At 61.7% G+C, this 93,516-nt stretch carries 102 protein-coding genes, 1 tRNA gene and 2 pseudogenes; 79 read left to right on the top strand and 26 right to left on the bottom strand.

Annotation, left to right across the window (positions count from 1 at the left end; genetic code table 11):
- The 38 genes from NKJ84_RS17425 to NKJ84_RS17240 form a co-directional block, all read left to right on the top strand.
- Window positions 1-482, top strand: a 482-nt coding sequence (locus tag NKJ84_RS17425) for an EF-Tu C-terminal domain-related protein (protein WP_352507452.1), incomplete at its 5' end; no start/stop codon positions are given.
- 63 nt (window positions 483-545) lie between these two features.
- Window positions 546-854 carry a 30S ribosomal protein S10 gene (gene rpsJ / locus NKJ84_RS17420; protein WP_006205468.1) on the top strand — a complete coding sequence of 103 codons (309 nt, stop codon included), beginning with the start codon at window positions 546-548 and terminating at the stop codon, window positions 852-854.
- Between the two features lie 96 nt (window positions 855-950).
- Window positions 951-1,679 carry a 50S ribosomal protein L3 gene (gene rplC, locus NKJ84_RS17415; protein ID WP_023717519.1) on the top strand — a complete coding sequence of 243 codons (729 nt, stop codon included), beginning with the start codon at window positions 951-953 and terminating at the stop codon, window positions 1,677-1,679.
- Complete coding sequence (gene rplD, locus NKJ84_RS17410; RefSeq protein WP_023675140.1) at window positions 1,679-2,299, top strand: 50S ribosomal protein L4; 621 nt, start codon at window positions 1,679-1,681, stop codon at window positions 2,297-2,299. The genes rplC and rplD overlap by 1 nt, the downstream gene beginning before the upstream one ends.
- Complete coding sequence (locus NKJ84_RS17405; RefSeq protein ID WP_006205465.1) at window positions 2,296-2,589, top strand: 50S ribosomal protein L23; 294 nt, start codon at window positions 2,296-2,298, stop codon at window positions 2,587-2,589. The genes rplD and NKJ84_RS17405 overlap by 4 nt, the downstream gene beginning before the upstream one ends.
- Before the next feature lie 22 nt (window positions 2,590-2,611).
- The gene (gene rplB, locus NKJ84_RS17400; protein WP_023675138.1) at window positions 2,612-3,445 is read left to right on the top strand and encodes a 50S ribosomal protein L2; all 834 of its coding nucleotides are present in this window, start codon (window positions 2,612-2,614) and stop codon (window positions 3,443-3,445) included.
- Window positions 3,446-3,461: 16 nt separating this feature from the next.
- Window positions 3,462-3,740 (top strand): 30S ribosomal protein S19, encoded by a 279-nt coding sequence (rpsS, locus tag NKJ84_RS17395; protein ID WP_006205463.1) that lies wholly within the window; start codon window positions 3,462-3,464, stop codon window positions 3,738-3,740.
- Window positions 3,741-3,742: 2 nt separating this feature from the next.
- On the top strand, window positions 3,743-4,132 hold the full coding sequence (rplV, locus tag NKJ84_RS17390) for a 50S ribosomal protein L22 (RefSeq protein WP_006205462.1): 390 nt from the start codon (window positions 3,743-3,745) through the stop codon (window positions 4,130-4,132).
- Complete coding sequence (rpsC, locus tag NKJ84_RS17385) at window positions 4,132-4,854, top strand: 30S ribosomal protein S3 (RefSeq protein ID WP_352507451.1); 723 nt, start codon at window positions 4,132-4,134, stop codon at window positions 4,852-4,854. The genes rplV and rpsC overlap by 1 nt, the downstream gene beginning before the upstream one ends.
- 27 nt (window positions 4,855-4,881) lie before the next feature.
- The gene (gene rplP, locus NKJ84_RS17380; protein ID WP_006205460.1) at window positions 4,882-5,295 is read left to right on the top strand and encodes a 50S ribosomal protein L16; all 414 of its coding nucleotides are present in this window, start codon (window positions 4,882-4,884) and stop codon (window positions 5,293-5,295) included.
- A gap of 13 nt (window positions 5,296-5,308) precedes the next feature.
- On the top strand, window positions 5,309-5,509 hold the full coding sequence (rpmC, locus tag NKJ84_RS17375; RefSeq protein ID WP_006205459.1) for a 50S ribosomal protein L29: 201 nt from the start codon (window positions 5,309-5,311) through the stop codon (window positions 5,507-5,509).
- Between the two features lie 11 nt (window positions 5,510-5,520).
- Window positions 5,521-5,760: a 30S ribosomal protein S17 gene (gene rpsQ / locus NKJ84_RS17370; protein ID WP_023675136.1), complete on the top strand. Its 240-nt coding sequence runs from the start codon at window positions 5,521-5,523 to the stop codon at window positions 5,758-5,760.
- Between the two features lie 82 nt (window positions 5,761-5,842).
- Complete coding sequence (rplN, locus tag NKJ84_RS17365; protein ID WP_006205457.1) at window positions 5,843-6,211, top strand: 50S ribosomal protein L14; 369 nt, start codon at window positions 5,843-5,845, stop codon at window positions 6,209-6,211.
- Between the two features lie 12 nt (window positions 6,212-6,223).
- A complete protein-coding gene (gene rplX, locus NKJ84_RS17360; protein WP_254817150.1) occupies window positions 6,224-6,538 on the top strand; it encodes a 50S ribosomal protein L24 in 315 nt (104 codons plus the stop codon).
- Window positions 6,531-7,109 carry a 50S ribosomal protein L5 gene (rplE, locus tag NKJ84_RS17355; RefSeq protein ID WP_008875670.1) on the top strand — a complete coding sequence of 193 codons (579 nt, stop codon included), beginning with the start codon at window positions 6,531-6,533 and terminating at the stop codon, window positions 7,107-7,109. The genes rplX and rplE overlap by 8 nt, the downstream gene beginning before the upstream one ends.
- 27 nt (window positions 7,110-7,136) lie before the next feature.
- Complete coding sequence (gene rpsN, locus NKJ84_RS17350) at window positions 7,137-7,442, top strand: 30S ribosomal protein S14 (protein WP_023675134.1); 306 nt, start codon at window positions 7,137-7,139, stop codon at window positions 7,440-7,442.
- A 12-nt stretch (window positions 7,443-7,454) separates the two neighbouring features.
- Window positions 7,455-7,853, top strand: coding sequence for a 30S ribosomal protein S8 (rpsH, locus tag NKJ84_RS17345; protein WP_006205453.1), 399 nt, complete (start codon window positions 7,455-7,457; stop codon window positions 7,851-7,853).
- Between the two features lie 88 nt (window positions 7,854-7,941).
- A complete protein-coding gene (gene rplF, locus NKJ84_RS17340; RefSeq protein WP_023675133.1) occupies window positions 7,942-8,475 on the top strand; it encodes a 50S ribosomal protein L6 in 534 nt (177 codons plus the stop codon).
- An 85-nt stretch (window positions 8,476-8,560) separates the two neighbouring features.
- Window positions 8,561-8,920, top strand: a complete 360-nt coding sequence (rplR, locus tag NKJ84_RS17335) for a 50S ribosomal protein L18 (protein WP_023675132.1) — start codon at window positions 8,561-8,563, stop codon at window positions 8,918-8,920.
- Between the two features lie 83 nt (window positions 8,921-9,003).
- On the top strand, window positions 9,004-9,567 hold the full coding sequence (gene rpsE, locus NKJ84_RS17330) for a 30S ribosomal protein S5 (RefSeq protein WP_006333394.1): 564 nt from the start codon (window positions 9,004-9,006) through the stop codon (window positions 9,565-9,567).
- A 24-nt stretch (window positions 9,568-9,591) separates the two neighbouring features.
- Window positions 9,592-9,789, top strand: a complete 198-nt coding sequence (gene rpmD, locus NKJ84_RS17325) for a 50S ribosomal protein L30 (protein WP_006205449.1) — start codon at window positions 9,592-9,594, stop codon at window positions 9,787-9,789.
- Between the two features lie 22 nt (window positions 9,790-9,811).
- A complete protein-coding gene (gene rplO, locus NKJ84_RS17320) occupies window positions 9,812-10,285 on the top strand; it encodes a 50S ribosomal protein L15 (RefSeq protein WP_023675131.1) in 474 nt (157 codons plus the stop codon).
- Between the two features lie 191 nt (window positions 10,286-10,476).
- A complete protein-coding gene (secY, locus tag NKJ84_RS17315) occupies window positions 10,477-11,817 on the top strand; it encodes a preprotein translocase subunit SecY (RefSeq protein ID WP_023675130.1) in 1,341 nt (446 codons plus the stop codon).
- Window positions 11,814-12,425, top strand: coding sequence for an adenylate kinase (locus NKJ84_RS17310; protein ID WP_352507450.1), 612 nt, complete (start codon window positions 11,814-11,816; stop codon window positions 12,423-12,425). The genes secY and NKJ84_RS17310 overlap by 4 nt, the downstream gene beginning before the upstream one ends.
- A 198-nt stretch (window positions 12,426-12,623) precedes the next feature.
- Window positions 12,624-12,992, top strand: a complete 369-nt coding sequence (rpsM, locus tag NKJ84_RS17305; protein ID WP_006205445.1) for a 30S ribosomal protein S13 — start codon at window positions 12,624-12,626, stop codon at window positions 12,990-12,992.
- A gap of 138 nt (window positions 12,993-13,130) precedes the next feature.
- Window positions 13,131-13,520, top strand: coding sequence for a 30S ribosomal protein S11 (rpsK, locus tag NKJ84_RS17300; protein WP_023799279.1), 390 nt, complete (start codon window positions 13,131-13,133; stop codon window positions 13,518-13,520).
- A 104-nt stretch (window positions 13,521-13,624) separates the two neighbouring features.
- Window positions 13,625-14,635 carry a DNA-directed RNA polymerase subunit alpha gene (locus tag NKJ84_RS17295; RefSeq protein WP_023675128.1) on the top strand — a complete coding sequence of 337 codons (1,011 nt, stop codon included), beginning with the start codon at window positions 13,625-13,627 and terminating at the stop codon, window positions 14,633-14,635.
- Window positions 14,636-14,751: 116 nt separating this feature from the next.
- Window positions 14,752-15,183 (top strand): 50S ribosomal protein L17, encoded by a 432-nt coding sequence (rplQ, locus tag NKJ84_RS17290; protein WP_023799277.1) that lies wholly within the window; start codon window positions 14,752-14,754, stop codon window positions 15,181-15,183.
- 192 nt (window positions 15,184-15,375) lie between these two features.
- Window positions 15,376-16,863: a DegQ family serine endoprotease gene (locus tag NKJ84_RS17285; RefSeq protein ID WP_352507449.1), complete on the top strand. Its 1,488-nt coding sequence runs from the start codon at window positions 15,376-15,378 to the stop codon at window positions 16,861-16,863.
- Between the two features lie 44 nt (window positions 16,864-16,907).
- Window positions 16,908-18,218 (top strand): replication-associated recombination protein A, encoded by a 1,311-nt coding sequence (locus tag NKJ84_RS17280; protein WP_023675125.1) that lies wholly within the window; start codon window positions 16,908-16,910, stop codon window positions 18,216-18,218.
- A gap of 136 nt (window positions 18,219-18,354) precedes the next feature.
- Window positions 18,355-19,185 (top strand): aspartyl/asparaginyl beta-hydroxylase domain-containing protein, encoded by an 831-nt coding sequence (locus tag NKJ84_RS17275; protein WP_352507448.1) that lies wholly within the window; start codon window positions 18,355-18,357, stop codon window positions 19,183-19,185.
- 31 nt (window positions 19,186-19,216) lie between these two features.
- Window positions 19,217-19,603, top strand: a complete 387-nt coding sequence (gene crcB, locus NKJ84_RS17270) for a fluoride efflux transporter CrcB (RefSeq protein WP_352507447.1) — start codon at window positions 19,217-19,219, stop codon at window positions 19,601-19,603.
- The gene (gene crcB, locus NKJ84_RS17265; protein WP_502904024.1) at window positions 19,600-20,100 is read left to right on the top strand and encodes a fluoride efflux transporter CrcB; all 501 of its coding nucleotides are present in this window, start codon (window positions 19,600-19,602) and stop codon (window positions 20,098-20,100) included. The genes crcB (NKJ84_RS17270) and crcB (NKJ84_RS17265) overlap by 4 nt, the downstream gene beginning before the upstream one ends.
- Entirely contained in the window at window positions 20,097-20,435 is a 339-nt protein-coding gene (locus tag NKJ84_RS17260) for a DUF190 domain-containing protein (RefSeq protein ID WP_254817158.1), read from the top strand. Before crcB (NKJ84_RS17265) ends, NKJ84_RS17260 begins: the two co-directional genes overlap by 4 nt.
- Window positions 20,436-20,497: 62 nt before the next feature.
- Entirely contained in the window at window positions 20,498-21,478 is a 981-nt protein-coding gene (locus tag NKJ84_RS17255) for an RluA family pseudouridine synthase (protein WP_352507446.1), read from the top strand.
- A gap of 68 nt (window positions 21,479-21,546) precedes the next feature.
- Entirely contained in the window at window positions 21,547-22,404 is an 858-nt protein-coding gene (locus NKJ84_RS17250) for a DMT family transporter (protein ID WP_502896093.1), read from the top strand.
- 2 nt (window positions 22,405-22,406) lie between these two features.
- Entirely contained in the window at window positions 22,407-23,198 is a 792-nt protein-coding gene (locus NKJ84_RS17245; protein ID WP_352507444.1) for an ATP12 family chaperone protein, read from the top strand.
- A 185-nt stretch (window positions 23,199-23,383) separates the two neighbouring features.
- Window positions 23,384-25,270: an MFS transporter gene (locus NKJ84_RS17240; protein ID WP_352507443.1), complete on the top strand. Its 1,887-nt coding sequence runs from the start codon at window positions 23,384-23,386 to the stop codon at window positions 25,268-25,270.
- Window positions 25,271-25,346: 76 nt separating this feature from the next.
- Here NKJ84_RS17240 and NKJ84_RS17235 read toward each other — a convergent pair whose 3' ends face one another.
- Window positions 25,347-25,541 carry a DUF2735 domain-containing protein gene (locus NKJ84_RS17235; RefSeq protein ID WP_352507442.1) on the bottom strand — a complete coding sequence of 65 codons (195 nt, stop codon included), beginning with the start codon at window positions 25,539-25,541 and terminating at the stop codon, window positions 25,347-25,349.
- A gap of 319 nt (window positions 25,542-25,860) precedes the next feature.
- Between NKJ84_RS17235 and NKJ84_RS17230 the strand changes: the two genes are divergently transcribed.
- Window positions 25,861-26,901 (top strand): glutamine synthetase beta-grasp domain-containing protein, encoded by a 1,041-nt coding sequence (locus NKJ84_RS17230; RefSeq protein ID WP_352507441.1) that lies wholly within the window; start codon window positions 25,861-25,863, stop codon window positions 26,899-26,901.
- A gap of 121 nt (window positions 26,902-27,022) precedes the next feature.
- Here the strand turns inward: NKJ84_RS17230 and glnA are convergent, their stop codons facing one another.
- Together glnA and NKJ84_RS17220 are read right to left on the bottom strand one after the other, a co-directional pair.
- Window positions 27,023-28,432, bottom strand: coding sequence for a type I glutamate--ammonia ligase (gene glnA, locus NKJ84_RS17225; protein ID WP_254817166.1), 1,410 nt, complete (start codon window positions 28,430-28,432; stop codon window positions 27,023-27,025).
- A 53-nt stretch (window positions 28,433-28,485) separates the two neighbouring features.
- Window positions 28,486-28,824 carry a P-II family nitrogen regulator gene (locus tag NKJ84_RS17220; RefSeq protein ID WP_019857988.1) on the bottom strand — a complete coding sequence of 113 codons (339 nt, stop codon included), beginning with the start codon at window positions 28,822-28,824 and terminating at the stop codon, window positions 28,486-28,488.
- Window positions 28,825-29,182: 358 nt separating this feature from the next.
- Here NKJ84_RS17220 and NKJ84_RS17215 point away from each other — a divergent pair, with 358 nt between their 5' ends.
- A complete protein-coding gene (locus NKJ84_RS17215) occupies window positions 29,183-30,706 on the top strand; it encodes an NAD(P)H-hydrate dehydratase (RefSeq protein ID WP_352507440.1) in 1,524 nt (507 codons plus the stop codon).
- Window positions 30,703-32,706, top strand: a complete 2,004-nt coding sequence (locus tag NKJ84_RS17210; RefSeq protein WP_352507439.1) for a hypothetical protein — start codon at window positions 30,703-30,705, stop codon at window positions 32,704-32,706. The genes NKJ84_RS17215 and NKJ84_RS17210 overlap by 4 nt, the downstream gene beginning before the upstream one ends.
- A gap of 44 nt (window positions 32,707-32,750) precedes the next feature.
- On the opposite strand, the gene NKJ84_RS17205 is transcribed toward NKJ84_RS17210, so the two are convergent.
- Window positions 32,751-33,821 carry a M48 family metallopeptidase gene (locus tag NKJ84_RS17205; RefSeq protein ID WP_352507438.1) on the bottom strand — a complete coding sequence of 357 codons (1,071 nt, stop codon included), beginning with the start codon at window positions 33,819-33,821 and terminating at the stop codon, window positions 32,751-32,753.
- Between the two features lie 7 nt (window positions 33,822-33,828).
- Complete coding sequence (locus NKJ84_RS17200; protein WP_352507437.1) at window positions 33,829-35,361, bottom strand: acyl-CoA carboxylase subunit beta; 1,533 nt, start codon at window positions 35,359-35,361, stop codon at window positions 33,829-33,831.
- A 387-nt stretch (window positions 35,362-35,748) separates the two neighbouring features.
- On the opposite strand from NKJ84_RS17200, the gene NKJ84_RS17195 reads away from it, so the two are divergent.
- The gene (locus NKJ84_RS17195) at window positions 35,749-37,167 is read left to right on the top strand and encodes a DEAD/DEAH box helicase (RefSeq protein ID WP_352507435.1); all 1,419 of its coding nucleotides are present in this window, start codon (window positions 35,749-35,751) and stop codon (window positions 37,165-37,167) included.
- 102 nt (window positions 37,168-37,269) lie between these two features.
- On the opposite strand, the pseudogene NKJ84_RS17190 reads toward NKJ84_RS17195, so the two are convergent.
- Both NKJ84_RS17190 and NKJ84_RS17185 read right to left on the bottom strand, forming a co-directional pair.
- Window positions 37,270-37,421 (bottom strand): annotated as a pseudogene (locus tag NKJ84_RS17190) (alpha/beta hydrolase); the annotation flags it as partial.
- Between the two features lie 28 nt (window positions 37,422-37,449).
- Entirely contained in the window at window positions 37,450-38,271 is an 822-nt protein-coding gene (locus NKJ84_RS17185) for an SDR family oxidoreductase (protein WP_352507434.1), read from the bottom strand.
- Between the two features lie 215 nt (window positions 38,272-38,486).
- On the opposite strand from NKJ84_RS17185, the gene NKJ84_RS17180 reads away from it, so the two are divergent.
- From NKJ84_RS17180 to NKJ84_RS17155, 6 genes are all read left to right on the top strand, one after another.
- Entirely contained in the window at window positions 38,487-39,521 is a 1,035-nt protein-coding gene (locus NKJ84_RS17180) for a cysteine synthase A (protein ID WP_352507433.1), read from the top strand.
- Window positions 39,521-40,264 (top strand): alanyl-tRNA editing protein, encoded by a 744-nt coding sequence (locus NKJ84_RS17175; RefSeq protein WP_352507432.1) that lies wholly within the window; start codon window positions 39,521-39,523, stop codon window positions 40,262-40,264. The genes NKJ84_RS17180 and NKJ84_RS17175 overlap by 1 nt, the downstream gene beginning before the upstream one ends.
- Window positions 40,265-40,299: 35 nt before the next feature.
- The gene (gene sseA, locus NKJ84_RS17170; RefSeq protein WP_352507431.1) at window positions 40,300-41,151 is read left to right on the top strand and encodes a 3-mercaptopyruvate sulfurtransferase; all 852 of its coding nucleotides are present in this window, start codon (window positions 40,300-40,302) and stop codon (window positions 41,149-41,151) included.
- Window positions 41,152-41,156: 5 nt separating this feature from the next.
- Window positions 41,157-41,720, top strand: coding sequence for a GNAT family N-acetyltransferase (locus tag NKJ84_RS17165; protein ID WP_352448953.1), 564 nt, complete (start codon window positions 41,157-41,159; stop codon window positions 41,718-41,720).
- A gap of 148 nt (window positions 41,721-41,868) precedes the next feature.
- Entirely contained in the window at window positions 41,869-42,675 is an 807-nt protein-coding gene (gene dapB / locus NKJ84_RS17160) for a 4-hydroxy-tetrahydrodipicolinate reductase (RefSeq protein ID WP_352448952.1), read from the top strand.
- 77 nt (window positions 42,676-42,752) lie between these two features.
- Window positions 42,753-43,220, top strand: coding sequence for a DUF1203 domain-containing protein (locus NKJ84_RS17155; protein WP_352507430.1), 468 nt, complete (start codon window positions 42,753-42,755; stop codon window positions 43,218-43,220).
- Window positions 43,221-43,435: 215 nt separating this feature from the next.
- Here the strand turns inward: NKJ84_RS17155 and NKJ84_RS17150 are convergent, their stop codons facing one another.
- Window positions 43,436-44,737 carry an outer membrane protein gene (locus tag NKJ84_RS17150; protein WP_352478814.1) on the bottom strand — a complete coding sequence of 434 codons (1,302 nt, stop codon included), beginning with the start codon at window positions 44,735-44,737 and terminating at the stop codon, window positions 43,436-43,438.
- A 197-nt stretch (window positions 44,738-44,934) separates the two neighbouring features.
- Window positions 44,935-46,050, bottom strand: a complete 1,116-nt coding sequence (gene ald, locus NKJ84_RS17145) for an alanine dehydrogenase (protein ID WP_352507429.1) — start codon at window positions 46,048-46,050, stop codon at window positions 44,935-44,937.
- Between the two features lie 157 nt (window positions 46,051-46,207).
- Between ald and NKJ84_RS17140 the strand changes: the two genes are divergently transcribed.
- Window positions 46,208-46,681, top strand: coding sequence for an Lrp/AsnC family transcriptional regulator (locus tag NKJ84_RS17140; RefSeq protein ID WP_352507428.1), 474 nt, complete (start codon window positions 46,208-46,210; stop codon window positions 46,679-46,681).
- 12 nt (window positions 46,682-46,693) lie between these two features.
- Here NKJ84_RS17140 and NKJ84_RS17135 read toward each other — a convergent pair whose 3' ends face one another.
- Complete coding sequence (locus NKJ84_RS17135; RefSeq protein WP_352507427.1) at window positions 46,694-47,350, bottom strand: 5-formyltetrahydrofolate cyclo-ligase; 657 nt, start codon at window positions 47,348-47,350, stop codon at window positions 46,694-46,696.
- Between the two features lie 180 nt (window positions 47,351-47,530).
- Here NKJ84_RS17135 and NKJ84_RS17130 point away from each other — a divergent pair, with 180 nt between their 5' ends.
- Together NKJ84_RS17130 and NKJ84_RS17125 are read left to right on the top strand one after the other, a co-directional pair.
- Window positions 47,531-48,793 carry an NAD(P)/FAD-dependent oxidoreductase gene (locus tag NKJ84_RS17130; protein WP_352507426.1) on the top strand — a complete coding sequence of 421 codons (1,263 nt, stop codon included), beginning with the start codon at window positions 47,531-47,533 and terminating at the stop codon, window positions 48,791-48,793.
- Window positions 48,794-48,924: 131 nt separating this feature from the next.
- Window positions 48,925-50,903: pseudogene (locus tag NKJ84_RS17125) on the top strand (bifunctional 2',3'-cyclic-nucleotide 2'-phosphodiesterase/3'-nucleotidase).
- 85 nt (window positions 50,904-50,988) lie between these two features.
- On the opposite strand, the gene NKJ84_RS17120 reads toward NKJ84_RS17125, so the two are convergent.
- A complete protein-coding gene (locus NKJ84_RS17120; protein ID WP_352507425.1) occupies window positions 50,989-51,978 on the bottom strand; it encodes a glycerophosphodiester phosphodiesterase family protein in 990 nt (329 codons plus the stop codon).
- 159 nt (window positions 51,979-52,137) lie between these two features.
- Between NKJ84_RS17120 and NKJ84_RS17115 the strand changes: the two genes are divergently transcribed.
- The 5 genes from NKJ84_RS17115 (at window position 52,138) to NKJ84_RS17095 (ending at window position 54,980) form a co-directional block, all read left to right on the top strand.
- Window positions 52,138-52,272, top strand: a complete 135-nt coding sequence (locus NKJ84_RS17115) for a hypothetical protein (RefSeq protein ID WP_292655342.1) — start codon at window positions 52,138-52,140, stop codon at window positions 52,270-52,272.
- A 103-nt stretch (window positions 52,273-52,375) separates the two neighbouring features.
- Window positions 52,376-52,663, top strand: coding sequence for a Dabb family protein (locus NKJ84_RS17110; RefSeq protein WP_352507424.1), 288 nt, complete (start codon window positions 52,376-52,378; stop codon window positions 52,661-52,663).
- Between the two features lie 96 nt (window positions 52,664-52,759).
- Window positions 52,760-53,644, top strand: a complete 885-nt coding sequence (locus NKJ84_RS17105) for a VOC family protein (protein ID WP_352507423.1) — start codon at window positions 52,760-52,762, stop codon at window positions 53,642-53,644.
- Window positions 53,641-54,492: a 3-deoxy-8-phosphooctulonate synthase gene (gene kdsA / locus NKJ84_RS17100; protein ID WP_352507422.1), complete on the top strand. Its 852-nt coding sequence runs from the start codon at window positions 53,641-53,643 to the stop codon at window positions 54,490-54,492. Before NKJ84_RS17105 ends, kdsA begins: the two co-directional genes overlap by 4 nt.
- A 122-nt stretch (window positions 54,493-54,614) precedes the next feature.
- Window positions 54,615-54,980, top strand: coding sequence for a PRC-barrel domain-containing protein (locus NKJ84_RS17095; protein ID WP_023675091.1), 366 nt, complete (start codon window positions 54,615-54,617; stop codon window positions 54,978-54,980).
- Window positions 54,981-55,058: 78 nt separating this feature from the next.
- On the opposite strand, the gene NKJ84_RS17090 is transcribed toward NKJ84_RS17095, so the two are convergent.
- Window positions 55,059-55,181, bottom strand: a complete 123-nt coding sequence (locus NKJ84_RS17090) for a hypothetical protein (protein ID WP_084642452.1) — start codon at window positions 55,179-55,181, stop codon at window positions 55,059-55,061.
- 213 nt (window positions 55,182-55,394) lie between these two features.
- Here NKJ84_RS17090 and eno point away from each other — a divergent pair, with 213 nt between their 5' ends.
- The 10 genes from eno (at window position 55,395) to NKJ84_RS17040 (ending at window position 65,315) form a co-directional block, all read left to right on the top strand.
- On the top strand, window positions 55,395-56,669 hold the full coding sequence (eno, locus tag NKJ84_RS17085; protein ID WP_352507421.1) for a phosphopyruvate hydratase: 1,275 nt from the start codon (window positions 55,395-55,397) through the stop codon (window positions 56,667-56,669).
- Between the two features lie 134 nt (window positions 56,670-56,803).
- A complete protein-coding gene (locus tag NKJ84_RS17080) occupies window positions 56,804-57,124 on the top strand; it encodes an FtsB family cell division protein (protein ID WP_352507420.1) in 321 nt (106 codons plus the stop codon).
- A 171-nt stretch (window positions 57,125-57,295) separates the two neighbouring features.
- Window positions 57,296-58,336, top strand: a complete 1,041-nt coding sequence (gene pdhA, locus NKJ84_RS17075) for a pyruvate dehydrogenase (acetyl-transferring) E1 component subunit alpha (RefSeq protein ID WP_352507419.1) — start codon at window positions 57,296-57,298, stop codon at window positions 58,334-58,336.
- Window positions 58,337-58,351: 15 nt separating this feature from the next.
- Window positions 58,352-59,755 carry a pyruvate dehydrogenase complex E1 component subunit beta gene (locus NKJ84_RS17070; protein WP_352507418.1) on the top strand — a complete coding sequence of 468 codons (1,404 nt, stop codon included), beginning with the start codon at window positions 58,352-58,354 and terminating at the stop codon, window positions 59,753-59,755.
- A 17-nt stretch (window positions 59,756-59,772) separates the two neighbouring features.
- Entirely contained in the window at window positions 59,773-61,149 is a 1,377-nt protein-coding gene (locus NKJ84_RS17065; RefSeq protein WP_352507417.1) for a pyruvate dehydrogenase complex dihydrolipoamide acetyltransferase, read from the top strand.
- Between the two features lie 137 nt (window positions 61,150-61,286).
- The gene (locus NKJ84_RS17060; RefSeq protein WP_352507416.1) at window positions 61,287-61,925 is read left to right on the top strand and encodes an SGNH/GDSL hydrolase family protein; all 639 of its coding nucleotides are present in this window, start codon (window positions 61,287-61,289) and stop codon (window positions 61,923-61,925) included.
- An 11-nt stretch (window positions 61,926-61,936) separates the two neighbouring features.
- The gene (lpdA, locus tag NKJ84_RS17055) at window positions 61,937-63,382 is read left to right on the top strand and encodes a dihydrolipoyl dehydrogenase (protein ID WP_352507415.1); all 1,446 of its coding nucleotides are present in this window, start codon (window positions 61,937-61,939) and stop codon (window positions 63,380-63,382) included.
- Between the two features lie 98 nt (window positions 63,383-63,480).
- Window positions 63,481-63,738: a GlsB/YeaQ/YmgE family stress response membrane protein gene (locus NKJ84_RS17050; protein ID WP_023675081.1), complete on the top strand. Its 258-nt coding sequence runs from the start codon at window positions 63,481-63,483 to the stop codon at window positions 63,736-63,738.
- Between the two features lie 137 nt (window positions 63,739-63,875).
- Window positions 63,876-64,841 (top strand): lipoyl synthase, encoded by a 966-nt coding sequence (lipA, locus tag NKJ84_RS17045; protein WP_352507414.1) that lies wholly within the window; start codon window positions 63,876-63,878, stop codon window positions 64,839-64,841.
- 12 nt (window positions 64,842-64,853) lie between these two features.
- Entirely contained in the window at window positions 64,854-65,315 is a 462-nt protein-coding gene (locus tag NKJ84_RS17040) for a type II toxin-antitoxin system RatA family toxin (RefSeq protein WP_352507413.1), read from the top strand.
- Here NKJ84_RS17040 and NKJ84_RS17035 read toward each other — a convergent pair.
- Window positions 65,291-65,800 carry a CinA family protein gene (locus tag NKJ84_RS17035; RefSeq protein WP_352507412.1) on the bottom strand — a complete coding sequence of 170 codons (510 nt, stop codon included), beginning with the start codon at window positions 65,798-65,800 and terminating at the stop codon, window positions 65,291-65,293. The two genes, NKJ84_RS17040 and NKJ84_RS17035, sit on opposite strands and share 25 nt — an antisense overlap.
- A complete protein-coding gene (locus NKJ84_RS17030; protein WP_352507411.1) occupies window positions 65,797-67,017 on the bottom strand; it encodes a bifunctional 2-C-methyl-D-erythritol 4-phosphate cytidylyltransferase/2-C-methyl-D-erythritol 2,4-cyclodiphosphate synthase in 1,221 nt (406 codons plus the stop codon). Before NKJ84_RS17030 ends, NKJ84_RS17035 begins: the two co-directional genes overlap by 4 nt.
- 180 nt (window positions 67,018-67,197) lie before the next feature.
- On the opposite strand from NKJ84_RS17030, the gene dusB reads away from it, so the two are divergent.
- The 8 genes from dusB (at window position 67,198) to hflX (ending at window position 77,323) form a co-directional block, all read left to right on the top strand.
- The gene (gene dusB / locus NKJ84_RS17025) at window positions 67,198-68,226 is read left to right on the top strand and encodes a tRNA dihydrouridine synthase DusB (RefSeq protein ID WP_352507410.1); all 1,029 of its coding nucleotides are present in this window, start codon (window positions 67,198-67,200) and stop codon (window positions 68,224-68,226) included.
- Window positions 68,223-69,365, top strand: a complete 1,143-nt coding sequence (locus NKJ84_RS17020) for a two-component system sensor histidine kinase NtrB (protein WP_352507408.1) — start codon at window positions 68,223-68,225, stop codon at window positions 69,363-69,365. The genes dusB and NKJ84_RS17020 overlap by 4 nt, the downstream gene beginning before the upstream one ends.
- Window positions 69,362-70,822, top strand: a complete 1,461-nt coding sequence (gene ntrC, locus NKJ84_RS17015; RefSeq protein WP_254817199.1) for a nitrogen regulation protein NR(I) — start codon at window positions 69,362-69,364, stop codon at window positions 70,820-70,822. Before NKJ84_RS17020 ends, ntrC begins: the two co-directional genes overlap by 4 nt.
- Before the next feature lie 128 nt (window positions 70,823-70,950).
- Window positions 70,951-73,236, top strand: a complete 2,286-nt coding sequence (locus NKJ84_RS17010; RefSeq protein ID WP_352478832.1) for a sensor histidine kinase NtrY-like — start codon at window positions 70,951-70,953, stop codon at window positions 73,234-73,236.
- Window positions 73,226-74,587, top strand: a complete 1,362-nt coding sequence (gene ntrX / locus NKJ84_RS17005) for a nitrogen assimilation response regulator NtrX (RefSeq protein WP_254817201.1) — start codon at window positions 73,226-73,228, stop codon at window positions 74,585-74,587. The genes NKJ84_RS17010 and ntrX overlap by 11 nt, the downstream gene beginning before the upstream one ends.
- Before the next feature lie 89 nt (window positions 74,588-74,676).
- Window positions 74,677-75,540, top strand: a complete 864-nt coding sequence (locus NKJ84_RS17000; RefSeq protein WP_254817202.1) for a D-amino-acid transaminase — start codon at window positions 74,677-74,679, stop codon at window positions 75,538-75,540.
- 145 nt (window positions 75,541-75,685) lie between these two features.
- Entirely contained in the window at window positions 75,686-75,931 is a 246-nt protein-coding gene (gene hfq / locus NKJ84_RS16995) for an RNA chaperone Hfq (RefSeq protein ID WP_006202172.1), read from the top strand.
- Window positions 75,932-77,323, top strand: coding sequence for a GTPase HflX (hflX, locus tag NKJ84_RS16990; RefSeq protein WP_352507407.1), 1,392 nt, complete (start codon window positions 75,932-75,934; stop codon window positions 77,321-77,323).
- A gap of 5 nt (window positions 77,324-77,328) precedes the next feature.
- On the opposite strand, the gene mazG is transcribed toward hflX, so the two are convergent.
- Window positions 77,329-78,153, bottom strand: coding sequence for a nucleoside triphosphate pyrophosphohydrolase (gene mazG, locus NKJ84_RS16985; RefSeq protein WP_352507406.1), 825 nt, complete (start codon window positions 78,151-78,153; stop codon window positions 77,329-77,331).
- 136 nt (window positions 78,154-78,289) lie between these two features.
- A complete protein-coding gene (locus NKJ84_RS16980; protein WP_352507405.1) occupies window positions 78,290-79,474 on the bottom strand; it encodes an amino acid aminotransferase in 1,185 nt (394 codons plus the stop codon).
- Window positions 79,475-79,685: 211 nt separating this feature from the next.
- Here NKJ84_RS16980 and NKJ84_RS16975 point away from each other — a divergent pair, with 211 nt between their 5' ends.
- From NKJ84_RS16975 to NKJ84_RS16960, 4 genes are read left to right on the top strand one after another with little or no spacing between them, the layout of a single operon-like run.
- Complete coding sequence (locus NKJ84_RS16975) at window positions 79,686-80,216, top strand: sigma-70 family RNA polymerase sigma factor (protein ID WP_352876799.1); 531 nt, start codon at window positions 79,686-79,688, stop codon at window positions 80,214-80,216.
- Entirely contained in the window at window positions 80,216-80,989 is a 774-nt protein-coding gene (locus NKJ84_RS16970; protein ID WP_352478838.1) for an anti-sigma factor family protein, read from the top strand. The genes NKJ84_RS16975 and NKJ84_RS16970 overlap by 1 nt, the downstream gene beginning before the upstream one ends.
- Window positions 80,990-81,013: 24 nt before the next feature.
- The gene (locus NKJ84_RS16965; protein ID WP_254817208.1) at window positions 81,014-81,721 is read left to right on the top strand and encodes a Bax inhibitor-1/YccA family protein; all 708 of its coding nucleotides are present in this window, start codon (window positions 81,014-81,016) and stop codon (window positions 81,719-81,721) included.
- A gap of 32 nt (window positions 81,722-81,753) precedes the next feature.
- Window positions 81,754-82,308 carry a DUF2076 domain-containing protein gene (locus NKJ84_RS16960; RefSeq protein WP_352507404.1) on the top strand — a complete coding sequence of 185 codons (555 nt, stop codon included), beginning with the start codon at window positions 81,754-81,756 and terminating at the stop codon, window positions 82,306-82,308.
- Between the two features lie 102 nt (window positions 82,309-82,410).
- On the opposite strand, the gene NKJ84_RS16955 is transcribed toward NKJ84_RS16960, so the two are convergent.
- The 10 genes from NKJ84_RS16955 to NKJ84_RS16910 all read right to left on the bottom strand — a co-directional run bounded on the left by NKJ84_RS16955 (window position 82,411) and on the right by NKJ84_RS16910 (window position 92,871).
- On the bottom strand, window positions 82,411-83,001 hold the full coding sequence (locus NKJ84_RS16955) for a hypothetical protein (protein ID WP_352507403.1): 591 nt from the start codon (window positions 82,999-83,001) through the stop codon (window positions 82,411-82,413).
- Window positions 83,002-83,095: 94 nt separating this feature from the next.
- Window positions 83,096-83,998 carry an agmatinase gene (locus tag NKJ84_RS16950; RefSeq protein ID WP_352507402.1) on the bottom strand — a complete coding sequence of 301 codons (903 nt, stop codon included), beginning with the start codon at window positions 83,996-83,998 and terminating at the stop codon, window positions 83,096-83,098.
- A gap of 252 nt (window positions 83,999-84,250) precedes the next feature.
- On the bottom strand, window positions 84,251-85,069 hold the full coding sequence (locus NKJ84_RS16945) for an MBL fold metallo-hydrolase (protein ID WP_352507401.1): 819 nt from the start codon (window positions 85,067-85,069) through the stop codon (window positions 84,251-84,253).
- A gap of 3 nt (window positions 85,070-85,072) precedes the next feature.
- Entirely contained in the window at window positions 85,073-85,867 is a 795-nt protein-coding gene (locus NKJ84_RS16940) for a TatD family hydrolase (RefSeq protein ID WP_352507400.1), read from the bottom strand.
- Window positions 85,867-87,453 (bottom strand): methionine--tRNA ligase, encoded by a 1,587-nt coding sequence (gene metG, locus NKJ84_RS16935; protein WP_352507454.1) that lies wholly within the window; start codon window positions 87,451-87,453, stop codon window positions 85,867-85,869. Before metG ends, NKJ84_RS16940 begins: the two co-directional genes overlap by 1 nt.
- A 122-nt stretch (window positions 87,454-87,575) precedes the next feature.
- Window positions 87,576-88,631: a DNA polymerase III subunit delta' gene (locus NKJ84_RS16930; protein WP_352507399.1), complete on the bottom strand. Its 1,056-nt coding sequence runs from the start codon at window positions 88,629-88,631 to the stop codon at window positions 87,576-87,578.
- The gene (gene tmk / locus NKJ84_RS16925; RefSeq protein WP_352507398.1) at window positions 88,628-89,302 is read right to left on the bottom strand and encodes a dTMP kinase; all 675 of its coding nucleotides are present in this window, start codon (window positions 89,300-89,302) and stop codon (window positions 88,628-88,630) included. The genes NKJ84_RS16930 and tmk overlap by 4 nt, the downstream gene beginning before the upstream one ends.
- 64 nt (window positions 89,303-89,366) lie before the next feature.
- Window positions 89,367-90,527: a D-alanyl-D-alanine carboxypeptidase family protein gene (locus NKJ84_RS16920; RefSeq protein ID WP_352507397.1), complete on the bottom strand. Its 1,161-nt coding sequence runs from the start codon at window positions 90,525-90,527 to the stop codon at window positions 89,367-89,369.
- A gap of 101 nt (window positions 90,528-90,628) precedes the next feature.
- Entirely contained in the window at window positions 90,629-91,852 is a 1,224-nt protein-coding gene (locus tag NKJ84_RS16915) for a septal ring lytic transglycosylase RlpA family protein (RefSeq protein WP_352507396.1), read from the bottom strand.
- A gap of 272 nt (window positions 91,853-92,124) precedes the next feature.
- Entirely contained in the window at window positions 92,125-92,871 is a 747-nt protein-coding gene (locus tag NKJ84_RS16910; RefSeq protein ID WP_352507395.1) for a hypothetical protein, read from the bottom strand.
- A 444-nt stretch (window positions 92,872-93,315) separates the two neighbouring features.
- Between NKJ84_RS16910 and NKJ84_RS16905 the strand changes: the two genes are divergently transcribed.
- Window positions 93,316-93,405, top strand: a tRNA-Ser gene (locus NKJ84_RS16905).
- Window positions 93,406-93,516: the final 111 nt, after the last annotated feature.

Below are 93,516 nucleotides of genomic sequence, written 5' to 3'. Positions count from 1 at the left end.
GCGTCGTCAAGGTCGGCGAGGAGCTGGAGATCGTCGGCATCCGTCCGACCACCAAGACGACCTGCACGGGCGTCGAGATGTTCCGCAAGCTGCTCGACCAGGGTCAGGCCGGCGACAACATTGGCGCGCTGCTGCGCGGTGTCGACCGTGAAGGCGTCGAGCGCGGCCAGGTCCTGGCCAAGCCCGGCACCGTCAAGCCGCACAAGAAGTTCGTTGCCGAAGCCTACATCCTGACCAAGGACGAGGGCGGCCGCCATACGCCGTTCTTCACCAACTATCGTCCGCAGTTCTATTTCCGCACGACGGACGTGACCGGCATCGTGTCGCTGCCGGAAGGCACCGAGATGGTGATGCCGGGCGACAACATCACCGTCGATGTCGAGCTGATCGTGCCGATCGCCATGGAAGAGAAGCTGCGCTTCGCCATCCGTGAAGGCGGCCGCACCGTCGGTGCCGGCATCGTCGTCACCATCAAAGAGTAATTTGGACTTAAACCGATCTGTCGCGGGCGCTGCCCGCGCCGCGCCAGAACAAGGAAGTGACGCATGAACGGACAGAATATCCGCATCCGCCTGAAGGCGTTTGATCACCGGGTGCTCGACGCCTCGACACGGGAAATCGTGTCGACCGCCAAGCGCACCGGCGCCAACGTCCGCGGCCCAATTCCGCTGCCGACGCGGATCGAAAAGTTCACGGTCAACCGGTCGCCTCACGTCGACAAGAAGAGCCGCGAGCAGTTCGAGATGCGCACGCACAAGCGTCTGCTCGACATCGTCGACCCGACCCCGCAGACGGTCGATGCTTTGATGAAGCTCGACCTGGCCGCCGGTGTCGACGTCGAGATCAAGCTCTAAGAAACCAGAGGTCAGCGGGGCGACCCGGAACTCTGAAGGAACAAGAGGCGTGGAGGGGCGACAGCCCCGACAGGGAACTCTAAAGGAATTGAACCGATGCGTTCAGGTGTGATTGCAAAGAAGGTGGGAATGACCCGCATCTACAACGATGCCGGGGAACATGTTCCCGTCACTGTTCTCCAGATGGAGAACTGCCAGGTCGTGGCGCAGCGCACGCAGGAGAAGAACGGCTATACCGCCGTCCAGCTCGGCGTTGGCCTTGCCAAGGTGAAGAACACGTCGAAGGCGATGCGCGGCCATTTCGCGACCGCTTCCGTCGAGCCCAAGGCCAAGGTTGCCGAGTTCCGCGTCTCCGCCGACAACATGATCGATGTCGGCGCCGAGATCACCGTCGAGCATTTCGTCGTCGGCCAGAAGGTCGATGTGACGGGAACCACGATCGGCAAGGGTTTCCAGGGCGTCATCAAGCGGCACCACATGGGTGGCGGCCGCGCGACGCACGGCAACTCGGTGTCGCACCGTACACACGGCTCGACCGGCCAGCGCCAGGATCCGGGCAAGGTGTTCAAGGGCAAGCATATGGCCGGACACATGGGTGACACCCGCGTCACCACGCAGAATGTCGAGGTCGTCTCGACCGACGCCGATCGTGGCCTGATCCTGATCCGCGGTGCGGTCCCGGGTTCGAAGGGTGCATGGATCCTGGTCCGCGATGCGGCCAAGGTGGCGCTTCCGGCCAATGCGCCGAAGCCCGCCGCGATCCGCGCCGTTGCAACCGATGGTGCCGCCAAGAACGAGGCCCCGGCCACAGAGGGAGCGGAATAATGGACCTCAAGATTACAACGCTTGGCGGCAAGGACGCCGGTAAGCTGAAGCTCTCCGAAGAGATTTTCGGCCTTGATCCGCGCGAGGACATCCTGCAGCGCGTCGTGCGCTGGCAGCTCGCCAAGAAGCAGCAGGGCACGCACAAGGCCAAGGGCCGCGCGGAAATCGCCCGCACCGGCGCCAAGATGTACAAGCAGAAGGGTACCGGCCGCGCCCGTCACCATTCGGCTCGCGCTCCGCAGTTCCGCGGCGGCGGCAAGGCCCACGGCCCGGTCGTGCGCAGCCACGAGCACGATCTGCCGAAGAAGGTGCGTGCGCTCGGTCTCAAGCATGCGCTTTCGGCCAAGGCCAAAAGCGCGTCGATCATCATCATCGACGAGCTGAAGCTGACCGAGGCCAAGACCAAGGCACTGATCGCGAATTTCGCGACGCTGGGCCTGAGCAACGCCCTGGTGATCGGCGGCGCCGAGCTTGACAAGAATTTCAAGCTGGCCGCGACCAACATCCCGAACATCGACGTGCTGCCCATCCAGGGCATCAACGTCTACGACATTCTGCGCCGCGGCACGCTGGTCCTTTCCAAGGCCGCCGTCGAGGCTCTCGAGGAGCGCTTCAAATGACCGACCTTCGTCACTACGACGTGATCGTCTCGCCGGCGATCACCGAAAAGTCGACCATGGCTTCCGAGCAGAACCAGGTCGTCTTCAATGTCGCCAAGAAGGCGTCGAAGCCGGAAATCAAGGCCGCCGTCGAAGCGCTGTTCGGCGTCAAGGTGATGGCTGTGAACACGCTTGTCCGCAAGGGCAAGATCAAGCGCTTCCGCGGCACGATCGGCCGCCAGAGCGACGTCAAGAAGGCGGTTGTGACGCTGGCCGACGGCCAGTCGATCGACGTCGCGACGGGTCTCTGAGCAAGGTCGCGAGGACAGAACAATGGCACTGAAAAAATTCAACCCGGTAACGCCGAGCACCCGTCAGCTGGTCATCGTCGACCGCTCGGGCCTCTACAAGGGCAAGCCCGTCAAGGGCCTGACCGAAGGCCTGACCAAGTCGGGCGGCCGCAACAATTACGGCCGCATCACGGCCCGCTTCATCGGCGGCGGTCACAAGCGCACCTACCGCATCATCGACTTCAAGCGCCGCAAGTTCGACGTCGTCGGTACGGTTGAGCGTATCGAGTACGATCCGAACCGCACCGCCTTCATCGCGCTGATCAAGTACGACGATGGCGAGCTGTCCTACATCATCGCCCCGCAGCGTCTGGCTCCCGGCGACAAGATCGTGGCCGGTGAATCGGTCGACGTGAAGCCGGGCAATGCGATGCCGCTGGCCTCGATGCCGGTCGGCACGATCGTCCATAATATCGAGCTGAAGCCCGGCAAGGGCGCTCAGGTCGCCCGTTCGGCCGGTGGTTATGGCCAGCTCGTCGGCCGCGACCAGGGCATGGCGATCCTGCGCCTCAATTCGGGCGAGCAGCGTGTCGTCCACGGCTCCTGCATGGCCACTGTCGGCGCCGTGTCCAACCCAGACCACGGTAACATCAATGACGGCAAGGCTGGCCGCACCGTGTGGCGTGGCAAACGTCCGCACAATCGCGGCGTGACCATGAACCCGGTCGACCATCCGCATGGCGGCGGCGAAGGCCGCACCTCGGGTGGCCGCCATCCGGTTTCGCCCTGGGGCAAGCCGACCAAGGGCAAGAAGACGCGGTCCAACAAGGCGACCGACAAGTTCATCCTGCGCTCGCGCCATCAGCGCAAGAGCTAAGAAGAGGTAACGCCAAGTGACTCGTTCGATTTGGAAAGGCCCCTTCATCGACGGCTACCTTCTGAAGAAGGTGGACAAGGTTCGTGAAGGTGGTCGCAATGAGGTGATCAAGATGTGGAGCCGCCGCTCCACCATCCTGCCGCAGTTCGTCGGCTTCACCTTCGGTGTCTACAACGGCCAGAAACACGTTCCCGTCTCGGTGAACGAGGACATGGTCGGTCACAAGTTCGGTGAATTCGCTCCGACCCGGACCTATTACGGTCACGGCGCGGATAAGAAGGCGAAGAGGAAATAATCATGGGCAAGGCCAAAGCTCCGCGCAGGCTTGCTGACAACGAAGCGCGCGCCGTGTTGCGCACGATCCGTATCAGCCCGCAGAAGCTGAACCTGGTTGCCGCGCTGATCCGCGGCAAGAAGGTCGCGACAGCGCTTTCCGACCTCGAATTCTCGGCCAAGCGGATTTCCGGCACGGTCAAGAAGACGCTGGAATCGGCGATCGCCAACGCGGAAAACAACCACGACCTCGACGTCGATGCGCTGATCGTGGCGGAAGCCTATGTCGGCAAGTCGATTGTCATGAAGCGGTTCCATGCCCGTGGCCGTGGTCGCGCCAGCCGTATCGAGAAGCCGTTCTCGCACCTCACGATCGTCGTTCGTGAAGTCGAAGAAAAAGGGGAGGCCGCATAATGGGCCAGAAAGTCAATCCGATCGGTCTGCGTCTCGGCATCAACCGCACCTGGGATTCGCGGTGGTTCGCGAACACCGGCGAATACGGCAAGCTGCTGCACGAGGACATCAAGATCCGCAAATATCTTGAGAAGGAACTCAAGCAGGCTGCGATCTCGAAGGTCGTGATCGAGCGTCCGCACAAGAAGTGCCGCGTCACCATCCATGCGGCGCGTCCGGGCCTGATCATCGGCAAGAAGGGCGCCGACATCGAGAAGCTTCGCAAGAAGCTGATGGAGATGACCAAGTCCGAGACGCATTTGAACATCGTCGAAGTGCGCAAGCCGGAGATCGACGCGACCCTGGTCGCCCAGTCGATCGCCCAGCAGCTCGAGCGCCGCATCGCGTTCCGCCGCGCCATGAAGCGCGCCGTCCAGTCGGCGATGCGCCTGGGTGCCGAAGGCATCCGCATCAACTGCGCCGGCCGTCTCGGCGGCGCCGAGATCGCGCGCATGGAATGGTATCGCGAAGGCCGCGTGCCGCTGCATACGCTGCGCGCCGATGTCGACTACGGCACGGCCGAGGCGAATACGGCCTACGGTATCTGCGGCGTCAAGGTCTGGGTGTTCAAGGGCGAGATCCTCGAGCACGACCCGATGGCTTCGGAGCGCCGCGCCACCGAGGGCGATCATGCGCATGGTGGTGGTGAGCGCGAGCGCGGTCGCCGTCGCGAAAACGCGTAAGACAGTCAGGAATTTGGAGTTAGAACGATGCTGCAGCCAAAGCGCACAAAGTTCCGCAAGCAGTTCAAGGGCCGCATCCACGGTACCGCCAAGGGCGGCACCAACCTGGATTTCGGTGGTTTCGGGCTGAAGGCGCTTGAGCCGAATCGCGTCACCGCGCGTGAGATCGAGGCGGCTCGCCGCGCGATCACCCGCGAGATGAAGCGCGCCGGCCGGGTGTGGATCCGTATCTTCCCGGACGTGCCGGTTACGTCGAAGCCGACTGAAGTCCGTATGGGTAAGGGCAAGGGCGCCGTCGACTACTGGGCGGCACGCGTCAAGCCGGGTCGCATCATGTTCGAGATCGACGGCGTCAACGAAGAAACCGCCCGTGAGGCGCTGCGTCTCGGCGCGGCCAAGCTCTCGGTCAGGACGCGCTTCGTACAGCGCATCGCAGAATAAGGACGGGCTGATCATGAAAGCCGAAGACATCCGGACCAAGACGCAGGACCAGCTGACCGACGACCTGGCCAGCCTGAAGAAGGAGCAGTTCAACCTGCGCTTCCAGAAGGCCACCGGCCAGCTTGAGAAGACCGCGCGCGTGAGGCAGGTCCGCAAGGACATTGCGCGTATCAAGACCATCGCTGCGGAAAAGTCCGCGGCCAAGAAGGCTTAAGGACGAAAACCATGCCAAAGCGCATTCTGCAGGGCACCGTCGTCAGCGACAAGAACGAGAAGACGGTTGTCGTCAAGGTCGAACGGCGCTTCACGCATCCCGTGATGAAGAAGACCGTGCGCATGACCAAGAAGTACAAGGCGCACGACGAGAACAACGCCCACAAGGTCGGTGATCAGGTGTTCATCCAGGAATCGAAGCCGATTTCCAAGGACAAGCGCTGGGTCGTGGTGTCTTCGGACCAGGCCTGATCGGGGCTAACGAAACGAATTTTGGACAGACCGGGGAGGGGTGAGAAACCCGTCCCGTTAGAAAAGAAGAAGGCGGCCAGTCATGATTCAGATGCAAACAAACCTCGACGTCGCGGATAATTCCGGCGCCCGTCGTGTCATGTGCATCAAGGTGCTGGGCGGCTCGAAGCGGAAATACGCTTCCGTGGGCGACATCATCGTGGTGTCGATCAAGGAAGCCATCCCGCGCGGCCGCGTCAAGAAGGGCGATGTGATGAAGGCGGTCGTGGTTCGCACGGCCAAGGACATCCGCCGCCCGGACGGCAGCGTGATCCGTTTCGACAAGAACGCAGCCGTTCTCGTCGATAACAAGAAAGAGCCGATCGGCACGCGTATCTTCGGACCGGTTCCGCGCGAACTCCGCGCCAAGAACCACATGAAGATCATCTCGCTCGCGCCTGAAGTGCTGTAAGGAGCCGGACCAATGCAAAAGATTAGAAAAGGCGACAAGGTCGTCGTGCTGGCCGGCAAGGACAAGGGCCGTTCGGGCGAAGTCCTTTCGGTGCAGCCGAAGGACGACACCGCGCTGGTGCGCGGCGTCAACCTGATCCGTCGTCATCAGAAGCAGTCCCAGTCCCAAGAGGGCGGGATCATCACCAAGGAAGCGCCGATCCAGCTGTCGAACATCGCGCTGGCCGACCCCAAGGATGGCAAGCCGACCCGCGTCGGCTTCATCTTCCAGAAGGACGGCAAGAAGGTGCGCGTCGCCAAGCGCTCGGGAGAAGTCATCAATGGCTAAGGCTCAAACCAAGCAGGCAACTGCCCAGAACACGCCGCGCCTCAAGCAGGTCTACAACGAGACCATTCGCAAGGCGCTGCAGGAGCAGTTCGGCTACGAGAACGAGATGCAGGTTCCGCGCATCGACAAGATCGTGTTGAACATGGGCGTCGGCGAGGCGACCGGCGATTCGAAGAAGCCTTCGATCGCGGCGGAGGACCTTGCAATGATCGCCGGCCAGAAGGCCGTTGTCACCCGCGCCCGCAACTCGATCGCCGGCTTCAAGGTCCGCGAGAAGATGCCGATCGGCGCCAAGGTCACGCTGCGCAAGGAACGCATGTACGAGTTCCTCGACCGCCTCGTGAACATCGCACTGCCGCGCGTCCGCGACTTCCGCGGGCTCAACCCGAAGAGCTTCGATGGCCGTGGCAACTATGCCATGGGCATCAAGGAACACATCGTGTTCCCGGAGATCAACTACGACAAGGTTGATCAGATCTGGGGCATGGACGTCATCGTTTGTACGACTGCGAAGACGGACGACGAAGCCAGGGCATTGCTCAAGGCCTTCAACTTCCCCTTCCGCCAGTAACGGCAGCGAGAAAAGGAAAAATCTGAAATGGCAAAGACCAGCTCAGTCGAGAAGAACAACAGGCGCCGCAAGCTTGCGGACCAGTTCGCTGCCAAGCGCAAGGTGCTCAAGGCGATCATCATGGATCAGTCCAAGCCGATGGAAGAGCGCTTCCGCGCTCAGCTGAAGCTTTCGGCGCTGCCGCGCAACTCGGCCAAGACCCGCATCCGCAACCGCTGCGAAGTCACCGGACGTCCGCGTGCCTATTATCGCAAGCTCAAAGTATCGCGTATCGCGCTTCGTGATCTCGGCAATAACGGCCAGATCCCGGGCCTGGTCAAGTCGAGCTGGTAAGGAGGACATAAGATGTCATTGAGCGATCCTCTCGGCGATATGCTGACCCGCATCCGCAACGCGTATGGCCGTAAGAAGTCGAGCGTTTCGACGCCGGCTTCGCGCCTGCGCACCCGTGTCCTCGACGTGCTGAAGGCCGAAGGCTATATCCGCGACTACAGCCAGACCGACTTCGACAACGGCAAGTCCGAAATCGAGATCGAGCTGAAGTATTTCGACGGTGCGCCGGTGGTGCGCGAAATCGCCCGGGTCTCGAAGCCCGGCCGCCGCGTCTACGTTTCGGCCAAGTCGATACCACACGTCGCCAACGGCCTCGGCATCGCCATTCTTTCGACGCCGAAGGGTGTGATGGCCGACCACGAAGCGCGCGAACAGAATGTCGGCGGGGAAATCCTCTGCCAGATCTTCTGATCTGGTATGTGACCCGTTGGAATCCGGCTTTCGGGATCAAGTCCCGAAAACCGAGACCTGAAACAAGAGAAGTGACGAGGACAACAGAATGTCTCGTATTGGAAAGAAACCCGTTTCGCTGCCGCAGGGCGTGACCGCGACCGTCAACGGCCAGACCGTGACGGCGAAGGGTCCGAAGGGCGAGCTGAAGTTCGTGGTGAACGACGAAGTGCTGGTCAAGATGGAAGGCAGCGAGATCGCTGTCCAGCCGCGCGACCAGACCAAGACCGCCCGTTCCAAATGGGGCATGTCGCGCACGCAGATCGTCAACATCCTGCAGGGCGTCAAGGACGGCTTCGAAAAGAAGCTCGAGATCACCGGCGTCGGCTATCGCGCCGCGATGCAAGGCAAGAACCTGCAGCTGGCGCTCGGCTTCAGCCACGACGTTGTCTACGAGACGCCGCAGGGCGTGACGATTTCGGTGCCGAAGCCGACGGAAATCACCGTGACCGGCATCGACAAGCAGCAGGTCGGCCAGGTTGCCGCCGAGATCCGCGAGTACCGCAGCCCCGAGCCCTACAAGGGCAAGGGCGTTCGCTATGCTGGCGAGAAGATCGTCCGCAAGGAAGGCAAGAAGAAGTAATTTTAACGCCGCGGGGAGCGGTCGCGGGAGGCTCGTCCTACCGCATATGGTTGCCCCCGTTTTTTGAAGGCAAGGAACTGATATCATGGGCTCGAAAGAATCCACCCAACGCCGCGCTCAGCGCGTCCGCCGCCAGATCAAAAAGGTTGCCGGCGATCGTCCGCGTTTGTCGGTCCATCGCACGTCGAAGAACATCTATGTCCAGGTGATCGACGACGCCAAGGGCCACACCATCGCGGCTGCTTCGACGCTTGAGAAGGAGCTCAAGGGCTCGCTCAAGACCGGCGCCGACACCGCGGCCGCAGCTGCCATCGGCAAGCTGATCGCCGAGCGTGCCTCGAAGGCCGGCGTCAAGGAAGTCGTCTTCGACCGCGGCGCCTACATCTACCACGGCCGCGTCAAGGCGCTTGCCGAGGCTGCACGTGAAGGTGGTCTGAGCTTCTAAAAACGAAATTCGCCCCGGCGACCCACAGAGGCCGCCGGATATCATCATCAACCGTGCTTCCGGAAAAAAACAAGGAACAGGATATGGCACAGGAACGTAGGGATGGCGGCCGTGGCCGTGATCGCGAAGAGCGCGACGACGGCATGGTCGACAAGCTCGTCCACATCAACCGTGTCGCCAAGGTCGTCAAGGGCGGCCGGCGCTTCGGCTTTGCAGCACTCGTTGTCGTCGGCGACCAGAAGGGCCGCGTCGGCTTCGGCCACGGCAAGGCGCGCGAAGTGCCGGAGGCGATCCGCAAGGCGACCGAATCGGCCAAGCGCGACATGATCTTCGTGCCGTTGCGCTCGGGCCGCACGCTGCACCATGACGTCGAGGGACGCTGGGGCGCGGGACGGGTCCTGCTGCGCGCCGCCAAGCAAGGTACCGGCATCATCGCCGGCGGCCCGATGCGCGCCGTATTCGAGACGCTCGGCATGCATGACGTGGTCGCCAAGTCGATGGGTTCTTCCAACCCCTACAACATGGTTCGCGCCACTTTCGACGCGCTGAAGAGCCAGATGCATCCGAAGGATGTGGCTGCCGCGCGCGGCATCAAGTATTCGACCCTTCAGGCCCGCCGCGGCACCGCCGTTGCGGCTGAAGAATAGTCGACGCTGACCAGGGATCTGACCATGGCCAAGAAAGCAACCAAGACCATCACCGTCGAGCAGATCGGTTCGCCGATCCGCCGGCCGAAGGAGCAGCGCGCAACGCTGGTCGGCCTCGGCCTCAACAAGATGCACAAGCAGCGCACGCTGGAGGATACGCCCTCGGTGCGCGGCATGATCGCTGCCGTCCAGCATCTCGTCCGCGTCGTGGACGAGGGCTGAGCCAGAGCGCAGGAGAATCCAGATGAAACTCAATGATCTGCGTGACAAGGACGGCGCGACGCACTCCAAGAAGCGTCTCGGCCGTGGCATCGGTTCCGGTTCGGGCAAGACCGCCGGTCGCGGCGTTAAGGGCCAGAAGGCGCGCTCCGGTGTCGCCGTCAACGGCTTCGAGGGTGGCCAGATGCCGCTCTACCGGCGTCTGCCGAAGCGCGGCTTCAACAATATCTTCGCCAAGAGCTTCACTGTCGTGTCGCTGGCCCGCATCCAGGCGGCGCTCGATGCCAAGAAGCTTGACGCTAAGACAGTTGTGACGGCCGAGGCGCTGGTTGCGGCCGGCGTCATCCGTCGCGTCAAGGACGGCGTGCGCATCCTTTCGGACGGCGACATCAAGGCCAAGCTTGCCTTCGACGTGGCCGGAGCCTCCAAGGCCGCGATCGAGAAGATCGAAAAGGCCGGCGGCTCGGTGAAACTGCCTGAGCAGGCAGCCGCCGAGTAACGGCAATTTGAAGCACGTTCGGCAAAGGCGGAATTCGGTTTTGCCTGCGGTCGTGCTTTGATCCGACAGATGTGGCGGCCGCATCAACGCGGCCGCTTGCATGTTTGCAGTCCGGAGCTTATCTCGTGAGCTTCGGTGACACGCGCCGCCTGAGCTGCGGGCATCGAGCGTGACCAAGCGGAGAATCAGGCATGGCTTCGGCTGCTGAACAACTAGCCTCGAATCTGAATTTTTCGGCCTTCGCCAAAGCCGAGGATTTGAAGAAGCGCATCTGGTTCACCATCGGCGCGCTGCTCGTCTACCGTCTTGGCACCTACATCCCGCTGCCCGGCATCAATCCCGACGCTTTCGCCCAGGCCTTCTCGTCGCAGAGCAAGGGCGTGCTCGGCATGTTCAACATGTTCGCCGGCGGCGCCGTGCAGCGCATGGCGATCTTTGCCCTTGGCATTATGCCCTATATCTCCGCTTCCATCATTATGCAGCTGATGACCTCGGTCATTCCATCGCTGGAAGCGCTGAAGAAGGAAGGCGAGCAGGGCCGCAAGATCATCAACCAGTACACGCGCTACGGCACAGTGCTTCTGGCGCTTGTCCAGGCGTACGGGATTTCGGTCGGGCTTGAGGGCGGCAACGGCATCGTCAACGATCCCGGCATGTTCTTCCGCATCTCTACCGTCGTCACGCTGGTCGGCGGCACCATGTTCCTGATGTGGCTTGGCGAGCAGATCACCGCCCGCGGCATCGGCAACGGCATTTCGCTGATCATCTTCTCCGGCATCGTCGCCGGCCTGCCGCGCGCCATCTCCGGCACGCTGGAGCTTGGCCGCACCGGCGCCTTGTCGACCGGCCTGATCCTGGCGATCATCGTGCTCGCCATCATCGTCATCGCGCTGATCGTCTTCTTCGAGCGCGCCCAGCGCCGCCTGCTGATCCAGTATCCCAAGCGCCAGGTTGGCAATCGCATGTTCCAGGGCGATACCTCGCATCTGCCGCTGAAGCTCAACACGTCCGGCGTCATTCCGCCGATCTTCGCCTCGTCGCTGCTGCTACTGCCTGCGACCGTCGCCGGCTTCTCGCAGACCACCAATATGCCTGCATGGGCTAGCACCATCCTGGCGGCGCTCGGCCACGGCCAACCGCTCTATATGGCCTTCTACGCGGCGATGATCGTGTTCTTCGCCTTCTTCTATACGGCGATCGTCTTCAATCCGAAGGACACCGCCGACCAGCTCAAGAAGCATTCGGGCTTCATCCCGGGCTATCGTCCGGGCGAGCGCACTGCGGACTATATCGACTATGTGCTCACCCGCATCACCGTCGTCGGCGCCATTTATCTGGTGCTGGTGTGTCTGTTGCCCGAGTTCCTGATTTCAGCGACTGGCGTACCGTTCTACCTTGGTGGCACTTCGCTCCTGATCGTGGTCAGTGTAACGCTCGATACGGTGGCGCAGATTCAGGGTCACCTGATCGCGCACCAGTATGAGGGCCTGATCAAGAAGTCGAAGTTGCGCGGGGGGAAAAAGGCCAGATGAGGTTGATATTGCTTGGACCGCCGGGGGCGGGCAAGGGGACACAAGCACTGAGACTGGTAGAACGACACGGCATCCCACAGCTTTCCACGGGGGACATGCTGCGTGCTGCTGTTCAGGCCGGCACCGAAGTCGGCAAGCGCGCCAAGGCGGTGATGGACGCTGGCGAACTGGTGTCCGACGCTATCGTCAATGCCATCGTGGCCGAGCGCATCGATCAAGCTGATTGCGCAAACGGTTTCATCCTTGACGGGTATCCCCGAACTCTGGTGCAAGCGGACGCCGTTGAGGAAATGCTGTCGGATCGCGGACTGGAGCTAGACGCGGTCATCGAATTTGTCGTCGACGACAAGGCGCTGGTTGGCCGAATCGTCAAGCGCGCCGAAGAAGCCAAGGCCGCAGGCCTGCCGGTGCGCAAGGACGACAGTCCAGCGGTGTTCGAAGAACGCTTGAGGGAATATTACAAGAAAACCTCGCCGCTGATCGGCTACTACTATGCCAAGGGCAAACTCAAGGGCGTCGATGGCATGGCCGACATCGATGCGGTGACGCAGCAGATCGAGGCGGTGCTCAGGGCGACGACCCGGCAGGTTGGCCGAGCGGCCGGCTAGAGAATCGAACGATTGCGCTTGACTGGAGCGGCCCGCTGGGGTATGGCGGCCCGTCTTCCTATCAGGCATGAGGCTTGCTTGTCCGCAAGGGCAAGGCAGGCCGCTTTGAACTGGAAACTCCCGCAAGGGCCGGCCTCCACCGGACGCGGGGCAACTTGAAGCGCCGGCTCGCCCGGCCTACATGGAGAAGAGAAGAACATGGCTCGTATAGCCGGCGTCAACATTCCGACCAACAAGCGCGTCGTCATCGCGCTTCAATACATTCACGGCATTGGCAAGAAGTTCGCCCAGGAGATCGTCGACAAGGTCGGCATCCCGGCCGAGCGTCGCGTCAACCAGCTGACCGACGCGGAAGTGCTGCAGATCCGCGAGACCATCGACCGCGACTATCAGGTCGAGGGCGATCTGCGCCGCGAAGTGTCAATGAACATCAAGCGACTCATGGACCTCGGCTGCTACCGCGGTCTGCGTCACCGCCGCTCGCTGCCGGTTCGTGGTCAGCGCACACATACCAATGCGCGCACCCGCAAGGGGCCGGCCAAGTCGATTGCCGGAAAGAAGAAGTAATTTAGGGCAGTAAGGAGTAGGGCAGTAAGGCACTAGGAACGGCAGACATACTGCCCTACTGCCATATTCCCCTACTGCCTTCTCCCTGGTGGAGCCGCTGGCATTACGGCGGTGTAGAGATCAACTGAAAGGACCATCATGGCCAAGGAAGCCACTCGTGTTCGCCGTCGCGAACGCAAGAACATCTCGTCGGGCGTTGCCCACGTTAATTCGACCTTCAACAACACGATGATCACCATTACCGACGCGCAGGGTAACTCGATTGCCTGGTCGTCGGCTGGAGCCCAGGGCTTCAAGGGATCGCGCAAGTCGACCCCGTTCGCTGCCCAGATGGCCGCCGAAGATGTTGCCAAGAAGGCCCAGGAACACGGCATGCGTATGCTGGAGGTCGAGGTCTGTGGACCCGGCTCCGGTCGTGAATCGGCGCTGCGCGCGCTGCAGGCCGCCGGCTTCACCATCACCTCGATCCGTGATGTGACGCCGATCCCGCATAATGGTTGCCGCCCGCGCAAGAAGCGCCGCGTTTAAAGAATTTACCGAACGCCGCGCGAGCGCCTCAAGGGCGCTCCTCCACGGTATTCCAGGTCGCCCGCCACGATTGGATGGTGGCGGGACAACGGAAGGAAAGCACTATGATCCAGAAAAATTGGCAAGAACTGATAAAGCCGAACAAGATCGAGTTCTCGTCGAAGAAGAAGACGCTGACCACGCTCGTCGCCGAGCCGCTCGAGCGCGGCTTCGGCCTCACCCTCGGCAACGCGCTGCGCCGCGTGCTTCTATCTTCGCTGCGTGGCGCGGCTGTGACCGCCGTGCAGATCGACGGCGTTCTGCATGAATTCTCGTCCATCGCCGGCGTGCGCGAGGACGTGACCGATATCGTCTTGAACATCAAGGAAATCGCCATCCGTATGGAAGGCGACGGCCCCAAGCGCATGGTCGTACGCAAGCAGGGACCGGGTGCGGTTCTCGCCGGCGACATCCAGACCGTTGGCGACGTCGAGATACTCAATCCCGACCACGTCATCTGCACGCTGGACGAGGGCGCTGAAATCCGCATGGAATTCACCGTCGACACCGGCAAGGGCTATGTGCCGGCCGACCGCAACCGCGCCGAGGACGCGCCGATCGGGCTGATCCCCGTCGACAGCCTGTATTCGCCGGTCAAAAAGGTCTCCTACAAGGTCGAGAACACCCGCGAGGGCCAGGTTCTCGACTATGACAAGCTGACCATGACCATCGAGACCGATGGTTCGATCTCGGGCGAGGACGCAGTGGCCTTCGCCGCTCGCATCCTGCAGGACCAGCTCGGCCTGTTCGTCAATTTCGACGAGCCGCAGAAGGAAGTCGCCGCCGAACAGGTTACCGAGCTTGCCTTCAACCCGGCGCTGCTCAAGAAGGTCGACGAGCTCGAGCTTTCGGTGCGTTCGGCCAACTGCCTGAAGAACGACAACATCGTCTATATCGGCGACCTGATCCAGAAGACCGAAGCCGAGATGCTGCGCACCCCGAACTTCGGCCGCAAGTCGCTGAACGAGATCAAGGAGGTCTTGGCGGCGATGGGCCTGCATCTCGGCATGGAAGTGCCGGACTGGCCGCCGGAAAACATCGAAGACCTCGCCAAGCGTTACGAAGATCAATATTAAGCATGATCCCGAACCGAAGGTCAGCGCAGCAAAAAGTTGCAGACTTTTCGGACAAGATCATGCGGCTAACCAACTGGGGCTCAGGCCTCTTGAAACCGCAATGAAGGAGAAGAGCCATGCGCCACGGATTTAAAGGCCGCCGGTTCGCCCGCAGCATAAGCCATCGCAAGTCGATGTTTGCCAACCTTGCCGTGTCGCTTATCGAGCACGAGCAGATCCTCACCACGCTGCCGAAGGCGAAGGATTTGCGTCCGATCGTCGAGAAGCTGGTGACGCTCGGCAAGCGCGGCGACCTGCACGCCCGCCGCCAGGTTATTGCCCAGATCGGCAATGAAGGCGTCGTCAAGCGCCTGTTCGATACCATCGCGCCACGTTATGCCACCCGCAACGGCGGCTATCTGCGCATCATGAAGGCCGGCTTCCGCCACGGTGATAACGCGGCAATGGCGGTCATCGAGTTCGTCGACCGCGACACCTCGGCCAAGGGCGCCGGCGACCGTGCCCGCATCGAGGCCGAAGGCACCGACGAGGAAGCCGCAGCCGCATAAGGCTCGGCTTTCCTGAGAAGTTCAAAAGGGGCCTTCGGGCCCCTTTTTCTGTTTCCGAAGGTACCGGGCAGGGCTAGCAGGGGTTTTGTCACCGGTTTTTGCGGCGACTACCAAAATAATCGGATTTCAGCGGCTTAGCCTTTCATTTTGCACAATCGTCAGGACAATGGCGCCCGACTTGGAGGATTCGGAATGCGCGTTAAACGGCTGTCCATTGTTCTGATCTGCGCCTTGATGGCGTTGGCCGTCGTGCCTGCGGCCAGGCACGCGCTGGCGGAGGAGACCAAGCCAGATCCTGGTCTGTCCGACGTGCTGACCGATCTGTTGCATGGCGTCGAAGGCGAAAACGCCACCTCCGGCCCCGACAAGCGCGTGCCCTTCGGCCGCGAGGAGGTGCAGCTGTCCTTTGCGCCGCTGGTCAAGCAGACGGCGCCGGCTGTAGTCAATGTCTACGCCTCGCAGACCGCCAAGGTGGCGTCACCCTTCGACGGCGATCCGTTTTTCGAGGAGTTCTTCGGCCGCTCGCAGCCGCGCGCGCAGTCGTCGCTCGGTTCGGGGGTACTGGTCGATCCGACCGGCGTCGTGGTCACCAATTTCCATGTCGTCAAGGACGCCGACCAGGTCAAGGTCGCGACCGCCGACGGGCGCGAATTCGACAGTAAGGTGCTGCTCAAGGATGAGACGCTCGACCTCGCCGTGCTCAAGATTTCTTCTGACAAGCCGTTCCCGGTGATCGCCATCGGCGATTCCGACGCGCTCGAGGTCGGCGACCTGGTGTTGGCGATCGGCAATCCGTTCGGGGTCGGCCAGACCACCACCAGCGGCATCATTTCGGCGGTGGCGCGCAGCCATATCGGCATCTCCGATTCCAGCTTCTTCATCCAGACCGATGCCGCCATCAACCCCGGCAATTCCGGTGGCGCGCTGGTCAACATGGGAGGGCAGCTGATCGGCATCAACACCGCGATCTATAGCCGTAGCGGCGGCTCGATCGGCATCGGCTTTGCCATCCCTTCGAACATGGTCCGCGCCTTCGCCGATGCGGCCAAGGCCGGGCTCGACTTCTTCGAGCGGCCGTATGCCGGTGCCGAGTTCGAGGCGGTGACGCCGCAGATTGCGGAATCGCTCGGCATGGACAAACCGACCGGTGCGCTGGTTTCTTCGGTCGAAGAGGCGGGACCCGCGGCCAAGGCAGGGCTCAAGCCTGGCGACGTAGTGCTGTCGCTCAACGGCAAGCCGGTCGAGAGCGTCGGGGCGCTGGACTACCGGATGGCGACGCTGTCGATTGGTACGAATGCCAGCTTCGGCGTTCTGAGCAAGGGTCAGCAAGCGACGATGGACATCGCTCTGGAACGACCGCCCGAAGGCGCCAAAGCTGCGGAACTCACATTGCGCGGCCGCAGCCCCTTTTCCGGCGCCAAGGTTGCTGAACTGTCGCCACGGCTTGCCCAACGGCTCGGTCTGCGCACCGATGTCAAAGGCGTAACCGTGGTCGACATCAACCGCGATTCGCCCGCTGCCGATTTTGGATTCCAGCCGGGCGACATCGTGCGTGAGGTCAATGGCCTGACGATCGACAAGGCGGCGACCCTGGAACAGGTAGCCCAGCAGGATACGCGCTGGTGGCGCTTTACCGTCGAGCGCGGCGGGCAGATACTGCGCCAGGTGTTGCGTTACTGAGCCCGACCGTCAGCATGATCGGGCTCCAGGCAAGAAGAAGTTGCATGGCCGATCTGTTCAGTGTCGATGAACCGGAAAAGACGCCGCCCGGCAGGCCGCTGGCCGACCGTTTGCGCCCAAAGAACCTCGGCGAGGTCGTCGGCCAGGAGCATCTGACCGGACCCGACGGCGCGCTGACGCGGCTGATCGGCTCCGGCTCGCTCGGCTCGATGATCTTCTGGGGCCCGCCCGGCACCGGCAAGACCACGGTCGCACGGCTGCTTGCCGGCGAGACAAGCCTCGCCTTCGAACAGATCTCGGCCGTGTTTTCCGGCGTTGCCGACCTGAAGAAAGTGTTCGAGGCAGCGAAGCTGCGCCGCTCGAACGGCCGCCAGACGCTGCTGTTCGTCGACGAGATCCACCGTTTCAACCGCGCCCAGCAGGACAGTTTTCTGCCCGTGATGGAAGACGGCACCGTCGTGCTGGTCGGCGCCACCACCGAGAACCCGTCCTTCGAGCTTAACGCCGCGCTTTTGTCGCGCGCGCGCGTGCTGGTCTTTCACTCGCTCGGCGAAGACAGCATCGCCAAGTTGCTGGCGCGGGCCGAGGAGGCAGAGGGCAGGGCGCTGCCGCTCGATGAAGACGCGCGTGCGATGCTCATCCGCATGAGCGACGGCGACGGCCGCGCGGCGCTGACGCTCGCCGAAGAGGTCTGGCGCGCAGCGAAATCAAAGGAGGTGTTCGGCGCCGAAGCTCTGCAGCGCATCGTCCAGCGCCGCGCGCCGATCTACGACAAAGGCCAGGACGGCCATTACAATTTGATCTCCGCGTTGCACAAATCGGTGCGCGGCTCCGACCCCGACGCGGCACTCTACTATCTGGCCCGCATGTTCGACGCCGGCGAAGATCCGCTTTATCTCGGGCGCCGGTTGGTGCGCATGGCGATGGAGGATATCGGGCTGGCCGACCCGCAGGCGCTCGTCGTCGCTAACGCCGCCAAGGACGCCTACGACTATCTGGGCTCGCCCGAGGGCGAACTGGCCTTCGCCGAGGCGACCGTCTATCTCGCCACCGCGCCGAAATCCAATGCAGTCTATACCGCGTTCAAGGCCGCCACACAGGCGGCGAAGGAATTCGGTTCGCTGCTGCCGCCCAAGCACATTCTCAATGCGCCGACCAAGCTGATGAAACAGGAAGATTACGGCGCCGGCTATCGCTACGACCACGACGAACCCGACGCTTTTTCCGGCCAGGACTATTTTCCGGAGAAGATGGGAAGGCAGACATTCTACGACCCGCCCGAGCGCGGCTTCGAGCGCGATATCAGGAAGCGGCTGGACTATTGGGCGAAGCTGCGCAGCGAGCGGGAAAAATAGCTGCCAGTCGCACAGTGGCGTGATCGCCGTTGTCTGGCGTGACAAAAAACCCTATCAAGATGCGCCTTCGGCCGGCGGACAGGCCAGAAACGTACCGACGATATTCAGAACGGAATCGCGCCTGGCGCGTGGAAAAATGACGAAAAAATCTCGCAAGACCCTTCGGAAGTTCGCCATAGCGATCCCGCTGCTGGCGCTCGGCTTTTATTTCATTCCCATCCTGATGACAATTTTCATTGTCCTCGGTCTGATCGACGTGTTGCGCAACGACAACAAGAACTGGGCCCTGTTCAGTGGTTATTTCCTCGGCAACGGCATCTTCACCTGGCTGCTTTCGCCCTTCAATCTGCTGGTCGATCTGCTGTGCTACAGAAACCGGGGTGTCTGGAAACTGGACCAGTTTCCTCCGGACTATCAACGCGAGGTCAACGAGGTCCTGGACGTATTCAAGGAGCGCAAGGACGAGATCATCGCCGATATCGACGCCAATTTCGGCAGCGGCCGGCGCGGCATGTATGTCTATCAGTGGTATGGCAAGCACAAAATAGACAACGTTGCCGAATTCAACAAGGATTTCAAATATATCAAGACGATTGCCGTTTCTGTTTTCAGCGGCAGGGAATCGACTTCCTGGCACTTTGGCCCGCTCCGGCTCAGCCTGCGCATTCTCTACAACCTCATCCCGGTGAAATCGGAAGTGTTTGTCGAGTGCGGCAACGCCAAGAACTACTGGCACGAGAACCCGCTGTTCATCTTCGATGACACACTGCTGCATCGCTCGGTCAACCAGTATGACGGGCGCCGCTACTGTGTGTTCATGGACATCATTCGCCCGTCGCCGTTTCCCGGTCTGATCTCGACACTCCTGGCCATCGTTTCGGTCAGCGTCGAGCGCATCAATGCCATGTTCTACAAGAACTGGAAGATGATCGCCTCCAGCAAGCCGAAGAAGGCCGGAGCCGCCTGACACCGTGGTGTGACCGGCGTGAGGAAGCACGATGTATCATCTTTTGCTTGTCTGCCTTGGTGGCGCGATCGGCGCAATGGCCCGCTTCTTCTTGTCCGGCTTCGTCGCCCGCCGGGTTGGCGAGACCTTTCCCTGGGGCACGATGGTGGTCAACGTCTCGGGAGCGTTTGCAATCGGTGTCGTTGCGCATGCGGTGACGCGCGACGGCATGCCCGCCATCTGGGCCTTTGCCGTCACCGGCGGCCTCGGTTGCTACACTACGGTCTCTTCCTTCAGCCTGCAGACGCTGGCACTGGCGCGCGAGGGCGAATGGCTGCGCGCCGGCGGAAATGTGCTGCTTTCGGTTTTCCTGAGCCTCGGCGGCGTGACGCTGGGCTTTGCCGCGGGAAGTCTTCTGATTGGCAGCGGGGCGCCGTGAGCGGCCCGCGGAAGCTCCGCCACAACGGGACGGACACTGCCGCGGCCGGGCATGGCGGACGCCTCATTGGTTGGCGCAGAACCTCCGAAGCGGTTCGGCTCTATGCGACCGTGGCCGCAGGCAGCATGATCGGCGGTGTGCTGCGGGCGCTTGCCTCATCGACGAGCACTGCCCTGTGGGGCGCTGGATTTCCCTTCGGCACACTCCTCGTCAACATTGTCGGCTCATTCCTCATCGGCTTCTACACGACATTGACGGGACCGGATGGTCGTGTCTTCGCCGGTCCGCTGCAGCGCCAGTTCTTCATGGCCGGCTTCTGTGGCGGCCTGACGACCTTCTCGGCCTTCAGCCTTGAAACGCTCACCCTCGCGCAAGGCGGGAGGTTTCTGGCGGCTGGACTCAATATCGCGATCTCCGTGGTGGCCTGGCTTGCCGCCGTCTGGCTCGGCCACATCTTTGCAGTTCGCCTCAACCGGCTGAGAGGGTCCAGGCAATGAAGATACCAACACAGGCACAATTGCTGCGCATATTTATCGGCGAAAACGACAAGGCAGATGGCCGTCCGCTGTATGAGGTTATCGTGCTGAGGGCCCGCGAAATGCAGATCGCCGGCGCGACAGTCCTGCGCGGCGCGATGGGGTTCGGCCATTCCAGCCGGCTTCACACCACGAAGATCCTCCGCCTATCGGAGGATCTGCCCCTCGTCATCGAGATCGTCGATGACGAGGAAAAATTGGCCGCTTTCCTGCCCGTTCTTGAAACAATCATGACAAGTGGTTTGATTACGCTGGAGAAAGTTCAGGTTCTGCAATATGGAACCGACAACGAATAACCGAGTGAGATTGCGGGTGCCGGCGAATGCCGTTGCATGCCTGCAAAACGGCGATTGGAATCATGGCAGGCGTTGAACAGATCACAGTGGACGCCGGTGAGGCGGGCATGCGGCTCGACCGCTGGTTCAAGAGCCATTTCCCCGGTCTCGGTTTTGGTCATCTGCAGAAGCTGCTGCGTTCCGGCCAGATCCGCGTCGACGGCGGCAGGGTGAAGGCCGATACCCGCGTCGAAGCCGGCCAAACGGTGCGTGTGCCGCCGCTCGAAGTCGACAAGAAAGGCGAAAGCCCGCTGACCGGCCATTCGATACGCAACCAGGGCGACGCCGATGTCCTGGCCAAGATGCTGATCCATGAGGACCCGAAGGTCTTCGTCTTCAACAAGCCGGCCGGCCTGGCGGTGCAAGGCGGCTCCGGGGTCACCCGCAATGTCGACGACATGCTGGAAGCCTGGCGCAACCAGAAGGGCGAGAAGCCACGTCTGGTGCACCGGCTCGACCGCGACACGTCGGGTGTTCTGGTTGTCGCCCGTACAAGGCTCGCCGCCATGAAGCTCGCCGAAGCGTTCCGGGCGCGTGAGACGAAGAAAACCTACTGGGCGCTGGTCAAGGGTGTGCCGCCGAAGCGCGAGGACAAGATCTCGACCTGGTTGATCAAGGAACCGACGCCCGACGGCGATCGCGTGCGCATCGCCAAGCATGGCGAAAAGGGCGCCGACCACGCCGTGTCCTACTACCGTGTCATCGAGCAGGCTGCACAGACGATGACCTGGCTGGAGATGGAGCCGTATACCGGCCGCACCCACCAGCTTCGTGTCCATGCCGCGCATATCGGCTGCCCGATCATCGGTGACCCCAAATATTTCGAGGCCGACACCAATTGGGATTTTCCCGGCGGCATGCAGAACCGTCTGCATCTGCACGCCCGCCGCATCGTCATCCCGCATCCCGATAAGGGGTTTGTCGACGTCACCGCGCCGATGCCGCCGCACATGCGCCAGAGCTGGAACCTGATCGGCTTCGACGACGCCAGTGCGGAGGACTAGGGCCGGTGGGCGTCGCCACAGATACGCTCGACCGCCGTGACGCGGTCGATCTGGCGGCCTCCGCCATCATGGTTGGGCTGACTTTTTCCTGGGGGCTGAACTACGTCGCCGCCAAGATCTCCTATGCCGGCTACGATGCCGTTTTCCTGTCGATCGCCCGCTCGGTGATCGGCGGCCTGTGTGTTTTCGGCTGGTGCCGCTGGCGCGGCATCGCGCTGTTCACGCCCGACAAGACCCTCGTCGCCGGCATTCTGGCAGGCGCGCTTTTCGGTCTCGAGTTCCTGTTTCTGTATGTCGGGCTCGAACACACCACCGTCGTGCGCAACACCTTGCTGGTCAACACCATGCCGTTCTGGATGCTGGTCGGCGGCCATTTCCTGCTGGGTGAAAGCATCACGGCACGCAAGCTCGTTGGTCTTCTGCTCGCTTTCGCCGGACTGGTCGCGGTGTTTTCCGACAAACTGAGCGCCAATGGCGGCGCAACATTGAGCGGCGATTTGCTCAGTCTCGGCGCCGGCATTCTGTGGGCCGTGACCAATATCGTCATCAAGCGGTCGAAGCTGGTGACGGCCAGCGCCGAAAAGCTGCTGCTCTATCAGCTGGCCGGGGCCGCCGTCGTCGGGATTTTGGTGATGCCTTTTGCCGGCCCGCCAGTCCGCAGCTTTGCCGTTCTGCCGACCTTGGCTCTGTTGTTCCAGGCCGTCTACGTCGTCGCCTTCACCTATGTTCTGTGGTTCTGGCTGCTCCGGCGCTACCCTGCATCTGGACTGTCGAGCTTCACCTTCCTGTCGCCGGTGTTCGGTGTGCTCTGCGGCGCCGTCTTCTTGAACGAGCCGTTGACCGTTCGTATCTTCCTGGCACTCGGCCTCATCGCCGCCGGTCTTATCATCGTCAACCGGCCGGCCCGAAAACAAGCCCCCGGATGAGCATGCGCGACATATTGAACGACCTCGAAGCGGGAAAGCAGCTCTCCGATCCGGACCCGGTGCGTCGCGCCCAGATCCAGATGAAGACGCAACTGCCGAAGCGCTTCTACAAGACGGTCGCGGTAGCACCGGTCGAAGACGGTTTTGCGGTCCATCTCGATGGCAAGCCCGTCCGCACGCCGGCCAAGGCGCTGCTGGCGCTGCCGACCGAAAAGGCGGCTGCTCTCGTCGCCGAGGAATTCGCCGCACAGGAGGAGACCATCGACCCGGTGACGATGCCGGTGATGCGTCTGGTCAATACGGCAATCGATGGCGTCGCCTGTGATCCCCAGGCGGTGCTGGAGGACGTCCTGCGCTTCGCCTCATCCGATCTGCTCTGCTACCGCGCCGATGCGCCCCAAGGACTAGTCGACCGGCAGAACGAGCATTGGGACCCGGTCATCGACTGGGTGCGCAGCGCACTCGGCGCCCGGTTCCATCTCGCCGAAGGCGTGATCCATGTCGAACAGCCGCGCGAGAGTATCGCGCTGCTCGGCCAGCATCTTGCCCAACGTGCCGATCCGCTGCGCCTTGCCGCCATCCACGTCATGACCTCGCTGACCGGATCGGCGCTGCTGGCGCTCGCCGTAGACTTCGGCGAGCTCGACGGCGAGGCGGCCTGGGCTGCCGGTCATGTCGACGAGGACTGGCAGGCTGAGCAATGGGGCCATGATGCAGAGGCGCTCGCGCGCCGCGCTGCCCGCAAGCGCGACATGATGGCCGCAGTCAAGCTGCTCGAAGCTCTCAAAGGCTGACGGCACCGCCCGCTATTTCGCACTGCACATTAGACCAAAGTCATAATCCCAAAGGCGGTCTGCCTCTGGGCACTGCTTTCTGTCATTTTTTGCACCGGTGGCTGCACTGAGTCTGCGTTGCGAGGAAACGCGGACGATGACGCGCAGCATCGAGGGCTGACGGAATCACACGGGAGGATACGCTCATGGCAATGGCATCGACCGCCGGCAAAACAAGCCGCGGCATGACACGCGAGGAGAAGAAGGTCATCTTCGCTTCTTCGCTCGGCACCGTTTTCGAATGGTACGATTTTTATCTCTACGGCTCGCTGGCCGCCTTCATCGGCGCCACCTTCTTCTCGTCGGCGCCGGAAGCGACACGCAACATCTTCGCCCTGCTCGCCTTCGCGGCCGGTTTCCTGGTGCGCCCGTTTGGCGCCCTGCTGTTCGGCCGCATCGGTGATCTCGTCGGCCGTAAATATACCTTCCTCGTCACCATGACGATCATGGGCCTGTCGACCTTCCTGGTCGGCCTTCTGCCCGGATATGCGAGCTGGGGCATCGCCGCGCCGGTGATCCTGATCATCCTGCGCATGCTGCAGGGCCTGGCGCTCGGCGGCGAATATGGTGGCGCCGCGACCTATGTCGCCGAACATGCGCCCGACGACCGCCGCGGCTACTACACGTCATGGATCCAGACGACGGCGACGCTCGGCCTGTTCCTGTCGCTGATCGTCATCCTGATCGTGCAGGCCTCGATGAGCAAGGAAACTTATGCCGCCTGGGGTTGGCGCGTTCCTTTCCTGGTCTCCTTCCTGCTGCTCGGCATCTCGCTCTGGATCCGGCTGTCGCTCTCCGAATCGCCGACCTTCCAGCGCATGAAGGACGAAGGCAAAGGCTCCAAGGCACCATTGACGGAAGCCTTCGGCCAGTGGAAGAACGCAAAAATCGCGCTGCTGGCGCTACTCGGCCTTACCGCCGGTCAGGCCGTGGTCTGGTACAACGGCCAGTTCTATGCGCTGTTCTTCCTGCAGAACGTGCTCAAGGTCGAGGCGCAATCGGTCAACATCATGATCGCCATTGCGCTGGCGATCGGCTCGATCTTCTTCGTCGTGTTCGGCTGGCTTTCCGACAAGATCGGCCGCAAGCCGATCATCATGGCCGGCCTTGCACTGGCAATCGTCTGCACCTTCCCATTGTTCAGGGCGCTGACCTGGGCAGCCAATCCGGCGCTCGCCACCGCGCAGCAGAACACACGCGCGACGGTGACCGCGGCACCGGGGGACTGCAAGTTCCAGTTCAATCCGGTGGGCACTGCAAAGTTCACGACCTCGTGCGATATCGCCACCTCGTTCCTGACCAAGAACTCGGTGCCGTACGACGTGGTATCGACTGCGGCGCCCGGTACAGCCGCGTCGGTCAAAATCGGCAACGAGACGGTTGAGTCTTATGACGCCACTGCCGCCGGCGATCAGGCCAAGGCCAAGGATGCCGCTTTCGCCAAGGCGGTCTACACGGCACTTCGGGATGGCGGCTACCCGCTGAAGCGGGCAGCCGCCAAGGTGCCGGACCAGAAGCTCGAGGCCTTCATTGCGGCCAATCCTGAGCTGAAGCTCGATGCCGCGGCAATCCGCGCCGGCGACAAGGCCACCGTTCCGACTGACCAGGCGATCAAGGACAAGCTGCTGACTGCCGACGAGGCTGCGGGAGCCCCCGAGGTCGCCGTCTATACCGTGCCGGGCGGCGGTCCCTTCGCCATGTTTGCCGACCCTGCAGCGGTCAACTGGCCGATGACGATCGCCATCCTGCTCATCCTCGTGATCTTCGTCACGATGGTCTACGGGCCGATCGCCGCGATCCTGGTCGAGATGTTCCCGACCCGCATCCGCTACACCGGCATGTCGCTGCCCTATCACATCGGCAATGGCTGGTTCGGCGGGCTGCTGCCGGCCACGGTGTTCGCGCTTAGCGCCTACAAGGGCGATATCTACTATGGTCTCTGGTACCCGGTGGTGATCGCGGCGATGTCGCTGATCATAGGCATGATCTTTATCAGGGATACGCTCGGAACGGACCTGCACACCAAACAGTAGCCGGCCCGTCCCGGTTCAAAGCAAAGCCCGGCGCGAGCGATCGCGCCGGGCTTTTTCAATTTATCGAGTGCAGGGCTTAGCTCTTCCGATCCTGTTTCGCTTCCTCGATCGCTGCCTCATGATACCAGGCACTTCCGAAATCCGTTCGGTTGCGCAAAGAAGCAAGTTCTGCCGCGAACTTAGCCTTTCCGCTTAAATTTGAGGCAGAGGCGCGCGCTGCCACCGGGAACATCAGGATTTTGGCCGACTGACGAGTGGAAATGATTTCCATTGTCGGTTTCCTTTCTTCGACAGAACCTTGCCGATTCAACCTTTGCCCAACATAGGTTCAGCAATCGAATTAGGCAACATGATTACGAAAAGATCAGTACTTGCATATTATTTGTGCAAAATGTGCTTGTGGATGATCCGAGCGCAGCATGACGGCGGACCAGCGATTTTGGGTGGATACAACCCCACTTTTGCCGCATCCGTCGCCGGCGAGAATGGCACACGAATTGCATTTTACTAGTCCGGCAGGTCGGCTGCTGGATAGGCCGGCTCGCCCCGGCGCCATCCAGGGTTCGGTGATCAAGCAACGAGAGGCTAGAATGACGAAATACAAGCTCGAGTACATTTGGCTCGATGGATACACCCCGGTTCCCAACCTCCGCGGAAAAACGCAGGTCAAGGACTACGCCGAGTTTCCGACGCTCGACCAGCTTCCGCTGTGGGGCTTCGACGGTTCTTCGACCATGCAGGCCGAGGGCCACAGCTCCGACTGCGTTTTGAAGCCGGTCGCCATTTATCCGGATCCCGCCCGCACCAACGGCGCGCTCGTCATGTGCGAAGTCATGATGCCGGACGGCGTAACGCCGCACGCGTCCAACAAACGCGCCACCATTCTCGACGACGAGGGCGCCTGGTTCGGCTTCGAGCAGGAATATTTCTTCTATAAGGACGGCCGTCCGCTCGGCTTCCCCGAGAGTGGCTATCCGGCGCCGCAAGGCCCGTACTACACTGGCGTCGGCTACAGCAATGTCGGCTCCGTCGCCAGGCAGATCGTCGAGGAGCATCTCGACCTTTGCCTTGCCGCCGGCATCAATCATGAAGGCATCAACGCCGAGGTGGCCAAAGGCCAGTGGGAATTCCAGATCTTTGGCAAGGGCTCCAAGAAGGCCGCCGACCAGATGTGGATGGCGCGCTATTTGTTGCAGCGCCTGACCGAGAAGTACGGCATCGACATCGAATACCACTGCAAGCCGCTCGGCGACACCGATTGGAACGGCTCCGGCATGCATGCCAACTTCTCGACCGCCTATATGCGCGAAGTCGGCGGCAAGGGCTATTTCGAGGCGCTGATGGCAGCCTTCGACAAAAACCTGATGGACCACATCGCCGTCTATGGGCCGGACAACGACAAGCGTTTGACCGGCAAGCACGAGACCGCGCCCTGGAACAGGTTCAGCTACGGCATCGCCGACCGCGGCGCTTCGATCCGCGTGCCGCATTCCTTTATCAACAACGGCTACAAGGGCTATCTCGAGGATCGCCGTCCGAACTCGCAGGGCGACCCCTACCAGATCGCTTCGCAGATATTGAAGACGATCGCCTCCGTCCCGACCAGCGCCGAGGTTTCGGCGGCGGCTTGAGAATGCGTTCACGGCGCGGACCTCGGGTGTCTGCGCCGTGACTTTCTTTCCCATCCCATTGCATCAAAAAACCCCGGCGTGTCTCCGCCGGGGTTTTTCTACGTGACTATGAGGTTCGGGGTCACACCGAATAATACATATCGTATTCGACCGGATGCGGCGTCATTTCGAAGCGCATCACCTCGGCCATCTTGAGCTCGATATAACTGTCGATCTGGTCGTCGTCGAAGACGCCGCCGGCCTTCAGGAAGCCGCGGTCCTTGTCGAGGCTCTGCAGGGCTTCGCGCAGCGACCCGCAGACGGTCGGGATCTTCTTCAATTCCTTCGGCGGCAGGTCGTAGAGATCCTTGTCCATCGGCTGTCCCGGGTGGATCTTGTTCTTGATGCCGTCGAGGCCGGCCATCAGCATGGCGGCAAAGGCGAGATAGGGGTTGGCACCAGGATCGGGGAAGCGGACCTCGACGCGCTTGGATTTCGGCGACGAGCCGAACGGAATGCGGCACGAGGCCGAGCGGTTGCGTGCCGAATAGGCGAGCAGCACCGGCGCTTCATAGCCCGGCACCAGGCGCTTGTAGGAATTGGTCAGCGGGTTGGTGAAGGCGTTGATCGCCTTCGCATGCTTGATGATGCCACCGATGTAGAACAGGCAGCTCTCGGACAGGCCGGCATATTCGTTGCCGGCGAAAGTCGGCTTGCCTTCCTTCCAGATTGACTGGTGGACATGCATGCCCGAGCCATTGTCGCCGAACACCGGCTTCGGCATGAAAGTGGCCGTCTTCCCATAGGCGTTGGCGACCTGGTGCACGACATATTTGTAGATCAGCATCTTGTCTGCGTTGCGGACCAGCGTGTCGAACTTGATGCCGAGCTCGTGCTGCGCGGCGGCCACTTCGTGATGGTGCTTTTCAACGCGCACGCCCATTTCCGCGAGCACGGTGAGCATTTCCGAACGCATGTCTTGTGCCGAATCGATCGGCGGCACCGGGAAATAGCCGCCCTTGATGCGCGGCCGGTGACCGAGATTGCCGGTCTCATAGTCGGTGTCGTCATTGGACGGCAGTTCAGTGGAATCCAGCCTGAAGCCGGTGTTGTAGGGATCGGCCTTGTACTTGACGTCGTCGAACACGAAGAACTCGGCTTCAGGACCGACGAAGATCTGGTCGCCGATGCCTTCCGCCTTCATGTAGGCCTCGGCCTTCTTGGCGGTGCCGCGGGGGTCGCGGTTGTAGGATTCTCCCGAGATCGGATCGAGAATGTCGCACAGGATGACCATGGTCGACTGGGCGAAGAACGGGTCCATATGCACCGTATCTGCATCGGGCATCAGCACCATGTCGGACTCGTTGATCGCCTTCCAGCCGGCGATCGAGGAACCGTCGAACATGACGCCATCGGCAAACATGTCTTCCTCGACCTCGACGACATCCATCGTTACGTGCTGCAGTTTGCCCTTCGGATCGGTGAAGCGCAGATCAACGAACTTCACGTCGTTGTCTTTGATCTGCTTCATGATGTCTTTGGCTGTCGTCATGTCCCTGCTTCCCTATGTGATGACGTTTGAACGTGGCCTTTTAACGGGAAAATTCAGACGGCGTCCATGCCGGTTTCGCCGGTGCGGATGCGCACCACTTCCTCGATGTTCGAGACGAAGATCTTGCCGTCGCCGATACGGCCGGTCTGGGCCGCCTTGCGGATAGCTTCGATCGCGGCTTCGACCGCATCGTCGCCGAGCACGACCTCGATTTTCACCTTTGGCAGGAAGTCGACGACATATTCGGCGCCGCGATAAAGCTCGGTGTGGCCCTTCTGGCGGCCAAAGCCCTTGGCTTCGGTCACGGTGATGCCTTGCAGCCCGGCCTCCTGAAGCGCTTCTTTCACTTCGTCTAGCTTGAACGGCTTGATGATCGCTTCGATCTTTTTCATGTAAAAAGTGGCCTCCACTGCCAAAAAAGACGGGTTGTGAGCCCCGCTTGCGCCTCAATCAGGCACGAACTGTGCCAATTGATGGGGTGCCGGGTGGGCTCACATGATTTGGATACCATGCTACGCGGGAATGTACATTCGCGTCATTCCCTGCGTCGGATGCGCCATGAGCGCCACGAGCCTAAACACCGCCGGTCCCGTCGTCCGCACAAAAAATGGGCAGATCGGATATTTCATGGGCAGCTGTGGACCTGCGACTCGTCGCTCCGGGCATTGCCGGTGTGTTTCATAACCTTCGTAGTTTGCGTCGGATCAAAAACTGGACAATGCTTCGGCAGATGATGTGCATGTCGCCCGCATGAGCCACGAACTTCTTTCTCCGTCCGAAATGGCCGAGGCCGACCGGCTGGCGATTGCCGCTGGTCCATTCGACGGCATCGGCCTGATGCGCAATGCCGGCGCTGCGGTTGCTGCCGTGGTGCTCAAGCGCTACCCGAACGCAACGCGCGTCCACGTGCTTTGCGGCCCCGGCAACAATGGCGGCGACGGCTATGTCGTGGCGCGCCTCCTTCGGGAGAGCGCCGTCGATGTCTCTGTGTGGGCGTCCGGATCGCCCAAAGGTGATGCGGCACTCGCTGCCTCGGAATGCCCGGTTGAAGCTCGGCCGCTGTCGGATTTCGTTGCCGAGATGGGCTCGGTCGTGGTTGACGCGGTCTATGGGGCGGGGCTGTCCAAGCCGCTGTCCGGCGACGCCGCCAAGGTGATCGACATTGCGGCGGAATTGAACTTGCCGGTTGTCGCGGTCGACCTGCCGTCGGGCGTTTCAGGCGAGAGCGGCAATGTGTTAGGAAAGGCCTTCCGGGCCCGGACCACGGTGACCTTCGCGCGAAAAAAGCCAGGCCATCTTTTGTTGCCGGGGCGCGAACTGTGCGGCGAAATTGTGCTCGCTGATATCGGCATAAGCGACAGTGTTGTTGCGCAGCTCGAACCACGAACATTCGAGAACATTCCGGCGCTCTGGCTTGGCCGCTTTCCGGTTCCGGCCGTCGACGCCCATAAGTATAAACGCGGCCATGTCGGCGTCTTTTCCGGCGGGCCGTCGGCGACGGGTGCTGCGCGGCTGTCAGCGCTTGCCGCGGCCAGGAGCGGGGCAGGGGCCGTCACCTTGCTGTCGCCGGCGAACGCCATCCGTGTGAACGCGGCGCATCTGACCTCGATCATGCTGCGCAAGCTAGACACTGTCGCGGATGTGGACGAATTCGTCGGCAGCCGCCGGCCATCGGCCTTCGTGCTCGGCCCAGGATTTGGCATTGGTGAGAAGACGCGCGAATTCGCCCTAGCCGTGCTGAATGGCGCTCGTGGGCAAGACGGTGGGATCGACGGACTGGTGCTCGACGCCGACGGCGTCACCTCGTTTCGCGACGCGACGGATGCCCTGTTCGAAGCCGCCAGCCGGCCGAGCGCGCCGGCTCTGGTGATGACGCCGCATGACGGCGAATTCGTCAGGCTTTTTTCAGATATCGCCGAGGACAAGGACCTGTCCAAACTGGCCAAGGCACGCGCCGCAGCCGAACGGGCCAACGCCACTCTCGTCTACAAGGGTGCCGACACTGTGATTGCGGCCCCCGATGGCCGGGCAGCGATCAACGACAATGGCGCGCCTTGGCTGGCCACCGCCGGTTCGGGCGACGTGCTGTCGGGTATCATCGCCGCGCTGCTGGCGCAGGGCATGCCGGCCTTTGAAGCGGCCTGTGCGGCAGTCTGGATCCATGCCGAGGCCGGCAGCCGTTTCGGACCGGGGCTGATCGCCGAGGACCTGCCGCTGGCGCTGGTGCCGGTCCTGCGCGAGCTCGTTGAAAGCCGCGGGAAGGCTGCCGAATGAACCGCCTGATTGCGCTGCTCGTTGCGATCATTAGTGCCATATCCATGGCACAGGCCGCGAACGCCGGAACTCCGCTGACCATCGTCGACGACCCGGCCGTTCTCGCCCAGCTTGACAGCAAGGGCTTTGGCCTCGCCGGCATTTTCGGCGTCGATGGCAAGGGCGATTTGAAGACGCTTTACGACAAGGCGCCGGCCTATCACGCGATCGTCGAAACGATTGCAAGCGACGTCGCGGCATTGCGGGCCGAGATGAAGGCCGGCGGCCGGCCGCTCTACGAGGTGACCGACGGCAATGTCGGCCGCATCATGGACATGCGCTGGCTGAAGACCGAGGCGGCGCGCTTCCGGCTGGTCGGTATCGTCAACAGGCTCGACCGGCGCGATTTCACCGCGCTGAAAGGTGACGGAAGTTGCGGCGAGGTGCGCCTCATCTATCGCCTCGCTTACAGTTTCCGCAAAAACGGCAAGGTTCTGGCCTCGCGTCTGCCATTCAACTTCAACGCCGTCTACAGCGTGGCGCCCGATGTCGACGGCGGTTGTGTCGGCGTCGCGGGACGCTGGGCACCACAACTCGACGAGAGCGTCGATGCCGGCTGGCTGACCGGTGGGCCGCTGGAAAGGACGGCGCTCATCTTCAAGCAGCTCGAGCTCAATGCGCAAGTGGTGCGCTTCCCCTCCGGCCAGGAGACCGAATTCGGCGGGCAGGCTGCCTATCTCATGCGAATTTTCGGCATCGACGGAGCGGCTGCCAACGAAAAGCCGCTGGAAAACACGCCCGACACGGCACGTCTCGCCGAAGACGCTGCGCTGAAAGCAAGACTTGCCGACTATGTCCGCACCAATGTCGCGACGGTCGATCTCGGCGTCTACGAGATTCCCGAGGAATTCCTGGCAAGGAAGGTCATCTCCTGGTCGACCTTCGGCAGTGCGAGGCAGGCCAACCACCTGTTCACGCCACTATTCCAGTCCGCGGATTTCGCTGGTGTCGATTTCTCTGCGCTGAAGCTGGTGCGCACGCCGGAGGCACTGGTCGAGCGGCTGGACAACGGCGCCTGCCAGGGCTGCCATCAGGCGGGTTCGACCGCCGGCTTCCATTTCATCGGACTTGACGACAAGACGACCTCGCCGCTCAACCGCATCGAGGTCGGCATCTCGCCGCATCTCCACGCCGACATCCCGCGCCGCGTCGCTTGGCTGCACGCGACTGCCGACGGCAAGGAACCGAACCGCTTCCGCCCGCTGTACTTCGCGCCGCCGGCGACATGGAACGATGCCGGCGAAATTGCCTATTCGCCGGCCGAAATGGCGATGCCGTGCCTGATGCCACAGGATGCGGCCCGCTTCGGCGCGACATGGCAATGCGGTGGCGGCACCGTCTGCACGCCGTTGACCACCGCGTCCGGCGTGCGCACCAAGCTGGCGCAATGCCTGTTGCCCAAGGACAGCGAAGACATGTTTTCCGGCCACCCCTGTTTAACGGGATCCATCGCCAGTAACCCGGCACAGCCCTTCAATGACAGCTATACCATAACCGGCCAGTTCGCGGCGTTTGCGCCGGCCATTTCGCGTACCGCCTACACTTGCCGACCGCCGAAGATCGGAGTGCCGGCCGGCATCGCCTATCGCGGCTGCGACGACCGGGATCGCAGCTTTGCCGCCTTCAAAACGGGCAAGCCGATGCCGAACGAGATTTGCGGGCTGGTTGGCGGCAAGAAATTCGACACCTGCGTGGCGACCAATAATTTCGATCAGTGCCTGGGCGGCGCCGTCAATCGCGGCAACAGGCCGGCCTGCTCGGCCGACCATTTCTGCCGCGAGGATTACATGTGCCAGTCGCTGCCGCCCGATACACCCGGTATCGCCAAAGTGAAGGGCATCGGCTTCTGCTCGCCGACCTATTTTATCTTCCAGATGCGCATCGACAATCACGCCACGCCGTGGTCGGGCGCTGTCCGCGCGACGATGGGAGCCGGGTTCGGAGCAGCGGAAGCGGAATAGGCCGACGACTCTGACATTGGCCGCAGTAGCTCCAGGGCGGACAGCTATCGATCGAGGTCGTCGGCGATGTTCGATGTCCATTCACCGTCGAAATGCCGGACGCGTTCGGCGACCACCTCATCGCTCAGCAGGCTCAACAAGGCGGAAACCAGAACTGGTTCTATCTCTGGAGCCGAGCTAAATCCAAGAGCATTCAAACGTTCGGACCAGGGCGGATGATCCGCGCTTTCGTTATCTGGCGCGTCCCAGGCCTTTTGCGCATATTCTTGCAGGATGGGAAGCCTCGACAGGTGACTGGCGGCCGCCAGAACTCTTTCGAGTGGTGGACGAGGCGGTACCATGGTGCCAAGCAGTTCACGTTTAAGCGGAATATACACTTGGTCATCGAAGAACGCACTGGCGGCACCGACCAGCAGCAGGGCGCGGGCCGCTTCATATGCATCGCCGGACATCGCTGCATGACGATCCGCGTCAATTTCCGCCCGCCGCGACAACCGTATTTCTTCGCGCTCCAGCGTGCGCGACAGCGGGCCAAGAATCCAGTAGAACAGGCTGCCCGAAACTGTTTTTCCCGGTGGGGCGAAGTCGAAGATTAGATCGAAGCTCTTTTCGAGTTCGGCCAGGTTGAGCCCGCCATTTGTATCTTTATTTTTCAGATGGGCGTCCTCATGGGCCAAGATCGCCGCAAACCCCTTTTGGTCGGTCACTCCGAGCAGCGGCAGGCCCACGGTGAGAATTGCCCTGCGACCAAGCAGGCCCAGAAACGGCCGCTCTTCACCGATGCTGGCGTTGAGATCGGGGCTCAGCACGATGGTAGTCCGGCTGGCGCGGTGTTTGCCGGCAATACTCTCCCAGATGGCCCATAATTTCGGGGCTGATTCCCGAGTAATCCCGTCCACCTTGCTGGGTCGAAAACCGGCGAACAATGTCCCGATCAACAGAACCATGCCCAGCATAGCAGCTGGGATCGCAACAACGCCAGTCGCGATGACGGCGAGCGGATGCCGGTCGAGAAACAAGAACCATAAGACTATTGGGCAGAACAGCGGCAGAGCGAAAAGCAGGACGGCAAACCTGCCGAAGCGCGCTCCCATGTAGAAGACCAGGCGCGACATCAACCCCTCACAGCGGAATGTTGTCGTGCTTCTTCCAGGGGTTTTGCATATCCTTGTTGCGCAGCATCCTGAGCGCGCGGGCGATGCGGCGGCGGGTTGAATGCGGCATGATCACCTCGTCGACATAGCCACGCTCGGCGGCAACGAAGGGCGACAGGAAGCGATCTTCGTAAGCCTTTGTGTGTGCTGCAATTTTCTCCGCGTCGCCGATGTCCTTGCGATAGATGATCTCGACCGCGCCCCTGGCCCCCATCACCGCAATCTGCGCCGTTGGCCAGGCATAGTTCATGTCACCGCGCAAATGCTTTGACGCCATGACGTCATAGGCGCCGCCATAGGCCTTTCTGGTGATGACGGTGATCTTTGGCACGGTCGCTTCGGCATAGGCGAACAGAAGCTTGGCGCCGTGCTTGATCAACCCGCCATATTCCTGCGCGGTGCCGGGCTGGAAGCCCGGCACGTCGACGAAGGTGACGATCGGGATCGAGAAGCAGTCGCAGAAGCGCACGAAACGAGCCGCCTTGCGGCTGGCATCCGAATCGAGCACGCCGGCCAGCACCATCGGCTGGTTGGCGACGAAGCCGACGGTGCGGCCCTCGACACGGCCGAAGCCGGTGACGATGTTCTTCGCAAAATTCTGCTGGATCTCGAAGAAGTCACCCTCGTCGGCAACTGTAAGGATCAACTCTTTGATATCATAGGGTTTGTTGGCATTGTCGGGGATCAGCCTGTCGAGCGACAGATCGTGATCGGTGACCGACTGGTAGCATTCGATCTCGGGAATTTCCGCCGTGTTGGAGGCGGGCAGCAGATCGACCAGCCGGCGCATCTGCAGAAGCGCCTCGACGTCATTGTCGTAGGCCCCATCGGCGATCGAGGACTTCGTCGTGTGGACGGAGGCGCCGCCGAGGCTCTCTGCGGTCACCGTCTCGTTGGTGACGGTCTTCACCACATCCGGCCCGGTGACGAACATGTAGGAGGTATCGCGGACCATGAAGATGAAGTCGGTCATCGCCGGCGAATAGACGTCGCCTCCAGCACAAGGGCCCATGATCAGCGAAATCTGCGGGATGACGCCGGAGGCCAGAACATTGCGCTGGAAGATCTCGGCATAGCCGCCGAGGGCTGCCACGCCTTCCTGGATGCGGGCGCCGCCGGCGTCGTAGAGGCCGATGATCGGCGCGCGGTTGCGCAGCGCCATCTCCTGCACCTTGACCACCTTTTCGGCATGAGCCTCGGACAGCGAGCCGCCGAACACGGTGAAATCCTTGGCGAAAAGATAGACCGGGCGACCGTTGACGGTGCCCCAGCCGGTAACGACGCCGTCGCCGGCGATCTTGGTTTTCTCCATGCCGAAGTCGGTCGAGCGGTGCTCGACATACATGTCGAACTCCTCGAACGAGCCTTCGTCGAGGAAGACGTCGATGCGCTCACGGGCGGTGAGCTTGCCCTTCTTGTGCTGGGCGTCGATGCGGGCCTGGCCGCCGCCCATGCGGGCGATCTCGCGGCGGCGCTCGAGTTCCTTCAGCACGTCCTTCATGACCGGTCCCCGAAACGGAAAGCTGGATTGTGGTAATCATGCCCGCGAGAGAGCGCAAGCGCCGCTTCCTCATGGCTTTTGCTGCGCTGCAGCATCAGGCCCCTTGCATTCCGAAGCGAACTGGGCCATATGCGGCGGTATAGGCGCTTGGGCCGGGACACTCCGGCCTTCTCGACGAATGAGACTGGTTGCGTCTGTTTTCCCTCTTCCCGACATATCGGCAAGGTGGCGAAAAAGCCCCGTGGCATGAAGCCTGCGGGCACGACAGCGCAGCCGTGTGGACGATGACGTCCGCCCGCCTTGTCGTTTCATGACAATTTTCGACGGCAGGTTGCGCCCTGCCGCCATCGATGTTTGCGGCCAGGAGCCGCATGAAAGAAGAATATTTTGACCAATGAAGACACTTTGATCGGTAAGGACACTGGGGAACTGAACGGTTTCGCCGCACTTGGAATTACCGGCGCACTGCTCAAGGCCACCAATGCCGCCGGTTTTACCGATCCGAAGCCGATCCAGGCCCAGGCGATCCCGCCGCAGCTCGAAGGCCGCGACATTTTCGGCATCGCCCAGACCGGCTCGGGCAAGACGGCGGCGTTCGCGCTGCCGATCCTGTCGAAGATCATCGCACTTGGCACCAAGCGCCGGCCGAAGACGGCCCGCGCGCTGATCCTGGCGCCGACACGCGAACTCGCGGTGCAGATCGAGGAGATGATCAAGCTGCTCGCCAAGGGCGCGCATGTATCGACCGCGCTCGTGCTGGGCGGCGTCTCGCGCTTCAGCCAGGTGAAGAAGGTTGCGCCCGGCGTCGACATCCTGATCGCAACGCCCGGTCGGCTAACCGACCTTGTGCGTGAAGGCGACCTGATGCTTGCCGACACCAAATGGCTGGTGCTCGACGAAGGCGACCGCATGCTCGACATGGGCTTCATCAACGACGTCAAGCGCATCGCCAAGGCGACGGCGCCGGACCGTCAGACGGTGCTGTTCTCGGCGACCATGCCGGCCGAGATCGCCGAACTGGCGAAAGGCCTGCTGAAGAACCCGATCCGCGTCGAAGTCGCTCCTCACAGCACCGCGGCCGCCGAGATCGTGCAGGGTGTCGTCTTTGCCCGCACCAAGCAGAAGCGCCAGGTGCTGGCCAACATGCTTGCCGATGAGGCGATGAAGTCCGTCATCATCTTCTCGCGCACCAAGCATGGCGCCGACAGGGTAAGCAAGGATCTCGAGCGCGACGGCTTCAAGGCCGCCGTCATCCACGGCAACAAGTCGCAGAACGCCCGCCAGAAGGCACTCAACGATTTCCGTGAGGGTTCGGTGCGCATTCTCGTGGCGACCGACATTGCGGCACGCGGCATTGACGTGCCCGGCATCAGCCATGTGGTGAATTTCGACCTGCCGGACGAGGCGGAGAGCTATGTCCACCGCATCGGCCGCACCGGCCGCAACGGCATGGACGGCATCGCCATCACACTCTGCGACCCGTCTGAAAACAGCAAGCTGCGTCAGGTCGAGCGCATCATCCGCACCAAGCTGCCGATCGTTGCCGACCATCTCGGCAGCCCCGATCCGCAGCGCAATCCCGCCGAGAAGCACGAGCGCAGCTTCGAACCGGCCAATGATCGCAACGACCACAATGGCCGTCGCGACGGCAGGCGGCCCGGCGGCGCAAACAACGGCTTCGGCAAGAAGCGGTTCGGCGACAAGCCGGCCTTTGCGGGCGAGCGCAAGCCGGAAGGCGCCAAGCCCTTCAAGGGCAATAACAAGCGCCGCTTCGGCGGCAAGCGGCCAGCAGCGCGGGCCGCATAATCTGACCGTGTTGCGGTGGGCCAAGCCTGGCTTGGTCACACACGATTGAAGAGGGCGACCGGAGCGATGCTTCGGTCGCCCTCTTGCTTGGGGGCCTTTGGTTCACTTTACCACCGCCTCGATCCCACGACGATCCGCTGCGCGAGGAAAGCCCTGGTCGATGGCGACAGCGCGTCGCCGGCAATGACGTGGTTGTCCGGGTCGCCGGTATCGTCGACCCGCACCAATTCATGTCCGGCGCCCCAGCGACCCGCAAACACGATCGCTCGCCCATCACCGATCCTACTCGACTGGCGGCTTGCGGTCGAAATTCAGCGGCCGCGCATTCCAGCGGGTGACCGTGCAGATCACCCATCGGCAGAACGGCCTCGGCAGCATCCTGAGCAGCTTCAGCGTCCAACTCAGGCGGCGTGGGAACGTGACTTCGAAGCCGCCGTATTCGATGCCTTGCGCGATGCGGCGCGAGGCCAGATTGACCGGCATCAGGCCCGGCATCGGCAGGAGGTTCTTTTCGGTCAGCCGCGTGTCGACAAAGCCCGGATTAATCACCTGGATGCGGACGTTCATCTTGTCGAAATCGTATTTCAGCGACTCGGCCAGGATATTGACTGCCGCCTTGGTGCCGCCATAGGCGGCGGTGGTGGGCCAGCCGAAATAGGCGGTAACCGAACCGATCAGCACGACATGGCCGCGCGAGCGCACGCGCATGCGTTCGATGACCGGCAGCAGGCCATTGATGATGCCAAAATAATTGACTTCGAAACACCGACGGAAATTGCGCGCCACAAGATCCTCGCCTGGCGTTGCGATATAGCTTCCAGCGTTGAACACTGCCAACACGATCGGACCGAGATCTTTCTCGATCGCTGCAACCGTCTTTGCCATGCGTTTTTCGTCGGTCACGTCGCAGGGAAAGGCTGCGACACGGCCCGCCATCTGCGCCGTTTCGACGATGAGCGTATCGATCGGATGGTCATCTGGCGCAGTCACCGCGACGACATAGCCCCGAGCGGCAAGATCCTTGGCCAGCGAACGGCCGATACCGCTGCTGCCGCCCGTAATCCAGGCGACGCCATGCTTCGGATTGGCCCGATAGAGTGTCATGTTGCGCCCCGCCGGCTCTTCTTAGCCTGTGCTCTACCGGTGAAGAAATCGAATGAAAAGAGTGCTTTTCGGTACATGGTTGAAATGAATACCGATCGGGCGCTCCTGGCTGCAGGAATTGCAGCGTGCGAAATGCGACTGGACCAGGCAAATTCTTGCCTTGAAACCGAAGCTTCGGGTTTCTAGGGTTTCGCCGCACCCACAAAGGAATCTCCATGCCCCGTTCTGTGATCGACGTGATCGGCAACACGCCCCTGATCCGCCTCAACAAGGCCTCGGAAGCAACCGGCTGCGAGATCCTGGGCAAGGCCGAATTCATGAATCCCGGGCAGTCGGTAAAGGACCGCGCCGGCCTGTTCATCATCCGCGATGCCGAACAGCGCGGGCTGCTGCGGCCCGGCGGCGTCATCGTCGAGGGGACGGCCGGAAATACCGGCATCGGATTGACACTGGTTGCCAAGGCGCTCGGCTACCGCACGGTGATCGTCATTCCCGACACCCAGAGCCAGGAGAAGAAGGATACCATCAAACTGCTCGGCGCAGAGCTGATCGAAGTGCCCGCCGTGCCTTACAAGAACCCGAACAACTACGTGAAGCTGTCGGGCCGGCTGGCCGAGCAGATGGCCAAGAGCGAGCCGAACGGCGCGATCTGGGCCAACCAGTTCGACAATGTCGCCAACCGTGACGGCCATATCCGCACCACGGCCGAAGAAATCTGGAACCAGATCGACGGCAAGGTGGATGGTTTCGTGTCGGCGGTCGGTTCCGGCGGCACTCTGGCAGGCGTCGGTTTCGGGCTGAAGGCCAAAAACAACCAGGTCAAGATCGCGCTGGCCGATCCGCTGGGGGCAGCGCTCTATTCCTTCTACACCAGCGGCGAGCTGAAATCCGAGGGCAGCTCGATCACCGAAGGCATCGGGCAGGGGCGGATCACCGCCAACCTCCAAGGCTTTACACCCGATTTTGCCTTCCAGATCCCCGACGAGGACGCGCTGCCGATCGTATTCGACCTGATCCAGGAGGAGGGGCTTTGCGTTGGCGGTTCGACGGGCATCAACATTGCCGGCGCCATTCGCCTGGCGCGCGAGCTAGGCCCCGGCCACACCATCGTGACCATGCTTTGCGACTACGGCACGCGCTACCAGTCGAAGCTGTTCAATCCTGAATTCCTGCGCGAAAAGAAGCTGCCGGTGCCGGGGTGGATGGAGCAACAGAGCACGATTTCGGTACCGTTCGAAAGGGTTGCGTGATGGCGCACAAGACCGAAGCGCTGTTTCGTGACGACGCCTATCTGGGGACGGCCGACGCCACCGTCGTGGCAGTCAATGATCGCGGCGGCATCATTCTGGACCGGACGGTGTTTTACGCCACATCGGGCGGGCAGCCGGGCGACACCGGCAGCCTCGAACGCGCCGACGGCACCGGCATAGCGATTGCCGCTACGATCACCGGCGAAACCAAGGACGAGATCATCCATGTGCCGGCGCCGGAGCAGGCAGTTCCAAAGGTGGGCGAGCGCATGAGGCTCGCCATCGACTGGCCGCGGCGGCAGTTGCTGATGCGCATGCATTCTGCCTGCCACCTGCTTACCGTCGTCTGTCCGTTCCCGATCACCGGCGCCGCGGTTTCCGAGGACGACAGCCGTATCGATTTCGACATCCCGGATGCCGGCTTTACCAAGGAAGACGTGACGGCCAGACTGATGGAGCTGGTGCGAGCCGACCACCCGATCTTCACCCGGCTCATTTCCGACGAGGAACTGGCATTCAATCCGGGCCTGGTGAAATCCAAGAATGTGCGGCCCCCGGCCGGCACGGGAAGGATCCGATTGGTCTGCATCGGCGAGAACGCTTCGATCGACAGCCAGCCTTGCGGCGGCACCCATGTAAAGAGCACCAGCGAAATCGGCGAGATCCATATCGGCAAGATCGAGAAGAAGGGCCGCGAGAACCGGCGCTTCCGCATTCGCTTTGGTCCTATGCCGCCAGCCTGATATAGGACTGCGACGGGCGGGACAGGAGAGAAAAGATGGCCGACGACAGTCCTTTCACCATCGATGCCGATTGGTTACAGAAGCGGCTCGGCGAACCCGGCCTGACGATTGTCGACGCGTCCTGGTATCTGCCGGCGCAAAAGCGTGACGCGCGCGCCGAGTACGACGTAGCGCATATTCCAGGCGCCCGCTTCCTCGACCAGGATGCGGTTTCGGACCCCGACGCGGCTCTGCCGCACACGCTGCCGTCGCCGCAGCATTTCGCGCAATATGTCGGCGCGATGGGTATTTCGGCCGATGACACGATTGTTGTCTATGACGGGCCAGGGTTCTTTTCTGCACCGCGCGCCTGGTGGTTGTTTCGCGTCATGGGCGTGTTCCAGGTCTATATACTCGACGGCGGGTTCGATCGTTGGAAAGCCGCCGGACGGCCGGTGACGGCGGAGCCGACGAAGATCGCGCCTTGCGTGTTTTATGCCAACTTCGATGCCGCCCGCGTCGCCAGCCTTGCCGACATGCGCCGGATCGTCGAGACGGGGAAGAACCAGATCGCCGACGCGCGCTCGCCTGGCCGTTTTGCCGGCACCGAGCCGGAGCCGCGCGCCGGCATCCGCTCCGGCCATATGCCGGGCGCGCACAACGTGCCGTTTTCGGCGCTTTCGGAAAACGGCGAATTGTTGCCGACGGACAGGCTGCGCAAAGTGATCGAAGGAGCCGGCATCGACCTGTCGAAGCCGGTCGTCACCTCCTGCGGGTCGGGCGTCACCGCGGCAGCCATCACGCTGGCTTTGGAGACGCTTGGCCATGCCGACAACAGGCTTTATGATGGTTCATGGACCGAATGGGGCGGGCTTTCCGACACGCCCGTCGTGACGGGCAAGGACTGACGGGGATGGAAGACGGATCGCTGGAAGACATCGACGTCACCGTGACGTTTCTCGAAATGCATGTGCCGCCTGCCTATTCGCCGCCGCTGCCGTACAACCGCCAGATCGCGCTGCTCAAGACCAAAGACATTCCGCTGCATTTCTACCGCTATTTGATGGATCGGGTGGGCCGCAAATGGCACTGGGTCAATGTGTTGAGGCTGAGCGACGAGGAGCTTGCGGCGGGCATCCACCGCGAGGACCGCGACATCAGGGTGCTTTATCTGGATGGTGCGCCGGCGGGCTTCTTCGACCTCAAGCCGCATTTGCCGGAGGAAGTGGAACTCGCTTATTTCGGAATGATGGAGCACGCGACCGGGCAAGGCATCGGCCGCTGGTTCCTCGGTGCGGCAATCGCCGCAGCCTGGTCGCACGGGCCAAAGCGGGTGACGGTGCAGACCTGCACCCTCGATCACCCAGCAGCACTGCCGCTCTATCAAAAACTCGGCTTTACACCAGTGGCGCAAAAAAAGGAGGTCGTACATCCGATGTCTTTTGCCGAGCGCGCGGCCAGCGTCATGCGCCCCTGATTTTCAGGCCCGTTCATCCGAGCTTCAGCTTGTCTTTGCAACGTCCCAGAGTCTCTGGATCAACACTCAACGGTGAGCCCGACTTGAATGAGCTTGGCTCTTTCCATATCGCTATCGTCTAAACCGATGGGTGATGGAGGATCGCACGATGGCAATACGCGTGGTAATGGCCGGCGCGACCGGCTGGGTCGGCAAAGCGCTGGTTCCGGCGATCGGGGCGCAAGGCGACATGGCGCTGGCCGGGGCTGTATCACGCAGCGGCGCGGGGCAGGATTCCGGTCTGTTGGTTGGTATGCCGGCTAATGGTATTGCCGTTTCGGCCTCGCTGGCCGAGGCGCTGGAGGCGCCGTCGGACGTGCTGGTCGACTTCACCAAGCCGCATGTCGTGAAAGACCATGTGCTGCTCGCCATCGACAACGGACGGCACACGGTGATCGGCACGTCGGGACTGGGAGCTGCCGACTATGCCGAGATCGACGCCGCGGCGCGCGCCAATGGCGTCGGCGTTGTTGCCGCTGGCAACTTTTCCATCACCGCCACGCTGATGAAGCGGTTTGCACTTATGGCGGCAAAATACGTGCCGGATGTCGAGGTCATCGATTATGCTAGTGCAAAGAAGCCCGACGCGCCCTCCGGAACCGCACGAGAGCTTGCTGAAGCGCTGGCCGACATCCGCAAGGCCTCAACGGCAAAGCCGGTCTCCGAGGTCTCCGGCGTACCGGCCACACGCGGTGGTGCGGTCGGCGCAGGCGAGGGGGTGCAAGTGCACGCGCTTCGCCTGCCGTCCTACATCCTGTCCTGCGAGGCGCTGTTCGGTTTGCCAGACGAGCGGCTGACCATACGCCATGACGCCGGCTCGTCCGCAGCGCCTTACGTGGCGGGCACGCTGCTCGCCATCAGACGGGTACAGCAGATCAAAGGTCTGGTTCGTGGTCTCGACGCGCTGATGGATTGATCCATTTCGGCAGGAATCGGGTGGGAAACGCTGTCTTGCGAGCATAATTTCCGGTCGACGACACCGGAGATTTTGTCATGACGCTAAAATTCAAAGCCTTGCCAACCAATGCTGTCCGGGCACTTCAGCGCGGCGGGCCGGATGCTTATGGCTTGAAGCCAGAGCGGCAAATTTCGGATGGCGACGGCGTGCCTTGCCGTCATTGCTTGAAAAATATTGCTTTGGGAGAGGCCTATCTTGTTTTGGCCTATCGACCTTTTCCGGAGCTGCAGCCTTATGCCGAAACGGGGCCGATCTTTCTGCATGCGAAAGAATGCGAACGCGCCGCCGAGGGGAAAATGCTTCCCGAAATGCTCGAAAGCAGCGATTACATTGTGCGCGGTTATGGCAAGGACGACCGCATCGTTTACGGCAGCGGCGGCGTCACTCCGACCGACGCCATTGCCGCACGGGCAGAGACGTTGTTCGAACGCGACGACATCGCTTACGTCCACATCCGCTCGGCGCGCAACAATTGCTATCAGTGCCGGATCGACCGCGCGTAACCGGACAGTTACACCGGCTTGGGCTGTCGTACTCCCGTCGCATACCAGCGGTAAAAGAGACTGTCGATCGATTTGCCGACCGCGGATGAACCGGTGGAAATCTCGATAACCGAGGAAGCGGGGCTTTGGCTCCGCTTTTTTGTGCCTGCATTGTTCGCAAAACAAAAAACCCGCCGGGATTAGCCGGCGGGCCTGAACGATTTGCCTGGAGGGCCTTAGTTGAACTTATACTTCGCACCGATACGGACGGTGTGGAAAGAAGGAGTGGTGGTGAGGACATCGCTCGGCCCTCCAAACTCCTCCAGAATATCCTTCTCGGCAAACTGCGAATAACGATATTCGAGACCGACAGTTACGTTGTTGGTCACGGCCGCTTCCAAACCACCACCGACCGAGAAGCCGCTCGAGCCCCAATCGATGATGTCGCCGATGGGTGAAGATGCGTTCAGATCGAAATGCTGCCAGCTGTAACCGCCAAGCACATAGGCGAGGGTTGATTCGTTGACCTTCAAACCGACCCGGCCCAGCACATCGAAACCATAGTCGGTGTCCAGATTAATGGACCCGCCGGGCACTTCCAGCTCCGAGGTCATGCCGGAGTAGCGAGCATCAACCATAACGCCGGCAACCCAGCTGCCGAAGTCATGATCGTAGCCGGCGTTCAATTCGCCAAACACGCCTTCGCCGCCGATACCGTTGAACTCCAGGTCGCCAAGCGGCGGAACATTGATCTGATGCACCGACGCACCCGCGCCGCCCGCACCGCCGATATAGAAGCCGGTCCAGTTGTAGGTAGGTGCCTCAAAGGAAGAGACACCGCCATTCTGGGCGCCAAAACGATAATTGGCTGCTACCTGGAACGTGTGACGCGATGTATCGAGGTTGATTGCGCCATCCGGTACACCGAACTCGGAAAGGACATCATCGTTGGTGCTGAATTGCGTAAAACGATATTCGGTTTTGATGGTCCAGTTGCTGTTGATGGCCGTCTCGACGCCGGCTCCGACGAAGTAGCCGCTCTGGTCCCAGTCGAAGTCAAAACCTGCGCTCGTGTCAAATTTGTATTTCTGCCATGAATAGCCACCAAGGACATAGCCCAAAGTGTTTGGCGTGAAGAGGTAGCCTGCCCGCAAGCCAGCGTCGAAACCATAGGTCTCTTTGACCGATGCGTCGAATCCAGCAACGTCGAGGGAGGTTTCGATGTTGCCGGCATGAGCGTCCAGAAGTCCGCCGATCAGGAACCGCGGCGCCACCATATAGTCATACCCAACGGTGAGTTCACCGTACAGGCCTTCGCCACCAATACCGTTGAACGACACCCCAGGAATGAAGTCGCTGCTCAACTCGTGGACGTTCGCCCCGGCGCCAACGCCAAAGCCGACGTAGATGCCACTCCAGTTGAAGCCCGCCGTCTCCACGACCGGTTCGACCACGTCGGCGGCATGAGAGACCGACCCAAGCGCCAGAACAGAAACTGCGCCGAGAAGAAGAGATTTCGTGAATTTTCTGCTGATCATTACCATGCCCCTGGTGAACCCGGCATCTACGTAGCATCGGCTCATTGTGGCGGCTGTAACAAAAAAGCCACAGAAAGAGCACATTGCATCAAACGGGCACCAGATGCGGGCAAGACCGGCTGTAGACCGAGAAAATTGCCTGTGAACAAGCAGCCGCCGACAGCATCGGCGACTCATCAGGAACAAACGGTTGGAAATCAGGCCGCGAGAACGGCCTTCGGCTCGACCAGTTCGTAACCGAGCGCTTCGGCCACCGCGCGATTCGTTATCTTGCCCTTGTGGACGTTCAGTCCGTTGCGCAGATGGTGGTCGTCTACCAGCGCCTTGAGGCCCTTGTCGGCGAGCTGCAGGCCATAGTGCAGCGTCGCATTGTTGAGCGCGTGGGCCGAGGTGACCGGCACCGCACCCGGCATGTTGGCGACGCAATAATGGATGATGCCGTCGACTTCATAGGTCGGCTCGGCATGGGTGGTGGCGTGCGAGGTCTCGAAACAGCCGCCCTGGTCGATGGCGACGTCGACCAGCACGGCACCTTTCTTCATGCCCGACAGCATTTCGCGCGTCACCAGCTTGGGCGCTGCTGCCCCCGGGATCAGCACGGCGCCGACGACTATGTCAGCCGAAAAACATTCTTCCTCCAGCGCCTCGACGGTCGAGTAGCGGGTGTGAACGCGGCCGCCAAAGATGTCGTCGAGCTGACGCAGGCGCGGGATCGAGCGGTCGATAATAGTGACGTCGGCGCCGAGGCCGGCCGCCATCCGTGCGGCATGCAGGCCGACAACGCCGCCGCCGAGCACGGTGACCTTGCCGGGGAGCACGCCGGGCACGCCGCCAAGTAGCACGCCGCGGCCGCCATTGGCCTTTTGCAGCGCCGTGGCGCCCGCCTGGATCGACAGGCGGCCGGCAACTTCCGACATCGGCGCCAAGAGCGGGAGGCCGCCGCGCTCGTCGGTGACCGTCTCGTAAGCTATCGCGGTCACGCCGGAGGCCAACAGGCCCTTGGTTTGCTCCGGATCCGGGGCAAGATGTAGATAGGTATAGAGGATCTGGCCATCGCGGAGCTGAACCCATTCGTTGGCCTGCGGCTCCTTGACCTTCACGATCATGTCGGACTTGGCAAACACGTCGGCTGCCGTCTTGGCGATCGTGGCGCCGGCAGCGCGATACGCGTTGTCATCGGCGCCGATGCCTGCACCGGCGCCGGTCTCGACCAGCACTTCATGGCCATGCGCGACATATTCGCGGACCGAGCCCGGTGTCAGGCCGACGCGGTATTCGTGATTCTTGATTTCCCGGGGGCAGCCGACGCGCATCTTTTTTCTCCTGATCCGGCCCTTTGGGGCTCGTTCCCTGTCTAGAGATAGTGAACCACGAATCGCTCGATAAGTGTTTGCGAATGCGCTTGCCTGAGAGGCGACTCTTCGATAATCGTTGCGCAAAACATTGGAATTGTCGCAGGAACTCGCAAAAATGCCGCTCGACAGGATTGATATCGCCATTCTTGAGACGTTGCAGAAGGATGGACGGATACCCAATGCAGCGCTCGCCGAGAAGGTCGGCCTATCGCAGTCGGCCTGTTCGCGGCGGCTGGACAATCTGGAGAAATCCGGAACCATCCGCGGCTATCACGCCCGGCTGTCCAACGCTGCACTTGGGCACCAGATGACGGCGATCGTGCATATATCGCTGTCCGGGCAATTCGAGAAGACGTTGTCGGATTTCGAGGCAGCGATAAAGCGCTGCCCGAACGTCCTATCCTGCCATTTGATGTCGGGCGAATATGACTACATCCTGCGCATAGCGGCAAAGGATCTCGTCGACTACGAACGTATCCACAAGGAGTGGCTGTCGGCAATGCCGCATGTGACGAAGATCAATTCGTCTTTTGCCTTGCGCGAAATCATCGATCGCACGGCCGTGGGAATGAAACCTGAACTCGCCTAGGCCCGAACTCGCCTAGGTGTTGACTGCCTCGGTCACCACACGGTCCATCGGAATGTCGTGTGGCTGCGGGTAGATGGTGACGATGCGCTGCAGTTCGTAGCCGACGCCGATGACCAGCGGTTTGAAGGGCATCGCGGCAAGCGTACGATCGAAGAAGCCGCCGCCATAACCCAGGCGAAACTGCTCAGGATCGATGCCGACAATCGGCGAAATGACGATGTCGGGTAACACCGGATAGCCGTCAGCCGGTATCGGGATATTCCAGACGCCCTTCTCCAGCCGGTCTCCGTGGGTATAGGCGCGAAAGACAAGCGGCCGGTCTTTCTCGACGACGACGGGCAACGCCGTGCGCCCGCCCCGCGCGTTGACGGTTTCCATCCACGGGCGCAGGTCCGGCTCGCCGCGAAACGGCCAATAGAGGCTGACCACGCGGCCGGCGATGTCACCAATCATCGCGTCGAGCCCTTCGGCAATGCGCTGCGACATGGCTGCGCGCGTGTTGGCTGAAACGGCAAGGCGGGATGCGATCAATCGCTCGCGCTCGGCCTTGCGCCAGCGCCTTACGTCGGTCCAGTCGGATAGCGACGGTTGGAACTCCGGGTCGAGCTCGTGCATAAAACAAGGCGGCGAGGCGTACTGCGCTGAGCCTTCGTCTTCATCCCTAGCCATGCTTCACCTGCAATATACAGTTCCAACCAAGTCGTATCGTGGACGCAGGCTATATCTGGGAACGAGTCTGCAGCATGCGTATTCACGACATCAAGAGACGACTCCCAGTTAGTTGCAGCGCAGGCATTGCTGCACTGCACAAGGACACTTACATCAGCCTTGGCGAGAGGGATGAGTGAGATGAACACAACCAACCATCACGTCGTCGTGGGCGCCGGATTCGGCGGTCTCGAATTCACCCGCGCACTTGCCGGCGCGCCGGCGCGCATCACCATGATCGACAGGCGTAATCATCACCTCTTTCAGCCACTACTCTACCAGGTGGCGACGACGGCGCTGGCCACCTCCGAAGTGGCCTGGCCGATCCGCCATCTCCTGCGCAAGCGCGATGATGTGACGACGCTGCTCGCCACCGTTACCGGCATCGACCGCACCGGCAAGCGCGTGCTGCTGCAGGACGGTGGCACGGTCGCTTACGACACGCTTGTGCTGGCGACCGGCGCGCGGCACGCCTATTTCGGCCATGACGAGTGGGAACCGTTCGCCCCGGGCCTGAAGACGCTGGAGGACGCCACCACCATTCGACGGCGTATTCTTTTGGCTTTCGAGCGGGCCGAACGGGAAACCGATCCCGCCAAGCGTCAGGCATTGCTGACGCTGGCGATCGTCGGCGGCGGGCCGACCGGCGTGGAACTGGCCGGCACCATTGCTGAGCTGGCGCACGACACGCTGCGCGGTGAGTTCCGCAACATCGACACGCGGCAGACGCGTGTGGTGCTGATTGAGGCCGGCGACCGCATCCTCTCCAATTTCGCTCCCGAACTCTCCGGTTATGCAACGAAGGCGCTCGAAAGGCTCGGCGTGACCGTCGAACTCGGCCGGGCGGTTACGCGCTGCGATGCCGAGGGTGTCGTCTTCGGCGACACACACTTGCCGGCCAGGACAATCCTGTGGGCGGCGGGCGTCGCCGCTTCGCCGGCCGCCGAATGGCTCGGCGCGGCAGCGGACCGCGCGGGCAGGGTGCTTGTCGAGCCCGACCTGAGTGTGCCGGGAAACCCGGAGATTTTCGTCATCGGTGACGCAGCGCACGTCCTGCGGCCGGATGGCCGGCTGGTGCCGGGCGTCGCGCCGGCCGCCAAGCAGCAGGGGCGGCACGTCGCCGCGACGATCAAGGCAAGGCTTGCCGGTGACGCGACACCGCGTCCTTTCAGCTACAGGCATGACGGCGATCTGGCGACGATCGGCAAGCGCGCCGCGGCCATCGATTTCGGCTGGATCAAGCTCACCGGCCGGCTTGCCTGGTGGCTGTGGGGCTTGGCGCATATCTACTTCCTGATCGGCTTTCGTAACCGGCTTGCGGTTTCCCTGAGCTGGCTATGGATCTACTTCACCGGTCAGCGCAGCGCGCGGTTGATCACCCAGGGCGACGACGATAAGGGCTGATTGTTCGCTGCCGGACATTCATCGGCGCGTCACCTCCTCTTGATGGAATCGGCTTCTGGACTCGGCTGGATTTCGGCGCGAAGCTTTGCTTAGGGCAGGACTTGTCACGTCGTGGAAGAAAGAGAAAACGAATGTCCCAACTGCGCCACCTCGTCTCACGCCGCGATTTCCTCGCCGGCGTTGCCGCCAGCGGAGCGCTGATCATGCTGCACCCGTTCTCCGCCCGTGCTCAAGCCAATCAGGCGCATCTGAGAATTATGGAGACGACCGACATCCACGTGAATGTGCTGCCTTACGATACTACGCCGACAAAGCCAACGACACGATGGGGCTGTCGCGAACGGCATCGTTGATTGAAGCCGTGCGAAAGGAAGCAACCAACGCGATGCTGGTCGATAATGGCGACCTTCTACAAGGCAACCCGATGGGCGACTACATCGCCTACGAGAGAGGGATGAAGGATGGCGATCTGCATCCGGTCATGAAGGGCATGAACCTGCTCGGCTACGAATGCTCGACGCTCGGCAACCACGAGTTCAACTATGGCCTGTCGTTCATGGACAAGGTGCTGGCCGGCGCCAATTTCCCGTTCGTCTGCGCGAACCTGATCCGCGGCACCGAGCTCGCCGCGAACCCGCGCGACGACAAGCTCTATCTCAAGCCGTATGTCATCCTCGACAGGAAGATCAAAGACGGATCGGGCGCCGAGCAACCGATCAGGATCGGCATCATTGGCTTCGTGCCGCCGCAGATCATGGTCTGGGACCTGAAAAATCTCGAAGGCAGTGTCAAGACGCGCGACATCGTCGAGGCGGCCAAGGCGTGGGTGCCGCAAATGAAGGAAGAAGGCGCCGACATCGTCATTGCGCTCTCCCATTCCGGCATCGACGTGAAGCAAAGCGACATGATGGAGAATGCCTCCGTCTTCGTGGCAGGTGTCGAAGGCATCGATGCGGTGTTCACCGGCCACCAGCACCTCGTCTTCCCTGGCAAGAAGGACTTTCAGTTGCTGGAAGCCGTCGATCCGGCGAAAGGCACGCTGCAAGGCAAGCCCGCCGTTATGGCCGGCTTCTGGGGCTCGCATATGGGGCTGATCGATCTGTTGCTGGAGCGCGACGGATCGACATGGAAAATCGTCTCGGCGACCTCTGAGGCCAGGCCGATCTTTGAGCGGGTCGACAAGACGAACAAGCCGACCGTCGCGGACGACCAGCGCATCGTCGACGCGCTCAAACAGGATCACGAGGCGACGCTCGCCTATGTGCGCCGGCCTGTCGGCAAAACCTCGGCGCCGCTCTATTCCTATTTTGCGCTGGTCGCCGACGATCCATCGGTCCAGATCGTCAGTCAGGCGCAGACCTGGTACTTGAAGGACATCCTGAAGAACACCGAGTGGAAGGATATGCCGCTGCTGTCGGCAGCGGCACCGTTCAAGGCGGGTGGGCGCAACGGCGCCGACTACTACACCGACGTGCCGGTGGGCGATATCGCCATCAAGAACGTCGCCGACCTCTACCTCTATCCAAACACGGTGCGCGCCGTCGAAATCACCGGAGCGGAGGTGAAGGAATGGCTGGAAATGTCGGCCGGCATCTTCAACCGGATCGAACCGGGCAAAGCCGACCAGGCGCTCATCAACACTGACTTCCCATCCTATAATTTCGACGTGATCGACGGCGTCACCTACAAAATCGATCTGTCGCAGCCACCGAAATATGATTCGAAGGGCGGGCTGGTGAATGCTGGCTCGAACCGCATCATTGACTTGATGTTCAACGGCAATCCAATTGATCCCAAGCGGAAATTCGTCGTCGCCACCAACAACTACCGAGCCGGCGGCGGAGGCAATTTCCCGCAGATCAATGCCTCGAAGATCATCTACGAAGCGCCCGACACCAACCGCGATGTGATCGTGCGTTATATCGTCAGCAAAGGCACCATCAATCCGTCGGCGGACGCCAACTGGTCGTTTGCGCCACTACCGGGAACCAGCGTCGTATTCCAGACCGGCGCCAGGGCAAAGGATTTCATTGCGCAAGTGACGTCGCTGAAGATCGAGCCGGCGGGCGAGGGCGAAGCAGGGTTTGCCAAGTACCGCATCACTCTCTAGGTGAGGATTTGAGCGTCGACTCGAAACTGTCTCAGCGCTAAGATACTGTCCGGTATGGCAAACCTTTTTCCAGCAGATGGCCTTGTCACCCACGTGGTGCGAAACGCCGCTTGATGGCAGGCATGACCAGATCCAGTGCGTCCGTCGAAATCCCACCGGAATAATCGTCCGGCAGTTGGTCGATCGAGGCTGGGTCGTCGAGGCCTTGTGAAAAGCCGCCGCCGGAATAGGGACCGAGCAGGTAGACATGGCTGCCGACACCGTCCATACGGTCGAGAAAACGGTCCGGCCAGCCCCACATCCACTTTGCGATATTGACGGGGATGAGCAAAGTGCCCTGGCGGCAGGCATCAGGAACGTAGCCGCTCCAGCCGAGCGCAGTGTAGCGAAGAATGCAGCGCGTCAGGGATGCGCGGCTCAGCGTGTGCGTATCCGGCAACGCTGCCTTGACCGCGTCCATAGGCCTGTCGCCGCCATAGACCGTCAGATTGGCGCGCTCGGCCGGCGTCAATGTGGCGAGCCAGGCAGCCAGCATCTCGCCTTCCTTGGGATCGTTGCTTTTGACGTTGATGTTGAAGCGTCGGTTCGGGAAGCGCTGCAAGACTTCATCCAGCGACGGCATCATGCCGACACCCTTGCCGCGAAACGGAAAGGTCTTGCCGCCATCGGCAGTGTAGCCATAACCAATATCGAGCGCCTTCAATTCGGACATTGCATGGCTGCGCGTTTGACCCTTGCCGTCGGTGCGACAATCCAGCGTCCAATCGTGGAAGACGGCGAACTTGCCGTCCGTGGTAGGATGGACATCAAGTTCGAGCGCGTCCGCACCGAGCGCGAAGGCGGCTTCCATCGACGGTATCGTGTTCTCGAGGAGGGAATGGCGCGGCGTCAGCATGCGAGCGGCCGTGCATGTTTCCGATCCGAGGTTCGTACGGTCGAAATCCTGAGCCAGGCCGCGATGCGCAAGCACCGAAGGGGTGCCGGCCGGCCGGCTCGAAAGCAGCGAGGTGTTGTTGAGCCAGATGCCGCCTGCAGCGACAAGAATTGCAACGAGGGAGATCGTCCGTCTGCGCATGATATGATTTCCCATTGGCCGTTATGGCCGCATCCTGCGTCACGATCGGACTTTTTGACGGCCGGGCAGATCAAACGGCCGCTAAAGATTCCCGGGGAGGGTCCCCAGCAGCGTTGGAATCGTTATGGTTGCAGCCGTCCATATGCGCTAGTTTTAGTCATGCGCTATGTCATCGTCATCACGACCGTCACCTTTTTCCTGATCTGGGACGGCATTTACAACCAAGGCCGCTACCTCGACAGGACGGTCAGGGAGGTGACCCGCATCGTGCACTATGTAACCAGCATGGTGTAGTTTCTCTTCGCTGCTACGGTTCGCAGACGCGACAAACCTGCCGATTGACGGCACGCTGCCGCTGACACAAAAGAACGCCGGTCCAACGGTCGAGGAGGCTGGGTTGATCCGGCATATCGTTTTCTTCAGCGCACGGCATAAAGCGGATGTCGAGGCAGTGCGCACGGGCCTCCTTGAGCTTGGCAAGATACCTCATTCGCGTCATTTCGAGGTAACGCTCAACACCAAGGTCGACCCGCTCTCGGATGAGATCGATGTGGTCGTCTACGCCGAGTTCGAGGACGAAGCGGCGCTCGCCGCCTACAAGGCGCATCCGCTCTATGCAGAGACGACCAGCCGGGTCAAACCGCTACGCGAATTGCGTTATTCGGCCGACATCGTTGCAAGGTGACGAGCCGCCGTCCACTACCCGCTGATAGTGGTCTTGCCGCTGAGGCGTCGGCCAAGCCCTTGAACCATTTTCAGGAATGAGGCACATCGCGCGGACATGACCGAGAACACCTCCGCAAGGCCTCATCCGCTCGATCACTTGGTGCTGCCGACCGCGAGCCTCGATATTGCGCGGGCGCGCTTGACCCTGCTTGGCTTTACCGTTGCCCCGACAGGTATCCACCCTTTCGGAACGGAAAACTGCTGTGTCTTCCTCACCGACGGCACCTATCTCGAGCCGCTCGTGGTCGCCGACAGACAGGCCGTGGCAAAGGCGATCGCGAACCGCAATGTCTTTGTCGCGCGTGATCGCACCTATCGCGAAGAAAACGGCGATGAAGGATTTTCTGCCGTGGCGCTGGGCACCGAAAGCGCCGCCGCGGACTACGCGCGCTACATGGAAGCCGGTCTGTCGGCGGGAGACGCGCTAAGCTTTTCGCGCGCCTTCACCGATGCGACGGGAACGAGCGAAACCGCATCGTTCAAACTGGCCTTCGCGGCTACAGGCAAGGCAACGGACGCTTTTCTCTTCGCCTGCGAGCGGATCAATGCGCCGAACATCGACCGCACTGCGTTGCAGGTCCACGCTAATGGCGCAACCGGCATTGTCGAAGTCGTAGCAGTCACTGGCGAACCTTTCGAACAAGGCCGCTTGATTTCGATCGCAGCCGGAATCGAGGCGCAGGGCGGCACTGTCTATGAGCTGCCGAATGCCGTTGTAACCATTCTGGATCCTGCAGCCTATTCGGCACGCTTCGGCATTCCTGCCGGCGCGCCATCTGAACTCCGCTTTGCTGGGATCGTCTTTTCGATTAGGCACGCCGACGCCGTCGCCAAGCTGCTTGCAGCCAATTCCGTCGAACACCACACGCGCGGCGGTGATATCATCGTGCCGCCGGCGCCAGGGCAGGGCGCCGCCTTCATTTTCCGGGAGATCGCATGAACAAGCTCAATCCACTGATGCCGAACTCTTCCGTTGCGGTCGGCAAAGTCATTTTCGGCAACAGCGCGCCCTTATCGCTGATCGCCGGTCCATGTCAGCTGGAATCGCGGCAGCACGCTTTCGACATGGCCGGTGCGCTAAAGGAATTGACTGAAAGGCTCGGCATTGGGCTCGTCTACAAGACCAGCTACGACAAGGCCAATCGCACCTCGCTTGGCGGCACGCGCGGCGCGGGGCTTGAAGCGGCAATGCCTATCTTCGACGACTTGCGCAAGAATTTTGTGCTGCCGATCCTGACTGACGTCCACACTGAGGAACAATGCGCGATCGTCGCTCCGCATGCCGATATCCTGCAGATTCCTGCCTTCCTCAGCCGCCAGACCGATTTGCTGATTGCTGCGGCAAGAACCGGCAAGGTGGTCAATGTGAAGAAGGGCCAATTCCTCGCGCCGTGGGACATGAAAAACGTCGTCGCCAAGATCATCGGCTCCGGCAACGCCAATGTCTTGGTGACCGAGCGCGGCGCATCCTTCGGTTACAACACCCTGGTGTCCGACATGCGGGCGCTGCCGATCATGGCCGAGATCGGTGCGCCGGTGATTTTCGATGCCACCCATTCCGTGCAGCAGCCGGGTGGGCAGGGCGGTTCGTCTGGAGGCGACCGGCGCTTTGTCGAGACGCTGGCGCGCGCGGCCGTCGCGGTTGGCGTCGCCGGCGTCTTCATCGAGACGCACCAGGACCCCGACAACGCGCCTTCCGACGGTCACAACATGGTGCCGCTAAAGGATCTTCCCGCATTGCTTGAACGACTGATGGCCTTCGATCGCATCGCCAAGAGCGTGGGTTGAACCAGCAGTTGCGCCACAGCAGCGTCGTCAGGAAAACTTTGAAGAATTTCGAACCCGCCTGGAACCTTAGCCCGCGGCCCTCATTGTCAAAATCTAATGTCAACGACGACGAGGAGAATACCATGACGACCCAGACGGGACACACCGAAGCCATCGCCGCTTCGCGGGTTATCGGCACATCGGTCTACAACACGGAAGGCACTCATATCGGCGACATCGAGGACGTCATGCTCGACAAATTGTCGAACGGAATCATGTTTGCCGTCATCGGTTTTGGCGGATTTCTCGGCATTGGCGAGAAATACCACGCCATTCCGTGGGCGAGCCTTGATTATGACGAGAACAAGGGTGGCTATGTCGTGCCGTTCACCAAAGACCAGCTGATGGCCGCTCCTTCTTACTCGATCAACGAGCTGACCGGCGCCGACGGCGAGGCCGCACGTGACGCCTCATACAACTACTACAAGGTCGAGCCTTACTGGCATTGACCTTACTGGCACTGACTAAGTCTCCTGGAATCAAAAAAGGCCCCCGGGAAATCGGGGGCCTTTCGATGTGGCGGGTTGCTACTGCGCAATCTGCAGGGCCGGCAAAGGCGACGATCCCTGCGGGGGTTGCTGATTGTCGCACGACGTCAGGAACGCAGCCGCGATCAGGAACAAACTCACAATACCGCTCAACTGGGACATGGCGAAACTCCTCCTGTTTCGCCCCGCGCGACAACAGCCATAAACCAGAAACCGGCATGCGGCCTATGACAAATGATGACAGTGTTTTGTGCTTCGTGAGTCCCAAGAGCGGCAATGGGCGCGGGGCAATATTTGCAACTGCCCCGATTGCGTTTTGCGGCGCTTTGGCTAAGAGGTGCGCGACGCTTCAATCGATCAATCGGGGACATCGCAATGACGGCCATCATCGACATTGTCGGGCGTGAAATCCTGGACAGCCGCGGAAATCCGACCGTCGAGGTCGACGTCGTGCTCGAAGATGGCTCGATGGGTCGCGCCGCGGTGCCGTCCGGTGCCTCTACCGGCGCGCATGAGGCGGTCGAACTGCGCGATGGCGGCCCCCGCTATCTCGGCAAGGGCGTGCTCACGGCGGTCGAGGCGGTGAACGGCGAGCTGTTCGAGGCGATCGGCGGCATGGAGGCAGAGAATCAGATCCATATCGACCAGACCATGATCGAGCTCGATGGTACGGCCAACAAGAGCCGGCTCGGCGCCAATGCCATCCTCGGCGTGTCGCTGGCGGTGGCCAAGGCCGCGGCCGAAGCGGCCGACCTGCCGCTCTACCGTTATGTCGGCGGTACCAAGGCCCATGTGCTGCCGGTGCCTATGATGAATATCATCAATGGCGGCGCGCATGCCGACAACCCGATCGATTTCCAGGAATTCATGATCCTGCCGATCGGCGCGCCGACGCTGCGCGACGGCGTGCGCTGGGGCTCGGAGATCTTTCATACGCTGCGAAAGAAGCTGAAGGACGCCGGCCATAACACCAACGTCGGCGACGAGGGCGGCTTTGCTCCCAACCTGAAGAGTGCGCCGGCCGCGCTCGACTTTATCATGGAATCGATCGAGCAGGCTGGCTTCAAGCCTGGCGAGGAGGTTGCGCTAGGTCTCGACTGCGCGGCGACCGAATTCTTCAAGGATGGCAACTACGTCTATGAAGGCGAGAGGAAAACCCGCGACCCGAAGGCACAGGCCAGATATCTGGCCAAACTTGCTGCCGACTACCCGATCATCACCATTGAGGACGGCCTGGCGGAGGATGACTGGGACGGTTGGAAAATACTGACCGATCTCATCGGCAAGCAAACGCAGCTGGTTGGCGACGATCTGTTCGTCACCAACACGGCGCGGCTGCGCGACGGCATCCGCATGGGTGTCGCCAATTCGATCCTGGTCAAGGTCAACCAGATCGGCTCGCTTACCGAAACGCTCGACGCCGTCGAGACCGCGCACAAGGCCGGCTATACCGCGGTGATGTCGCACCGCTCGGGCGAGACCGAGGATTCGACCATCGCCGACCTCGCCGTTGCCACCAATTGCGGGCAGATCAAGACGGGCTCGCTGTCGCGCTCGGATCGCATGGCCAAGTACAACCAGCTCATCCGCATTGAGGAGGAGCTCGGCAAGCAGGCGCAATATGCCGGCAAGTCGATCGTGAAAAGCTGATTTCGAGAGAAAATCCGTGGCGGCGAGGGCGGGGACATTCCCGCCCTTTTTTGCTTCCTGGCTCTGAATCCAACAGGCTGTAACCGTCCATTAAGCACAATCGGGCGACAAAGGCGGCGTAGAGGATTCGGACCATGTGGACACGCCAGCACAAGCAAAGAAACACCGGCCGGCTGATCATCCCCTCGCTCTGCGTGGTGTTCCTGACTTATTTCGGTTTCCATGCCTATCATGGCGAGTTCGGCATCTATTCCAAGTATCAGCTCGAAGCTGAGACTGCCGAATTGCAGGGCAGGCTCGATACCGTCAAGGCACGTCGGATCGATCTCGAGCGCCGCGTTCAGCTGATGCATGAGGGCACGCTGGAGAAGGACATGCTGGACGAGCAAGCGCGCAAGGCGCTTAATCTGTCTCACGCCGACGAGATCACCATCATGTTGCCGGTCGCAAGATAACCCGATTTCAGTTAATCGGCGATATTTGCAATGATTTTAATTGCTTAGATGCATGACAGCCATGCGTTTTCGGCATGGCGAAAGCCTTCCCTGCATGTTAGCCTGCCTCAAATCGGTGGGAGAACTGATCTCCCTCGCTGTCCGCCAAGAGACGCCAACAGGGAGTGATGCATGGCCACCGCCACCAGAAAAGCGCCTGCCAAATCCAAATCAGACGGTAAAACGCCGGGCCTTTCCACCCCGAAGCCTGTTGAATTCACCAAAGACCAGGAGCTTGCCGCCTACCGGCACATGCTGCTCATCCGCCGCTTCGAGGAAAAGGCCGGCCAGCTTTACGGCATGGGCTTCATCGGCGGTTTCTGCCACCTCTACATCGGCCAGGAAGCGGTCGTTACCGGCATGAAGATGGCGCTGATCGATGGCGACCAGATGATCACCGCCTATCGCGACCATGGTCATATGCTGGCCATGGAGTTGTCACCGCGCGGCGTCATGGCCGAACTGACCGGGCGCCGTAGCGGCCTGTCGAGAGGCAAGGGCGGCTCCATGCACATGTTCTCCAAGGAGAAGCATTTTTACGGCGGCCACGGCATCGTCGGCGCGCAAGTGTCGCTCGGCACCGGCATTGCCTTCGCCAACCGCTATCGCGGCAACAACAATGTGACGCTGACCTATTTCGGCGATGGCGCCGCGAACCAGGGCCAGGTCTACGAAAGCTTCAACATGGCCTCGCTGTGGAAGCTTCCGGTGATCTACATCATCGAGAACAACCGCTACGCCATGGGCACCTCGGTCTCGCGCTCTTCGGCCGAGACGGATTTCTCGCACCGCGGCGCCTCCTTCAAGATTCCAGGCATCCAGGTCGACGGCATGGATGTGCGCGCCGTTAAGGCCGCCGGCGACCTCGCCGCCGAATGGTGCCGCGCCGGCAACGGGCCGCTCATTCTCGAAATGCAGACCTATCGTTACCGCGGCCATTCGATGTCGGATCCGGCAAAATACCGCTCCAAGGAAGAAGTGCAGAAAATGCGCTCCGAACGTGACCCGATCGAGCAGGTCAAGGCGCGGCTGCTCGACAAGAAATGGGCAAGCGAGGACGAACTCAAGGCCATCGACAAGGAAGTCCGCGACGTCGTCGCCGACGCCGCGGAATTTGCCCAGAACGACGCGGAGCCGGATCCGTCCGAGCTCTGGACCGACATCGTACTTTAACGAGAGGGCAAGGACATGCCGATCGAAATTCTCATGCCCGCCCTCTCGCCGACCATGGAAGAGGGTAATGTTTCCAAATGGTTGAAGAAAGAGGGCGACAAGGTCGCGGCGGGTGACGCCATTGCCGAGATTGAGACCGACAAGGCAACGATGGAAGTCGAAGCCGTGGACGACGGCACGCTTGCCAAGATCGTGGTTCCTGCCGGCACCGAGGGTGTCAAAGTCAACACGCTGATCGCCGTGCTGGCCGTCGATGGCGAAGACATCGACGAGGCAGGCGAAGGTATCGGCGAGGAGGCTGTTGAGTCGCAAGCGGAAGCGCCCGCGGCTGCTCCGCCCCCCGCGGCTGCTCCGGCCAAGAACGAAGCGGCAGCACCTGTTGCCGCCTCGCCCAAGCTGGAAATTGCCGCCGATCCCGACATCCCGGCCGGCACCGAAATGGTCTCGACCACAGTGCGTGAAGCCTTGCGCGATGCAATGGCGGAGGAAATGCGCCGCGACGGCGACGTCTTCGTCATGGGCGAGGAAGTCGCCGAGTACCAGGGCGCCTACAAGATCACGCAAGGCCTGTTGCAGGAATTCGGTCCGAGACGCGTGGTCGACACGCCGATCACCGAGCACGGCTTTGCCGGCGTTGGTGTTGGCGCGGCGATGGCCGGCCTGAAGCCGATCGTCGAATTCATGACCTTCAACTTCGCCATGCAGGCGATCGACCAGATCATCAATTCAGCCGCCAAGACGCTCTATATGTCCGGCGGCCAGATGGGCGCCCCGATCGTCTTTCGCGGCCCGAACGGCGCTGCTGCCCGCGTCGCCGCGCAGCATTCGCAGTGCTATGCCGCCTGGTACAGCCATATTCCCGGCTTGAAGGTGGTGATGCCTTATACCGCCGCCGACGCCAAGGGTCTGCTCAAGGCGGCGATCCGCGACCCGAACCCGGTCATCTTCCTCGAGAACGAAATCCTTTACGGCCACTCCTTCGACGTGCCGAAGATGGACGATTTCGTGCTGCCGATCGGCAAGGCGCGCATTCACAAATCCGGCAAGGACGTGACCATCGTCTCGTTCGGCATCGGCATGACCTACGCGATTAAGGCCGAGGCGGAGTTGCGTGGCATGGGCATCGATGCCGAGATAATCGACTTGCGCACCATCCGCCCGCTCGACTTCGACACGATCATCGCCTCGGTCAAAAAGACCAATCGCCTGGTGGTGGTCGAGGAAGGCTTTCCGCAGAACTCGGTCGGCGACCATATCGCCAATCAGGTCTCGCAGCGTGCCTTCGATTTCCTCGACGCACCGGTCATCACCATTGCCGGCAAGGACGTGCCGATGCCCTATGCAGCGAACCTCGAAAAGCTGGCGTTGCCCAATGTCGGCGAGGTCGTCGAGGCGGTCAAAGCCGTCACATATCGCTGAGCAGGGCGGAGGACAAAATGCCTATCAACATCACCATGCCGGCGCTGTCGCCCACAATGGAAGAGGGCAACCTTTCCAAGTGGCTGGTCAAGGAAGGCGACAAGGTCTCGCCGGGAGACGTGATTGCCGAGATCGAGACCGACAAGGCAACGATGGAAGTCGAAGCCGTCGACGAAGGCACGGTCGCCAAGCTGGTGGTTCCGGCGGGCACTGAAGGCGTCAAGGTCAATGCGCTGATCGCGGTGCTGGCGGCTGAGGGGGAGGATGCGGCGGCCGCCGCGAAAAGCGGTGACGGCGCTGCGCCGGCAAAGGCTGAGGCTCCGAAAGCGGACGCCTCCAAAGCTGAAACACCAAAGCCCGAAGCGCCGAAGCAGGAGCCTGCCGCACCTGCAGCTAAGGCGGAAGCGGCGCCGGCCGCCAACGGCCATGCAAACGGTGAGCGCATCTTCGCCTCGCCGCTGGCCCGGCGCATTGCCAGCGAAGCTGGTATAGATGTCGCGGCGCTGACCGGCTCCGGCCCTCACGGCCGCGTGGTAAAGGCCGACGTCGATGCCGCGATTTCCAGTGGCGGCGCCAAGGCGGCACCAGCAGCAAAAGCGGCGCCCGCCGGCGCTGCGGCACCTGCGACCGCAGCACCCAAGGCGATGCCGGACGAGCAGGTGCTCAAACTGTTTGCCGAAGGCTCCTACGAGCTGATCCCGCACGACAATATGCGCAAGACCATTGCGCGGCGGCTGGTCGAGGCCAAGACCACCATTCCGCATTTCTATCTGACGCTCGACTGCGAACTCGATGCACTTCTGGCCCTGCGCACACAGATCAATGCGGCCGCCCCGGTGAAGAAGACCGAGAAGGGCGAAACGCCGGCCTACAAGCTGTCGGTCAACGACATGGTCATCAAGGCTCTGGCCATGGCGCTGATGGCGGTTCCGGACGCCAATGCGTCGTGGACAGAAAACGCCATGATCAAGCACAAGCACGCCGATGTCGGCGTTGCCGTGTCGATCCCCGGCGGCCTCATCACCCCCATCATCCGGCGTGCCGACGAAAAGACGATGTCCGTCATCTCCAACGAGATGAAGGATCTTGCCGGCCGCGCCCGCAGCCGCAAGCTGAAGCCGGAAGAATATCAGGGCGGTACCACGGCGGTGTCCAATCTCGGCATGTTCGGCGTCAAGGATTTTTCTGCCGTCATCAACCCGCCGCATGCGACGATCCTGGCGGTCGGCGCCGGCGAGCAACGCGCGGTGGTGAAGAACGGCGAGATCAAGATCGCAACAATCATGTCGGTGACGCTGTCGACCGATCACCGCGCAGTCGACGGTGCGCTCGGCGCCGAGCTGCTCGTCGCCTTCAAGCGCATGATCGAAAATCCGATGGGCATGCTGGTCTAAGCAGGGAACGGGGCGGTGCGGAAATTCTACACCAGCCTTTTCGCCTCCATCCAATCCGGCTCGTAAACGATTATCGTACATTGGCTGTTCGGGCGGTAGCGATTGCGGATAGGTCTTTGTTGGAGGGGGGAAAACGCATGAAAACGGTCCTCTGCTATGGCGATTCGCTGACCTGGGGCTATGACGCGGCAAGCCTCGGCCGGCACCCGCTGGAAGATCGCTGGCCGAGCGTGCTGCAGGCGGCATTGGGCAGCGGCGTCGAGGTCGTTGCCGAAGGCCTGAATGGCCGAACCACCGCCTTCGACGATCACTTGGCCGGGGCGGACCGCAATGGCGCAAGGCTGTTGCCAACAATCCTGACGACGCACGCACCGATCGATCTGATCGTCGTCATGCTCGGCGCCAACGATATGAAGCCGTGGATTCACGGCAATCCTGTCGCGGCAAAGCAAGGCATGCAACGCCTGATCGATATCGTGCGCGGTCACGATTACCCGTTCAATTGGCCGGCGCCGCAGATCCTGATCGTCGCGCCGCCCGTAGTCAGCCGCACGGAAAACGCCGAGTTCAAGGAAATGTTCGCTGGCGGCGATGACGCGTCAAAGCGGCTGGCGCCGCAATATTCCGCCCTTGCCGACGAGGCCGGCTGTGGCTTCTTCGATGCCGGCACGGTGGCCAAAACCACGCCGCTCGACGGCGTCCATCTCGATGCCGAAAACACGCGGAACGTCGGGCAAGCGCTGGCGCCGCTCGTGCGCCTCATGTTGGAATTGTGAAGGAGAAAGCCGTGGCTGAGAACTACGACGTCATCATCATCGGCTCCGGCCCCGGCGGCTATGTCACTGCAGTGCGTTCGGCCCAGCTTGGCTTCAAGACGGCGATCGTCGAGCGCGAGCACTTGGGCGGCATCTGCCTCAACTGGGGCTGCATTCCGACCAAAGCGCTGCTGCGCTCCGCCGAGATCATGCACTATTCGGATCATCTGAAGGACTACGGCCTGAAGATCGATGGCAAGGTCGGCGTCGACACAGCCGCCGTCGTCGATCGCTCGCGAAAGGTCTCGCTGCGGCTCAACGGCGGCGTCGGCTTCCTGATGAAGAAGAACAAGGTCGACGTCATCTGGGGCGAAGCCAAGCTGACCAAACCTGGCGAGATCGTCGTGTCGAAATCGTCGAAGAAGCCGATGGAGCCGCAGCCGCCGGCGCCCAAGGGCGTCAAGGGCGAGGGCACCTATAGCGCCAAGCACATCATCCTGGCGACCGGCGCCAGGCCGCGCGCCCTGCCCGGCATCGAGCCTGACGGCAAGTTGATCTGGACCTATTTCGAGGCGATGGTGCCGAAAGAGATGCCGAAATCGCTGCTGGTGATGGGCTCGGGCGCCATCGGCATCGAGTTCGCCTCATTCTACCGCACCATGGGCGCCGAGGTGACGGTGGTCGAACTGCTGCCGGCTGTGATGCCGGTCGAGGACGCCGAGGTCTCGAAATTCGCGCAGAAGCAGTTCGAGAAGCAGGGCATGAAGATCATCCTAGAAGCCAAGGTGACCAAGGTCGAGAAGGGCACTAACTCGGTCACCGCGCATGTCGAGATGAAGGACGGCAAGGTCGAGAAGATCACCGCCGATCGCATGATCTCGGCCGTCGGCGTACAAGGCAATATCGAGAACCTCGGCCTCGAGACGCTCGGCGTGAAGACGGACCGCGGTTGCGTCGTCGTCGACGGCTACGGCAAGACCAATGTGCCGGGCGTCTACGCCATCGGCGACGTTGCCGGACCGCCGATGCTCGCCCACAAGGCCGAGCATGAGGGCGTGGTCTGTGTGGAAAAGATCGCCAATTTCCCCGGCGTGCATGCCATCGACAAGCTGAAGATCCCGGGCTGCACCTATTGCAATCCGCAAGTCGCCTCGGTCGGACTGACGGAAGCCAAAGCGAAAGCCGACGGAAAGGACATCCGCGTCGGCCGCTTTCAGTTCGCGGCAAACGGCAAGGCGATTGCGCTCGGCGAGGACCAAGGCTTCGTCAAGACCATTTTCGACAAGAAGACCGGCCAGTTGCTGGGTGCCCACATGGTCGGCGCAGAAGTAACCGAACTGATCCAGGGCTTCGTCGTGGCGATGAATCTGGAGACCACCGAGGAAGAGCTGATGCACACGATCTTCCCGCACCCGACGCTGTCGGAGATGATGAAGGAGAGTGTACTCGACGCCTATGGCCGCGCACTGAATGCATGATAAATTAGTTGGGCGAGTCTCACACGGAAGACACAAAGGAACTCGACGGCAGAGCAATTCGTTTCGCAGGCATCATCCATCATACAAGGAGAGGGCATATGGAAATGAACGGCGTGGGCTGGGTTGCAGCCATCATCATCGGCGGCCTGGCGGGATGGCTCGCCGAGATGGTCATGAAGAGCAATACCGGCATCCTCATGAACATCGTTCTCGGCATTGTCGGCGCAATCGTGTTGAACGCCATCTTGCAGGCCCTGAACATCGGCATCTTCGGCGTCGGCTGGATAGCCTATCTGATCACCGGCTTCATCGGTGCCTGCATTCTGATTGCGGTCGGACGACTGGTGCGCCGCTAACCTCTGTCGGCACTTGCTATGCGAAAAAGGCCACCGCGGCATGCGTGATCGCGGCCTTTTTCTTTTCGCCGAAAAGTCCTAGATGACGTGGGTAGAGCGAGCGCTGGACAAGCGCTTGCCAATGAGCCGGGTTTCACATGGTCACCGTCCTCGACACGATTGCCAATGCGCCGCGCCTGCGGCATCCCGAAAAGGCGCACAAGCCGGATCAGGACGTACTGCGCAAGCCTGACTGGATCCGCGTCAAGGCGCCGATGTCGAAAGGCTATGCCGAGACGCGCGAAATCGTGAAATCTCACAAACTGGTGACGGTTTGCGAAGAGGCGGGCTGCCCCAATATCGGCGAGTGCTGGGAGAAGAAGCACGCCACCTTCATGGTCATGGGCGAGATCTGCACGCGGGCCTGCGCCTTTTGCAATGTCGCCACCGGCATCCCGACCGCACTCGATCCCGACGAGCCGGCGCGTGTCGCGCATGCGGTCAAGCAGATGGGGTTGAGCCATGTCGTCATCACCTCCGTCGATCGCGACGATCTCGCCGATGGCGGGGCCCAGCATTTTGCCGATGTCATCCGTGCGATCAGGGCAGCGACCCCATCGACGACGATCGAAATCCTGACGCCCGATTTCCTGCGCAAGGACGGTGCACTGGAGATCGTCGTGGCGGCCAAGCCGGACGTTTTCAACCATAATCTCGAGACCGTGCCGTCTAACTATCTGACTGTTCGGCCGGGTGCGCGCTATTTCCACTCGATCAGGCTCTTGCAGCGGGTCAAGGAACTCGACCCCTCGATCTTCACCAAGTCCGGCATCATGGTCGGCCTTGGCGAGGAGCGGAACGAAATCCTGCAGCTGATGGACGATTTGCGTTCGGCCAATGTCGACTTCATGACCATCGGCCAATATCTGCAGCCGTCGAAGAAGCACCATCCGGTGATCCGCTTCGTCACGCCGGAGGAATTCAAGTCCTTCGAGACGATCGGCAAGACCAAGGGCTTCCTGCTGGTGGCGTCAAGCCCGCTGACGCGCTCGTCGCACCATGCCGGCGACGATTTCGCCAGACTACGCGCGGCGCGCGAAGCGTTTCTCAGGAAGTCCGCCTAACACACTGGTTTCATGCCACAATTCGAAGCCCATCGCCGCGTTGCGCATACGCCGGAGCAGATGTTCGCTCTGGTTGCCGATATCGAATCCTATCCGCAATTCCTGCCGCTTTGCGAGGCACTGACGGTTCGTTCGCGCAAGGAACGCGACGGATGCACCTTGCTCATCGCCGACATGAGCATCGGCTACAAGGCGATCCGCGAGACCTTTACCACGCAGGTGCTGCTGAAGCCGGACGAGAACGCCATCGATGTCAAATATATCGACGGCCCTTTCAAATATCTGAGCAATGTCTGGCGCTTCGACCCGGCGGACGGCGGCGGTTGCAACGTCTGCTTCTTTATCGACTACGAGTTCAAGAGCCGCATTTTGGGTGCGTTGATGGGAACCATGTTCGACCGCGCCTTCCGCATGTTCTCCGAGGCGTTCGAGAAACGGGCCGAAATCACCTACGGCGCGCCATCGGCAGCCTGATCCGCAGCGAGCGCGCGTAGACCCAGTTCAAGCGCATGCCGCACCGTCTCCCGGCGGATGAAATCACGGCCCTTGTCGGCGAACAGCTGGCATTCGCTGACTACCGGCCGGCCAGCCACGGCAACGCCGAACCAGACCAGGCCGACAGGTTTTTCCGCAGAGCCGCCGTCCGGACCGGCGATGCCAGTCACCGCCAGGGCGAGCCCGGCCGGCGAATGCGCCAAGGCTCCGGCCGCCATCTCCACCGCAGTCTCGCGCGAGACTGCGCCGTGCGCCTCGAGCGTAGCGGCCGAGACGCCGAGCATCTCGGTCTTGGCCTGGTTGGAATAGGTGATGAAGCCGCGATCGACCACCGCGGAAGAGCCGGCGATGTCGGTCAGCGCGGCGATGATCATGCCGCCGGTGCAGCTCTCCGCCGTCGCCAGCATGATGCCGCGCTGCTGGCAGGCCTGAAGCAGGGCATCTGCGAGATCGCTATTGCTCACTCGGGGACATCCCCTGGAAACACAACGCTGGCGGTCGCGATGGCCGCTATGCCTTCCTCACGGCCGACGAAGCCGAGCTTCTCATTGGTTGTCGCCTTGATCGAGATGCGATTGCGCGAAATTCGCAGCATTGCCGAAAGCGCTTCGGTCATTGCCTCGCGATGTGGGCCGACGCGCGGCGCCTCGCAGATCAGGGTGATGTCGGCGTTGGCAATGCGCCCGCCGCCCTCGCGCACCAGCTTCACCGCGTGTTCGACGAAGATGCGTGAAGCGGCCCCTTTCCACTGCGGGTCGGAGGGCGGGAAATGCGTGCCGATGTCACCGGCGCCGCAGGTGGCCAGCAGGGCGTCGGTCAAGGCATGGAGACCGACATCGGCATCCGAATGGCCGGATAACTTCCTGTCGTGTGGAATGGCGACGCCGCACAGGGTGACATGGTCGCCGGGCTCGAACGCATGGACGTCATAGCCATTGCCGGTTCGGATGTCCGGAAAACGTGCCCCCCCGGAAAGCCGCTGATCCGCCATCGCAATATCCCTTGCCCAGGTCAGTTTGACATTGTCCGGCGAGCCGGGAACGATCTTCACCGGAATATGCGCCCATTCGGCGATTGCCGCATCGTCGGTGAAATCCGCCTTGCCCAGATGATGAGCCTTTTCGTGCGCAGCCAGGATCGGCCAGAACGGAAAGCCTTGCGGTGTCTGTGCGGCATGGAGCCCGGCCCTGGACACTGTTTCGCCGATCATGCCTTCGGCCGTTTCGCGCTTCAGCGTATCAGCAACGGGCAAAGCAGGCAGCGCTCCCTGGCGCTCTTCAATGGCGGCGATCGTACGGTCTATCAGTTCCGCATCGACAAACGGCCGAGCCGCATCATGGATCAGGACCCGGCCCGGCGCATGGCTTCTCAACGCCAGCAGTCCAAGGCGGACGGACTCCTGCCGTGACGTACCGCCGGTGACCGCGACGACACGGTCGGCGTTCGCACCGGCCGCACGGCGAAAAAGCGCGCCGTCGTCGGCATGGATAGCAACGACGACAGCTCCAATTTTTGGATGCGTCAGAAAGGCGTCGAGCGTGCGTGCGATAACGGCGCCGCCGCCAATCTGCTGGTACTGCTTCGGCCCATTGGCCTGTCCGGCGCGCGCGCCGCGGCCGGCGGCAACGATGACCACCGCGACCTTGTCGTCCGCAGCTTGCTTTTCGCTCACATCTCTCATGCCGAGACGCTTAGCGCATGATCCCGAAAAGTGGTATCGCTTTCGGAAGACCCAGGATTGATGCGGTCCGGCGATCCTTTTTTTCCCAAATGCGCCTTAATGTCACGACATTGCGCGTTGCACATTGCCGTCGTTCTGGCTAGAGAATGTGCAGCAATCGAAGATGCTTGGTTTTTGTGCATGCCTGATGTGACCAAATTGGCTTCACCGCTGGACGTGGGTGGCGTGAGAATCCACAACCGCGTGTTTCTCGCGCCGATGTCGGGCATTACCGACGAACCGTTCCGGCAGCGCGCCCATGCGCATGGCGCCGGGCTGGTAGTTTCGGAAATGGTGGCGAGCGGTGAGCTTGCAAAGGGCAGGGCTGGCTCGGGCCTGCGCATCCGTCATTCCGGGCTGCCTGTCCACATGGTCCAGCTTGCCGGCCGCGAAGCGATGCACATGGCCGAGGGCGCGCGAATCGCGGTCGGCGAAGGCGCCGACATCATCGACATCAACATGGGCTGTCCGGCCAAAAAGGTGACGGGCGGCTATGCCGGTTCGGCACTGATGCGAGACCTCGACCACGCGCTGTCGCTGATCGAAGCGGTAGTCGGCGCGGTCGACGTGCCGGTCACGGTCAAAATGCGGCTCGGCTGGGACGAAGGCGCGCTCAACGCGCCGATGCTGGCGCGACGCGCCGAGCAGGCCGGGGTGATGATGGTGACGGTGCACGGCCGCACACGTTGCCAGTTCTATCAGGGCACGGCCGACTGGCGTGCCATCGCACGTGTCAAGCAGGCCGTCTCGATCCCGGTCGTTGCCAATGGCGATGTCGGCTCGCCGGCGGAGGCAGCGTCGATCCTCGACCAGTCCGGCGCCGACGCGGTGATGATCGGCCGCGCGCACTATGGCGCGCCTTGGACGGCCGGCAGCATTGTAGCGGCCGCGCTGGCCGAGCCGGTAGCCGGCATGCCGGCCAGCCCGCAAGCGCTGGGCGACTACGTCATTGCCCATTACGAAGACATGCTGACGCTCTATGGCGTGGAAAGCGGATTGCGCCAGGCGCGCAAGCATCTCGGCTGGTATCTCGACCGCCACGCCGGCGGCACAAGCGACGACCGGCGCAAGGCCATACTCACGTCTTTCGAGCCTGGGCGTGTCATTGCGTTCCTGCGTGACATGTTTTCAACCGCTCCCGAAGCGGCGAACCTGCGGAGTGCGGCATGAACGCCACCGTCACACAGAGCACGGATATGGCGGACGCCGCGCATATTGTGCTCAACACCATTCGCCGGCCGGTGATCATGGTCGATCCGCAAGGTTTCATCACCTTCGCCAATGCCGATGCCGAGGATTTTTTCCGGTCGAGCGCCACGATGCTCGCCCGCAACACGCTGCACAAGCTCATTCCTTTCGGCAGCCCGCTGCTGACGCTTGTCGACCAGGTGCGCGAGCGCCGGGCGCCGGTCAACGAATACCGGGTCGACGTGTCGTCGCCACGTCTCGGCATCGAGAAGGTGGTCGACCTCTACGTCGCACCAGTGACGGAATTTCCAGGCTCGGTCGTGGTGATGTTCCAGGAACGCTCAATGGCCGACAAGATCGACCGGCAGATGACGCATCGCGGCGCGGCACGCTCGGTTACCGGCCTCGCCGCGATGCTTGCCCATGAGATCAAGAACCCGCTGTCCGGCATTCGTGGAGCCGCGCAGCTGCTTGAACTGTCGGCGTCCGACGAGGATCGCGCACTGACCAGGCTGATCACCGACGAGACCGACCGCATTGTCTCGCTGGTCGACCGCATGGAGGTGTTTTCGGACGAGCGGCCGATCGACCGCTACCCTGTCAACATCCATGTCGTGCTCGACCATGTCAAAGCAATCGCCAAGAACGGTTTTGCCAAGCGGATCAAGATATTAGAGGATTATGATCCATCATTGCCTCCGGTCTTTGCCAATCGCGACCAGCTCATCCAGGTGTTTCTCAATCTGGTAAAAAATGCCGCCGAGGCGATCGGCAGCGATCCGCAGGGCGAGATCATGCTGTCGACCGCCTTCCGCCCGGGCATCCGTGTTTCCGTGCCCGGAACGCAGGACCGCGTGTCGCTGCCATTGGAATTCTGCGTGCGTGACAACGGTTCGGGTGTCTCCGAAGATATCCTGCCGATCCTGTTCGATCCCTTCATCACCACCAAGCCGAACGGCTCCGGTCTCGGTCTGGCGCTGGTCGCAAAGATCGTCGGCGAGCATGGCGGCATCATTGAATGCGAATCGACCCCGCGCGGCACCACTTTCCGCATCCTGATGCCGGCGTGGAAAGAAACCCAGTTTGGCACGGAAGACGACGGTGAAGGAGACCGCAAATGACCGTTCGCGGCAATATTCTCGTCGCCGACGACGATGCGGCCATCCGCACTGTCCTCAACCAGGCGCTTTCGCGCGTCGGCCACGACGTGCGTGTCACCTCCAACGCTTCGACGCTGTGGCGCTGGGTTGCGGCGGGCGAGGGCGATCTGGTTATCACCGATGTTGTCATGCCTGACGAGAACGCCTTCGACATGCTGCCGCGCATCAAGAAGGCGCGACCGGAACTGCCGGTCATCGTCATGAGCGCGCAGAACACGTTCATGACAGCAATTCGTGCCTCCGAAACCGGGGCCTACGAGTATCTTCCGAAACCGTTCGACCTGACGGAGCTGCTCAACATCGTCAACCGCGCTCTTTCCGAGCCGCGGCGGCCGAAGATCGATACGCGGGCCGACGAGCCGCCGGAAACGATGCCGCTGGTCGGCCGCTCGGCGGCCATGCAGGACATCTACCGCATGCTGGCGCGCATGATGCAGACCGACCTGACGGTCATGATCAGCGGCGAGTCGGGTACCGGCAAGGAACTGGTGGCGCGCGCGCTGCATGAATACGGCCGCCGCCGAGGCGGTCCCTTCGTCGCCATCAACATGGCGGCGATCCCGCGCGACCTGATCGAATCGGAATTGTTCGGGCACGAGAAGGGTGCCTTTACCGGCGCGCAGAACCGCTCCACCGGCCGTTTCGAGCAGGCCGAAGGCGGCACGCTCTTCCTCGACGAGATCGGTGATATGCCGATGGAAGCGCAGACGCGGCTGCTGCGTGTGTTGCAGCAGGGCGAATACACCACGGTCGGCGGCCGCACGCCGATCAAGACCGACGTGCGCATCGTCGCTGCCACCAACAAGGACCTGCGCACACTGATCAATCAGGGGCTTTTCCGCGAGGACCTGTTCTACCGCTTGAACGTTGTGCCGCTCAGGTTGCCGGCGCTGCGCGAGCGGTCGGAGGACATTCCGGACCTCGTCCGCCACTTCTTCAAGCTCGGCGTCAGTGAAGGCTTGCAGACCAAGCGCATTTCCACCGGCGGCATCGAGCTGATGAAGCGCTACCCATGGCCCGGTAATGTGCGCGAACTCGAAAACCTCATTCGCAGGCTGGCCGCACTGTATTCGCAGGACGAGATTTCCGCCGAGATCATCGAGGCGGAGTTGAAGACCGGCGAAAGGCCTGTCGTTCCAGGTGGCGGCAACCTCATTCCCGACGACCTTTCCATCGGCCAGGCGGTGGAGCATTTCCTGCAACGCTATTTTGCCTCGTTTGCCGGCGACCTGCCCCCGGCCGGGCTCTATCAGCGAATCCTCTCCGAGGTCGAATATCCGCTGGTCCTCGCCTCGATGACCGCAACGCGCGGTAACCAGATCAAGGCTGCCGAATTGCTGGGGCTCAACCGCAACACGCTGCGCAAGAAGATTCGCGAACTCGGCGTCAACGTCTACAAATCGTCCAGGCAGGTCTAGACGAATCCCTTTACGAGCGCTTTCCAGGGGATCGATTGCCGAAAGATTTCCGTCTCGGCCACACTTGTTGCATAATCGCCACAATGCGTTGCATACATCCGACGCAATCACTGGCTCTAGACGGCGACATGGCCCTGCACGCACCGACACTGAGCAAATCGCTTTTCAGCAATACGGGCGCGCGAGACGGTCGCCGGCTGCTTGCGCTGCCGGGCGTGATCGCCATTGCCGGTGCGCTGGTGACGGCAGCGATCTCCTTCGCCATTCTGGTCGGCGCGACGCCGATCACACCCGACGCGAGGACGACGCTGGCGCTGATTGCACTTAATGCGGCGTTCGTCCTGTTTCTGATCTTGCTGGTCGGCCGCGAGGTGCACCGCATCCTGATGGCACGACGACATGGCAAGGCTGCGTCGCGCCTGCATGTGCGCATAGTAGCGATGTTTGCCCTGGTCGCCGCCATCCCCGCGATCATGGTGGCGATCATCGCGTCGATCACGCTCGACATCGGCCTCGACCGCTGGTTCGAGATCCGCACCAAGACGATCGTCAATTCGTCGTTGTCGATCGCTGACGCCTATGTGCAGGAAAACGCGCGAAATCTTCAGGGCACGACGTTGTCGATGGCTTACGACCTCGACGCTTCGCGCACGCTTTACGGCCTCGATCGTACCGGTTTCCTCGACCTCATGAACAAGGAGGCGGTGGGTCGCTCGCTGGCGCACGCAGCACTCATCAAGCCCGATGGTTCCTTCGTCATGAGCGCCAAGACCGACGCGGACTTTGCCATGCCAGAGCCGCCTGAGGGCGCCGTGGCAAGCGCTGCAGACGGCAAGCCGGTGCTGATAGAACCGCGCACCCGTAACATCATGGGTGCCATCGTCAAGCTGCGCGAGATCGACGGCCTCTATCTTTACACCATCCGCCTCGTCGATCCCGAGGTGATCAAGGCGCGGCAGATCGTCAAATCCAACACAGCCGAATATCGCGGTCTCGAAGACAATCGCCGCACCTCGCAAGTGGCTTTCGCGCTTCCCTATTTGTCGCTGACGCTGATCATTATCCTGTCCGCCATCTGGACCGGCATTGCGGTGGCCGACCGCCTGGTGCGGCCGATTCGTCAGCTCATCGGCGCGGCCGACGAGGTCGCTACCGGCAATCTCGACGTAGCCGTGCCTGTCCGCCCCTCCGACGGTGACGTCGCCTCGCTCGGCGACACCTTCAACAAGATGCTGATGGAGCTGAAATCGCAGCGCAACGAGATCCTGTCGGCCAAGGATTTGATCGACGAGCGGCGGCGCTTTTCGGAGGCGGTGCTTGCCGGCGTCACCGCCGGGGTCATCGGCGTCGATCCATATGGCATCGTCACCATCGTCAACCGTTCGGCCGAAACCATGCTGGCCATATCCGCTCCGGCAGCGCTTGGGCAGAACCTTTCCGCGGTGCTGCCGCATGTCGGCCGCGTCTTCGAGATCGGCCGCAAATCGGGCAAGCCGGTCTATCGCGAACAGGTCACCTTCTATCGTGCCGGCACCGAACGGACCTTCAACGTGCAGATCACGATTGAAGCCGGCGACGACGGTTCGGAGGATAAGTCCTACGTCGTGACAGTCGACGACATTACCGATCTGGTCCAGGCACAGCGTTCCTCTGCATGGGCCGACGTGGCGCGGCGCATCGCCCACGAGATCAAGAACCCGCTGACGCCGATCCAGCTTTCGGCCGAGCGCATCAAGCGCCGTTACGGCAAGGTCATCACCGAGGACCGTGAGGTTTTCGATCAATGCACCGACACCATCATCCGGCAAGTGGAGGACATCGGCCGCATGGTCGACGAGTTCTCGGCGTTCGCCCGCATGCCGAAACCGGAAATGAAGGCAATCGATCTGCGCGATTCGTTGCGCGAGGCCTCGTTCCTGGTCGAAGTAAGCCGCGCCGACATCACCTTCGAGCGCGTCTTCGGCAATGAGCCGCTCAAAGGCACGTTCGACAGCCGCCTGATGGCGCAGGCGTTCGGCAACGTCATCAAGAATGCCGCCGAAGCCATCGACGGACTTGATGCAGAGGATCGTCCGCACGGCATAATCCGGATTCAAGCCGGACGTCAGAATGGCGCGATTCGAATCGACGTCATCGACAACGGCAGGGGCTTGCCGCGCGAAAACCGGCAGCGCTTGCTCGAGCCTTACATGACGACACGCGAGAAAGGCACCGGGCTTGGCCTCGCTATCGTCAAGAAGATCGTGGAGGACCATGGCGGGCGACTCGAATTGCACGATGCACCAGCGGACTTCCACGATGGGCGGGGTGCAATGATCAGCATCATCCTGCCGGTTGCCGCCACAGTTCCGATACGCGGCGAGGGCAAGACGGAACACGAAAAAGAAACTGAAAAGGTCGGTAATGGCGTCTGATATTCTCATCGTCGATGACGAGGAAGACATCCGCGAACTCGTCGCCGGTATCCTGAGCGACGAAGGTCACGAAACACGCACGGCGTTTGACGCCGACAGCGCGCTGGCGGCGGTCGCCGACCGAGCACCCCGGCTGATCTTCCTCGACATCTGGCTGCAGGGTTCGCGGCTCGATGGCCTCGCTTTGCTGGACGAGATCAAGACGATGCACCCGAACCTGCCGGTGGTGATGATCTCGGGCCACGGCAATATCGAAACGGCGGTCTCGGCCATCCGCCGCGGCGCCTATGATTTTATTGAAAAGCCGTTCAAGGCCGACAGGCTGATCCTTATTGCCGAACGGGCGCTTGAAACGTCCAAATTGAGACGCGAGGTTTCGGATCTCAAGTTGCGCAGCGGCGAGACTTTCGACCTCATCGGCATGTCGTCGGCAATGAGCCAATTGCGCCAGACCATCGAGCGCGTCGCGCCGACCAACAGCCGCGTCATGATTATCGGCCCCTCCGGCTCGGGCAAGGAACTGGCGGCGCGCGCCATCCACGCATTATCGGCGCGCAAGAGTGCACCTTTTGTGACGCTGAGCGCCGCCAACATCACGCCTGAGCGTATGGAGATCGAGCTGTTCGGCACCGAATCGAACGGCGTCGAACGCAAGGTCGGCGCGCTGGAGGAAGCCCATCGCGGCATTCTCTACATCGATGAAGTGGCCGACATGCCGCGCGAGACGCAAAACAAGATCCTGCGCGTGCTGGTCGAACAGCAGTTCGAGCGGGTAGGGGGCACCAAGCGGGTCAAGGTCGACGTGCGCATCATCTCGTCGACCTCGCAGAACCTCGAAGCCATGATCGCCGACGGCCGTTTCCGTGAGGACCTTTATCATCGCCTGGCCGTGGTTCCGGTCATGGTGCCGGGACTGGCCGAGCGTCGCGAGGACATTCCTTATCTGGTCGACAATTTCATGAAGCAGATCGCTCGCCAGGCCGGCATCAAGCCGCGTCGCATCGGCGACGACGCGCTGGCGGTGCTGCAGGCGCACAACTGGCCGGGCAACGTTCGGCAGTTGCGAAACAATGTCGAGCGTCTAATGATCCTGGCGCGTGGCGACGATGTCGATGCGCCGATCACCGCCGACCTCTTGCCTGCCGAGATCGGCGACGTCATGCCGCGCACTCCAAACAAGTCCGATCAGCACATAATGGCGCTGCCGCTGCGTGAAGCACGCGAACAATTCGAAAAGGATTATCTGATCGCCCAGATCAACCGTTTTGGCGGCAACATCTCGAAGACGGCAGAGTTTATCGGCATGGAACGCTCTGCATTGCACCGCAAGCTGAAGTCGCTGGGCGTCTGACAGCCAAACCAGTCGTGGCCCACGCAATTATCGGTTACGGTGGTCTTGGAATCGCTTAAGAAAGCTGGGACTTCCTCCAGGGATTAGCCATGCCGCGCATTGCCTATGTGAACGGGCGCTATGTCGCTCACGCCGAAGCTTCCGTGCATATCGAAGACCGTGGCTATCAATTCGCCGATGGCGTCTACGAGGTCTGCGAGGTGGCACGAGGCTTCATCGTCGACATGCCGCGCCATCTCGCTCGATTGAACCGCTCGCTTACCGAACTCTCGATCGATTGGCCGATCACGCGCGGCGTGCTACCGCTCGTCATGCGCGAGGTGGTGCGCCGCAACCATGTCGTCGACGGTCTGGTCTACGTCCAGGTGACACGCGGCGTCGCCAGCCGCGAGTTTTTCTTCCCGCCGGCGGGCACGAAGCCGTCGCTGGTGGTGATCGCGAAAAAAGCCGATCCTGCAGTTGCCGCGAAGCGGGCCGAGAGCGGGATCCGGGTCATCACGGTGCCGGAGAACCGATGGGATCGGGTCGATATCAAGTCGGTCGGCCTGCTGCCGAACGTGCTGGCCAAGCAGAAAGCCAAGGAAGCCGGCGCTCAGGAGGCCTGGTTCGTTGATGTTGACGGTACCGTCAAGGAAGGTGGATCGTCGAACGCGTGGATCATCACCAGGGACGGCGTGCTGGTGACACGGCCCGCCGAGCACGGCATCCTGCGCGGCATCACCCGCACGACGCTGTTCGATGTCGCCGCCAAGCTCGGCCTGAAGATTGAGGAGCGCGGTTTTTCGGTTGCCGAAGCCAAGGCCGCGCGCGAGGTTTTCATCAGCTCTGCAACCACGATTGCCATGCCGGTGGTGGCGATCGATGGCGCTCCCGTCGCCAACGGCCACCCGGGCTCGATAACAGTTTCATTACGGCAGGCCTTTTTTGACGTTGCGGAAAAAAGTCCAGCCTGATAACCGCACAGATGGAATGAACATCAATATATCTCGTTCTGCTTGTCGGCACTGACGGCAAGATGGTGTTTGCGTGCTTGACATGTGCCGGCTAATTTGGCGCATTGGCCTGCAAACCGAAGGGGATCGGCGAAAGACAAGAACAATGGCGGAACGATCGCAAAATCTTCAGGACCTGTTCCTGAATTCAGTTCGCAAGAGCAAAAACCCACTCACCATCTTTCTCATCAACGGCGTGAAGCTGACCGGCGTGGTCACTTCGTTCGATAATTTCTGCGTTCTGCTGCGTCGCGACGGCCATTCCCAGCTTGTCTACAAGCACGCTATTTCCACGATCATGCCGAGCCAGCCGGTTCAGATGTTCGATGGTGAGGAAAGCCAGGGCGCCTGATTGGCACGTGAGAAAGACGCGGACCGCAGCGTTCGCGGAAAACCAGCACATCAGACCGGGACAGAGGCCAACGGTCGGACCCGGGCGGTGGTCATCGTGCCGGTGCTTACCCGGCAGCCGCGTGGCGACGACGATACCAATCGTCCGCGCCTGACCCGTTCCGCCGAGGCCCGTCGCGACGAGGCGGTCGGCCTCGCCAGCGCCATCGACCTTGACTTGGTCCACACGGCGGTGGTGACCGTCAATGATCCACGTCCGGCGACCCTGCTCGGCAGCGGCAAGGTCGCGGAGTTCGCCGAGATCGTCAAAGAGGGCCACGCGGAAGTGGTCATTGTCGATCATCCGCTGACCCCGGTACAGCAGCGCAACCTCGAAAAAGAGTTGAACGCCAAGGTGCTCGACCGCACCGGGCTGATCCTGGAGATTTTCGGCGAGCGCGCCCGCACCAAGGAAGGCACCCTGCAGGTCGACCTTGCCCATCTCAACTACCAGAAGGGCCGCCTTGTCCGAAGCTGGACCCACCTCGAGCGCCAGCGCGGCGGCGCCGGCTTTCTCGGCGGTCCTGGCGAGACCCAGATCGAGTCGGATCGGCGTGTGCTGCAGGACAAGATCACCAAGCTGAAGCACGAGCTCGAAACCGTGCGCCGCACCCGCGACCTGCACCGCGCCAAGCGCAAGAAGGTGCCATTTCCGGTGGTGGCGATCGTCGGCTACACCAATGCCGGCAAGTCGACGCTGTTCAACCGGCTAACCGGAGCAGGGGTGCTGGCCGAAGACATGCTGTTTGCCACGCTCGACCCGACGCTGCGCCGCGTGCGCCTGCCGCACGGTACGCCGATCATCCTTTCCGATACGGTCGGCTTCATTTCCGACCTGCCAACGCATCTGGTCGCGGCCTTCAGGGCGACGCTGGAGGAAGTGGTCGAGGCAGACCTCGTCATTCATCTGCGCGACATCTCCGATCCCGATACGGCCGCGCAGGCCGAAGATGTCGAGCGCATCCTTGCCGATCTCGGCGTCGATGCCCGCGATAGCAAGCGAGTCATCGAAGTATGGAACAAGATCGACCGACTCGACGAGGGCAACCGGGCGCGGCTGCTTGCTGATGGCGCTGACAGCAAGAAGGCGCCGCCAATCGCCATATCGGCGGTGACCGGCGAGGGCATCGATGCGCTGAAGGCGATCATCGAGACGATGATGTCGGGCGAACTGGAGACGTTCACCGTCACGCTCAAGCCCGACCAACTCGCCGTCGTCGACTGGCTTTACCGCAACGGCGACATCGGCTCGCGTGATGACAATGAGGATGGCAGCGTGACCATCGCGCTCAAGGCCACGCACAGCGCCCGGCAAGAGATCGAAAGCCGATTGCGCCGTCAAAACAACGGGTAGGGGCCTTACTTCGCGCTTTTCGCTTGCTGCCAGAGCGCTTCCATCTCGTCCAGCGTCGCCTCTTCGAGGCTGTTTCCCGACGCTTGCAGCGTCCGCTCGACATAGTGGAAGCGCGACCGGAATTTTTCGTTGGTGCCGCTGAGTGCCGCTTCGGAATCAATTTTGAGGTGCCGGCCGAGATTGACGATCGCAAACAGCATGTCGCCGAACTCATCCTTGATCGGCGCGCTGTCGCCTTTGGCCAGCGCTTCGCGCAATTCGCCGATCTCCTCCTCTATCTTTTCGAGGATCGGTGCCGCCTCGCTCCAGTCGAAGCCGACGCGGGCGGCCTTTTCCTGCAGCTTGAGCGCCCGGGTCAGCGCGGGCAGCGCGACCGGCACGCTGTCGAGAAAGCCCTTGCCATGGTCTTCCGGGTCGAGCCCACGGGTGAGGCGCGCACTGCGCTTCTCCGCCTTTTCCTCTGCCTTGATCTTTTCCCACATGCCCTTGGCCATGCCGGCGCTGCGCGCCTTGTCGTCGCCGAAGACATGGGGATGGCGGCGGATCATTTTTGTGGTGATGGCCTGGACCACATCGCCGAATGAAAATTCGCCGGCCTCCTCGGCCATTTGCGCGTGGTAGACCACTTGCAGCAGGAGATCGCCAAGCTCGTCCCGCAGATCGTCGAGGTCGCCGCGCGCAATGGCGTCCGCCACTTCGTAGGCTTCCTCGATCGTGTATGGCGCGATTGTCGAAAAGCCCTGCTCGATATCCCAAGGGCAACCGGTTTCCGGCGCCCGCAGCGCTGCCATGATCTCGATCAGCCGGGAAATGTCTTTCGAGGGTTTCATCTGGGAAACGCTATCCTGTACACGGCTGTGCGGCCAACGGCTTCAGCCGGTGAGGGCGCCTTGTCCACAGATGGGTCGCCAGACCATGATACGAAAGTGGAAGCCGGTTTCCGGAAGATCCTAGTTAGCAAAAGCATCAGTCGAGCACGGAGACGATCGCCTTGGCGAGCGCATCCATGCCGTCCTCGGGCAGCCCGGCAACGTTGATGCGGCTGTCGCCGACCATGTAGATGCCATGCTCGGCGCGCAGCCGCTCGACTTGCGCTTCCGACAGGCCGAGCCGGGAAAACATGCCGCGATGGCTGGCGACGAAATCGAAACGGTCGGAGTTGGACTGCCGCCGCAGCGCCTCGGCGAACTGGACGCGCAGCCGCAGCATGCGCAGCCGCATCTCTTCAAGCTCTGCCTCCCAATCGGAACGCAATGCGGGGTCTTCGAGCACGATGCGCACCGCCGCCGCGCCGTGGTCCGGCGGCATCGAATACATGGCACGTGCCGCCGACAGCATCTGGCCCATCGCCAAATCCGCCTGCGCGCCGTCTTTCGCCATGATCAGCGCTGCACCGACTCGGTCGCGATAGACGGCAAAGTTCTTCGAGCAGCTCGAGGCAACGACCATTTCCGGAACTTTTGCCGCCAGAAGGCGCAAGCCGGCGGCATCCGCATCGAGCCCGTCGCCAAAGCCCTGATAGGCGATGTCGACGAAGGGCAGCAGGCCGCGCTCAACGACAAGATCGGCAATGGCAGCCCATTGCGGGATGTCTAGATTGGCGCCCGTCGGGTTATGGCAACAGCCATGCAACAATACGACGTCGCCAGGATTCGCGGTTCTCAATACATTCAGCATGTCGTCGAAGCGAACCGCACCAGAAGCAGCGTCGAAATAGGGATATTCGCGTGTTTGCAGGCCAGCGGCGCGCATGACCGGCGTGTGGTTCGGCCATGTCGGATCCGACAGCCAGACCATCGCGTCGGTGCGGGTCCTTTTCAGCAGCTCTGCCACCAGCCGCAGCGCGCCGGAGCCGCCAGGCGCCTGTGCCGCACAAATGCGTGTCATGTCGGCGGCTGGGCCGAACACCAACCTGGCCATCGCCGCGTTGAAGGCGGTATCCCCGGCGAGGCCGAGATAGGTCTTGGTATCCTGGCCGTGCAGCAACCGCTTTTCGGCTTCGCGCACCGCGCGCATCACCGGCGTCTTGCCGTCGCGATCCTTATAGACGCCGACCCCGAGATCGACCTTGTCGGGACGCGGGTCGGCGCGATAGAGGCCGATCAAGGCCAGGATCTTGTCGGCAGGCGCGGGCTGAAGATTTTCGAACATCGATAAGTTTCCGTTGGCGGCGGAGTGATACGCAAACCGGCCGTGCTTTGCCAGCAGTTTCATATGCGCCAACTCGGCGTCGGTTTGCCTCGAGGGCGGCCGATACTATCTGCCGGGCGAGGGCAGGCGCGATATCTCCCAGAGAGAGCGCGGCGAGCCGAAAATTCGGGGAGAGCGGGATTAAAATTCCGACCTGCTCCGTAAACAGGACATGAAACGGCCGATGCCACGCTTCGACATTCTGGGACAGCTCGGTTCACTGCGCCGCTATGCACGCTCGCTGACACGCGACAGCGCCGATGCAGAGGATCTGGTGCATGATGCGCTGGTGCGTGCCTATGAGCGACGCGGCAGCTTCCGCTCCGGCGGAAACCTTCGCGTATGGCTGCTGTCGATCGTCCACAACGCGTTCATCGACGGCTTGCGATCCCGCAAATCCGAAGCAATGCGCATCGAACAGGCCGGCTATCTCGCCGAGGCCAGCGTCCAGGCTGCGCAGGAACATTCGGTCCGTCTGGCACAGGTGCGCGACGCTTTTTTCACATTGCCGGAAGAGCAACGTTGCGCGCTGCATCTCGTCGCCATCGAGGGGCTCAGCTACAGCGAGGCGGCCGAGGTTAGCGGCGTGCCGCTTGGCACGCTGATGTCGCGCATCGGCAGGGCACGTGCGGCACTCCGCGAGATGGAGGACGCGGCACCGGCACGGGCGAAAGGCCATCTGAAGATCGTCGGAGGTCGATGATGAACCAACTGCGCGATCCCGTGACCGACACCGATCTCGACGCCTATGTCGACGATCAGCTGGACGTGGCGCGTCGCATCGAGGTCGAGGCGTTCCTTTCGGCCCGGCCGGAGGCGGCCGCGCGGGTGATGTCCGACCTGCGGATGCGTGACGAATTGCGCGTAGCGCTTGCCGGATCGAAAGGCATGGCGCGGCCCGCGACGGCCGATGCTGCACGGCGGCTGGAGCGGGGATTGGCGCGCGGCCGCGTCCTTGGTGCTTTGCAGCGAGCGGCGGCAGTCGCTGTCTTCGTCGCCGCCGGCTGGCTTGCGAACGGGCTCATCGGACCGATATCGGTGACGGAAGTCGTCGCTTCGACCCATCCGCCCGCCTATGTGGAGGACGCGGTCCGGGCGCACCGCACGACGCTCGTGCGCGAGGCGATGTCGTCGCAACCCGAAGCGCCCGGCTACAATGCCGACGAAATTCGCGCCGCGACGGCGATCATTATGCCATCGCTGCCAGCGGACTGGACGGTCCGCGACGTGCAGATCTACCCATCGCAGTTCGGCCCGAGCGTCGAGATGGCTGTCGAGACGAAAGAGATGGGGCTGGTCTCGTTGTTCGCAATCAGGCCCGGGACATTCGACGTCGTCAAGCCGACTGTCGTTCCCTCGGGCGACGTTTCCTCAGCTTATTTCCAGATCGGCGAGGTCGCCTACGCGGTCGTCGCACGTAGCGACATCCAAGGCATAGATCTCACGGCCGAAGCGCTCGCCAAGACGCTTTACTGATCGACCTTCAAGAAGGAGAACCACATGAACAATCTCGGATATATCGGGGCCGGAGCCCGAGCCGGAGCCGTCTACGACGAAGGCCTGCGCCGGCACATGCTGCGCGTCTACAACTACATGGGCCTTGGCCTCGTCGTTACGGGCGTGATCGCGTTCGTGGTGGCTTCCACACCCGCGCTTTACGTGCCGATCTTCTCCACACCGCTGAAATGGGTGGTTATGCTGGCACCACTGGCTTTTGTGCTCTTGTTCTCGTTCCGGATGCAGACGATGTCGGCGGCCGGCGCCCAGGCGATGTTCTGGGCATTCTGCGCGGTCATGGGGCTGTCGCTGGCTTCCGTGTTCCTGGTCTTTACCGGCACCAGCATCGCACGCACCTTCTTCATCGCCGCCACCATGTTCGGCGCGACCAGCCTTTACGGGTACACGACCAAACGCGACCTGACGCAGTTCTCGTCGTTCCTGATCATGGGCCTGATCGGCGTGGTGATCGCCAGCATCGTCAATATCTTCCTGGGCTCGACCGCGCTCCAGTTCGCGATCTCGGTGATCGGCATCGCCGTCTTCATCGGCCTCACCGCCTGGGATACCCAGACTATCAAGGAGCAGTATGCGGAAAACTTCGGTGCGGAATCACAGCAGAAGCTCGCTGTCTTCGGTGCATTCTCGCTCTATCTGAACTTCATCAACATCTTCCAACTGCTGTTGAACTTCACCGGCGAGCGCGAATAGCCGGCGTCGGACCACGACCGGAGGCGGATATCATGGACAGAAACGATCAACAGGCGATCGGACACCTCTTCGAGAAGTTGGCAAATGTCGAGCGCCAGGCGCCGCCGCGCGATGCGGAAGCAGAGCGCTTCATCCAGGATCAGATCGGCCGGCAGCCTGGCGCGCCATATTACATGGCCCAGACGATCGTGGTGCAGGAGCAGGCCTTGAACGCAGCTCAGGCGCGCATCGAAGAACTGGAAGAGCAGGCGCAGCAGCCCGCCGGCGGTGGACCGCTCAGCAGCTTCTTCGGCCGCAGCGGCGGCAGGCGCTCGGGCTCGGTTCCGCGGGTAGAGCGCGCCGCCTCCGTTGCAACTGAAGGGCCGCAGGACACGCCACAGCGGGCAGGCGGCGGTTTTCTTGCTGGCGCTGCGCAGACCGCGATGGGCGTGGCCGGCGGAGTGCTGCTCGGCAGCGCGATCGCCGGCATGTTTGGCGGCAGCGAAGCGAAGGCAGCTGAACAGCCGACGCCGCAGCCGGACGAAGCCGATCAGGCAGGCGATGCCAGCTCCGACAATGGCGGTGACTTCGGTGATATGGAGTTCTGACGAGCGACCCAGACTGTGCCTGTGCCGGCGCTGGTGACGATTGCGGGTCAGCATAGGCGAGATGGCGAGGGCAGCATCCGGGAAGCGAGCCCTCGCCGGCGGCTAATAACCCAGGCGCTTCAGTTCAGTCTTGACCGCTGCGATCGTCTTGAAGCGGAAGTGCTTCGTTGTGCCGTCGCGCCAATGGCAGTCGCATGTGGCGTCGAACTTCCGGCTCGCTTTCAATTGAGTCAGCGCCTTCTGGCCTGGCTTGGGGCCATCGAAGATGCGAACTTCGTAGAGCGTCCCTTCGACATCGTAGTGCATCTGAGCCCAGGAAAGTATCACGATCAGTTCCTTTGCCGGGTCGTGGTCGGCGTTGGCGAGGCCGAGCGCTATGTCCGGCGTGTCGCCCTCTTGTTCACCTGTCGTGACCTGGATTGCGCGATATCTGTTGTCAGCTAGCCGTTGCAGCGCGACGAGCGGGCGTTCCGGATAGTCCTCAGCGGTCTGGTAATCGACGAAGAGTGTCTGGAGGCCGCTCCAGCTCACGGCTGTGGTGTGCGGATCAGCATTGTCGGCGAACCCGACAACACGTTTGGCGAAAGCCAGGTCGTTCTCGCCTGGCGCACGATCAAAGTCCTGCGCTCGCGCGCCAGTGAGCACGCAGGCGAGGGTGAGGACGAAACTTGTGAAGAGCCCAAGTCGCTTCATGATTCGCAACCGTAGCATGCCGGTTGCGAATCTTCGCGCCTGGCCGGCAGCCGATGAAATCTTGTCTGGCCATCATGCGTGAGGAAGCCGGCTTTCAAACCTGACGGACGATGGTGCCGATTACATTGACGAGAAGGCGCGCGGCGGTCATCGCCGACAGGCCGTCAATGTCGGCGGGAGGATAGAGCTCGACAAGGTCGAATCCTGCGATCTTGGCCCGCCTGCCGAGGCCCGCGATCAGGTCGATCACTTGCGTATAGGTGAGGCCGCCGGGTGTACGCGCAGCTACGCCAGGCATGATACCGGGATCGAGGCCATCGCAGTCGAGCGTGATGACGATCCGCGCTCCTTCCGGAATGTATCGGAGAGCGGCTTCGACGCCCTGGGCGTGAACCTCGCGGGCGGTCACGAAACGGCTGCCATAGCGCCGCGCAGCTTCGATTTCGGTGAGGCGTGCGCTACCGACGCCACGGATGCCGACCTGCACGATGCCGGCAACATGCTGCATCTCGCTCGCCCGGCGCATCGGGTTCGAATAGCCGTATCGTTCGCCATGCAACTCGTCGCGCCAGTCGATATGGGCGTCGATCTGCAGGATCCAGACCGGGCCGTTATCCGCAAATCCGGCGAGGAAGGGAATGGGCACGGAGTCGTCGCCGCCGAGCAGGATCGGCACGGCCGGCAATGCCAGGACCTCGCGCGTCTTCGCCTCGATCTTGTCCCGGTTGCCGGCATTGTCATGCATGGTGGTCGGGATGTTGCCGGTATCGATGCAGCAGATCGGCCTGCCGTCGAACAGCGGGCCACCAAGATCGAAATCCCAGTGCTCGATGAGCGTGGCATCGACCCGGCTTGCAGCGCGGATGGCGTCGGCTGCCAAGGCATAGCCATGACTGTCCTCGCTGGGATACGTGCTGCCGTGACCGGCTCCGAAGATCACCGCACGAGGCATGCGGCCATCGGCGAGGTGATCGGGAAAGCCGAGAAAGTGGGTCATTTGCTGGTTGTAACGCTGCGGTTCGTCAGACGCACGACAAATGTCGCATCTCTAATTTGCTCAACCGTCGCATTGCTAAAATGGCTGCTACAAGCTTCAGTCGCATAAGATAGATTATGGAACTGAAATGGGGGATAAGGATGTGGCGTGGAAGTGGCACCAGCAAGCCGCTGGGCCGGTTTTAGAGCGAGAATTGGTTTCATGCACCTTGCGAGATCCCACTCAGAAACCCAGCCGTAGAAACTTGGTCCTTCACCCTGATTCGTAAGGGATTTCGATCGTCATGCCGTCATAAGCAGGCTCGACGTTGGCCGGCGTCTCGGCCATTACCGTGGCGTAGTCGAGCGGCACATGCATATGCGTCAGCACCGCGTTCTTCGGTGCCAGTCTTTCGATCCAGCCAAGCGCCTGACCAAGCGACAGATGGCTCGGATGGACGGTGTATTGCAGCGCGTCGATGACCAGCACGTCCAACCCGCGCAAACGCTCGGCGGTCGCGTCCGGAAAGTCGCTGACATCAGGGCAATAAGCCAGCCCGCCGATGCGGAAACCCAGCGAGGTGATGTCGCCATGAAGCTGCAGCAGCGGTTCGAGGGTGAGGGCGCCGCCCTCGCCCTCGATCACCACCGGCCGGTCGTGGTCGATGATATGGGCGTTGACGATCGGCGGATACGAACTGCCTTTCGGTGTTTCGAAACAGTAGCGGAACGCCTCGCGTAAGCGCAGCATGGTGGCCTGATCGGCATGGATGTCGATCCGGTGGCGCTGCTCCAGTACGAAGCCGCGCAAATCGTCGATGCCGTGGATATGGTCGGCATGCGGATGTGTGTAGACCACCGCATCGATGCGCCTGACCGATGCCAGCAGCATCTGCTCGCGGAAATCCGGGCCGGTGTCGATGACGACGGTGGTCCGGACGCCATTCGCCGCGATCCGCTCGACGAGCGCTGCGGTGCGCGTGCGCCGGTTCCGGGGGTTCGCGGGATCGCAATTGCCCCAATCGCCGGTGATGCGTGGCGTACCCGGCGATGAGCCGCAGCCGAGGACGGTAAGACGTAACCGGTCGCTCATGCGTCAGGCGCCCGGCGCGCTCGGGCGCGGCATTTTCCTGAACAGCCGGAAGAAATTATCCGTGGTGATATCAGCGATCTCGGCCTCGCTGAAGCCGATCGTCTCGGCCAGCACCTTGGCTGTATGCGCGACATAGGCGGGCTCATTGCGCTTGCCGCGAAACGGGATCGGCGCAAGGTATGGCGCGTCGGTTTCGACCAGCAGACGGTCGCGCGGCACATCGGCGGCGACGGCGCGGAGCTCGGTGGAGTTCTTGAAGGTCAGGATACCGGAAAACGAAACGTAGCCACCGAGCGCAACACCGATCTCGGCTAGCCTGCGCCCAGACGAAAAACAGTGCAGGATGAAGGGGAAGGCGCCCTTCCCTGTTTCTTCTTCGAGGATGTCAGCCATGTCGTCGTCGGCGTCGCGCGAATGGATGACCAGCGGGAGACCGGTCACGCGCGCCGCGGCGATGTGGGTGCGAAAGCCCTGAGCCTGTGCGTCGCGCGGCGCATGATCGTAGAAATAGTCGAGCCCGGCCTCGCCGATCGCCACCACTTTGCGATGAGCAGAGAGCCGCACCAGATCATCGACAGTGACGTCAAGCTCTTCCGCCGCATTGTGCGGATGGGTGCCAACCGAGCAATAGACATAATCGAAAGTCTCTGCAATCTCAAGCACTTGGCTAAATCGCTTCACCCTCGTCGAGATCGTCACTATACGGCCGACGCCGGCCGCGACGGCGCGGGCGACGATGGTCGCCCGCTCTTCGGCGAAATCCGGAAAGTCGAGATGGCAGTGACTGTCGACCAGCATCAGGCGCTTGTATCCGTTTGCTCGACATAGCGTGGAAATACTGCTTCCGGCGCCGGCAGTGCCGTACCGGATACCAGCGCATGACGTTCGGCGACATGCGCGAAGTCGCGGCTGTCCGCCGGCACTGCCAAAAGATCGAGCAGCTTTGCCGCTGAGCCTGGAATGAAGGGCTGGCACAGCAATCCGACACGCCGGATCACCTCAGCCGTCGTCCACAGCACCGTTTCCATGCGTGCCGGATCGGTCTTCTTCAGCGCCCATGGCTCCTGCCCGGCGAAATAGCGGTTGGCTTCGGCCACCACGCCAAAGATCGCCGCCAGCGCCAAATGGATGCCCTGGTCGGCCATCGTCCTGCGCGCCGTGACAAGGGCGGCATCTGCCTGATCGAGGATCGCCTTGTCGGCGTCGCTCAATTCGCCACGCTTCGGCACCACGCCGCCGCAGTTCTTGGCGATCATCGACAGCGAGCGCTGCGCCAGATTGCCGAGATCGTTGGCAAGGTCGGCATTGGTGCGGTTGACGATCGCATCATGGCTGTAGCTACCGTCCTGACCGAACGGCACTTCGCGCAGGAAGAAATAGCGCACCTGGTCGAGACCGTAGTGCTCGATCATGGCGAACGGGTCGATGACGTTGCCGACCGACTTCGACATTTTCTCGCCGCGGTTGAACAAAAAACCATGCGCGAACACGCGCTTCGGCAATTCGATGCCAGCCGACATCAGGAAAGCCGGCCAGTAGACCGCGTGAAAGCGCACGATATCCTTGCCGATGACATGAACGTTTGCAGGCCAGAAAGACCATCTCTCGCTGGCCGGATCCGGATAACCGGCGGCGGTGATGTAGTTGGTCAGTGCATCGACCCAGACATACATCACATGCTTGTCGTCGCCCGGGACCGGCACGCCCCAGTTAAACGTGGTGCGCGAGATGGACAGATCCCTGAGGCCGGATTTGACGAAGCTGACGATTTCATTGCGCCGCTCCGCCGGCCCGACGAATTCCGGGCTGTTCTCGTACAGTGCGAGCAGCCTGTCCTGATAGGCGGAAAGCCGAAAGAAATAGCTTTCTTCTTCGGTCCATTCGACAGGCGAGCCGAGCGGTTCGCGGCGCACGCCGTCGTCGCCGACCTTGGTTTCGGCCTCGTCGAAATAGGCTTCCTGCCGCACCGAATACCAGCCGCTGTAGCGGTCGAGGTAAATGTCGCCATTCTCAGCCATGCGTGTCCAGATCGCCTGGCAGGCCTTGTAGTGCCGGTCCTCGGTCGTTCGGATAAAAACGTCGTTCGAGCAGCCGGTCGCTTCGAGCATCGAACGGAAGATCGCCGAATTGCGATCGGCAAGCGCCTTCGGCGTCAGGCCTTCGGCGTCCGCCGTCTGCTGCATCTTCAAGCCGTGCTCGTCGGTCCCCGAGACAAAGAAGACGTCCTTGCCGTCGAGCCGCTGGAAGCGGGCAAGCGTGTCGCTGGCGATCACATTGTAGGCATGGCCGATATGCGGCTTTCCGTTCGGATAGAAAATCGGCGTCGTGACGTAGTATTTTTCGCGTGACATGGATGAGCCGTCATGAATGTCTGAATGAAAGATGTCGCGGTGAGATATCGCATCGAAACGGCAATTGCCATCCGACGCCAATGTGGTGGCTTCGAAGTTTCCTGCGATTGATTGGGATCAATGCTCAGGGGCTTCCAAAGCCACGCCAGCGGCCGTCACATTCGCATTGCAGAATTCAGGCGGTCGATCATGGTCAGGGCGTGCTGCTTTTTGTCGAGATTGTAGGTCTCCGTTTCAGACATAGCGTTCAAAGCCTCGTGCCAAGTATCCGACAGCGTTTTGGCCCGCGCGAGATCGCCGGCGAGCGCGGCCTGGCTGGCGCCGGCCGACAGCAGGTCGAGCGCGCGGCGATTGAATATCTCGAATGGGATTGCCTGGTCGCGGCCGGCGACCGCCTCGGCAAGACGGTAGGCGCCTGCGACATCTATCTTTTTGGACATCACCAGGGCATCGAGGGTGGCGGCGATTTCAAGCCCGCCATACTGCGTCAACAGGATCGCGTTGCGCGCGCTGCCCCCTGCCCGCTCCGCCAGCGCCGCGCGCGCCGCAGGATCCTCCGGTGGCGGCGGCTCGATGCCCTCCAGAACCGCCATCAAGCTCTTGGCATCGAGCGGGGCCAATCGCACCAGCTGGCAGCGCGACCGGATCGTCGGCAGCAAACTGCCCGGCGCATGGACGATGAGGATGAACAAGGTGCGCGCGGGTGGCTCTTCAAGATTCTTCAGCAAGGCATTGGCAGCATTGGTGTTCATGTCGTCGGCGGGATCGACGATAACCACCCGGTAGCTGCCGTCGTGCGAGGTCAGCGACAGAAAGCGGCTGACCTTGCGGATTTCGTCGACCGTGACCACTGTCTTGAAGCTCTTGGTCTTGTCATTCGCGGGGCGTGTAAGATGCAGAACCGAAGGATGTGCCCCGGTGGCGATCTGGCGAAACAGCGACGAAGCCGGATCTGGAACGGCAAGGCTTTCCGGCGCCTGCTCGAAGGCCGGGTGCTTCAACAGATGATGCGCCAGATGAAAGGCCAGCGTCGCCTTGCCTATGCCCACCGGTCCGGCAAAGATCAGTGCGTGCGGCAGCTTTCCCGAGCGGTAAGCGGTGGCGAGCATGTTGGCCGCCTGCGGGTGACCGACAAGACGCGGCGTCTCGGATGGCTCGGGCACCCCGTCCAGCGTATCGTGCTGTTCGGGCGCGATGCGTTCGAAAATCATGCCGGCGCCGCCTGCCTTCTTTGCGCCGGCATCATCCTCTCGAGAGCCGCGAAGACGATGGCGGTAACGATATCCTCCACGGTGTCGGGGGCGGCTGACGCATCGACGACGACGCAGCGTTCGGGTTCAGCTGCGGCGATCGCGAGAAACGCCTCGCGCCGGCGTTGGTGGATGGCCAATGTTTCCTTCTCGAAGCGGTCCGGTCCGTCACTGCTCCCCCGCCGGGCGGTAGCGCGCCTCAGGCCCTCGGCGGGGTCGATATCGAAGATCAGCGTCATGTCCGGCACCATGCCGTTGATGGCGACCTTCTCCAATGCGTCCATGAATGCCGGGTCGAGGCCGCCGGTGACGCCCTGGTAGACGCGCGAAGAATCCATGAAACGATCGCAAAGCACGACCGAACCGCGCTCGACCGCCGGCCGGATGACCTGTTCGACATGGTCGGATCGCGCAGCGGCGAAAAGCAACGCTTCCATCTTGGGGCCGAACGGCTCGGCTGCGCCTGAAAGCAGGACATGCCTGACCGCCTCCGCGCCCGGCGAGCCACCCGGCTCACGCGTCACCAGCACATCGTATTTCTTGGCGCGCATCTTCTTGGCCAGCCGCTCGATCTGCGTCGACTTGCCTGCTCCTTCGCCGCCTTCAAAAGTGATGAAAAATCCGCGCGCCAAAGCCTTTGTCCATACTTCGGGGACCGTATAGTCCGGGCGGGAAAAAAGGTCCACCGCGACGGTGCTAACGCAGCCAGCCGACGGCCAGTTCCTTGGCGGCGTCGAGCGCGCGCTGCGGCAGCGAACCGACACCGATCGACTCGGCGGCAAACAGCGGCGTCTCCTGGCTCAGAGTATCGCCGATCCAGACGCGCAGCGTACCGACCGGCTGCCCCTCCTCCACCGGCGCGGCAACCGGTCCGTCATAGACGATCCTGGCGGTGAGCTTGTCGCGGTTGGTGATCGGCAGGAAGATCTGCACCGGTCCTTTTGCCTTTAACGCGACTCCGGATTTCGCGCCGCCAAAGACCTGGGCTTCGCCAACCACTTCGTCCTTGGCGAATACTTCAGTCTTCTCGAAGGAGCGAACGCCCCAGTCGAGCAGCTTTCGCGCTTCCTCAGCACGCTCGCGGTCGTTTGCCAGGCCGCTCATCGCCGCGATCACCCTTGTGCCGTTGTGGCTGGCCGAGCCGACAATGCCGAACCCGGATTGCTCGCTGGCGCCGACCGCGAGCCCGTCGGCGCCTATATCCATGGCCAGCAGCGGATTGCGGTTCCTCTGGGAAATCTTGTTCCAGGTAAAATCCTTCTGGCCGTAATAGCGGTAGAGATCCGGGTAGTTGCGCCAGATATGCAGCGCCAGAAGTGCGAGTTCGCGAACGCTCGTTTGCTGCCCATCTGCCGGCAGACCGGTGGAGTTGACGAAGGTCGATTTCTGCAAGCCGATCTGGCGGGCACGCTCGGTCATCTGCGCCGCGAAGTTTGCCTCGGACCCCGCGATTCCTTCAGCGATGACGATACAGCCGTCATTGGCCGCCTGCACGGTCACGCCCTGGATCAGGTCTTCAAGCCGGATCGTCGACTTGAGTTTCGCGAACATAGTCGATGTCCCCGAAGGCGCGCCGCCCTTGCGCCAGGCGTTTTCGCTCACCACGAAGGTGTCGTCGAGCGTCAGGCGCCCCGATTTGATGGCGTTGAAGACCACTTCCATCGTCATCAGCTTGGCCAACGAGGCCGGCGGGATCAACCTGTCGGCGTCCTTGGAAAACAGCACGGTTCCGGTTTCGGCATCGATCATGAAGGCCTGCGCGGCCTTGGTCTCGAAAAGCTGTGCCGAGGCCGGCGCAAGCGAGAGCAGCAGCAGGCCGAGCGCTATAAGCCCAGTGAAAGGGCGAAAAAATTTCATCAGATTCGACCAGTGAGCCGGCGCTCTTGCACGTTGGCAGAAGCTATCAGGCTTTTGCCTGGCGGATCAATCGCGCACGAAAAAACCAGGCAACCCCGAGCTCAGTCGCGTACAGCAAGCGCATCGGGCGCACCATGCGACCACGCTGCCTGCAGCATCTCGTCCAGGCTGCCACGGCCGTCGGCATAGAGGTTGACCGAGTACCAGTCCTTGCCTTCAAGTTCCGAGCGCTGGATTTCGGTCTTGCCGAAGCTGGAAAGCTGGGCAGCCACACGCTCGGCTTCGGCGGCATCCTCGAACGAACCCGCCGCGACATAGTCCGTGGGCGACTGGGTTGGAGGAGCTTGCCGCTTCCACGATTGAAGAAGCTCGGCGGGCGACATGCCGGTGTCGTCCAGCTCGGCAAACGCGTTGGAGGCGCGCTGCACGCGCTCGTCGGCGTAAGACAGCGACGCCATGGTGAATGGAGATTGCGCCGGCAGGTTGATCTCCGGACGCTCCGGCACGATCGGGCCGAAATCGGGCAGTACAATGTCTCCCGAAGCAGACGCTTGCACCGCTATGACAGGCCCTGCATCGGATCCCTGCCCGGTATTCGTCAGCTGACCGGGGAACGGCACGGCTGCAGCGCTCACCGCCAGGCTTGGCGACGGCCCATTCATGGCGACCATGACACCGCTGGGCAGACCGTCCGACGGATCCGGCGCCCTGTTGCCTGGACGATACGAAGCCATAAGATACTGCCCGTCATTGCCTTCGAGCGGCGCACGGCCGACATATTCGACCTTCACCTCGGCCGTACCGATATTGGCATAATCGAGCATTTCAGCAGCGCGCTTCGACACATCGATGATGCGTCCATCATGATAGGGTCCGCGATCGTTGACGCGCACGATCACCGAGCTGCCGGTCTTCATGTTTGTGACCCGCGCATAGCTCGGGAGCGGCATAGTCGGATGCGCCGCCGTCAGATCTGCCATGTCGTAGACTTCGCCATTGGCGGTCAACCGGCCGTGGAACGCCTCACCATACCAGGACGCTAGGCCAACCTTGGCGTAACGTTTGTCTTCCCTCGGATAATACCACTTGCCGCGCACCTGATAGGGCTTGCCGAGCTGGTTGCGCCCCCGAGACGTCTTGAACATCACGCGCGGGCTGGCTTTCACGCCATATTCGGCTTCGGAAAAATATTCCTTGGAGCGAGGTTTCTTGTTGACCATCGCGTTCTGCTGCGGCGCGGCACATGCCGCAAGAAACGCTGCCGACAAGGCAAACAGCGCGAAAGCGAAAGCGCGACGAAGACGCGGGCGCGCCGTGGTCTGCATATTTTGATTGTCCCCTATAGCATCGACGAAGGCACCGCAGCATAAACGTCAGCGATGCCAAAGCACCCACTCCAGAAACGCCGGCAACGCCCTACCCCAATGCGTTTTGTGCGCAGGAATTGTTTATCACCGTATTAACCGATTGTGGTCGGAACCGGGCGAGATTGTGGCGCGGACCGTCTCGCCGGTCGGGATGAAGTCATCGCTTAGATCAGCAAAACGCCGTTCGTGGCGGGCTTTGAACCTCGCCTGGCGTGTCTGCGAGCGCAGACTCAGGGACCGAAGATCACGAGCTCGGTGAACGTCAGATCTCCAGGTGTGGGTGGTCTGGGACCCTTGAAGTATTTCAGCCCCTTGTTGGGGCGGTACCATCCCACCAAACCTGGAATCGGCTCCTTGGCGTCGACAAAGCAAACCAGGATTCCGCTTCGCAAGAGAAAGCGCCCCATGGCACCGGCGCAGCGGCTCAAATCCGCGAGCGAGCGGCAATAGATGACCTGATGGCAGCGGATAAGACCGTGCAACATTCGGCGCGGCATCAACACCAGGGGGAACGCTGCTCCGTCGCAGATGCAGATCAACGACAGGCACCCCAGCGCGGCGTGTTCCGAGAGTATGTATCTCTCACTCTCGGACAGCATCGCCAGTTCCGGAAGATCGGGACGCACTTCGACCACGCGACATGACCGCGGCGCCGAACTTAAAGCCGGCAAGAAGGTAAATTGTCCGCTGGAGAAGAGCCGAAAGCCGAGCGCCCGGTTGGCTTTCAATGTCGCTTGCGCCGGCGAAATGTTCGTGTAGGTCACGTCCTTCCGCTTGAGAACCGCCGCAACCAACATGGCGCCATAGGAACGGAATTCTGCGTCGACTGACCAGCTCGAAAGATTGCAGCGGATTTCCTCGCTCTCCGACCCCTGGTAGCGCGCATAAAGGGTGAGCACAACGCCGACGATCCGATCGGCATGCTCCAAAGCAAAGCCATATTGTGGGAACTCGGCAACCGCAGGCCGCTTCGACAAACGGGTCAGAGCCCGGATCCAGTAACTTCGGTTACGCGCAGGAAAGCCCCTGCACAGACAATCAACCACTCCCTCCCAGTCGGTTTCGCGAATTGGTCTACAGCGAAGACCGGGCGGGAGAGCGCCAAGTACGGCCAAAATTCAACTCCAGAAGACGATTTTACTACATGTGCCTAATGCGCCCAACATATCAGCGCGCAACGATTAATAGTCCGTGCGGGTTTTAAAAACGATTTTCCACACTCAGCACAAACAGCTCGCCATGACGCTGCTCACCGTCCTGGATCGCGCCGAAAGGTGCGGCCGCCACGGTTGACTTGGCGTTGAATGCGGCTTTACAGGAATGGAGCGCGAACCGATCGGGGACCGTCCTGGTGCCAATCCGGTACCGACAGCTCGAACCCGCTCCTCTCGCGATATCCTAAGTGATTGAAAAATCACCCTGGAGGGATGGCCGAGCGGTTTAAGGCACCGGTCTTGAAAACCGGCGTGGGTGCAAGCCCACCGTGGGTTCGAATCCCACTCCCTCCGCCAGATCCATCCGGTACGACCCGGAGACATGGGTAACAGAATGTACCTAAGACATGGGTGACAACCTCGTGCCGAACGGGTTGTCGATGGTCTGCAAGGTTCTCTGTTCCAGGT

The sequence above is a fragment of the Mesorhizobium sp. M0048 genome (assembly GCF_040323405.1).
In the GTDB taxonomy this organism is placed as follows: Bacteria; Pseudomonadota; Alphaproteobacteria; order Rhizobiales; family Rhizobiaceae; genus Mesorhizobium.
This window is presented reverse-complemented; position numbering and strand designations above follow the sequence as displayed.

What these genes read in the sequence shown, in the direction of transcription:
- NKJ84_RS17020 (WP_352507408.1), top strand. Translation starts at nt 68,223, where the DNA reads ATGAACGCCACCGTCACACAGAGCACGGATATGGCGGACGCCGCGCAT.
- NKJ84_RS17255 (WP_352507446.1), top strand. Translation starts at nt 20,498, where the DNA reads ATGGCAGGCGTTGAACAGATCACAGTGGACGCCGGTGAGGCGGGCATG.
- NKJ84_RS17080 (WP_352507420.1), top strand. Translation starts at nt 56,804, where the DNA reads ATGTGGACACGCCAGCACAAGCAAAGAAACACCGGCCGGCTGATCATC.
- NKJ84_RS16950 (WP_352507402.1), bottom strand. Translation starts at nt 83,998, where the DNA reads ATGACCCACTTTCTCGGCTTTCCCGATCACCTCGCCGATGGCCGCATG.
- NKJ84_RS17220 (WP_019857988.1), bottom strand. Translation starts at nt 28,824, where the DNA reads ATGAAAAAGATCGAAGCGATCATCAAGCCGTTCAAGCTAGACGAAGTG.
- NKJ84_RS17040 (WP_352507413.1), top strand. Translation starts at nt 64,854, where the DNA reads ATGCCACAATTCGAAGCCCATCGCCGCGTTGCGCATACGCCGGAGCAG.
- NKJ84_RS16980 (WP_352507405.1), bottom strand. Translation starts at nt 79,474, where the DNA reads ATGTTCGAAAATCTTCAGCCCGCGCCTGCCGACAAGATCCTGGCCTTG.
- NKJ84_RS17180 (WP_352507433.1), top strand. Translation starts at nt 38,487, where the DNA reads ATGCCCCGTTCTGTGATCGACGTGATCGGCAACACGCCCCTGATCCGC.
- NKJ84_RS17135 (WP_352507427.1), bottom strand. Translation starts at nt 47,350, where the DNA reads ATGGCTAGGGATGAAGACGAAGGCTCAGCGCAGTACGCCTCGCCGCCT.
- NKJ84_RS17140 (WP_352507428.1), top strand. Translation starts at nt 46,208, where the DNA reads ATGCCGCTCGACAGGATTGATATCGCCATTCTTGAGACGTTGCAGAAG.
- rpmC (WP_006205459.1), top strand. Translation starts at nt 5,309, where the DNA reads ATGAAAGCCGAAGACATCCGGACCAAGACGCAGGACCAGCTGACCGAC.
- rplN (WP_006205457.1), top strand. Translation starts at nt 5,843, where the DNA reads ATGATTCAGATGCAAACAAACCTCGACGTCGCGGATAATTCCGGCGCC.
- NKJ84_RS17285 (WP_352507449.1), top strand. Translation starts at nt 15,376, where the DNA reads ATGCGCGTTAAACGGCTGTCCATTGTTCTGATCTGCGCCTTGATGGCG.
- NKJ84_RS17260 (WP_254817158.1), top strand. Translation starts at nt 20,097, where the DNA reads ATGAAGATACCAACACAGGCACAATTGCTGCGCATATTTATCGGCGAA.
- NKJ84_RS17130 (WP_352507426.1), top strand. Translation starts at nt 47,531, where the DNA reads ATGAACACAACCAACCATCACGTCGTCGTGGGCGCCGGATTCGGCGGT.
- NKJ84_RS17030 (WP_352507411.1), bottom strand. Translation starts at nt 67,017, where the DNA reads ATGAGAGATGTGAGCGAAAAGCAAGCTGCGGACGACAAGGTCGCGGTG.
- rplE (WP_008875670.1), top strand. Translation starts at nt 6,531, where the DNA reads ATGGCTAAGGCTCAAACCAAGCAGGCAACTGCCCAGAACACGCCGCGC.
- sseA (WP_352507431.1), top strand. Translation starts at nt 40,300, where the DNA reads ATGGCCGACGACAGTCCTTTCACCATCGATGCCGATTGGTTACAGAAG.
- ntrX (WP_254817201.1), top strand. Translation starts at nt 73,226, where the DNA reads ATGGCGTCTGATATTCTCATCGTCGATGACGAGGAAGACATCCGCGAA.
- dapB (WP_352448952.1), top strand. Translation starts at nt 41,869, where the DNA reads ATGGCAATACGCGTGGTAATGGCCGGCGCGACCGGCTGGGTCGGCAAA.
- NKJ84_RS17120 (WP_352507425.1), bottom strand. Translation starts at nt 51,978, where the DNA reads ATGCGCAGACGGACGATCTCCCTCGTTGCAATTCTTGTCGCTGCAGGC.
- NKJ84_RS17280 (WP_023675125.1), top strand. Translation starts at nt 16,908, where the DNA reads ATGGCCGATCTGTTCAGTGTCGATGAACCGGAAAAGACGCCGCCCGGC.
- rplR (WP_023675132.1), top strand. Translation starts at nt 8,561, where the DNA reads ATGGGCTCGAAAGAATCCACCCAACGCCGCGCTCAGCGCGTCCGCCGC.
- NKJ84_RS17070 (WP_352507418.1), top strand. Translation starts at nt 58,352, where the DNA reads ATGCCGATCGAAATTCTCATGCCCGCCCTCTCGCCGACCATGGAAGAG.
- NKJ84_RS17235 (WP_352507442.1), bottom strand. Translation starts at nt 25,541, where the DNA reads ATGGAAATCATTTCCACTCGTCAGTCGGCCAAAATCCTGATGTTCCCG.
- ald (WP_352507429.1), bottom strand. Translation starts at nt 46,050, where the DNA reads ATGCGCGTCGGCTGCCCCCGGGAAATCAAGAATCACGAATACCGCGTC.
- NKJ84_RS16930 (WP_352507399.1), bottom strand. Translation starts at nt 88,631, where the DNA reads ATGATTTTCGAACGCATCGCGCCCGAACAGCACGATACGCTGGACGGG.
- rpsN (WP_023675134.1), top strand. Translation starts at nt 7,137, where the DNA reads ATGGCAAAGACCAGCTCAGTCGAGAAGAACAACAGGCGCCGCAAGCTT.
- NKJ84_RS17210 (WP_352507439.1), top strand. Translation starts at nt 30,703, where the DNA reads ATGAACCGCCTGATTGCGCTGCTCGTTGCGATCATTAGTGCCATATCC.
- NKJ84_RS17205 (WP_352507438.1), bottom strand. Translation starts at nt 33,821, where the DNA reads ATGTCGCGCCTGGTCTTCTACATGGGAGCGCGCTTCGGCAGGTTTGCC.
- mazG (WP_352507406.1), bottom strand. Translation starts at nt 78,153, where the DNA reads ATGAAACCCTCGAAAGACATTTCCCGGCTGATCGAGATCATGGCAGCG.
- NKJ84_RS17230 (WP_352507441.1), top strand. Translation starts at nt 25,861, where the DNA reads ATGACGAAATACAAGCTCGAGTACATTTGGCTCGATGGATACACCCCG.
- secY (WP_023675130.1), top strand. Translation starts at nt 10,477, where the DNA reads ATGGCTTCGGCTGCTGAACAACTAGCCTCGAATCTGAATTTTTCGGCC.
- NKJ84_RS17095 (WP_023675091.1), top strand. Translation starts at nt 54,615, where the DNA reads ATGACGACCCAGACGGGACACACCGAAGCCATCGCCGCTTCGCGGGTT.
- NKJ84_RS17115 (WP_292655342.1), top strand. Translation starts at nt 52,138, where the DNA reads ATGCGCTATGTCATCGTCATCACGACCGTCACCTTTTTCCTGATCTGG.
- NKJ84_RS17240 (WP_352507443.1), top strand. Translation starts at nt 23,384, where the DNA reads ATGGCAATGGCATCGACCGCCGGCAAAACAAGCCGCGGCATGACACGC.
- rpsM (WP_006205445.1), top strand. Translation starts at nt 12,624, where the DNA reads ATGGCTCGTATAGCCGGCGTCAACATTCCGACCAACAAGCGCGTCGTC.
- NKJ84_RS16970 (WP_352478838.1), top strand. Translation starts at nt 80,216, where the DNA reads ATGAACCAACTGCGCGATCCCGTGACCGACACCGATCTCGACGCCTAT.
- NKJ84_RS17295 (WP_023675128.1), top strand. Translation starts at nt 13,625, where the DNA reads ATGATCCAGAAAAATTGGCAAGAACTGATAAAGCCGAACAAGATCGAG.
- rplQ (WP_023799277.1), top strand. Translation starts at nt 14,752, where the DNA reads ATGCGCCACGGATTTAAAGGCCGCCGGTTCGCCCGCAGCATAAGCCAT.
- rpsE (WP_006333394.1), top strand. Translation starts at nt 9,004, where the DNA reads ATGGCACAGGAACGTAGGGATGGCGGCCGTGGCCGTGATCGCGAAGAG.
- NKJ84_RS17010 (WP_352478832.1), top strand. Translation starts at nt 70,951, where the DNA reads ATGGCCCTGCACGCACCGACACTGAGCAAATCGCTTTTCAGCAATACG.
- rplD (WP_023675140.1), top strand. Translation starts at nt 1,679, where the DNA reads ATGGACCTCAAGATTACAACGCTTGGCGGCAAGGACGCCGGTAAGCTG.
- NKJ84_RS17105 (WP_352507423.1), top strand. Translation starts at nt 52,760, where the DNA reads ATGACCGAGAACACCTCCGCAAGGCCTCATCCGCTCGATCACTTGGTG.
- NKJ84_RS17405 (WP_006205465.1), top strand. Translation starts at nt 2,296, where the DNA reads ATGACCGACCTTCGTCACTACGACGTGATCGTCTCGCCGGCGATCACC.
- rplC (WP_023717519.1), top strand. Translation starts at nt 951, where the DNA reads ATGCGTTCAGGTGTGATTGCAAAGAAGGTGGGAATGACCCGCATCTAC.
- NKJ84_RS17175 (WP_352507432.1), top strand. Translation starts at nt 39,521, where the DNA reads ATGGCGCACAAGACCGAAGCGCTGTTTCGTGACGACGCCTATCTGGGG.
- NKJ84_RS16915 (WP_352507396.1), bottom strand. Translation starts at nt 91,852, where the DNA reads ATGCAGACCACGGCGCGCCCGCGTCTTCGTCGCGCTTTCGCTTTCGCG.
- NKJ84_RS17215 (WP_352507440.1), top strand. Translation starts at nt 29,183, where the DNA reads ATGAGCCACGAACTTCTTTCTCCGTCCGAAATGGCCGAGGCCGACCGG.
- rplF (WP_023675133.1), top strand. Translation starts at nt 7,942, where the DNA reads ATGTCTCGTATTGGAAAGAAACCCGTTTCGCTGCCGCAGGGCGTGACC.
- glnA (WP_254817166.1), bottom strand. Translation starts at nt 28,432, where the DNA reads ATGACGACAGCCAAAGACATCATGAAGCAGATCAAAGACAACGACGTG.
- rplP (WP_006205460.1), top strand. Translation starts at nt 4,882, where the DNA reads ATGCTGCAGCCAAAGCGCACAAAGTTCCGCAAGCAGTTCAAGGGCCGC.
- rpsK (WP_023799279.1), top strand. Translation starts at nt 13,131, where the DNA reads ATGGCCAAGGAAGCCACTCGTGTTCGCCGTCGCGAACGCAAGAACATC.
- rpsJ (WP_006205468.1), top strand. Translation starts at nt 546, where the DNA reads ATGAACGGACAGAATATCCGCATCCGCCTGAAGGCGTTTGATCACCGG.
- NKJ84_RS16945 (WP_352507401.1), bottom strand. Translation starts at nt 85,069, where the DNA reads ATGAGCGACCGGTTACGTCTTACCGTCCTCGGCTGCGGCTCATCGCCG.
- crcB (WP_352507447.1), top strand. Translation starts at nt 19,217, where the DNA reads ATGTATCATCTTTTGCTTGTCTGCCTTGGTGGCGCGATCGGCGCAATG.
- hfq (WP_006202172.1), top strand. Translation starts at nt 75,686, where the DNA reads ATGGCGGAACGATCGCAAAATCTTCAGGACCTGTTCCTGAATTCAGTT.
- rpsH (WP_006205453.1), top strand. Translation starts at nt 7,455, where the DNA reads ATGTCATTGAGCGATCCTCTCGGCGATATGCTGACCCGCATCCGCAAC.
- rplX (WP_254817150.1), top strand. Translation starts at nt 6,224, where the DNA reads ATGCAAAAGATTAGAAAAGGCGACAAGGTCGTCGTGCTGGCCGGCAAG.
- rplB (WP_023675138.1), top strand. Translation starts at nt 2,612, where the DNA reads ATGGCACTGAAAAAATTCAACCCGGTAACGCCGAGCACCCGTCAGCTG.
- NKJ84_RS17310 (WP_352507450.1), top strand. Translation starts at nt 11,814, where the DNA reads ATGAGGTTGATATTGCTTGGACCGCCGGGGGCGGGCAAGGGGACACAA.
- NKJ84_RS17155 (WP_352507430.1), top strand. Translation starts at nt 42,753, where the DNA reads ATGACGCTAAAATTCAAAGCCTTGCCAACCAATGCTGTCCGGGCACTT.
- NKJ84_RS17185 (WP_352507434.1), bottom strand. Translation starts at nt 38,271, where the DNA reads ATGACACTCTATCGGGCCAATCCGAAGCATGGCGTCGCCTGGATTACG.
- NKJ84_RS16955 (WP_352507403.1), bottom strand. Translation starts at nt 83,001, where the DNA reads ATGAAGCGACTTGGGCTCTTCACAAGTTTCGTCCTCACCCTCGCCTGC.
- NKJ84_RS16975 (WP_352876799.1), top strand. Translation starts at nt 79,686, where the DNA reads ATGAAACGGCCGATGCCACGCTTCGACATTCTGGGACAGCTCGGTTCA.
- dusB (WP_352507410.1), top strand. Translation starts at nt 67,198, where the DNA reads ATGCCTGATGTGACCAAATTGGCTTCACCGCTGGACGTGGGTGGCGTG.
- pdhA (WP_352507419.1), top strand. Translation starts at nt 57,296, where the DNA reads ATGGCCACCGCCACCAGAAAAGCGCCTGCCAAATCCAAATCAGACGGT.
- NKJ84_RS16940 (WP_352507400.1), bottom strand. Translation starts at nt 85,867, where the DNA reads ATGCTGGTCGACAGTCACTGCCATCTCGACTTTCCGGATTTCGCCGAA.
- NKJ84_RS16965 (WP_254817208.1), top strand. Translation starts at nt 81,014, where the DNA reads ATGAACAATCTCGGATATATCGGGGCCGGAGCCCGAGCCGGAGCCGTC.
- eno (WP_352507421.1), top strand. Translation starts at nt 55,395, where the DNA reads ATGACGGCCATCATCGACATTGTCGGGCGTGAAATCCTGGACAGCCGC.
- rpsC (WP_352507451.1), top strand. Translation starts at nt 4,132, where the DNA reads ATGGGCCAGAAAGTCAATCCGATCGGTCTGCGTCTCGGCATCAACCGC.
- NKJ84_RS17090 (WP_084642452.1), bottom strand. Translation starts at nt 55,181, where the DNA reads ATGTCCCAGTTGAGCGGTATTGTGAGTTTGTTCCTGATCGCGGCTGCG.
- rplV (WP_006205462.1), top strand. Translation starts at nt 3,743, where the DNA reads ATGGGCAAGGCCAAAGCTCCGCGCAGGCTTGCTGACAACGAAGCGCGC.
- NKJ84_RS17200 (WP_352507437.1), bottom strand. Translation starts at nt 35,361, where the DNA reads ATGAAGGACGTGCTGAAGGAACTCGAGCGCCGCCGCGAGATCGCCCGC.
- kdsA (WP_352507422.1), top strand. Translation starts at nt 53,641, where the DNA reads ATGAACAAGCTCAATCCACTGATGCCGAACTCTTCCGTTGCGGTCGGC.
- NKJ84_RS17150 (WP_352478814.1), bottom strand. Translation starts at nt 44,737, where the DNA reads ATGATCAGCAGAAAATTCACGAAATCTCTTCTTCTCGGCGCAGTTTCT.
- NKJ84_RS16960 (WP_352507404.1), top strand. Translation starts at nt 81,754, where the DNA reads ATGGACAGAAACGATCAACAGGCGATCGGACACCTCTTCGAGAAGTTG.
- ntrC (WP_254817199.1), top strand. Translation starts at nt 69,362, where the DNA reads ATGACCGTTCGCGGCAATATTCTCGTCGCCGACGACGATGCGGCCATC.
- NKJ84_RS17060 (WP_352507416.1), top strand. Translation starts at nt 61,287, where the DNA reads ATGAAAACGGTCCTCTGCTATGGCGATTCGCTGACCTGGGGCTATGAC.
- rpmD (WP_006205449.1), top strand. Translation starts at nt 9,592, where the DNA reads ATGGCCAAGAAAGCAACCAAGACCATCACCGTCGAGCAGATCGGTTCG.
- NKJ84_RS17275 (WP_352507448.1), top strand. Translation starts at nt 18,355, where the DNA reads ATGACGAAAAAATCTCGCAAGACCCTTCGGAAGTTCGCCATAGCGATC.
- rpsQ (WP_023675136.1), top strand. Translation starts at nt 5,521, where the DNA reads ATGCCAAAGCGCATTCTGCAGGGCACCGTCGTCAGCGACAAGAACGAG.
- lipA (WP_352507414.1), top strand. Translation starts at nt 63,876, where the DNA reads ATGGTCACCGTCCTCGACACGATTGCCAATGCGCCGCGCCTGCGGCAT.
- NKJ84_RS16920 (WP_352507397.1), bottom strand. Translation starts at nt 90,527, where the DNA reads ATGAAATTTTTTCGCCCTTTCACTGGGCTTATAGCGCTCGGCCTGCTG.
- NKJ84_RS17000 (WP_254817202.1), top strand. Translation starts at nt 74,677, where the DNA reads ATGCCGCGCATTGCCTATGTGAACGGGCGCTATGTCGCTCACGCCGAA.
- NKJ84_RS17065 (WP_352507417.1), top strand. Translation starts at nt 59,773, where the DNA reads ATGCCTATCAACATCACCATGCCGGCGCTGTCGCCCACAATGGAAGAG.
- NKJ84_RS17250 (WP_502896093.1), top strand. Translation starts at nt 21,547, where the DNA reads ATGGTTGGGCTGACTTTTTCCTGGGGGCTGAACTACGTCGCCGCCAAG.
- NKJ84_RS17165 (WP_352448953.1), top strand. Translation starts at nt 41,157, where the DNA reads ATGGAAGACGGATCGCTGGAAGACATCGACGTCACCGTGACGTTTCTC.
- rplO (WP_023675131.1), top strand. Translation starts at nt 9,812, where the DNA reads ATGAAACTCAATGATCTGCGTGACAAGGACGGCGCGACGCACTCCAAG.
- NKJ84_RS17245 (WP_352507444.1), top strand. Translation starts at nt 22,407, where the DNA reads ATGCGCGACATATTGAACGACCTCGAAGCGGGAAAGCAGCTCTCCGAT.
- NKJ84_RS17050 (WP_023675081.1), top strand. Translation starts at nt 63,481, where the DNA reads ATGGAAATGAACGGCGTGGGCTGGGTTGCAGCCATCATCATCGGCGGC.